We start from the raw sequence: 115,343 nt of genomic DNA on the forward strand, positions 1-115,343 counted from the left end.
GGTGTGCTGCGGGCACTGCGGCAACGGCTGGAATACGAAGCGTACAGCTCCCAAACGGCCAATCAGGATCAAGCGAGGAACAAGGGCGGACGACCTCCGAAGGTGAATACTCGCGAAGAAACACGACTCCTCGAAGCGTGGGAATCTGGGCAATACAAAACCTACGCCGAGCTCGGATCGGCATTTAATCTGGATGCTGAATACGTGCAGAAAGTAATTGTTAGGCTGCGCATGCGCAGACGACGTACCTGAATCGCGCAACAAAACCAAACGACAGTTTCGTAGCGAGCAAGATTTTCTAAATTCTTTCGGCTGTTTCTCAGGGCTCATTTGGGGCTTTCTAATGGCACCTGACCGTTAGTGCGCCTAACGAAACTAGTTTCGTTAGGTGTTTCGTTAGGATCATCGGATTCAATTTGTGCCGTGTCGCACCGCGAACACCACGAGCACAACAGAAGGAATCACGATGCACAAGGAACTCATAACGCCTCAGCTGGTTGCGAGGCTCTTAGGAGTCTCAACAAAGTCGGTCCGCCGCTTGGCGGCAGCCGGCAAAATGCCCCCGCCAATTCGTGTCGGGCGGTTGCTGCGATGGAGGGCAGGCGCAATCCACGAATGGATTGATGCCGGATGTCCTGCGGAAAGAGATCGGCGGAGCAATTCAAATGGCTGATCTGATCCTACGCGATACCGACGCGGACGAACTTACCGATCGAATCGCGACCAGCGTGATCGAACAACTCCGCCCCCTGATCACCGATGCCGGTCACTCGCGTCTCGTCGACCGACGGACCATGGCCGGACTCCTAGGAGTATCCCTCGCGACGTTCGATCGCCTGCGGTCGACGAACGACATTCCAACGCGATGGATCGAGACAACACCACGATTCGATCCAACCGCCGTGATTGAAGCTCTCCCCCCTATTTCGCCGGCCGAAAGATACCGGACGGCGGTTGAGGCCAAATAGCGGGCCTTGGATTTGGGTCGGAGGATGCCGGCCGATACATAAGAAAAGCCCCGCCGGCTGAAGGACGAGCCGACGGGGCCAATAGCTCTGATCCACCTGGTCGTGACGCAGAGCGAGGATTCCTACGGCGATGATACAACGAATTCCATCTGACACAAATCAGCCGACGCTTTTCGACGGCGGTGACACGGCGCGGCAGACACGAGCCGCCGCAGCATCAACAGCCCGCAAGCGGTCTCCCGGGCGTCGCGATCAAATCGAGCGGTACGTTCGGTCCCAAGGACCAACCGGGGCCACACGTCACGAGATCGCCGAACGCCATGGATGGCCAGTGCATAGCGTCTGCGGTCCGGTGCTAACGCTGCTCCGCGACGGACAACTGGCCGAATGCGGTCGCACCCGCGCGACTCCATACGGCAGCCAAGCAGCGGTGATCGTCGCGCCGGAGTACGCAAGATGAGCCGGCCAACATACCCGAGCCGGCCCAAGTACTTCGCGCACCGGTTCGTGAGACTGCTAGCGAAATCCGGTGCAGCGAACGATCTCGGGCCGGAAGTGTGCTGGCTTCTTACCGTCATCGTCATGACCGAAGACGCGAAACGATACGACGCCCCGGTCACGTTCTTCAACGAACCACTGATGGCAGTTTGTGGTTTTGGAGGTCGCAGCCGCTTGTCCACGGCGCGGCAAAGGGCGATCGACACTGGATGGCTCTTCTACGCGGCCGGCAGCAAAACCAGAGCCGGAATCTACTGGGTTGAGGTTCCCAAGAAGTATGCAGCATTGAAAGACGGATGTTGTGATGACAGCGATGCGGCCGTTGGCCTCTTTGAGCCCGCCTGCCGTCCTGATTCAGGACAACAAAAGCCGAACCATGACCCCGTGAAAAACGATGCCAACGCAGTTTGCCGTCCCGAAACAGGACACCAGATCAATCGTCGCGACGCATTCCATCCTGAAACAGGACGGCATCTGGACGGCATCCGGACGGAATCTGGACGGCATCCGGACGGCAAGTCGACACCATTCATACCTACGTCCAATTACCCGTCACCGTCACCGTCAGCCGAGACGACGACGACGGATCAGGTTGAATCATGGGAAGAAGCAAAAATGGCCGCCACCAGTGCAGGAGTCGGTCAGGTTAACTCAATGATTGAGAAGGCCAGGCAACGCGGATTGAGCCCCCTCGACGTCATTGAGGCTGCGTACATCGTTGCACACACTCCGGCGCTCGACGGCGGAGCGCTTTTCGCTTGGGTCAGAACCGGGGACTGGCCGGTTGAGGGAGTTCCGGACGATGCAGCCGAGTTTCGAATGCACAGAGAGTCTCAAGCAGAGTCAATCCGAGAGAAGGCTCGCACTCACGCCCCCCTGGGGACGACAGATCAAGCAATTGCGGCCGCAACTCTAAAACGACTTCGGGCAGCGGGCCTAGACGATTTGGCCACCGAGCGCGAACGGGCCGCATTCGAAGCAGATGATCGGCTACGAGAGCCCCCGTCCGAGAGTTCAATCCACGTGGACTCCATTCGACGCCGTGCATTGATCCAGGTGCGGGAATCACGCCGCGGCGAAAGGATCACGCAAGATCATCCGGAAGTTGCAGCACTCTCGGCAAAGGAACTGGTGGCCGCCAAGCTTGATCGGTTTCTGACGGAACAAGAGCGCGCCAGCATCACCCTTTCCCAAGCATCATAGATAAGCATGGACAACACCGACCATTTTGATCCGCGACAGCTATCTGAGTCTGATCTCGCATTACTTCGCAGTCTCAAATTCCACCACGACGGCCCCGTGACACAGTGGCTCAGCTACGTGGCGGACGAGCAGGGCCCCTGGTCCGTGCCGCTATTCGCATCTCGGCCGGCAGCCGACGTTGTCGACGCGTTACGGCAAGCCGTGTTGCTGGACCAAGTCGCTCGCGATTCGTATTCAAACGAGCTCGCTGAGTTCTTCTCGTGGGTGCACTGCATTGTCAGTCTAAACACTGCCGCATTTCTCGCGACTTTGAATGCCTCATTGCTGGATCCAAACGAACACGATTTTCAAGCCTCGCAACGCCGCGGGCACGCGTAGGATCTCTACTCACGTCGGTCGTCTCCTATCAACGGTTGCCGCTATGACCCGAATCAACATTTCGCAACTGCGAATCCAAATCACGGGATCCTCGAAGGATCTCCAAGACTCCATGAAGCTGGCCGTGCGATCGGTCAAAAGGTTCGGCGATAATGTCGACCATGAGACACACCGGTTAAGCCGCTTTCGAAATCAAGTTGTGGCGCTCGGGTCTGCACTTGCTGGCTTGAGAGCTGCACAGGCATTCGGCTCGTTCCTCCGCGATAGCGCGAGGGTCGCCGCAGATTTCGAGTCGGCAAAAGTCTCGTTCGGAGTGCTGCTTGGAGATGCTCAAAAGGCTTCCAAGTTGCTAGACGATCTCAACGATTTCGGGTTGGCCACGCCATTCAACGTCCGAGAGTTGAGAGAAGCAACCCGGCAGCTGTTAGCGTACGGCGTCAGTGCGGAGGATGTGCTAACGACGCTGAAGAGTTTGGGAGACATCGCCGCCGGCACGCAATCAAACCTCGGAGACGTTGCGGAGATTTACGGGCGCGTGCTGACATCCAATCGGCTGCAAGGTGAGGAAATTAACCGCTTGCAGGATCGCGGCATTCCCATACTTCGATTGCTATCCAAACAGCTGGATCGCAATGTCGCCGACATCCGGAAGATGGCCGCGCAAGGTGAGATCGGCATTCGGGAACTGCAAAGAGCGTTTGTCGAATTAACCACTGAGGGCGGCAAGTTCTCGGGGCAGATGCAGGAACTGAGCAAGACGACGCTGGGGCAACTGTCCTCGTTTGAAGATGAGGTCGCTGAGTTCAAACGTGAGATCGGGGAAGGGCTTTTGCCAGAGCTTCGCAACTGGCTTGGCATCACACGCGAGCTCACGGTCTGGGGTAGGGAAATGGACTTAGGGGAGGCCGTGCGCGACATTTCCGCTGCATTCACTGAACTCGCGGAGAAGACCGCCGCGGTATTCCAATGGCTTCGGTCTGGTGTCGTCGGGATCGAACTGATTGCAGTGCGAATCGTTGAGCAGATTGCCAGGCTTTCGGATGCAGTGCTCGGGACGGACCTGCGTCGTCAGGTCAAGGCATTTGCTGACGAGTTGCGTGTCCAATTTGACAACATCGCAAACAGCGGTATCGATCTATGGAAGGGGTTGGATCCAGATCAATCGGGCTCATCCAAAGCATTTGCAGGTTTGGAAACCGTTACTGCGAAGGCCAACGCCGTTGCCGATGCGATGGCGGCAGCCGCAGAGAAGTCCAAAGTCAAACTTGAGGATCTGACCAAAAGCGCCAAGGAAACGGCAGACGATCTGCGCAACGAGTTCGCAACGCCGCTTGATAAGTTCCGAATGTCCGTTGACGAAATCAACCGGGCGAATCTGCTTGGCGGGCTGGATCGGCAAACGGCGGTAACCGCAATCAAGGAACGAATTGATGGATTGATTGAATCAACCCGTATGGCAAAGCGTGAACTCGAGACCGTTGGCGCGTTGACGAAAGGATCGCAGGAAGAGTTCGCCGCTCGCAATCAACGATTCCTCGGTGGCCCCGACGAGGAACGTGAAGAAGGGCTGCGGGTGCGACTCCAAAACGTCATCGATGCATCGCGGTTGCAACTAGGCGCAGAACTGCAGCAGTTGCGGGACAACATTAACGTCTCACTCCCAAGGAGCATTGAGCAACCGGGACTGCGTGGCGCAGGTGATGCCGTACGTCAAACTGCGATCAACACGGGGCGTTTGAACGACATCGCGAGCTTGCTGTCCAGACAATCTGAGATTCTCGGAGCGATCGAAAGAGCGGTAGCCCGACCACCGCTCGTCGTGACAGAGGTCACCGCGTGATGGATGACACCGGCACCGCCGGGGGCCTTGAGGGTAGGGGGGCCAAAATCTTGGAGAACCTTCGCGCTATGGACCGTTTGCTGTCCTTCGCGTGAAAAAAACCAGGTTAGAAGAAAAAAAGGGCCGACACGGCAACCACCCAAGGGCGGGGAAAGAAAGAGCATTTCTGGCCCCGATCCGGCCTCCAAAGAATCCGACGCTCGCTGAGCTTGTGGCTAAACAAAGCTAGTACGCAACCGTAATGACGTCTCCCGATGACGAAATGAAAACCTACCGGCCTCAAGATTTGACCGAAATCCTGCATCTGCGGCCCACGCAGATCTATCGACTGATTCAGAATGGGGAACTAGCAGCTGTCAATGTTTCAAGCGGTACTCGTAGAGCCAGGTACATCGTGACCGAGGAAGAACTCCGAGACTTCCTTCAACGAAGAACAGTGCGCAAAGCAAATCCCACGAGGCCGAATCCCTACGTCCGCCGGTGGCGTTAACTCAAGTGCCCATGATTCAAGATCCAGGCATCCGCGATCCAACCCGGCTGCTTTCGTGTTGACATGCATACCATCGAATACACTGCTCGGATGCGATGCGGCATGTTTCTACAAAATCCGCCATCATACCAGCGGGACATTCAAAACCAGTCGGGCGATAATTTAGCTTTGAATGTACGATCTGATTTCTCGTAGACGAAACGACTTCGGAGAAGTCCGTCAAAGCCTTCGATCTAGTTTTTTGATCTGAATCTCTATCGACTGCATGAAGCGACAGTAGCGAAGGAGCGTACCGTGCAAGCTCTAAAGCATCGCAACAAACCGCGATGGTCAACCTGAGGGCATCGCTGTCTTTTCGGTGCTGACGCTGGTGCGTGTAAACTTCAGATGCCAAATCAAGAATGAAATCTGCGTCTGGTTTCAAAGACCGAGAACTCAGCAGTTTCGATCGAACCGCGGCGATCAAATCTTGCTCCACAACTGTGGATGAAGCGAACTCCATAACTTTTACAAATCCGACCAGCCGAAACTCTACATCGTCGATTGCGATCGCACGGGTGTAGAGTTTAACGATTTCTGATAATGCGGACTCTGCAATCAGCGGGCGTAGACGGGGGACTGCAACTTCGTCTTCCGGCGAGTCTTCCTCGGAAAGATGAACTGGTCGTGCTTCACAGCTGATTACGCACCCTGCTGAAGCCGATAGCTCAAAACAAAGCGAATCCACCAACTGTGTCACTGTCGGGCGGTCGCACTTTCCATCCCACGTGACTTCAATGAACTGGTCGTCAGAGAGAGCGGCAGGGCAATACTTGTCCCAACTACCATCTTTAAGCAACATGAAGCCAAAGACGGTGGTCCCAGCAACGACTCTTAGCTCGTAGCGACAACCTTGCACTTCCGCCTGATGCGCGATTTCGTCTGACTCAATCAACTTGGATAGTATTTGCCAACTAGACTTCGTATCGCTTGCCCGCACATAGAAAAGTGCACGTTTTGGAGTCCAGCAAACTAAGTTGTCAATAAGTTTTGCACCTCTCAATTCCGAAATAAACTCATCGAGATCTCCGTAGGTCAAAGCAAAGGCGTCTTCGTCTGACCTTGGGAGAAACAGAAAGAGCGGATCATCAGCCTGGATTTCGTCCGTAACTGGATTGAAGTCGTCGCTTCTGGGGTCAATGAAATCTTCTCCCAATTCGGAGATCTCCAGCCCTAGAATCTCCTCCAGTTGAGAAAAACCGTTTCCAATTCGTTCATGAATCGGCGAAGCTTCGGACATTGTGGTGTCTATGTCGGGGGGATCTACGAGGTTCCGTCGTATTGATGTCGTCAAGGGAGCGCAACCAGGCTGGATCCATGTCCATGATTACGGTTGGGGGGAGCTTCCTTTCCGAAGATTTCGGCGATGCCGATACAAGAAGTTGTTAACGGGGTCACGGGGCTAACGCCCCACACCTCTTGCGATGACGCTTGAGCCTCATCGTATCGACGGGAGAATTCTAACGCTATCGATAAGTGCCGTGGCGGATGGTCGAAGAGGTACGCGAGAACGTTCAAAACTAGCGCTGCGTCTCCCTATCGATCAACGAAATGGATGGACGAATGCTAGGGGGCGTAGCCGGTGTGGCGATGTGGCAAACAATCGCAACGAGCCACACGTTGGGATGCAGTGACTAAGATGCTGGATTCTACACGCACCGAAGCGACAAAGAGAAAAGCATCAATGAATGACGCAATCGAAACTCTGACGTGCCCACACTGCGCACACACGCTCGCGACATCAAAAGTAAAGGCGAAGCCCGACGAAACCGTCGTTGGCTGTCCTGAGTGCAGCAACAAGAGTCCGCTATCAGGCTGGCGTGCATCGCCGCGGGCCGCAGAATTTGTTCCCGACACTCCGGCCGACAATGAGCCGCCGCCGGCCCCGGAGTTTAGCCCTGAGGTTCCTTTCGATAGTTCACCGCCGCCCGCACCAGCCGATCCACCGGCGATTCAGCAAGTCAAGAAAACCCCGAGTCCCAAAAATCGCGACACCATCAGCCAGATCAGCTACTTCGTTGTGCAGGTCGGGTTGATGGGCATCGCTCTGGTTGCTGGAGTCGTGTTCTTGATCGCGGCCGTCAGCCTGGCAGGAAACATCGTCGCGGTGTTGACCGCGGGCAGCGGGACATTCGATCGATTTCGGGATGACAACGCGTTTGGAAAAGTCGCGAACGAAATTCAGTACGTCCGGGCAGACCTGGCATTCATTCGGTCATTCATCGTTGCCAGTTGCATGTTCGTGGTGATCCGCCGAGTTTCGACCACGAGCACGAAGATCCGCCAAGGGACGTTTGAGGACGCCTGAGGATTGGCTGAGTGCGGCGGTGACGGCCAGTCGTTATGCTCTTGCTGCCGGCGGCTCCGGCGTGTCTTGCCCCGGCACTTTGCATCGGGTGACCCGTTGCAGTTCGGAGTCACCGGTTTTCAAATCATCTGAACGCTTTTACTCGTTTCCAATCGCAGGTGTGTTCTGGGATTCCGAGCCGCGATGTGTCGAGCGATTCAGCCGTAGAGGCGTGGCAAATCGAGAAAGTGGTGTTACGTGCAAGATCCTCGGCGGCTTGCCAGGGCTTCGAGTAACTTCCATAGCTTTGGTCATCGTAGATCGGATGATACCGGCCGTCGCTCGATTGCCCGATGTAGAACGTCCCAGCGGACGTTTCCCAGAAGTAAAGCAATTGGAATTTCATTGGCCCCTGGCTGAAAACCTTGTTGTTTGACTGACCCCGCCAAAATCGCGGGCCTCTATTCTGTTTGACGCAACCCGGCGGGGCAACCTTGGCGGAAGCCCGGAGACTATTCGAATCCAACGAAGTCGCGCTGGCATTTGTCCAAGCCCGATCGGCCTGGCTGCCGGCGTTGCTGGTCGCCCACCGTCGATCAACCGGTAACTTCAAGAACACCTACAAGACGTCCACTCAGCTCGTCGAAGCGCTGCAGAGCAGCGAGAAGATCCCGCCGGTCCTGGCTGACGATCTAAAGCAATGCGACGTTGTGGCCGTGATGGGGTCCAACGACGCGAGACGCGTGCAGGAACTCATCGGCGCAGGCGAAGCGGTTCTGCGGGCCACCGAGTCGAACAAGGCCCACAAGCGGCGGGAGCAAGCCGCACAGGCCGCGAAGAGACGCCCCGGACTCATCGCACGCCTGGTAACGGCTGCGTGCAGTCTGGTGACCGTCTCGCACTGATCCGTCGAAAGAAGGGCTGGCGGGTCGCCCCAACCCGCCGCCTCGATCGATTCTAGCCCACGCGGGGAAGCCGTGCGGGAAAAAACCCAGGGGACACTGGTGGCGCGGGCTTGATCGTGGTGTGAGAGACACGATTGGCCGGCCCACCGGCTTATCCAACCCGCGGACTCGCAACTGCGTCCGCGGCAACCGCCGGCAGTTCAGGACGCCCCCAGACGCCGGCATTGAGCCAACAAAAAAATCCAGACCATGGCATGCCGACCAAGTCGGAACAGTCCCCGAAATTCGTGATGGAGCAGCAAGCAGCTGCCACCCAAGGGGACGAAGTCCGCGCCGGCCGGGTCAGCACTCAAAGAATCATTCACTTCTGCGTCCGCAGAAATTCCTTCTTGGCTTTTGCAGAAGTGAACTTGATTCGGGCATCGCCGGAAACGTTCACCGATAAACTCGTCGGCGACTTCGCCGAGATCGTCAAACGCGTACCAGTGATGAAACTATTACCATCGGATGCGCAGCTTGCGTTGACGAAAACGGCTTGCGATCCACGAAACTGAACACGCTCGCACGTGACAATTAGGCCCGTTACGTCAGATGCGCCGACACCAACAGACGCCGGCAAAAGCAGAATCCCGCCATCGTCTGGTTGAACTTCAAATCGCAATTTCTGGGGTTCGTTGGCGTTTTGGACATCCGCCGCAAGGCAGGACAGCGAGGCACCAATGGCGAACGCTAGCGACATCACGCATTGAGGGATTCCCATTTTCTTGCTCCGTGTGAATTCGGGGACGTGTAGCCCCGGAGGGTACCACGGTTCAGCAATCTGGCGGAATCGCAGTTTGCGTCCCCAAGTCGCCCGGCTCATTCCCGCGATGGGTTCAGTCGGGGCAGCTCCCTCGCAATGAACAGGTACGCCAGAACGACGGCAACGATGAGAATCAGAACGGCAACTAAGAATAGGCCGCGAAGAGACGCCCCGGACTCATCGCACGCCTGGCAACGGCTGCGTGCGGTCTGGTGACCGTCTCGCACTGATCCATCGGAAGAAGGGCAGGCGTGTCGCCCCAACCCGCCGCCTGGATCGATTCTAGCCCGCGTGGGGAAGCCGTGCGGGGGAAAACCAGAGGCCAATTATGCCGGCGGTGACGGGCCGCACACAGTCCGTCGCCGGCCGGTTTTGACTCAGAAAGACACCCGGACCATGGCACGCCGCCCAGGTCGGAAAAACCGCCGGAAAACGCCGCTGGGACAGCCGGACTGTCACCCAGGATGGCCGACGGCCGCACCCAGATCAGCCAGAGAGCTTCAAGTTTCAGACTCTGGTTTTGGTGAATGGTTCGCCGAGGCCCTTTTCAACCAGTGCCTCAAGTTGGATCAACCGACCGTTGATGATCGCGGCTTTTGCATCCCCGATGTAATCCGAAAACGAACTGAAATAGGCTACGCTAGTCGAACCTGGTTCGTCGGGCAGGCATAGATACCTGGCAACCATTGATGCGTTGTAGAGCGGTCGAAACTGCTTGTAGATGTCCTTGTGGTGGACACGAAGTCTTTCCAAGCGGCGAAAGTGGCTGGTGCTGACACTCCCGTGTCGTTTCGCCAGTAAAGCTTCAACAAGTTGGATGGCTTTATAAAAAGCGATCGTTGCCACCCACTCATCGTGTGGATTCCGCGCGTCTTCGATTAGAGCCACCAACGCGTCATGATTCCGTTCAACAAGCCTGAGTCGGTCTTTAACCGTCGTTTCCGCCACGCTGAATCTCAAAATTTGTCGTTGGGTGCATGAACGACGAAAGTGAATCGCTCGGAACGTTGGGAATTGATAGAACGCTCAGAGTGATGTCTCGCAGATCGGGATCGTTCGCGAGTTCAATGTCGAGATCGCTCAGCGCATCTTCGAAATCCGAGTCGTATTTGGTGGATTTCGTTACGACGAGAAACAAAAGCTGAGAATCACGGAGAGTGACATAGGCTTTAGCCACGCCGGTCTGACCGCTAAGCCAACTACCAAGTCGCTTGACGAGGATCGAAAATTGCAGCTCGTATTCCTCTGCTTGCAATTGCATCTGGCAAGCATTGATCACATCACGGAATCGTAAAGTGAACCGATCTTGACTTTCAGGCTCCAGCGTGACCTGACCGTCGACATCAAGCCATCGGATGATCAGCGCTTGCCGAGAATCACGTGCCGTTGTGTTTGTCACTGGATCAGCGAGTGAGTGGGGTGGAGAAGACGACGGAGGATTTATTGTAGTCAACGTCAAAGTGGGTGGTGTGTCTTAAACGAAATGATGTCGCTTCACGTCTACGGCGATTTTCGAGGCAGAGAATAAGCATTTTATCGCCTTGAGCAACCAGGCTTGTTTTTTGTGAACACTGATTCGGTTGTGCTCAAATCCGTTGGCGAGATAGCGTCCCACCAAGCACAAAACAGGAGCACTTGGTAGCCCCGAGGTAGCCCCGGATAAAAAAGATGCCGCTTCCCTTATAAGAGAAACGGCATAGGGCTGACAGGAGTCGAACCTGCACTTCCGAAGAAACTGGAACCTAAATCCAGCGCGTCTGCCAGTTCCGCCACAGCCCCGTTCGCTCAATAGTCGACCGGATCAGAATTTCGACCGAAGACGCAAACAACCACGCGGCAACTGTCTGCCGCCAGGTGTGCCCAACCGACATCTCCGGTACTCGCTCACAACGGCGTCGGCCATGATCGCGTCGGTCACTGCCCCAGGGCAAGGGACCGACGGAGGATGACGTCGCGAAGCTCCGTCGTTCAGGAAGCGCTGGCAGGCAACTCTTCCGTTGCGGTGGGAACCACCCAGACCTTCAGGCTCGCGTCGACTTCGCTGTGCAAATGAACGCGAACGGTGTAAAGACCGAGCTCTTTCAGCGGGCCGTCCAGCCGGATCTGGTCCTGTGCCAAGTGGAAATCGGCTTCCTTCAGAGCGTCCACGATTTCGTGAGCCCCGACGCTGCCGTACAAATGCCCTTCGTCGTTGGCGTTCGCTTCGATGGTGATCGATTGCTTGCCCAACTCGTCGGCCAAATCCTGGTAGCTCTTCAGCTTTGCCAATTCCAACGCACGCAGTTTCTCGCGGTGCTTCTCGACCATCCGCTTGTGGTGATCGGTCGCGATCGTCGCCATGCCCTGGGGCAGCAGATAATTTCGAGCGAAGCCCGGCTTGACTTCGACAATGTCGCCTTGCTTGCCGAGATGCTCGACATTGTGGATCAACAACAACTGGATCCCGCCATGCTCGCCTTTGGGAAGACGCTTGTAGGGTCGTTTATAGGTTCGGCCGTTGCGCGACATCGTAATGCTCTAACAAATGAATCGGTGAAAGGTGGGTTGGAATTCTCGTAGGCGGGCCGCCACGGGAAAGTTTTAAAATGGAATGTTCGGATCGTCGTAACCCGCTCCGCCGCCGGTCGGCTGGGCGTCGCGCGGGGAAGAATCGGCGGAGTAACTCTCGTCGGAGTCATACGCCCCGTGGTCTTCGGAGGCCTGCGAGGCCGCACGGTGTGAGGATCCGCCGCCTGAACCACCGCCGGTGCGACTGCCCAGCATTTGCATTTTCTCGCCGACCACTCGCAACTTGCTTCGCTTCTGACCGTCGGTCTCCCATCGATCTAGCTTCAAACGGCCCTCGACCAGCAGCGGCGAACCCTTTTGCAGGTACTCACTGGCGACTTCCGCATTGCGGCCCCACAGCGTGACGTCGACGAACGTGGCTTCGTCGACCCATTCGCCGCTGGAGGTCTTGCGGCGATCGTTGACGGCGATCGTGATCTCGGCGACGGCCAGCCCGCTGGGGATGTACCGCAATTCGATGTCGCGCGTCAAATTCCCTACCAAAACGACGCGGTTGTAGCTAGCCATGTCAGTCCTCTTCGTCTTGGGGGGAATCGATTGAAAGTTAAGTTGCCGGTCAGACGGTGCCGCGCGGCAGCGTCCTGCACGTCGGCACAAGACCCCGAACGCCCCCCGCAGGATCCGTTTTGACGTGTTCGAACTCCGATGAATCCTCAGGAGCCGATTCGGTATCCTAAAGGAAAACCGCTGTTTTCGGAAGGTGCAAGCTGCGACCATCAACGAAGCAATTCGGCCCTGTCACCGGAAGAAACAGGAACCGGGCGATTACCGGCTGAGCCGCCGAAACGGCGCCAAATTCACGCCCGGAAAGGACTGGAAGCCCGGAAAAACCGGCTGCAACGATTGTTTCTCCGGTAATACTCACCAGCCCACGCCAACGGTCGCAATCAGCTGGAGGCTTCTTGCGTTTCCGGTGCCGCTTGCTCTTCGTCTTGCGCGGGCGCAGCCTCGCCACGGGCATTCGCCAGAATGGGCTCCACCAATCGCGGATCCAGCTTCAAGGTCATCTGGCGGATCACCGGTTCGCAAAGGTGGAACGCGCGGTCCAACTTCGGCACGTCGGCGCCTTCCATTTCAAAGTAGGTCAGCCAATAGGTGCCCTTCTGGTGCCCGTCGATCGGGTAGGCCAGCTTCTGCTCCATCCACAGCCGATTGACTTCGACCTTGCCACCGGCTTCGGTGATCAGGTTTTCGATCTGCTTGCCGACGCCACCGGGGTCGCGAGCGTATTGATTGCTATCCAGGATGCAAAGCGTTTCGTAAGTGTTCTTCGCCACGGCTTTCGTCTTCTTCTCTTAATGTTGCGTCCGGCCTGCGACACGCGGCCGCCAACGCAAGAGGGGAAAGGGTTTGGTCTTGGTCAGTCTTCGGTCGGATCCGACCGCCGAGTCGGAGACGCTGCAGATTCCTGCTGGCGGGGTTCCGGCTGGGGGTTCGACGGGGTGGATGTTTCGTTCTGTTCAGCCTTCCGACGTTTCGGCTTGGGATTCGGCTTGACGTTGAACTGGTTCATGGCCTGGCCGACGCCTTCGGTCGCCCAGCAGATCGCTGCCTGGGCCGCCCGACTGGTCGCGGTCTCAAACGTTTCGTGTTCCGTCTTGGAGAATTTCCCCAACACGTAATCGGTGACCGACCAACCTTCGGGCGGCCGATCAATTCCGACACGCAACCGCGGAAACGACTCCGTGCCGAGATGTCGGATGATGTCTTTGATTCCATTTTGCCCACCGGCGCTGCCGCTGGGACGAACTCGCAACTGACCGCCGGCGAGATTCAGATCATCGCAAACGACCAGGACGTCGCAAAGTTCCAGTTTAAAAAACTCGACCGCCTTCCGAACACTCCGTCCGCTGGCGTTCATGAACGTCCCGGGACACAAGATGGCGAGTTTTTCACCACCAACGTTGCCCTCGGCAAGCTCACCTTCGAATTTCACCTTGGCGGCCCCAGCGCCGGTCAGCACCGCGACCTTCGACGCCACCATGAAACCGACATTGTGCCGCGTCTGCTCGTACTTTCGGCCGGGATTGCCCAGCCCCACAATCAACTTCATCGCGGCCTCGAATCGCCACAGGGTTGCCCGCTACCGGGCTGCCCCACTATTCGGCCGATGCTTCTTCCGACTCGTCAGGAGCGGACGCTTCGACCATTTCCGGTTCAGCACCCACTTCCTCGGCCGGTTCTTCCTCGACGACACGCGGTGCCTCGACGTGGAAAATCACGGTTTCGGCGGGCGTGACCAGCTCCACCTTGGCCGGCAACGCGAGATCACCGGCGCTGCGATGTTCGCCCATCGCCACGCTAGCGATATTGATCGTCAGCTGATTGGGGATGGCGACGGCGGGGCACTCGACCTCGACTTCCGAGGCGTTTTCGATCGCGATCCCGCCTTCTTTGGACCCCTTGGATTCACCTTTGAACTTGATCGGGACGGTGACGACGACCTTCTCGTTCATGTTCACGCGTTGCAAGTCGACGTGCAGCACTTCGATCCCCAACGGATCAAACTGCAAATCGCTGACGAGAGCCGTATCCTTGACGTCACCTTCCAGCTCCACAATTTTGCTGTGGTGACGCAGAATCGCTTCCACCGTCTTCTGTTCGATCGACAGATGCTCGTTCGCTTCTTTGTGCCCGTAGAGGACCGCCGGGACTTGTCCGGACTTTCGCAATCGACGCGACGCGGCCGTTCCCAGGCTGCCGTCACGTTTCTGAACCTTGACCACTTCCGCCATCGCGGATCACCCTGACATCAGTATTGTGCTGTTTTTTTCGAGGCCAAATGGGGCCGGAGCAGACACGGCAAGGCCCTTTGGCACGCCGCTACCGTTGCGGCGAAGCGGGTAAGTATGCCAGGGCCAGCCAACTCTGCAAGCCCAAACCGCCCTTGCGACCCGGCTCGATGCGCCCCCGGCACGCGTCGTTGCATCGGTCGCTTCCCACCGAACGATCTCCGGCCGCAGATCCGGCCCCGTCCGCCCCCGCCCATGGGGACAGAGCACTCGAGGAGATCGGACGGGCGTGCGGAGCCTCAGGAAACTACTTCAATCCGAATGACAAGCATTTCCATCTGGTGCTCTGTCCCCAGCCACGTTTCCCAGCCCGTTGGGCTGGGCTGGGCAAACACCGGGGCGTTGCCCCGGAACAACCGGTCCCCACCGCCCGGCACCAACCGGGGACAGAGCACCAACCGGGGACAGAGCACCAACCGGGGACAGAGCACCAACCGGGGACAGAGCACCAACCGGGGACAGAGCACCAACCGGGGACAGAGCACCAACCGGGGGCAGAACGCCCGACTTGGGGACAGAGCACTTGGGGGGGTTTTTCTCCGACCGGTTTGCCGTTGGTGCGTCTTTCGAGAGCGAAACCGCCGAATGCGGCTCGTCTGGCGGTGCCGCATCTCGATTGTGTGATCGCCGGCCGGGTCAGCCCCCCTTTGCACGCGAACCGTCGCAGGCGAACCTGACGCGTACGGCCGGTCCATCGGATCCGCTGCGGAGCCCCGCCGGTCGAATCCCTGTCGGCCCTCCGTCGATCTCCGCGGAGGCCCCTCGGTCCGTGAGAAACGAATGTGCTTTGTTGCTGAATCGAGTGAACCGCATCGCGGACTGGTGACTTTTCTGGGCACCGGCACCAGCGTTGGTGTCCCAGCCATCGGATGTGGCTGCGCGGTCTGCCAAAGCAACCACCCTCGCAACCAACGCACCCGCTGCGCGATCACCGTTCGGCTTCCCGGCGGCACCCTGCTGGTGGACACGCCGCCGGACCTGAGGACGCAATTGATCCGCGAACGGGTTCGAGTGGTGCACGCCGTCTTGTTCACGCACGAGCACGCCGACCACATTTTTGGCTTGGACGATCTTCGGTTGTTTCCGTTTCGTCTGGGACACGCGGTGCCGCTGTACTGCAACCAAACGGTGGAGAAACACATTCGGCGGTCGTTCGCTTACGCCTTCCTCGATCGCCAGGAAACCCACCCCGGAGCGACACCCCGACTGGAGTTCCGGTCGATTGATGACGATCCGGTCCAGATCCTTGGAGCAAAGGTTGTCCCGATCCCGATGAAGCACGGGCCGCACTTCAATGTGCTCGGATTCCGCTTTGGCAATTTTGCCTACTGCACCGACACCAATGAAGTCCCGGCCGAATCACGCCGCCGGTTACAAGGCATTGAGACGCTGGTCATCGGGGCGCTCCGACATGAACCGCACCCGACTCATTTCAATTTGGAACAGGCCATCGCGGTGGCCCGCGACGTTGGAGCGAAGCGGACATTGTTGACGCATACCGGGCACCAGCTCGACTATGAAGCAACCAACCAGGAATTGCCCGAGGGGGTGGAGATGGCGTACGACGGAATGCAGGTCGAGATCGACTTGCAACACTAATCCAACCGGTCGATTGGTCGTCCGTGTTGGCAATCACCACGTCGCCCCGACGATCGCTGTCGCGCTTCATCGGCGCATCGACTATACTCCCCGCCCCGTTCTCTTCTCCCGCCCGCCGCCGCGAGGTCACGATGTCGTCGCTTTCGGACTCCGAACGCTCCAACGCCCGACTGGGGCTGTGGCTGTTTGGACTGTACACCCTGCTGTACCTCGGTTTCGTTTTGATCAGCGCCTTTTCGGCGTCCACGATGGAAACCAAAGTCGTCGCCGGCTTGAACCTGGCGATCGTCTACGGCTTTGCGTTGATCATCATCGCCTTGGTCATGGCATTGGCCTACGGGGTGCTTTGTCGGCCCGAGCCGGCTGGTGGGCAAGCGGCACCTCCGACCGCCGCCGCAGACACGGAAGCCGCCGACCCACAGGATGGAGAAGATGGAGGTCGGGAGCAATGATCTATGATCCTTCGCCGATCGCCGTGCTGGTCTTCTTCGTTTTTGTGGGAGCCACCGTCGGACTCAGTTTTTTCCTGGGGCGCAAAGCAAAGTCTTCCGCCGGGTACTTTGCCGCCCACGGTCAGATCCCTTGGGCGGTCAACGGGGTGGCCTTCGCCGGCGATTATCTGTCCGCGGCTTCATTCCTGGGCATCTGCGGAATGATCGCGTCGTATGGTTACGACGGTTTTCTTTACTCGATCGGTTTTCTGGCCGGGTGGATCGTGGCGTTGTTCGTGATCGCCGAACCGATGAAGCGGCTGGGCAAGTTCACCTTTGCCGACGCGCTCGATTCGACGTTTGATTCGCGCGGCATCAAGGCTGCCGCAGGCGTCAGCACGCTGGTGGTCAGCGTGTTCTACCTGATTCCCCAAATGGTCGGAGCCGGATCACTGATCCAACCGCTGCTGGGGTTTCCCCACTGGGTCGGTGTGGTGTTGGTGGGGATCGTGGTGATCACGATTGTTGTCACCGCAGGCATGGTGTCGACGACCTGGGTCCAATTCCTGAAGGGGTCCCTGCTGGTGTTGTTCAGCGCGATTCTGGTGGTGCTGCTGCTGGGACGCGGCTTTGTCGCCAGCCCGGACGCGTTTGAAACCCTTGGCCCAATTTCTCCGACCGAAGCCGGTGGCGCGACGATCGCCGGGCGCCAAGTGCTGCCGGCCGAAGGCGGCTGGCAGGAATTCCCGGAGCTGGTCCGGCTAGCCGACCCCGAAGGCGGCTTTGACCTGTACCGCTCGCAACCGATCGAGGGCGGCCAAGTGCTGCTGCGACAAGCCCAAGCGATCACCGACGCCGATGGCGTGCTGCTGGTCGACGGAGCGCCCCGGGGACGCGGCGAAGGCGAAAAGGAACTCCGTCCGGTCGGCCGGTTGTCCGAATTGCCCGAGGGCCAGGAGAGCACCGGACCGTTGGGCCCCGTCAGCTTCTTCACCACGCTCTCGGAGAGCAAAGTCGTGTTGTGGCGGAACCTGACGGTCAATCACAGCGACGGCACCAAGACAACCGTCTACTATCAAAAACCGACCGACGGCAATGAGGTGTTGCGGCCGGGAGAGCATCCGAAGTTCGCCGGAATCCGCGGCGAATCACTGATCGGAAAACTGAACTTCCTGTCGTTGATGCTGGCCCTGTTTTGCGGCACCGCGTCGTTGCCACACATTCTGATCCGTTACTACACCGTCAAGGACGGAGCAGCGGCGCGCAAGAGCACGATCGTCGGGATCGCCAGCATCGGCTTCTTCTACGTGCTGACTCTGTACCTGGGATTGGGTGCGATGACCAGCGGAGCGATGGACCTGACCGACAGCAACATGGCGGCCCCGCTGTTGGCCCGCAGCATCAACACGTGGCTGTTCGCGATCATTTCCGCCATCGCGTTCACGACGGTTCTGGGTACCGTCAGCGGATTGATTCTGGCCAGCAGTGGCGCCGTCGCGCACGACCTGATGGTGGGCGTCTTCGGCGTCGAACTGCCCGAAGGCAAGAAGGTTCGCGTGGCAAAGATTTCGGCCGTCATCGTCGGCATCATTGCCATCTTCCTGGGGATCCTGTTCAAGGAACTGAACGTCGGCTACCTGGTCGGATGGGCCTTCAGCGTCGCAGCGAGCGCAAACCTGCCAGCCCTGGTCATGCTGCTGTTTTGGAAAGGGACCACACGCCAAGGCATCATTGCCAGCGTCCTGGTCGGAATGGTCAGTTCCCTCGGTTGGATCCTGCTCTCCAGCGACACCTACAAAAGCGTTTACGGGCTGGACCCGGAAAGCGCCTGGGCGCCCTTCAGCCAACCCGGCATCGTCACCATCCCGCTGGCATTTCTGACTTTGATCGTCGTCTCACTTGCCACCCGCAGTGATTCAGGGAGCAACCCTTTGGCGACGGATTGATCGCCCCGAGCACAGCCTGCCCGGGAAGTGACTGGGCGGACCTCGTGTCATCCGTCAAGCGAAAGACTCGCCCGCCATTTCGATTGGCGGCGATTACGCGTTGGTGACAGGGGGCCTTCGGCGTCGCCGGCCCTTGCTGGCGAACTTCTTCCGCACCTCCTGAACGGCTTCAATGAACCGGTCCACTTCTTCGACGGTGTTGTACAGATAAAAACTGGCCCGCGCCGAAGCGGTCTTGCCCAACACATCATGCAACGGCATCGCACAGTGGTGACCGGCGCGAACGGCGACGCCACGTGTGTCCAGCCACTGAGCGATGTCATGGGCGTGAATTCGATCCATCGTGAAACTGACGATGCCGCCTTTCAGATCCGGCATGGGCCCCAGAACGTCAACGCCTTCGATCTGACGCAGCGCCTGATCGGCGCGTTGACAGAGCGCATTTTCGTGTTGCCGAATATTATCCAGTCCGACACGTTGCAGGTAACGCAGCGCCTCGGCCAGCCCGATGGCTTCGGCGATCGGCGGCGTCCCGGCCTCGAACTTTTCCGGGGGCTCGGTGGCCGTGAATCCCTCGGTGGTCACGGTCTGGATCATTCCGCCGCCTCCCAGGAACGCCGGCATGGCTTCCAAATGCTCCAGCTTCGCGTACAGCACGCCGATACCGGTCGGGCCACAAACCTTGTGCCCGCTGAAAACGACGAAATCCGCATCCCACTGTTGCACGTCGATCACCTCGTGCGGAGCAGCCTGAGCGGCGTCCACCAGCACGGCGGCTCCGGAACGATGCGCCATTTCCGTCCATGACTGAGCCGGAAAATTGGTTCCCAGAACATTACTGGTCGCGGTGAACGCAAACAGTTTCGGGCGGTGCGTTTTCAATGCCTGGGCGACAACCGAATCGTCAATCGTCCCCGACTGGTTGATCGGCAAGAATTCGACTCGGCACCCGACTGCTTCGGCCAACTGGTGCCACGGGACGATGTTGGCGTGGTGTTCGGCGATGGTCACCAAAATCACGTCGCCGCGGCCGACGTTGGCATGCCCCCAGGATCGGGCGACCGTATTGATGCCCGCCGTGGTCCCGGCCGTGAACACGATTTCGCGGGAGGATCGCGCGTTGAGAAAATGTTGCGTGGTGACCCGAGCCGCTTCGTAGGCAGCCGTCGACTCTTCGCTCAACGTGTGAATGCCACGATGGACGTTGGCGTAGTAATTCTGATAGCAGTCGCTCATCGCGTCGATCACGACTTGTGGTCGCTGCGTGCTGGCTGCGTTGTCGAGATACGCCAGCGGTTGGCCGCTCGCGACGGTGCGACGCAAAATGGGGAAATCGTCGCGCAACTGATGGGGATCAAACGTCATCGGGTTCAACTTTCTTCACTTAAACTCGGACCGCCAAACCGGGGACTGCCGCCCGCGGCATCGGCATCAGCATCTGCCTCACCATCGATCGGCGAATGCAACGCCGACTGCAGGACTCGCCATGACAACAAACAACATTTTTGGCGGTTGGGTGTGAGCTTGGGACCGAACAGTTCCAACATTTCTTCGGCCGAAAAGTCTTTGACTTCGTCGACCGTTTTGCCCTCTACCTTTTCAATCAACATCGACGCCGAAGCCTGGCTGATGACGCAGCCTTCGCCTTCAAACCAAGCCTCTCTGATCCGGCCTTCATCATCCAGTTTCAACGCGATTTGGATCACGTCGCCACACAGCGGATTCTTGCCCTCGTCGGCGTGCGTCGCGTCGTCCAACGGTCCCCGGTGGAAGGGGTCCTCGTAGTGGTCCAGGACGTGCTCTTCGTAGATGTCTTGCTCGTTTGCCATAGCGATGCAGGGGATCAGCCGGGATCGGAAGTCTCCGGCGTTCGGAGGGGAAGGTGTGAATCTCGACGCGGGTATGGACCGGGCCGTCGACGCATTTAAGTCTACGCGCGTTGTCAAAAATCGGCGAGAGCCAATTCGCTGCGATGGGCCTTGGATTCAGTCTTTTCTGCGGGTTTGTGGCTCCACCCCGCGACAATCGGCCGCCCGCACACGGCCCGTTTCGGGGGACAGGGCGGTGGCTGCCGGCCCCGGCGGTCGTTCGAATCGCGAAGGGCAGGAACAGGATTCCGCAGCGACTCGATTGGGTTGACACGTTGTCGCGATGACTTTCTTTCCAAACTGGGAGACGGGAGAACGCCTGAACCCGATCGACCGACGGCATCCAGCAGCTAAGGTATGCAATCCCCGATTGCATAAAGAGTCGATGAATCCGCCTGACAACTTTCCCCGTATCGGCCGTCGCCAAGCGCTGGCGTCGCTCGCAGCCTCCTTCACCGTCCTATCCGGCTGTCCGAATACGATGCCGGAGCGGGTGCCCGAGGGCCGCGCGCGCCCGGTCAGCAACAACGGGTCCGCACAGAAAACGTTGGTCGAACGTGTCACGCAGACACTCGATCGTGAAAAGCGCCAGCGAGGCCTCTCCATCGGGCTCAACGGCGCCTGGCAGATTTTTCACGGCATCCTGGCTTATGGCGACCAATTCGAAGTCGATACGCCCATCGGTCGCCGTTCCGCCCTGACGTACTTTGCCGAGGGCGGCACCTGCGACGGCTACCGGCCGGTACGGGGCGATGTCTTCGAGCCTGGCAGCATGGTCGGGATCCGAGTCGATCTGGAACCGAGCACCAAGGTCGGTCAGGGACACCGCGATCAATGGCTGGCGGTGGTTGCCCAGGCGGGCACAAAACTGGAAACACCGTGGATTGTCGAAGACCAACCGTTGCGAATTGCCAACTGGATGCGGCAGGCCGAATACGACGTTCCGCTGAACTACCAGGCGGAATTCAGTTGGACCTTGATTCCGTTGTCAATCTACCGCCCCACCGACTACCGCTGGACGGCCCGCGACGGCGACGTTTACAGCACGGAACTGCTGGTCGAATCGGAAACCCTGCATGACTTGCAAGCCAGCGTTTGCGGCGGAACCCACCGGCTGATCGGAGTCGCCCACGCGGTCCGCAAGCGTCGGTCCGAAGGCGCGGCGATGACCGGACTGTGGGCCCGTGCCGAAGACCATTTGAAAGCTTCGATCGAATTGGCCCGCAGCAACCAGAATCCCGATGGGTCCTACAGCACCGCCTACTTGCATCGCAGCGGTTGGTGTCAAGACCTGGGCGAGCTGCTCGGCACCACCGGTCATGTCGTCGAGTTTGTCGCCTTTGCCGGTGACGACCAGGATTTGAACTCGGAGTGGGTTGCCCGCAGCGTCGACAAACTTTGCGACGTTTTGGATCAATGCCAGGCCGCCGACTTGGAAACCGGCGTGCTTTATCACGCGCTGCATGGCCTGGCCGAATATCGACGCCGCGTGAACGGTTGATGCCTCACTGGCGAACCCTCGCAAACGCCCCATCCGGTGGTTCGTTCGCTGACAAAAAGGCATCGATTGTTGCTGCACGAGGAGACTGCCCCAAGTAAACTCAACGGCTGCATTTGATCTTCCACCGGAGAATCGGCTGATGCGACAGTACGTTTTCGGGACAGCCGCGATCACGATCGTGATGCTTGCCCTTAGTGGGTCGTTGTTACGAACCTGTTCATTCGCTCAGGAAGTTCCGGCAGCGTCGACAGCAGCGCCCGCCGCTGAAACACAGGCGAGCGAGACCGAGGCGGCAGGCGAGTCGTCCGATGAACCCGCATCGACCGCCGAATCGCCCGCCGGCTCCAGTGCACCCGACTCGGCGGACGCGGAAGTTCGACAAGCCGTTGAGGCTTACGTGAATGCGTTCAACGCGCGCGACGTCGACGCCCTGATCGCTCTGTGGTCTCCCGAGGGCGTTTACTCCAGTCGAACCTCCGGCGACCAGTTGGTGGGACGCGACGCGTTGCGTCAAGATTTCAGCGACCTGCTGAGCGACGAAGGTGCGCCGACGTTGGCAGTGATCACCGACTCGATCGAGTTCATTTCGCCCAGCGTCGCGATCGAGCGTGGGAGCGCGACCATCCGTTGGAACGAGGAATCCGCGGAGCAAACCACTTACACCGCCGTCTACATCAAGCAGGGCGAAACTTGGCTGCTCGATCGCGTGACCGAAGCAGACGTCGTCGAACAACCTTCCCACTACGAGCACCTGAAATCGCTTGAGTGGTTGGTGGGAGACTGGATCTACGAAGGAGAAACGTGGACGGTCGAGTTCGAAACGGATTGGACAGTCAAACAGAACTTCCTTAGCCGCCGGTACACCGTCACCGGGAATCCCGGCAACGAATCGTCGGGGCTTCAAATCATCGGTTGGGATCCACTGAAGCAACAGATTCGCAGTTGGCTATTCGATTCCGATGGCGGTTACGTGCATGCCACTTGGCTGCCGACCGAATCCGGTTGGAGCGTCCAATCGGTGGCGACACTTGCTGACGGTGGGCGTGGCTCGTTTACCAGCCACTTGGAACCGATCGATGAAAACAGTTACCGCTGGGAAAAAGTCAACCGTGTCTTGGACGGGCAAATCCTTCCGAGTCTGGATCCCGTTACGGTCCGCCGCAAATAGCGTCGCAATCCGCACGTCACCGCCTCCAATCCTGTTTCCCGATCACTCGGGGGTCAGCCCATGAACAACCGTACGAGAATGCTTCATTGCCTGCTGTGCTTGGCCTTCGCCGGTCCGTGGATGGCGAATCCCCTGTGGGCGCGCGGCCGCGGGGGCGGAGCCCGTGGTGGTGGGATGAGCCGCCCGGCGATGAGCCGCCCGAGCCCGTCCATGAACCGGCCAGCACCGAGCCGGCCAGCACCAAGCCGGCCGCCGGTCAGCCGGCCAGCACCGAGCCGGCCAGCACCGAGCCGGCCAGCACCGAGCCGGCCATCGATCAACCGGCCCACGCCCTCGGCGCGACCGTCCACGCGCCCGGCGACCCCCAGTCGCCCGACAACCCGTCCGGCCACGCCCAGCCGACCGACGACGCGCCCCACCTCTCCTACCACGCGTCCGTCCACGCCCAGTCGCCCGACGACACGCCCGACTCCTTCCCGGCCTTCCGTCACGCCGCCCTCGGCCGGACGTCCGACGACGCCGGCGCGACCCTCGCTGCCATCCGGCAATCGACCGTCACCGGGGCGTCCTTCCACCGGACAACTGAACGATTTCTTAGACTTGGATCGCCCCACCACGCGGCCTTCGCGGCCCGGCGGTGGCGGCGCTGCCGGCGATTTCTTGCAAAACCGCCCCGCGACGCGTCCTTCGCCGCCCGATCGACCCGGCGGCGGTGATCGCCCCGGCCCTGGCGATCGCCCCGGCGGCGGCAACCGCCCTGGGCCTGGCGGAGATCGACCGACCACGCTTCCCGGGCGACCTGGCGATCGGCCGGGGACTCGCCCACCGGGCGATCGCCCTGGAAACCGACCGCCCCTGGCCGGCCATCGCCCCGGTCATCGTCCTCCCGGAAGCCGGCCACCTGGTTGGCGTCCGCCGGGGCAACGACCTCCCGGCTATCGGCCCCCTGGCTATCGGCCGCCACATCCCGGCCACTATCCCGGCTACGGCCCCGGATATTGGAACCGGTATCCGAATTGGCACTGGGGATGGGCGAACTATCCAAATCAGAACTGGTGGGCCTGGGCGACCGCCGGAGCGGTCACCGGCTGGCTCGTCGGCGGATTGAATTCGCAACCGATTTACTACAGCTACGGTGAGAATCTGTATTACGAAGGCGACACCGTTTATTACAACGAACAACCGGTGGGCACCGCCGAGCAATACGCCCAGCAGGCACAGGAGATCGCGTCAAACGTCCCCGAGGTCCAGCCCGAGGACGTTGAATGGCTACCGCTGGGCGTGTTCGCCCTGGCCGATACCGACACGGTTTCCGCCGAAGACGCCACGCTGTTCCTGCAATTGGCGATCAGCAAGGAAGGGATCATCGCCGGAACGTTCCAGAACACCGCGACCGGCGATTCGTTTGAGGTCGAAGGCACGATCGATCGCGAGAGCCAACGAGCGGCCTGGGGGCCAGTCGACAAGGACTGGCCGATTATGGAAACCGGCATTTACAACTTGAGCGAGAATGTTGCCGGTGCGCTGCTGCACTTCGAAGACGGTGAAACTCAGCAGTGGACCCTGCTGCGGCTGGACGAACCGGATTCCGATTCGCAAAATTAGGCCCGGGCTGAAAAGTCACAAGACTCCATCGCTGACGTCGCCAGACGGCAGCGACAAGATGTCAAACGAATCCGCGTCGCACTGCGCGACGGCCCTTTAATGAGCTCGCCTAGGCGAACTCACCACGCACCGGCCATCAGATGCTCGGGGGCGCGTCCGGGCTCATTTGCCGTAGCCGGATTGCGGTTCACCCTCCGGATCCAACTTTCCCGTGGCCCACAAGACGGCCCGCGAGACCAGATCCAGGTAGCGATCGTCACCGACCGTTTCGTTGTTGTGACCAAGCGTAGTGCTGATGATTCGGGTCTTTTCCGGACCATACTGATTGGTCCAGACCACAGCGGCTTTGGCTGTGGTGGGCTGGGCGTCCGGGTTCTGCTTTAAGTCGCGGGGACGAGGTTTCTGCGTCTGAGTCCCGCTGGCGAGGACCTGCGTTCCAGAGAACACCCGAACGTTGTTATAGAGTTCTTCGTTGATCGTGGTCCAATCGGATAAGCCCTTGGTGACCGGGTGATCGGGATCCACGAAGTCGACTTCGATCGGTGATTGGGGACCGTGCGCGGTCGATTGAACGCCGATCATCTCGTACCAGCCCGCATTCTCAGCCCCCGATTCAACGGGTTGGCGAAAATCACCCCAGCGATAGCTGTGCATGGCGCAGTGCAGATTGACGGCCGGCAGCCCGGCGCGATGTGCCGCCAAAATACGGTCCACGTATGGACGCTCGGTCACATTGGCGGAGCACTCGTCGTGCAGGACCACGTCGTAGCCCTCGGCCCAGTCGTCGGATTCATAGATTTCGAATCGCGTGTCGGTGCCCTTGCTGGGATTGAATACGACCGTCACTTCGGCATGAATCCGCTGCTCGATTCCTTCCTTCAAAAGTTGCGTTTGGGTGGCGTAATCGTGGCAGCAGCCGCCGGCCACCAGCAACACTTTCAACGGAGCCGGCGCAGATTGCTCGGATTGGCCACGGACAACCGTCGGCAACAGAAGGAGACCAATGGCAAACAAGGCCATCATGCGTGTTTTCATAGTGATGGATGAATCAGAGTGATGGAAGGAAAATGCGTCCGAGTCAACGACCAGACGCCGGGAGCCCCAATCATAGCAGCACGCTCGTCAAGAACCTCCACCGGCAGCAAAGCAAGTCCGCTTTTGGCCGGAGCAGACCGCGTCCATCCGCACCAAACCGGATGGGGGACAGAGCACCAAACCGAAGCCAGATCGAAACCGGATGGGGGACAGAGCACCAAACCGAAGCCAGATGGGAACCGGATTGGGGACAGAGCACGCGGCGGATCCGGAGGGGGACAGAGCACAAACCAGAAGCCGGATCGGGGACAGGAGCCGGATCGGGGACAGAGCACGAACCGGGGAAACCGGATCGGGGACAGAGCACGCGGCGGAGGTCGAATGTGTCCCGAAGAGTTCGGGACAGCCCACCGAACTCAATCTTCCAATTGCGAGCATCTCATGCATGGTGCTCTGTCCCCGTTTTTGGATCGGGAACAAGCGGCCGGGCCGTTGGCCCTCTGGTCTTCGTTTTGGGCCCGGTTCCCAGCCCGTTGGGCTGGGCTGGGTAAACATCGGGGCGTTGTCCCGAAACAATTGTGCCGCCCCCCCGCCGGTTCCGCCCGGCATTTGGTGCTCTGTCCCCATTTTGAACTCCGGCGTTTGGTGCTCTGTCCCCATTTAGAACGGTCCCCGTTTAGAACGTGAACCTGTGTTTGGTGCTCTGTCCCCGTTTAGAACGGGGCCGGCGAATGGCGGCCGCTTGCGTGCAGGCGGTTGCGGCGGATGTCAGAATAGGAGCCCGCTTGTCCGAGACATGCGGGCCACGCCGACGAATCCGCCCTCCCATCCTGCCTCTTCTCCCTCCACCTCTGCCATGGTTTCACTACACCGTCCTTTCACGATGCTGAGTTGCATCACTCTCTTGGCAACCTCGGTTGCTCGAGCGCAATCGGCGCCGCAACCCGGCTCCGAAAGGCGACCGTCCACCGAGACGAGCTCGCCGGAGACCACCGCGGCCGCCGGCCCTTGGGTGCCGGATCTGGTGGGAAACGGAACCGTCGATGAATCCGCCGCGATCCAACGCGCTGTCGACCGCGGGGCAGGAGCCCTCCGATTTCACAAAGGCACCTATCGCCTGACGAAAACCATCGAGATTGATTTGGATCGAGTCGGCGTCTGTTCGATTGTTGGTGATGGCGTGGCAACCTTTTGGATGGATGGGCCAGGCCCGGCCTTTCGATTCGTGGGGACGCACCGAGGCACCGCCGCACCCGCGACCGTCCAACCAGCCGTCTGGCGCAACGAACGAACGCCGCTGGTCGACGGAATCGAAATCGTGGGCCGACACCCGGAAAGCTGCGGGATCGAAGCCTCCGGCACCATGCAATTGACGCTCAGCCGGCTGACCGTCCGAGAGACACAACACGCGGTTCATCTGGTCGACCGCAACCGGAACGTGGTGTTGTCCCAATGCCACCTTTATCACAACCGCGGCGTCGGAGTGTTTTTGGACCAACTGAACCTGCACCAGATCAACATCGACAATTGCCACATCAGCTACAACGGCGGCGGGGGTGTCGTGGCCAAGAACAGCGAGATCCGCAACCTGCAGATCGGCACGTGTGATATCGAAGGCAACATGGGTGGCCCCGATTCCGAGCCGACCGCGAACATCTGGTTGGACTCCAGCAACGCGTCGATCGGCGAAGTGGCCATTGTCGGTTGCACCATCCAACACACCCACGACGCCCCGCAATCCGCAAACATCCGCATCAACGGCCGATCGACGCCTCGGCCCTTCACCGACGAACTGCGGCATGGCAACGTGACCATCGCAAGCAACGTTCTTTCAGACGTTCAGGTCAACGTGGAACTGACGGATGTCCGCGGTGCCGCCATCACGGGTAATACGCTCTGGAAGGGGTACACCGCGAACCTGCTGCTGCGAGGTTGTTCGCAGGTGGTGATGACCGGCAACGTCCTGGATCGGAACCCGCGCTATCACTACGGCGACGGCGCCCAAGCAAAACTTGGCGTCGCACTAACGGATTGCCACGATTGCCTGCTCTCAGGAAACCTGTTCCACGGAGCGGTGCTCCAGGATGCTGCGATATCGATCCGGCGAAGCAAGAGGATCCTTCTGACTGGATGCAGCATCCTCGACTACGGCGCCGTCGGAATCCGCTTGGAAGACGTTTCGGACAGCCGGATCAGTGACTGCCTGATCCGACACGACAAGGACGACCGTTCGATCGCGTTGCAGCAACGCGACGTGCGGGGAACCGTGATTCAACCCGACCTGTTGAACGTGGAGCAAGACGATGAGAAATGACTCAACGCGGCGTCCCGTTTGGGCGTGCCTCGTTGCGGCGCTGGCAACCATGGCAGGCCAGAGCGGCCGAGCGGAGCCGCCCCAACGTCCCAACATGATCGTGATTTTTTGTGACAACCTGGGCTACGGAGACATCGAACCCTTCGGATCCCCGGTGCATCGGACTCCAGCGCTTCGCCGGATGGCAGCGGAAGGCCGACGCTTCACGCACTTCTGCGTCACTTCGGGTGTCTGCACTCCCTCGCGCGCAAGTTTGATGACGGGATGTTACGCCCAACGCGTCGGCATGCACACCAATCCACGCGATGGCCAGGTCCTGCGACCTGTTTCGCCGTACGGCTTGAACCCGACGGAAATCACCATTGCCGAAGTTTTAGAGGACGTCGGTTATGCCACGGCCATCATCGGCAAGTGGCACCTGGGCGACCAGCCGGAACTGTTGCCAACTCGCCAGGGGTTCGATCTGTTTTTTGGGATCCCTTACAGTGATGACATGACGGCGGAAACGGGCCGCCGATTGGGCGAACGCCTGGACGGAAACCGTTGGCCGCCATTGCCGTTGATGCATAACGATCGAGTGATCGAAGCACCGGTTGATCGCAACCAATTGACGCGGCGCTACACCGAGTGTGCTGTCGAATTCATTCGCGAGCACCGCGGTTCACCTTTCTTCCTGTACCTGCCGCACGCCATGCCTGGCAGCACGAAGGAACCCTTTGCCAGCGACGCCTTTCGCGGACACAGTCGCAACGGTCCGTGGGGCGACTCCGTCGAAGAACTGGACTGGTCGACCGGTGTCCTCTTGGACGAGTTGGTGCGATTGAAGTTGGATCGCAACACGCTGGTGGTGTGGACCTCCGACAACGGAGCACCGCTGGCTTCGAACCCTGACGACCTTTCACGCGGCAGCAATCGGCCTCTGCACGGTCGCGGTTACACCACGGGCGAAGGTGCCTTTCGCGTTCCCACGTTGATGTGGTGGCCGGGTCAGATCCCGGCGGGGACAACGTGCGATCAACTCTGCAGCACGATGGACTTGCTGCCCACCTTCGCGGCGTTGACCGATTCGACATTGCCGAAGAATCGGATCATCGACGGCCATGACATTCGGCCCCTGATGTTCGACGGCGTCTCGACACTGCGTTCGCCCTACGACGCGTTCTACTACTACCAGCAAGATCAATTGCAGGCGGTTCGGAGCGGGCGTTGGAAACTGTTCCTCCCGCTGGACTCCTTCACGAGACATCCGCACTTCGCGCCGAATCGGCCGGGGCAAACGCTGCTGTTTGACCTGGTCGACGACCCAGGATGCGAGACAAACGTCGCGCCCGACCATCCTGAAATCGTGCGTCGATTGAACGGACTCGCCACGCAAGCACGTGGCGATCTGGGAGACCGCGGACGTCCAGGAAAGAATGTCCGTCCGCCCGGCCATGTGTCCCGCGCAAATCCGCAAACGCTTTCGGAGCGTTGATTCGGCCAAGCGAACGGTAGATCGCCTCCTGCCGGTAACCATCGTTCGATCGAGCACCGGCGTCGAGCGACCTGACGGCACCGAACTGAGCTCCGGTGCCGGGCGGGAAGGGTTGCTCCGAAATCAGAAACAGACGCGAGGCAGAAATCAGCCCTCGACGTCGATGCCCATGCTGCGGGCCGTTCCTTCGATCATCTTGACCGCCTGGTCCATGCTGCGGGCGTTCAAGTCCGCCATCTTTTTGGTGGCGATGTCTTCGCACTGGGCACGGGTGACCTTGGCCACTTTGTTGGTATGCGGAACGCCGCTGCCCTTGGCGATCCCGGCGGCTTGCTTCAGCAATGACGCCGCCGGCGGGCTCTTGGTGATGAAATCGAAACTGCGGTCGTTGTACACGGTCACGATCACGGGGATCGGAGTTCCGTTGTACTCTTTGGTGCGGTCGTTGAAGGCCTGCACGAATTGCCCCAAGTTGACGCCGAACTTACCGAGCGACGTACCGACCGGGGGTGCGGGTGTCGCTTGACCGCCGGGAACTTGAAATTTTGCCTGTCCAGTTACTTGCTTTGCCATGATCTTCATTGGGCTCTTCTCGCCGCGACCGGGTTGACTGAGGAACCGGCGGTCAACCGGAATCGAGCGGAGTTAATTAGGGGTGATGGTGGTTGGAAAAATTGGGCGGCCGGTCGAACGTCGTCACTCAGATCAAACGGGCTCGACCTGCCAGTGGTCCAGTTCCATGGGGACGCTGCGACCGAAAATGTTGATGATGACCGTGACGCGACCGTTTGCTTCGTCGACCCCGTCCACGTCGCCTTCCTGGTTCTCAAAATTCCCTTCCTTGACGCGAACGCGATCGCCGACCTTGAACGGGATGGCGGTCTTGATCGGCGCCTCTTCCTCGTCCTCGGCGACCGGGCGGTTGATGAACCGTTCGACGTCCGCGGGATCCATCGGCATCGGCTTTCCGGCCGAACCAGTGAAGTCACTGATTCCCCCGGTTTCACGAACCAAAAACCAAGTGTCGTCGTTGATGGCCATCCGAGCCATGATGTAGCCCGGCAGGAGTTTCCGCTTGGTGATTCGCTTCTTACCGTCCCGCGTGAACGTTGCCACATCCTCGCTGGGGACCACAACCTCGCCAAAGTACTCCTCCATCCCCTCCATGGCAATCTTCTTGCGGAGGGCATCGGCGATGGAATCTTCGCGGTTGAATGCGACTTTCAGGATGTACCAATCCATCTCGGGAGCGTCGCTCTCCGGTTCCGGCGCGTCATCGCTGTCCAAGAACACTTCACCGGTGTCAGCTTGCTGATCACCACCGGATGCGGCGGCAGCTGCTTGCTCCACACCACTGTCGGCCGCGTCGCTGGACGTTTCGCCCTGCAGCGATTCGGTTGAGGAATCAACCGCTTCCGCTTCTTTCGATTCAGGGGTTTTAGCTTCGTCGCTCATGACAGGATTGCGGGAAATCGGCGTAAGTGAGTGGGATCAGGGGGCTTCAACAAACAGGATGGCAACCGGGCGCGGATCGCCTGGAAATCAGGCGGCTGCCCACAACGCGTCGAAGACGGTCTGCCAGATGATATCGAACAGGAACAGCGAGATCGCCAAGATGGCGATGGTCACGATCACGACGATCGACGCCCGCTTGACCTCTTCGCGGCTGGGCCAGGTGACTTTCTTCATTTCCGCTTCCACGGCGATCAGAAAGTCGGCGAACCGAGGCCAATTGACCAGCCGATAACCCAACCACAAACCGGCCAACAAAATGGCGGCGGGAATCCCCACGGCCAAAGCGTTGTTCTCCAGCGAATCGCTGAGCGAAATGTACAGACGCCAGGCACCGACGGCGACAATCACCCAGATCGCGGCAACCGTCGCTTGGCGAACGATTCGCCCCTGGTTCGGCTTGTATACGGAAGCGTGGAATAGCTCGCTGGTCAACGAACTGTTGCTGGCGCTACTCGTCTTGCTTCCGGCAATGTCTCGGGACACTCGATGTTCCTTCGTTTCGATTGTGGCCGACGGCTGCGAAACACTTCGACGGGGCAGTCAACGGCGGGTTGGTATTCGGGGAAAATGGGGAACCGGGGTGCGCGACGCATCGCGGCAAATCAGGTCGTGCACCGTCAGGCGACGTGGCCGATGACCAAGGCACCGTTTCTCCAGCGGATTCTCCGGCGGAGGAATGACTTTCTCCGCCGGCGGGTTGGCTGCCGGCCGGTGTCTGATCAATCGGCATCCGACGCATCACGCGCGCACGCGGCGATCAGCTGCCACCGGCACCCGACCAAGGACTCATCGTACAATCGACCGGAGTCTTGGCACTAGACCAGAGCGACAGACGCGAAAAGCAGGAGTGGAGGGACTCGAACCCGCAACCGCTGGTTTTGGAAACCAGTGCTCTGCCAATTGAGCTACACTCCTTCACGCCGGGTCGGCGTCAACCGAACCGGCGGGCATTTTAACGCAGAGAACCAACAAGCCGACAGGCGACTGGTTGGCTCTCGCGACGTTTTCCATCGAAATCCGTCGGGGGAAACCCCCTCAGGAACTACTCGACAATCTTGGTCACAACGCCCGAACCGACCGTCCGGCCGCCTTCGCGAATTGCGAAACGGACACCGTCGTCCATGGCGATCGGCTTGTGCAGCTCGACGGTCACTTTGACGTTGTCACCGGGCATGCACATTTCGGCACCTTCCAGGTTCGCCGTACCGGTCACGTCGGTGGTCCGGAAGTAGAACTGGGGACGGTAGCCGCTGAAGAACGGGGTGTGACGTCCGCCCTCGTCCTTGCTCAGGCAGTAAACCTCGGCTTCGAACTTGGTGTGCGGGGTGATCGAACCCGGCTTGGCCAACACCTGGCCCCGCTGGATTTCTTCACGCTTGACGCCCCGCAGCAGGCAACCGACGTTGTCACCGGCACGACCTTCGGGCATTTCCTTGCGGAACATTTCCACGCCGGTGCAGGTCGTCTTGGCCGAGGTCGGGCTGAGTCCGACGATTTCGACTTCTTCGCCGACCTTGATGACGCCGCGTTCGATCCGACCGGTGGCCACGGTTCCACGACCTTCGATCGAGAACACGTCTTCGATGGCCATCAGGAACGGCTTGTCGTCCTCACGGACGGGCTCCGGAATGTACTCATCCAACGCGTCCATCAGCTCACTGATGCACTTGCTGGCTTCCGGATCCGCGGGATTGTTGTAGGCCGGCAGAGCCGATCCCTGAATGACAGGAACGTCGTCTCCGGGGAAATCGTACTTGCTGAGCAGCTCGCGGGCTTCCAGCTCGACCAATTCCAGCAATTCCGGATCGTCGACCAGGTCGCACTTATTCAGGAAGACGACGATGTAGGGGACGCCGACCTGACGCGCCAACAGCACGTGTTCTTTCGTTTGCGGCATCGGGCCGTCAGCGGCCGACACGACCAGGATGGCACCGTCCATTTGGGCGGCACCGGTGATCATGTTCTTGACGAAGTCAGCGTGGCCGGGGCAGTCGATGTGGGCGTAGTGACGTTTGTCGGTTTCGTATTCCACGTGGGCGACGGCGATCGTCACCGTCTTGGTTGCGTCACGAACCGTTCCGCCCTTGGCGATGTCAGAGTACCCCTTGGCTTCCGCCAGGCCCTTCGCAGCCTGGACCGCCAGGATCGCCCCGGTTGTGGTCGTTTTGCCGTGGTCAATGTGCCCAATGGTACCGACGTTGACGTGTGGCTTGGTCCGTTCAAATCTTGCCTTGGCCATTTCTAACTCACCTGCATTCGATCGCACCGCTACCCTGCTGGGGATACGCCCCTGCAAGGCCCCTCTGGACGGCGACCGCGTTCACACCCACGGTGACTCGCCGGCCAAACGGCCGTGACGATCAAATTTGTTCTTCTAAACAGACAAAAAAGTTGACTCCACGACCGCCCACCCTGGGTGATCGCAGTGATTGCTCGGTTAAACTCCCCCGGCAGGGCGGCAAAATCGGCCGCCTGCCCGTTGGGTGCGTAGTTGTTGCGAAAACTCGCGATGGTTGCAATTGCTGATCGCGAAAAATTGGCAAGATCCCTACCAACTTTCCACTCCCGACGAAGGCCCGCCAAACCGCCCATCCAGCCCACCCGGCGGCACGGTGGCGGCCCCGTGGCAGCACTGTCGGCACCGGAGATCCGGCCCGCCGCAGGAGCCGCCCGGTCTCGCATCGCGAAGCCCCCGGCCGCAACGCCCTGCGCTTTCTCGCCCCTCACAGCCGATGACTCGCCTCGACCCTGCTGGCGACAGTTCTGCTGTCGATCGTTGCCAACCGAAAGGTTCACCCGACGACGCGTCGCAAAGGACGGGAAGCCCGACGAACCGACGAAAAGCAGCGTATAGAAGCGAAAAGCCGACCGATCACGGCCGCGCCAATTTCCGAACGGTGGACGGCCCCAGCTCCCAACCACTTGAAAACGCGGCGGTGTCACACCGCGGCGCATTTCGGCAGAACGGGACCCCCGCCGAGACACTTGAGGGAGCACCACGTACGGTGGCATCCGTCGGAAGAAGCGAATCCTCCGGATTACCGCCACCATCGCCCAGCACGATCGGCGAAACCGAACGGCTGCAATTTGAGAACGAAGCTGCTGATGGGACTTGAACCCATGACCTCTTCCTTACCAAGGAAGTGCTCTACCACTGAGCTACAGCAGCAATTCAAGAGCGGGTGAAGGGAATCGAACCCTCGTATTCAGCTTGGAAGGCTGCTGCACTACCATTGTGCTACACCCGCAAATTTCAGCAAAGCTGGGGGAAGTCTACCGGGTCTGGCGTCCTGTTAACACCGCGCCGATCCGATTTCCACCGTCTGCCGAGTCTGTCGTCTCTGTCTCGTCTCGTCCTGCGCCGGCTGCTTCCAAAACCGCTCGGCTCCGTCAGCCGGTTCGGCAAATTCGCCGACCTGTGTGCCCCAAAGCGGTCACCGGCTTGATTCTTAGTGGGGGCTATTGGATTCGAACCAATGTAGGCGTAGCCAGCGGATTTACAGTCCGCCCCCTTTAACCACTCGGGCAAACCCCCAAAAAATCTTTCGTTTCCACAATCAACCGGTCGATGTCGTCACACCGCGAGTGCCACACTTGCTGCCACGCCAGAGCCAGCGGAGGGATTCGAACCCACGACCGGCTGATTACAAATCAGCTGCTCTGCCAACTGAGCTACGCTGGCGATCAAGCGCCAGTCCCGGTGGCACGTCGGCGGACGTCCTACCAATCCGCTCGCATCGCTCCCCGCACGATCTTTCGCACGACGAACGCTGGGAACCTTTCGGGTACATCTGGACCGCGTTTGGGAAGGGCAAAGTTTAGCGATCCGGCCGTCTGGGACAAGCCGGAATTGAAGCCTGGCTGGCCAATTCCTGAAATGTCCGGAGAGCCGCTTGCGCCGCACCACGCACGATGACGGGGCCTTTCCCAATGGACATTCATGACGACCGATCGGTTCACTGCGTGAAGCTCTGTTTCGGCCGAATCGACGCCGGGCATGAGAAAATCGTCCCAGTCCGATCGCGGCCTGCCGTCGGTGCTGGTCGGTGCTGGTCGGTGCTGGTCGGTGCTGGTCGGTGCTGGTCGGTGCTGGTCGGTGCTGGTCGGTGCTGGTCGGTGCTGGCCGCCGGGGATGGCAAAGCCGTGCCGCCCATGCGGGGCCTCCGCCGGCTGCCGATGCTTTCCCGGGCCGCAATGCGAAGCTAACCGTTCCCGACACCGAATGAAAGCTTCATCCGATCCTCGGCCAGTCGCGTCGGGATCGGATCGGCATGCAACGCTTTCTCCACTTGCCGCCGAAGCGCACCAGGGTCGGGGTCCAGCGGATTGACGTGCGTCAACAGCAACAGTGCCGGACGAGTCGCTGCGGCAATCTCCGCCACCCGGTCGGTCCAACTGTGCCCGGTTCGGATCGCCCACTGCGACTTGTCGGTGGGGAAATAACATTCGTGCATCATCAGATCAGCCTCGGAGCACCAATGCATCATTTCCTGGTCCGTTCGACCCGTCGTGTCGGTCAAGTACAACAAACGCAGCCGTTCCGGCGTGACACCGCCGGATTGCTGGCGGCGCGAAAAGTCCAAGCGATAACCGACCGAACCGCCCGGATGTTCTTGCCGCTGCCACGACACCGTGCAGTCGCCCAAATCGAATTGCGGCAACTCATCGATCTCGCACCACTGGACGTCCAACTGGACCGGAAAGACCAGTTCGGAAAACAGGTGCTCGCGGATCGCCGACAGTTTTTTTGCTTCGCCCCAGATTCGCACCGTCTGCACCGGATGCTGATGCAGAATGTCCAACAGGAACGTCAGCCCGGCGATGTGGTCCAAGTGCGCGTGACTCAGCAGGATGTCCAGGCTGGGCGTCTGAATCAGGGCCGGCAATCGAAACATACCGGTCCCGGCATCGAGCACGATTCCGGACTCTGGCAGAAAATAACAACTCGTATGCCGATCTTCATTCGGATGGTAACCGGCCGTTCCGAGGCAATGGAGTTGCATCGAGCTGTTCTTCGTGATCCGCGGTGATGGGGCCAAGGGATTGTAATCGATTCGCGCCGCTGGGATTTAACGCAACGTTTTGATTCCCGGGCTTTCCAGGGGATCAACCGCTGCGTGATCTGCAGCGTGTCAACTCGTACATCAAGATGGCGGCTGCTACGGAAACGTTCAAACTGTCGACCGCCGACGTTGCATCCTGCGGAAGCTCGCCGTTGCCCGGGTCGTTTCCGCCAGCCCCCGGCATGGGGATCCGCACGCAGTGGGAAGCAACCTCCTGCACGTCACTCGGCAAACCCAGGGCCTCATTCCCGACCACCAAAACGATCGGGCGCCCCTCGGCACTAAACGTCTGCACGTCCACGCTGTTCTCGCCCAAGGTGGCCGCCAACACGTCCGCCCGTCCGGCGGCAAGATCGCGCAGGTCCGCGATCGGGTCGGACAACTCAAAGTAGCGTCCGGTGAGTGCCGCCCCCATGCTGACCCGCACCACACGGCGAGCATAGGGATCCACGGTCGAATCATCCAGCAAGATGTCACGAATCCCGAAGGCCGCCGCGGAGCGCAGCATGCTGCCAAGGTTTTGCATGTCGGTCACGCCGATGGCGGCCAACGCCAACCCTCGGGGTTTCCAGTGCTGCAACTTGCCAAACGGCTTTCGAACCGCGCAGGCCAACACGCCGCGGTGAAAATCGAATCCGGCCAATTGTCGGATCTGTTCCTTGGAAAGTCGAAACAATTCGGTTTGCGGTGGTATCGGTCCTAACTCCGAAACGTCCCGACCGGCCTCGATCACGATCGATTCAACTTGGTGCCCGCTAGCCAACAACCGCTGGACCACCCACCGGCCTTCAACGACGAAATGGCCGCGGTCGCGCGAACGTCCGGCCGGATGCTGGCGCAGGTTGCGATAGGGAACGAGCCGCGCATCATTGACGGCCACCTCAACAAACCGACTCACGAGGGGTCCCTGGCGGATCGTCCTGAGTCAGAGAGCCTTTGCAACTTTGCCGGCCGTCCCTCGCTGGTAACCCAAACCTGTCCCCGGTCGTCGACAGCAATGGCTTCCACCTGACGCAACTTCGGCAAATCGATCACCTGTGGAACCTGCCGAATCGTGGTCACCAGGGAAGCGTCTTCGGGAACCTTAAAACGGAATGCCTGCAGGTAGCCGGTGACCCACAAGTCGCCGGTCAGCGGGCAACGATCCATTCCCGATGCCAGCGGAATCGCGACGGCGCCTACGGGCTTGGCGACCAGTCGGCGAACACCGCCCTTCGCGCCGGCGGCGCCACGCGCCGGCAACGGCAACTCATACAACTTGGTAAACAACACCGACTTGGTCAGCATCAGGATGCGACGATTGGCCGGATCAACCGCAACGGCTTCGCAGTCGTGGGGACCATCGGCATACGTCACTTCCAATGTCTGAAACGCTTTGACGCGGCTCTCGCTCCGCGGGTCCGGTTCGTCGAACAAATACAGGACAACCGATCGGCGGCGGCCGTCGTTGTCACCCACGTCGGCCACCAGCAATCGCGAAACCTGATCGTCCCGAAACGACGCGGCATCTTCCCAATCGACCGCGTCCACGTTCGCCAACGTCAGTTGCCCGCAGCACGTTCCGTCGGCGTCGAATGCGAACATTCGGGCTTGGTCGCCGGAATCGTTGTGGGTCCAAAAACACGACCGGTCGACACCGGAAAAGGCCAACCCGCTACTTTCGCTCAGCAGCGGACAAACCAGTTCCAACGCGGATTCGCCGCGCGCGACCGCGGAGTCAGACGGTTCCCATGCATGCAACACCGCGGTGCCATTCCGGCGGCCGGCGTCTGGCCCGATCACGCCCAGCCCGATCACGCCCAGCCCGATCACGGCCGCGATCGCAACACGCAACACCGCGGGGCCGCAGCGGCTGGCCGCTTGGCTGAAGACGGCTGCCGGGATCGCGGCCTGACAGCCTGGGGGCCAAAAAGTGGGCAACCACCCGACTCGGAGCCGAGAAGCGATTGCCTGGAGACGGAGGTGGCGGCTCACGATCAAATCTTCAGCTGTGACATGACTTGCTGGACGATTTTGTCGATGGTGTCATGCGGCATCACGGGCGAGTCCGCTTCGACAAATTCCCGAACCAAATCATCGATCTGACGCTGTGCCGCGGCAACGGCATCCTTCTGAGAATCCGACAATGGCACCCGCCCCGGACCGAGGTCCCAGCCGCGCGAACGCGCGCCGGCACGAAAACCTTCCGGGAACTCGCCGATGGAAATCATCGCGTCAAATAGCGGCAGCAATTGATACTGCAGTTTCATCGCCCGATCGATGTCTCCACCAACCACGGCACGGTGAATGGCGTGCGTCAATTCCGGAACCACACCGCTGGTCGCATTGGTACCGCCATCGGCACCGGCCACCAACATTGGAACCAAGGCGGCATCCCAGCCGGTCAGGAAAGAGAAATCCTCTCGCAAGGGGCGGATCTGCGAGATCATCCGCATCATGTTCGGAAGATCGCCAGACGAATCTTTGATGCCGATCACGCGAGGACACTCCGAGGCCAACCGCACCACGGTGTCGACTGAGATCGGAGAGGCGAACAGGGGGATGTTGTACAGCGTCACATCCACCGACACCGTCTGGGCGATCTGTCGAAAGTAGGCGTACACGCCCTGATCGGACAGGCGATAGTAAAAGGGCGCAACGATCGCCACGGCGCGGACGCCCATCGCGCCATAGGCGTCACAGGCGGCGATGGTCTCCTTGACGTTGGCTTCGGCAGCACCCGCCAAAATCGGCACCCGTCCGGCGGTCTGGTCGACGACAATCTCCACGATCCGACGCCGTTCCTCCGGAGTGAAGCGGACGAATTCGCCCGTGCTGCCGTTGGGATACAACCCGTCGACGCCTTTATCGATCAGCCAATCGACGTAGCCGCGCAGTTTGCCTTCATCGACGCGACCGGCAGAATCGACAGGAGTGATGTTGGGCGTCAGGACCCCGGAAATCGGTGCGGTCGTTGGCATGCGTGAAATCGTGGTGGGAATCGGGAAGGGGAGAACGGCGGGCCGTCAGATCTGACCAAACATAGTTTACCGGTCGCGATCGTCACGCCGCCCTCGCGGTCAAGTTTCCGCCACCACGTGGGCCACCGCGTGGGTCCGACACGCAGACAGGCTCAAATGCAGTTGTTCGATTTCCTGATCGGCGGCGCACTGCAGAGCATTGCCTTCCAACAGAATCTCGTAGCCGACTCCGGGGCGATGGACGATTTCGATCTCGTTCCAGCGCACCCCGCGCCGGCGACACCGCAGTGCTTTCATGACCGCTTCTTTGGCAGCCCACCGGGTGGCAAAGTTCTGCGGCGCATCGGCCGTCTGCACGCAGTAGTCGATTTCGTCGGGCGTGTAGACGCGTTCGAGAAACTGTTCGCCGTGCGTTTCGATCATTTTGGCGATGCGAACCGTTTCAACAATCTCCGTGCCGACGGCAAAGATGGACATGGACGCGCGACGCCTCTGAAGCGAAGAATCGGATGACCAAAAGAATCACGCGAAGGAACCCCGCGTGGATCGATCCGCCAACGGTGCATCATAGTCGATTCCGGCAGGCCCCCGCGGAGGTCCGTCAAAATCGATCCGTCGGGGCAGGGACCAGCGGTCAGCGAAGGCCGCACGCGGACTGAGCCCGCGAGAGCACTTCCGCCGCCACGCTTCGGGCTCGTTGAGCCCCCGCCTGCAGTACCGCGTGAACATGGTCCAGGTTCTGTTCCAAATCCGCTCGTCGCTCACGCGCGGTGGCAAAGTACGACTCGCTGGCTTCGGCGATCGCCTTCTTGACCTCGCCATAGCCAAACCCGCCCCGCCGATACATGGCAGCCATTTCTTCGCGGCCGGCCGCATCGGCAAACAGGGAATACAGCTGAAACAGGTGATCGTCAGCCGGCTCCTTGGGTTCTTCCATCGGCCGACTGTCGGTGGTAACCCGCATGATCTGTTTGCGGATCTTTTTGACCTCGCCGAACAACGGCAAAACGTTGTCGTAGCTCTTGCTCATTTTCTCGCCGTCGGTTCCGGGAACCTTGGCACTGTCGTCCAGCACGTTCGCTTTGGGCATCACGAACGTTTCGCCAAACTGATGATTGAACCGGCCGGCGATGTCACGACACACCTCGACGTGCTGCACCTGGTCCGCGCCGACGGGAACGAGCTGGCTGTCGTAAGCCAGGATGTCGGCCGCCTGCAACACCGGATACGTGAATAAGCCTGCGTCGGCGGGAATGCCCTTGTCCACCTTTTCCTTGTAGGCCACGCACCGCTGCAACAGCCCCATCGGAGTCCCGCTCAGCAGGATCCAGCACAGCTCGCTGACCTCCGGCACGTGCGACTGCACAAACAAGGTGGCTTTGTCGGGGTCCAATCCCAGAGCCAACAGATCCAACGCCACATCGACAACGTTCTGCCGGAGCGTGGCGGCATCACGGACGGTGGTCAACGCGTGAAGATCGGCGATGAAGTAAAAGCCGTCGTTGCCGTCCTGCAAATCGATGTACTGACGAATCGCTCCGAAGTAATTGCCCCAGTGGGGCCGCCCGGTGGGCTGAATCCCGGAGAGGACCCGTTTCGGTGTTGCAGCGTCCGTCATCGAAGCAATTCCATCAGAATCAGGGAGGGAAAACGTCAGGCGGCAGATTGTGTTCGATCGGGCCCGTTCTTTGTAGGGCATCGATTGTCAGAACCGACACGCCTGTTCTCGGCCGGTTCACGCGACGCGTTGGGTGAACCGTTCTCAGTCACCACCTCAGCCACCTCGTCGCCCTCAGCCACCTCCTCGCCGGGACGGTAAACTGGACTCGTTGACCGCTTTCAAAGAATTCAGACGACTGCACCGTCTCGCCAACCGAGAGCCACCCTGATGCGCTGCGTGATCCTTGCCACAATCGTTTTTGCGAGTGTTGCGTCGAATTCCGTGCCGCTGCATGCCCAAAGCGGACAATTGATCGAGAATCTGTTCCGGACGTGGGCCAACCAAGAATTGGAGAAACACCGTCCCTCGAACGGCCGACAAGATCCGTTCGGACCGTCGCCCGCGACGCGCCCTCCGGACCGGGATTCGGATGCACGACGGAACATCCAGGTTGGCAGCGGCCAGGCGGCCGAGTACGCCCGGCAGCTGACCGAATTCGACCGACAATTTGACGCGTTGCTCGCGTCGTTGCGTCAACAAGCCGCCCGCAATGGCGACCTCCGCCGCGTGCTGCCCGCTGCCTACGAGGTCTCCGCCACGGTCGACTCGCTTATCGATCGCCTGGACGGCCTGCGGTCCCTGTCGGTTATCGAATCCGCACACCGCTCCCTCGATCAGCGCTACCGCCAACTCTCTTTCCAGATTCGGTCGCTCAGTGGCTTGGACCGGGAACTGAACGATCGGGTGCGACGCTGCGACCGCGCTTGTTCCGAAATGTCGCGGCTGTTTGGAATGCGGCCGCAGTTCGATCGTGCCGCCTTGAGGGACGTGATGGTGACCGCATCGACCTACATGCAAGCGTTGCTTGACGATCTGGAACTGGCATCGCTGGACCGCGGACGGGTCCGATCCCTGCAACACGAAGGACGCTTGCTGCGGCAACAGCTGATCGATGCCAGCGGAAGACTGGACACCATGAGCTATGAAGACTGCGTCAGCCGGTTCACCGATTTTGTCGCCCGCTGGGGCAGTTACCGTCGTCAGATCGACGCCCTTCGAGACCCTCACCTGGACCGACGTCTGGACCGAATCAGCGACTGTGGCGACCAGACCTACGCCCTGCTTTGGATGCCGCCACCAGGATCCAACAACGACGTCGCGGTGCTTGCCGGCCGGATCCACGACAACGTGCAATCGATCTCACGCTCATTGACCTTTCTGGCGATGTCGCAGTTGCCCGCCGATCAACAACGCCAGCTGACGTCTGCGCTGCGCGAGTTGGTGAACCTTGCCGATGACCTGCAGCGGCGCTCACAACAGGGAGAGCCCGACCGTGTGCTGCGAGAACGATTTACCGATTTTGACCGCATCTGGAGCCAGACGCGTCCGATCTTGGCCGACGTGAGAAGCCTGCCACGCGACCTCGTGTCACAGACCGATCGGAACTGCCAACAGCTCCGCGACCGTTTGCAACTGGACGGCGGCTACCAACCCTCCCACCAGTGGACTCAGTGGCTGGCGATCGCGGCGTCTCTGGAAAGTAACAGCGAGTCGCTGCGGAAAACCTTGGAGGGCTACGCGCGATCGATGGAACCTGCCTCCTATCGCGATACAACCCTGAACGCGGCCCGAGATTTTCATCGAGAAGCCCGAGAGATTCACGAATTGATCAGCCGCATTGAGCAGCGGGGCGATCGCGGGGAGACGGAACAACTTCGCCAGCGGACCCAATCAATGCTGGATGCCTGGACCAGGCTGTCAGGCCAGCTGGTCACCATGGAATCGCACGGCCTGGTCGGACCGCGGTCGCTGCGAGTGCGGAGGACCCAGCAAGCATTGGTCCCCGCGGTCGGCCAATTGGCCGCGGCGTTGCTTCCCCGCTGAACCAACGGTAGGGTGCCAGGCGGAGCCGCTTCCAGTTACGCTGCAGGGATTCGACGGTTGGCACGGAAGCACCCCGCCGGGTCGTCCGAAGCCGGCTCCATCCCGACCGCCCGCTGATCGATTTCCTGTTTGTTTCAACACGTCGTCTCGACGGATCACCCGTCGCTCACGCAAATGGCCATTGAACGCAACCCCACCCGTCCGGTCCGAATCGGAAACGTGACTGTCGGCCACGGACACCCGATTGCCGTGCAAAGCATGACGGCGACCAAGACCCAGAACATCGATGCGACCGTCGCCCAGGCCGAAGCGTACCGCCAAGCCGGGGCGGGCGTCGTCCGAATCGCCGTCGACAGCGACAAAGACGCCCTGGCGCTCGCCGAAATTCGACAGCAAACCACCGCGAATCTGGCCGTCGACCTGCAAGAGAACTTTCGGCTGGCCGAAACGGTTGCCCCCCACGTGGACAAGATCCGCTACAACCCCGGGCACCTGTATCACCACCAACGCGATAAGCCGTGGCAGGACAAGGTCCGGTTCATCGTGCGCCAGGCCCAGGAGCACGACTGCGCGTTGCGAATTGGTGTCAACTGCGGCAGTGTCGATCCCGAGAAGAAGGGCAAGTACGACCCGCAGGATTCCATCACGCCGATGCTGGAAAGCGCCCTGGAACATTGCGAATTCGTCGATTCGCTGGGCTTTGATCGCTACGTCGTCTCATTAAAAGACAGCGACCCGCAAAAGGTGATCGAAGTCAATCAACGTTTCGCCGAAACGCGACCCGACGTGCCGCTGCACTTGGGCGTGACCGAAGCGGGCATGCCGCCCGACGGAATCATCAAAACGCGGATCGCGTTTGAGCAACTGATCGGACGGGGGATCGGCGACACCGTGCGGGTTTCCCTGACGTTGCCCAACGATCGCAAGCCGGAGGAAATTGCCGCCGGCAAGGAAATCATTGACGACATCTACTCCGGCCGCGTGCGGACCGTCGTCAAGCTGAATTCCCAATCGTTGAACATCATCAGCTGCCCAAGTTGCTCCCGAGTAGAGAACGAGGCGTTCATCGATTTGGCACAGAGTGTTCGCGAGATGACACGCTACGCCAAGGACCATGACGTGACCATTGCCGTGATGGGCTGCCGCGTGAACGGCCCGGGGGAAACGGACGATGCCGATTTGGGGCTGTGGTGTGGCCCCGCCAAGGTCAATTTGAAGCGTGGCACCGAAGCCCTGGGGGCGTTCGGTTACGACGAGATTCTGCCGAAGCTTCAGGAAGAACTGGACGCGATCATCGCCCGTAAGTCCTGTCAGACATGAAGCCCGATTTGGAACGCCAAAGTGAAGCGCGACCGTCGTGAAGATCCTGCTGACGAATGACGATGGGGTGCACGCCCCCGGTCTGCAAGCATTGCAGCGAAGCGTTCACCACGCACTCGACGCTGCGGAGGAATCCGCTGAGATTGTGGTTGTCGCTCCGGACCGCTGCCGAAGTGAATGCAGCCACAGCATTGAAACCACCCGACCGCTCTGCATCGAATCAGTTTCCGACCGCTGGTACAGCGTTGATGGGACGCCGGTGGATTGCGTCCGGGTGGGCTTGTTCGCCTTGGGATTCCGACCCGACGTGGTGTTCTCCGGAATCAACGCCGGTGCCAACCTGGGTGTCAACTTGATGGTCAGCGGAACCTTTGCGGCGGCACGCGAAGCCAATCTGCTGGGAATTCCCGCCATGGCCGTCTCCCACTACCGTCGCCCCGACGTCGCCAAGAGCTGGGATCACGCGCCAGAGTGGCTATGCGAAACGTTCCGAGAATTTCTGGCCGGTGTTCAACGTGCAAGCATTGAGAGTACCGGAGGCGCGGGGGATCCCGCTCCGCTTTGGAACGTCAACTTGCCAGCCATCGAGCCGGAACCGGGTACCGTTCCCGGCCGGGTCGTGTGTGACGTCGATCGTTGCCCCATCGACCGCACCGGTCACATCGATTCTGACAACCGTGTCCATTTCCAGCTTGATTTCCACGCCAGGGCCCGCGAGGCGGGGCGTGACGTCGATCACTGTTTCAACGGGCGGATGACCGTCAGCAAGTTGTCGGCGTTTCTGAGCCACATCAACGTTGCCGAAAATCGATCGATGACCCACGATCCCTCACCCCCAATCACCGACCGTGCCGGCCGCGCCGGATGACGGTTCCTGTGTGGCGGTTGAGATCGCCGGTGGGTTCTGGTGAAGCGTCAAGCTTCTGGTTTGCTGGCGACGGCGATGCTTGCGGAGCCCATCGATGCGCTGCTGGGGGTGCCGGACGTGGGAGCGATCTGGCTACGGACCAATTCGCCACGAACGATGCGCACGTCCCGGGGAGCTTCGATTCCGATGGCGACGCGGTTTCCCGAGATTCGGTTGATCGTCAACACGACATCATCACCGATCACCAACTTTTCGCCCGCTTTGCGACTGAGAACCAACATGGATTAACGTCCTTGAACAGAGAGATTTTTCGAACCAGTTTTCTTTTGCCCACGTCGTACAAACGGTGTGCCAATCTGTCGTGTATTCGCGGCTTGGCGGCTGATCTTTAGGCGGACTTGAACAAAACACGGAAAAAACCGAATGTTTTTTTCTTCCCGTCCAGCGGCGTTGGCCGACCCGACAGGACCGCTTTTGCACTTTGAAAAGCTCATCCTAATATTGCCGTCGCGATTTGAGACAGAACAGCAGCCGTTGGTGCGTCCTGGCAGGTTGGATTTATCGATCGGGCCCCTGACACAGCTGGTCAGTCGACTGATTCAAGCCGAATGCTATACTCGTGCCAGTCCGGCGTCTTTTTGGTCCAAGACCGCTAAATCAAGAGGCAGCGCGGGAGGCCACCACACGCACCTTTGGGACCGCTGCGCCGCCGGACCCGCCGCCCGTGATCGCGTCGCGGGGCTCACGAATGGACCGATGAAACGAACGATGCACCTCGACGATCTGCTCAAGGAATGGGAATTCAATCCGCACACACTGAACGTCCGAATGGTCAAGGGCAGCGACGGGCGGGACGTGATCCAGATGCGGGTGGACATGGGCGTGCTGCAGCTGGAAACCACCGGCCGGCCCGACGGAACCGTGATTGAGGGGAACCCGTCGTACTTGGAATACCTGCAAGAGCGAGTGCTCGAGGAACCGGAACTGAAGCTTGATGAAGACCAGTGCATGGAAGTCGACCGGGAATTCATGCAATTCTACCATCGCCGAATCTGCTGGCTGCGGCTGCAGTACTACAACCGCGCGGTGATGGACGCTGACCACACGCTGCGATTGATGGACTTGAGCGAACGGGTCAGCCCGGACGAAGAATGGACGCGTTCGCATGAACAGTATCGGCCGTTCGTGCTGTTTCACCGAACGCAGGCGGCCGCGTTGGGCTCTCTGGAAGAGGACGAATCAGGCGAGGAAGCCGTCCAGGCAATCAACAGCGGGCTGGAAACGATCCGCCAATTTTTCATCCGACACGAAGCGGAAGAGCACTTCGACGAAGACGAGCTGGTGGTCCGCCTGGTCGAACTTCGCGAGACGCTGCGGAGCGAGTACGCCGTTGGACAAACCCTCCGCGAGAAACTCAGTCAGGCCGTTGAGCAAGAGCAGTACGAATTGGCTGCCAAGCTCCGTGACGAACTGAACCGCCGGGAATTGGACTGAAGCGGTTTTCGCAAAATGAAACGTGTGCCGAAGGCTGTCGCCTCCGACACACGTTTGCTCCCCCGGCTCGCTTTGCGTCTTGCGGTCCGCGCGACTTTCCACCGTCTGGCGACGGCGGCGACGGAGTCCCTTCATCGGCAAATCGCGCGTGTCAAAGCCGTAGCAACGCTCGCCAGAGCGTCGCCTTCCGCCGCGTCTGGCGACGGCGGCGGCAATGTCATTCGACAAGGCTTAGACGGCTGCTTGCAGCGAGTCCATTTCCTTGGCAAGTCGCTTCCGAGCGACGTGCAACCGACGCTTGATCGTGCCGATCGGCGCCTGGAACTCGTCGCTCATTTCGATCAGCGTGCGACCGTTCAGGTAGAACGCGGTCAGCGTCTCCTGATCCAACGCACCCAAACGATCGATGCTGTCGCGAACCGCGGCGGCTTGCTCGCGGCTCTGCACAACGTCGTCCGGAGCATCGGCGGTCACGCAGTTGGCTTCCAGCGTTTCCGGATCGCACGAGACGGCCCAGCGGTTACGGGTGACTCGGTTGATCGCCATACGGTGCACGATCTGCCGCAGCCATCCGCCAAACGCTTCGGGCACCCGCAGCTGTCGAATCTTTTGCATGGCCTGAATGAACACGTCTTGAGCCAATTCGTCCGCCTCGTCGGCGTTGCGAACACGGCTCATCGCTCCCGCGACGATCGCCGGACGATAACGCGCAAACAACTCACCAAATGCCTCTCGGTCGTCGGCTTGGGCACGAACGACCAACTCGGCAACGCTCAAGTCTCGCAAATCAATTTCATTCTCGGTGTTGATCTTCATCACTCGGTTCCTTCCGAACGCTGACCGATGGCGGTCGATCCCGCACGGGGCATGTCAGCGGCTTCGGTGGGCGACCGGTTCGACGGATCCCTTCGGGACCGGCGACCAGTCGGGTTGCTCTTCGGTGTCAGTCAGACACTTCGCGGCGGGTTTGCCAAACTTGGAAGGAACCACAGGATTCCATCCCGTTTGCCAACCGTCACGCGAAGGCTGTTGGGGTGTCGCGTTCACCAAGCGACCGGTCCGATCGAAAGTTCGATCGGGAGCGGAGCGACTGAAGACTCAGGGTCACCGTCGACATCGTTTTGCCGACGTGGTTCCGATCCTTGGCGGGTCGGTCCCGAAGCGTTTCAGAGGCAGTTGCAAAGAACCGGAGTTCACCGACCGCGGGGTTCGCAGGTGCGGCAGGTCCGACGTTCTCTGGCTTGGCGATGGGTCGCGGAAAGGGCGAGCGGGCTCGCGATTCCGCGTCAGCAGCCCCGATATCTCGGGGCGGTCGTGGCCAGACGGGCGGGTTCGCTTCGCCGCGTCGCTAGCAAGAAACGTTTGCGTTTCTCGCCGGCGAGGGTTTGGACGAACTGCCACGCCTGGGTGCCTGTGCGGCGGTTCCGATTCAGCCGACAATTTGTCGGCATCGGATGGACCGCCGCATGCGACCCCATCAAGGGCGATACACACGCCGTGGAGATTGGGAGGGCCGATACGTACGCAACCGAATCGACGCTCAGAATCTCACGGATGCCTGCCAGATCCAGGCTGCGTGCGATAGCTGCGATGATTAGTTGAAAACGCATCTCAAACCTCCCGGCACCGACTTGGGTGCGGCGTGGAGCAACGAAAAATGAAATGGGACGATCCACCGCCGGAGGGTTCACCAAAGAACCATCCGCCCGGGTTGGCAACCCGCGCGGTACCATGCACCGCAAACGTGGATCACGTCCCCCCGAGATAACCGTATCCCAGGGGGGCACCAAAAGCCAGCGGAAATCGACCGGCGATTGGTGAGATGCACGTACAGATCGGCCTTCCGCCAAAAGGTTCGCGCCCAAAAAACTGTTTTTTCGATTTTGCGCATGACCCCCGATGCAACCTCCGCCGATGCCCGCACGCCGCCGGACGCCGGGAAAGCCGCGGCAACAACCAATCCGCAGCCGCGGAGCACCGCACTGGAGCCCGCGGCAAAGCCTTTAGAGCCCGCAGCGAAGCCCCCAGGACCCACAGCGGAGCCGACGCCAGGCTCGGCAGAGCAGCGTGACCTCGGGGTTGCTTCCTTCACCACGGCGGGAATTGCGACACCCGCGGCATCGTTCCCGATGGCCGCCCGGTCTCTGGGCCGGCAATTCCTGGAACTGTTGCTCCCATCGACTTGCCGCATCTGCGATGCCTGTGTCGCTGCGGACGAAGATTTCTGCCGCCGATGCCTGCGGCACCTGACCCAATCCGAACCGCTGATGCGTTCGGCGTGTGCCCGGTGCGCCCGCCCTGGAGCCTCCAAGCCACAAGGCATCACGGCGTCTGGTCCAAGTAGCGTCAGGCTCGATCCGATTCCGACGGATTGCCAAGCCTGCCGGAACGAGTCCTTCGCATTCGACCGCTGCCTGGCGCTGTGGACCTACCAGGGAGAGGTTCGCGAAGCGGTCGTCGCGGCCAAATATGCTAGCAAGGTGGCCCTGGCCGACGCCCTGGGCAGGCGATTGGCCCAGAAAATCGCGGAAGGCCTGCTGGGCGCCGACCGCCCGAACCCATCGGCTCCGAGTGCGCCCGACGGTTTGCTTCCGGATCTGATCACCTCGGTGCCTTCGCATCGCTGGCGGCGGATCCAGCGAGGCGGCGGCGGCGTGGGCGTGCTGGCGGCCGTGACCGCCAAATCTTTGCAACGGGCGGGGCTGAATTGCTCGTACCGGCCGATCCTGAAAACGACGCGGCGGATCCGCAAACAAGCCTGGCTGGGTGACCGCGAGCGGGTCGAAAACGTTCGCGGGGCTTTCCGAATCGCGCGCCGGCGATGGCGGTCGGCCGGCGGATCGCTGCAGAATCGGCACGTGCTTTTGGTCGACGACGTGATCACGACCGGCTCCACGGCCAACGAAGTGGCTCGGGTCCTGAAAGCATCCGGTGCAAGCCGCGTGACCGTCGCGGTCGTCGCTCGGGCATAATGTCGGCGGCGGCGCCGGATAAAAATCCGTTAGATTTTAAGTCTACAACGACAAGAGTTTGCCGAATAAAAAGGATGCGGGGTCCTTCCCTGCCTATCCTATTCTCGATGCAATGGGCCGAATCCATGGCGGGACGAATCGTTCGATTCGTCTGATTTTGCCTACCCGGGGGGTTTTGACCGTGCAGCGACGCCCCAAGATAGTGCAAACCGATCGCGATCGGGCACCGTAATTGCAAGTTCGCTTCCCCCGACGCCAATCCTTGTCTCCTCTACCGTCTCCGCCGTGAACGACGTCAAACGACCTCGAAACGCCAGCCGATTCGCCCATTTCCGCAGCTTCGTGTTTCGCGGCCTGGGAGTGGTGCTGCCGCCGCTGTTGACGATCCTGGTGCTGATCTGGGCCTGGAACACGATCGAAAGCTACGTGCTGCGCCCGGTCGAGTCGTTCGCCCGCATGGGACTGGTTTGGTACGCCGAGTCGCAGGACGGGACCCTGACCCAGGTGCCCGCTTCAGCGGTCCCGAATGACGATGGATCGTTCCAGTACGGGTCCTATCGCTACGTGCCCGACCCCACCGGTCGCCGCTATCTGCCCGAGTTCGTCGTCCAGACGGTCGAGGAAAATGCGAATTACTTCGACGAAGACGCGCCGAAGCTGGTCTCCGCCAAGGCCTATTGGAATCGTTACATCCAGTTGGAATGGATGCCGCGGCGGCTGGTCGTCCCGGTCTTCCTGATCGTCTTTCTAACGATCCTGTACTTCCTGGGACGGCTGTTCACATTCGGGCTGGGCCGCTGGTTCTTTCACAATTTCGATTCCGCCATCCTGCGGATTCCGATCGTCAACAAGGTCTACGGCAGCGTGAAGCAGGTCACGGATTTCGCGTTCAGCGAACGTGAAATTGAGTTCAACAACGTCGTGGCCATCCAGTATCCCAGCAAGGGGATTTGGTCCATCGGCTTCGTGACGGGCAACGGAATCGGCCAGATCGCCGATGCCACCGGTGAACCAATGTTGAGCGTCCTGATGCCGACCAGCCCGATGCCGATGACCGGATTCACCGTCACGGTCAAAAAGAGCGAGGCGATCGATGTCGACATGACGATCGACGAAGCGATTCAATTTGTCGTCAGTTGCGGCGTCGTGGTCCCACCCAGCCAGCGTGCCGATCGCGCCGGCATCCCGGGACAAGACCGCAAGGCAAAGGTGCGAGACGGGGCCATCGTGTTGCCGGGATCGGCCGCAGCCAGCAGCCCCAACGATCCCTCGGCGGTCTGAATCGCGGGCCAACGTTCGCCCGAGCACGAGCAACGCGGCCGAACGCATTCTGGTTCCAAGGCTCCCGCCTTGGAACCCACTGCCTGGCAGGCTCCGCCTGCTGCCACCACTGCCCCGGTTTAAGATACCGGACATCCGGAATTGATCTGCCGACGAGTCAGTCTCAGTCTCGTGCTCGTGCTCAGCGAAGCGGTGCTCGTCATCGAATTCAGCATAGTTCGCCACGCCGGTCTCGCGATGCCGACCGGTGAGCGATTGCAAAGCGTCAAATGACGCGGCGACATCTGTCGATCAACAACCGGTAAACGTCAAGACGCTCGTGGTCGAAGGATTGCGCGGTCATCAGGGCTGGTTCCGATTGCGAGCACGAGCACCGCTTCGCTGAGCACGAGCACCGCTTCGCTGAGCATCAGGCGGGGACTCAAGCAACAGCAAAGTCGTCTTTTTTTTCCCGAAGGCAACGGGAATCACCGCAGCTTTCACACATCGAAACCCGACCATCGGTTCTCGGACAAAAACCACGGAGCTATCGGCGATACTCGTTGAGAAAGCCTCGGGCGGTGTTGGTCCGCGGAGTAAAGATCTTCCGCGACTGCTGCGGAACGGGGGCGGCCTTCCTGCCGCCGGACGGAGACTCCAGAATCGGCGGCTGCAGCCCTGAATCCAATTCGATTCCTTGCGGAACCGACTCGACCACATGCGGCTCCGAATACACCTGCCCACCGTCGCACGAGCACGGTCCTTCGCAGCCGCAGGCGGGTTCGAAACCACAGCCCGGTTCGATCCCGCAAGCGGGCTCCAGCGGATAGGCCGCTTCGAATCCGCACCCGGGTTCCAACCCGCACCCCGGCTCGACGGGAACGCCGCACTGGCAGGGACCTTCGCAACCGCAGGCGGGTTCCGCCAGGCAGCCGTCGCAACCGCTATCGCAGCCCTGGCAACGATCGGGTGCAAAACAGCGATCGGACATCGCGACCGGTCCTGGATCACATCCGCATCGGTAGCCCCACAAGCTCTTGAATCCGGCGAACACCGATCGACACTTGCCGCAGCTTTGGCCGTTGTAGTTGCCACAGGCGTCGCAGGGGTCCACGCAGTCGGCCGGCTGGTTGATCCACGGGTCGACGTAAAGCTCCCCGCATCCGGTGCAGCTGTCGCACTGACCGTCGCAGGATCCGGTGACAGCCGGACCACAACATCCGGCCCCCATCGGTCCGACGCACCCGGCGGTCCCGAGCACCATCCAACCAACTAACAACAATCCGTACACACGTGACATGGTCGCATTCCGTTGAACAAGTTCCTCACGCCAGGCGACCCGCATCATTCGCGGCGGTGGCGGACTATCCCAAGCGTCGGCGCAACCCAGCGCCGCCGCGGACATTGACCGTCATCGTCATCCGAATCGGCAAAGTTGAACAATTCTGGCTAACCGTCACCTCACCAGGTTTTCTCAAGTGAGCCGCGTGGCACTAGCCGCGGGTTTCCTCGCCTCAACCGGCGGCGAGCGCTTTGCCGCCCAATCGCACCGCGACCGACGAATGCGTCTTCCGGCGAAGCCGCTCAATTCGGTACGGTTCCGCCGTTGGTCGGAGTACGTGCGGGCTGTGGATTCCAGCCGTGTTTCCCGACCGCGTGTTTCACATCTTGCCGAACGCGAATCTCGATCGGACTTGCCATGCGATCTGAAGCCCCGAGAACGTTTGCGACAGCCTCGCCGGAGAACCGGTGTGTCGACGACGACACGCAACGACCGCGAATCGTCCCGGCGTTCAAACCCATCAAATCTGGTTCGTTTCCGCTGGCGGCATTGCTGTGGACCGCAGGCCTGCTGCTGTTGTCGGTGCCGATGGTGACGCTGATCGACATCCCGGTTGCGCGATGGTTTGCCACGGACCCGTTTCCTCGAGAGATCAACAACGCGCTCGAATTGACGCGCGTGTTCTCCCACGGCAGCGGGATCTTTGTGATCCTGGTCGGGATCTTCTTGATGGCCCCGCATCGACGTTGGCACCTTCCCAAACTGGCAACGCTTGCGATCGGTGCCGGTGCGGTTGCGACACTGGCCAAGATGTTTGTTTTGCGGCCGCGACCGACCGGACTGAATTTGAACGTCGCCTCGCACGATTCCGCTTGGCTGTGGGCATTTGATTGGACGCTTTCTCAAGTCGCAACGTTTGATGCCAGCACACGCGCATTCCCCAGCGGCAACATGGCCACCGCGATCGCCCTGACCGTCGGGTTGTGGACGGTGTTGCCGCGCGGACGTTGGTTGTTTGCTGCGATCTGTTTGGGAACCATGGTGCAACGGCTGGCGTGCAGCGCCCACTTTCCCAGCGACATTCTGGGTGGAGCAGCATTCGGATTGCTTTGGGCGTACGTCTGTGTGCATCCAAAGCTGCTGGGCAACCTGTTCGACAAAATGCAACCGGAATCGGAACCGCGGCGACGGCCCCGACCTCCGGAACCGGAGCGGAAGCAGAGCGATCCACCCCCGCTGGACCGGCGGATCGCCGCCTGAACATTCGACGCGGTTTTTCATTGATCTACAATGCGGCCAGTTCTGCCCCGACTCGCTGCCGCAGCTGTTGAATGCCTCTTCGAATTCTTTCCGTCCTGGCCGTGGTTTTCACCTGCCTTCCGGTATGCCAAGGGGTTTGCGAAGAGCCCCCGTCGCTGAACCTTGACCGGATTTACAACTCGTCGGATTTCGATGAGCGTTCGGTCGGCAGCAAGTGGCTGCCGAAGTTGCCAGACCGCGGTTCCAGCTACAGCGTGCTTGAACCAACCGAAGAAGGTGGATCCGGAAACGGAATCGTGGGATACGACGCCGCGACCGGCAATCGGACCATCCTGGTGGCAGCGTCAGAACTGGTCCCGCCGGGTAAGACGGAAGCGTTATCGGTCGACGGCTATCAATGGTCCCGCGATCTCAGCCGGGTGCTGATCTACACCAATTCCGTTCGCGTCTGGCGCCAGAACACACGGGGCGATTACTGGTTGCTCGATCGCGGAACGGGGCAATTGACGAAACTAGGTGCGGACGGACCTCCGCAGTCGATGATGTACGCCAAGTTCTCGCCCGGCGGCAATCGCGTCGCTTTTGTGCGCGAGGGCAATCTATTCGTCCAAGACCTGGTGGACCACTCGATCCGACAAATCACGACGCGCACAAACGAACGCATCCTCAACGGAGCCTCGGACTGGGTGTACGAGGAGGAGTTCGGTTTGCGGGATGCTTTCCGGTGGAGCCCCGACGGAGATCGGATTGCTTTCTGGCACTTTGACACCACCGGCGTCCAGGACTTCACGATCATCAACAACACCGACTCGCTTTATCCGACGGTGGAAACGTTCGCCTATCCCAAAGCCGGCACGCGGAATTCTGCGGTACGGATCGGCATCGTCGAATTGGCTCGATCGACCATTCACTGGGTCGACCTGCCCGGGGACCCGCGAGAGACCTACATTCCACGCATCGAGTGGATCGACAAAACCGGCGCTCTGTTGATCCGCCAGATGAATCGCTTGCAGAATCGTGAATCCTTCTACCTGGTCGATGTGGCCTCCGGCGAGAAGCGGCTCGTCCACACCGAAACCGATCCAGCTTGGATTGATCTGCAAGATCAACTGTATTTTGACGCCGGCAACCAGACGTTCTTTTACCTCAGCGACCGAGACGGCTGGCGGCATGTTTATCGCATTTCGGTGACCGACGGCGGCGACCCGAACACCGCGCCGCGGTCCGTCGAACCTTCCGGGGCTCCGCTGACTCGCGGCGACTTTGACGTGATCGATCTGCTGGGTGTGGTCCCCAACGATTCCGATGGCGGCGAATCGGTTTACCTGATCGCCTCGCCCGATTCGGCAACCGACCGATTCCTGTACCGCGCCAACACCGCCAACGGAAAACTGCAACGGGTCACGCCCGCGAGCGCCGAAGGTGTCCATCACTACGACCTTGCTCCGCATGGCGATTTTGCCATCCATCGATTCAGCACGGCCAACACGCCCAGCACCACCGAGGTCGTTTCACTGCCGGATCACCAAATCGTCCGAGTTCTGGAAGATAACCAGAAGCTGGCCGAACGCCTGCAGGCACTGGACCTTCCGCCGGTGGAGTTTTTTCGCATCGACATCGGACCAACATCCTTGGACGCCTGGTCGATCTCGCCCAAGCAGCTTGAACCCGGAAAGCGGTACCCGTTGCTGGTCCAGGTTTACGGTGAACCGGCCGGTTCGACGGTGGTCAATCGCTGGGGCGGCACGACGTCCCTGTGGCACCGAATGATGGCGGACAACGGTTACGTGGTCGTCAGCATCGACAATCGGGGGAGCAACGTTCCACGAGGTCGCCACTTTCGCAAAACCGTCTATCGTCGCCTCGGAACCCTGGGACCGGACGATCAGGCGGCAGCGGTGCGTCAGCTGCTAAGCGAACGTCCAAACCTTGATCCGCAGCGGATCGGCACCTGGGGCTGGAGCGGCGGCGGGACGTCCTCATTGCACTCCATCTTCCGCTACCCCGACCTGTATCGGACCGCCGTTGCAATCGCACCGGTGGCCAACCTCCGCTATTACGACACGATCTACGAAGAACGGTACATGGGTCTGCCATCGGATAACGTCGAAGGTTATCGCAGCGGATCTCCGATCCACTTTGTCGAACAGTTCCAGGGCAATCTGCTATTGATCCACGGCACGGCTGACGACAACGTCCACTATCAGGTAACGGAGTTACTGATCAACGAATTGATTGCGCGCAACAAACAATTCGATTTATTCATCTATCCCGGTCGCACGCACTCGATCCGCGAACGGAAGAACACACGGATGCACCTGATGACGTTGGTGACGGAGTACCTGCTTGAAAACCTGCCGGCGGGCGGGGTCGCGGCGTCGAAAGAGCCTTGAGGCGACGCGATGCCCCGCACCTGCCAATCCGAGTAGCTACGCTCGCCAGAGCGTGGCATTCCGCCGCGATCGCCACGGCACCGACCGCGTTTTGCGAGATTCAGGCAGGGCCTAGCGGGACATCGTCCTCTTAATACCCGCGGCTAGCACCACGCGGGGCACTCAAAGTGCCGCTGTCCAGCTAGCCGCTGTGCCGCGAATCAAAACACGGCTCAGCGACGGTTTCAACCGGCGCGTCGGCGGGCGGCTCGTTGGAAGGAGTCCAAGATTTGGTCCACCGATTCGCCGCGTTGGATCCGCTGGCGAAACAGTGCCGCGTCGACCGGACCGCTGGGGCGATTCAACTGTTCCAACAATTGCCGAATCGTCGGAAGGTCCATTTCCAAAACGATGGACTCGGGCGAGCCCGTTGCGTGGTTCTTGATCATCGGCCACGGCCTGCTGGCGAAGCGTACGAAGATGGGCGGTCGGCCGCTGGCTCCCTCGTCGGGGCACCGGTGGGACCCTGCCCCCTTCCTTCGATCCAGTCGTGAACCGGTTGGAGTTTTTTGTGGGCAAGAGTTCCGAAAGCGTCACAATCCGCAAGGCTCTCGGAGCGGTTGTACCGATTGGGCAGTCCGACCTGCCTGCGGTTTTGCCGGCGATCCTCCGGTAGCGTCACTGCCAGAGCGTGGAACATGAAGCTTCGCCGCCGTCTGGCGACGGCAGCTACTCTTTGAAGCGGTATCCGACGCCGCGAACCGTTTCGATCAAATCCGCGGACCCGCCCATCTTCTTCCGCAATGCCCGCACGTGCACGTCGATGGTGCGGTCCAGGACGACGGTGTCTTCCCCAAGAGCCGCGTCGACCAATTCGCTCCGTCCGAACGCGCGGCCGGGTTGGCGGATCAACGTGTCCAACAAACGGAACTCGCTTTTGGTCAATCGCAGCGGCGATTGATCGATCGTGACCACAAACCGTCGCCGGTCGACGGTCACGTTCTGGTGAGAGACCGCTTCGTGATCGTCCAATAGCGGCTCGCGCCGACGCAGGAGCGCTTTGATCCGTTGCAGCAAGACCTTGTAGCTTTCAACCGGTTTGACCACGTAGTCATCGGCTCCGACAGCAAACCCCACCACCTGATCCGACTCTTCGCCCATGGCGCTCAGCATCAGAATCAACGTTTCGCGGGTCTTCGGATCGGCACGCAACTGTTTGCAAACTTCGACGCCGCCCAGAATCGGCAAGTCGATATCCAGGACCACCAGGTCCGGCAGGTAAAGCTTGGCTTGATCCACGCCGTCGCGGCCATCTGACGCTCGGTACACCTCGTATCCGGCGCGTTTGAGTTGATACTCGAGTGTCTCGGCCAAGGGGCCGTAATCTTCGACGATCAGAACCTTGGTATTGGACATGCTTCTTGGCTTGTCGGTATTCGACCAGTTCGGGAAAACCAGTTCAGGATAAACCAGGTTGGGGAAAAGGAGGCAGCGAATTGGGCCGGGAGAATGACCCTCGGTGCTTGGCAGCCATGGTGGTGAAATCGTTGAAAAAGTACACCCTACCACCGCCATTCTTGCAATGAATGTTTTGTGAAGAACCCGCTATCCCTGCGGCGAGGGCAGCCACACTTCAAACGTCGCCCCCTCCCCAGGGCTACTGATGACATGGACCGTTCCGTCGAGCGCTCGGGTGAGATTTTTCACAATGGACAGGCCGATTCCGGTGCCGCCGTCGGGCAACTTTCGACTGCGATCGACCCGATAAAACCGCTCAAAAATCCGTTCCTGATACTCCGGAGCGATCCCCACCCCGTCATCCTTTACGGCCATGATCCAGCCGCCCTCGTGGCGGCGGCAGTGAACCGTCACGTGCCCGCCCGCGTCGGTGTGCCGCAACGCGTTGCTGACCAGGTTTTGGGTGATCGCCAGGGCGGCTTCGGCATCGGCCATGACGCGAACCGGTTCGGCGCTGGGGGTGACGGTCAAGTCGATCTGCTTGGCCGCCGCCACCGGCAGGAACGAGGCCATCGCCTTCTCGATCACGTCGCGCAGATCAATCGATTGGATCAGCAAGGTGGATTTCCCCGACTGTGCCCGGGCCAGCCGCATCATGTCGGAAATCAGTTCTTCCAAACGTAAGCACTGCTGGTCGATCTGAGCGACGAAGTGCTTCGCCGCGTCGGGATCATCCTCGATCGCCAATTCGACCGTTTCCGCGTAGCCTTTGATGGCAGCCAACGGAGTCTTCAATTCGTGGGAAACGTTGGCGATAAACTCCCGCCGAATCGCTTCCACCCGCTGCGTCTCGGTTTCGTCCCGCAGCAACAACAGCAGGTGGGGCGGATCGGAAGTCATGATCTGATCGACTCGAACGGCGATCGGACGCACCGTCGAACCGTCAATGATTTCCACCGACACATTCCGGGCCACATGTTGCATGCGGGTCTGATTGACCGCGGCGACGATCTCCGGCACTCGCACCAGTTCCGAAAACTTGCGGCCCAAGTAAACCCCGTTGGAGGGCAATGCCAACAGACGGCGGGCGGCTTGATTGATCAACACGATTTCCGTCGCCGGCGACAACATCAGAATCCCGTCGGTCATGTGCGACAACACCGTGGTTGTCCGCACCGAGTCGGAATGCAGTTTCAAAAACCGCTGATTCCAGGACTCCGCGGCGCTGCGTTCTTTCTCATAGGCAGACTCGGCACTCTCCCATCGCAGCAGACTGTGGACCACCGTGGCGGTGCCAACCAGAAAACAAATGGCGGCTGCGACGACCACCATGGCGTAACCCGAGACGCCCAGGATGGCGGCCAGCCAGATCGCCGCGACGATGACGACCATTCCGGCGATCGTGCTGCCGGTCTTAGGTCGAAACGCCAGCCGGTCAATCGTCCGCTCCGGCAATCCATAGCTGGGGCCCGGATCCCCGATCGGGGCGACCGAAACACCGCCGAACGATGAGGCACTGGCGGAGGAAGCACTGACAGAGGAAGCACTGACAGAGGAAGCACTGACTGGGGAAGCACTGACTGGGGAAGCACTGACTGGGGAAGCACTGACTGGGGAAGCACTGGCTGGGGAAGCACTGACTGGGGAAGCACTGGCTGGGGAAGCACTAACTGATGAACCACTTCGCCCGATGCCTGCGACGGATTCTGTCTTTGCGTTGGGGGCCCCCGCAGCCGCGCGCCCGTCGTTGCTCGCGCCCCCGTCGTCCGCGCGGCGGTCGTCGGTCGCAGGCGGAGCGGTCTGCCCGGAGACGACCTGGTCGCGAAAGCTGGGGTCGGAAAGCGGCGCCTCGCGGTTCGATTGGCTGCCAAGCGGATCATGCATCAATCTGGCTCATCGGTCGCTTCGTTTGGGGGCGCAGCGCAGTCTGACGCATTTCGCCCTTTGGTCAACCGCGATCGCACTGCCCGAAATCCGCTGGACATCAGATGCCACAAGGCTTCGGCCGGCACCCGCCGACGGTGTCCCTTGCGGTCGACCTGGATGACTTCATCGGTCGTCACATCCATCGCGGTCAAGTATCCGGTGCCGAAGCAATACGTGTCGACAAACACCAGGTAACCCAGGTCGCGAATACAACCGGCCGGCTGCGGCGTGTGGCCGACATAGACGCGTTTGCCGGTGAAGTGGGGCGGTGGCGTCACCGCACCCAGGTGCGTCCAGTAACGGATCTCGTCGGACTGCTGATCCATCGGCAGGTGCGCCACATAGCCGGCGTGAACGAAGATCTGTTCGGCGGTCTCGTAGTAGGGACGGAGGGACCGCAGGAATCGCTCGTGATCGGACGGAATCTTGTCCAGCGAGCCGCCATAGCTGGTGACGGTCGCTTTCCCACCGGTGCTCAACCACATGTCACTGTTCAACCCGCCGAAGGCGACGCCCATCAACATGATTTCGTGGTTACCACGAAGCGGGACGACCCGGCACCGATCTTGCAACTCAATCACCTGATCGATCACGCCCCGGCTGTCCGGCCCGCGATCCACATAATCACCCAGGAAGACGATTTCGTCCTCCGGTTGCGGCGCGATGCACTCGATCAGGGTTCGGAGCGCCTTGGAGCAACCGTGGATGTCACCAATCACAAAACGCCGCATCAATGAAGCCGTTTTCAATTGACCATCGGATCGGTGAACTGCAGTCCGGGTGAGATGGATGACAACACCTCGCGTCCGCAACGCTTGACCGAGTCTTCCCAGATGTCGCTCGGCGCGGCAAAAACCAGTTCCGCGCTGGCCGGTCCCACCAGCCAACCGCCGGATTGCATCTCCGATTCAAGCTGGTTGGGTCCCCAGCCGGAGTACTGCGACACGAAGCGCACCGACGCATCGACTCGGGTCAGCAACAACCGCAGATGGTCTTCATCGCCCGTCAACCAGATCCGCGACGTGGGCTCACCGATCGGAGCTCCGACCCCCTGCAGGTCATGCAGCGCCAACAGCGGCCCGTCGACGGGACCGCCTTCGAACAGGTGATCGTCATCGCGAACGGGACCCTTGGGCAAGGAAAGTTCGACAACCTGGCTGAGCCGGCGATCGGTGGGGCGATTGAGCGTCAATCCGAACGCGCCCTGTTCGTCGTGGTTGACGATCAGCACCACGCTGCGAATGAAATTGGGGTCACCCAGGTAAGGCGACGCGATCAGCAATTTCCCGCTCAGAGATTCGCTCATAGCTCATCCACCGGAGAGATCTTTCCACAGACACCCCGCCCACGAGAGTCCGACACCGAAACCGATCAGCATGTTAACCGATTGACGATCCATCCGCCCGGACTTTCGCAGCCGGTCGATCAGAATCGGGAGCGTGCAAGACACCGTGTTGCCGACATCCGCCAGTTCGATCGGCAAGCGTTCGGGGACCAGGTCCATCCGCAGTCGTAACTGCTCGAGCATCTTCCAGGTGGCCTGATGCATCAAATATTGCGAAATGTCCTTGTCGGACAAACCCTGCTTTTGGAGGATCTGGTCGATCAGCCGCGGCACCGCGTCGACGGTGAAATTGATCAGGCTTGGGCCGTCCATGTACAGGCGACTTTTCCAGCGTTTGCGGTGCCTGGGTTTGATGGCGTCGCCGGCGGGCCGCGCCCCGCCGTCACCGACCAACAGCATGTCGCCGCCGCTGCCGTCGCTGCCGAATTGGAACCCCCACATCGAACGCTCCTCCGAGGCGGTCACCAACGTCGCCGCGGCTCCATCACCGAAAATCGTTCGCAGGCTGCGATCGTCCTCGTCAATGAACTTGCTGTACGTCTCGGCCGTCAAAAACAAAATCCGCTCCGCGACCCCGCTCTGGATCAGTCCGTCGGCCATCGCCAGCCCGTACACGTAGCCGCTGCAGCCCAAGTTGAAATCCAGCGCGCCACAGCGGGTCGGCAGCGACAGTCGGTCCTGGATCAGGCAGCTGGTCGTCGGCAGCGGGTAGTCCGGCGTCTGGGTGCAGAACAACACAAAGTCGATCGTCGACGGATCGATCTGCTGCTCGGCGAACAGTTTTTCCGCCGCGGCAACGGCCAGGTCGCTGGACGTTTCATCCGGGGCAGCAATGTGACGCTGGGCGATCCCCGTCTTTTCTTCGATCACCTTCAGGTCCCATCGCGGGAACGCCTGCTGAAGCTCCTCGTTCGTTTCGACCCTGGCGGGCAAGTGTACGGCGATGGGGCCAAGTTGAGCGTAGGGCACAGACGCAATCCGAATGGAACGGGGGAATCAGCTGACGCAACGAGTGGGGAAACACCGGCCGGCGTGAACCCGCCCGGCAGGATCGGGAAAGCCTAGCAATTCGACCGGTCAAGGTGGACCCCAAGACCGTCCGAGCAGCGATAGAGTTGTTGTTCGGTGACCACCCAATCCATTCGCACGTCATGGTCGGCCATCGGCACCCGCGGGCACACCTGACACTGGTACGCCAGTCCCACCAGCACGACGTCCGGTCGCGCTTCGGCCAGGCAGCGATCATAGTATCCCCGGCCGTAGCCGAGCCGGCCGCCTTGAGCATCAAACGCGACCCCCGGAACCAGGACCACGTCCGCGTCCGCGATCGACGCGCCCCGATCCGGATCGTCCCGCAATTCCACCCGCGGTTCCAGAACTCCGAACGTTCCCGGCTGCAAGTCGTCGATCGAATGCAGCCGGAACAGCCGCATCTGGTCTCCAACGCAGTACGGCACCAGCACCGCCGGCCCCGTTTGGATCGCCGAAGGCAACGCGGCGCGGGTGCGAACCTCGTCGCGAACATCGACGTACCACAAAACTGACTTGGCGGACCGGTAGCTGGGCATCGCTTGCACCTGCCGGATAATGAGGTCACTCGCCCCATCTTTGTCCGCCATTTCCCGCCGGGCTTGCGCGGCCGCCTGACGAATCTCCGCTTTGTCCTGATCGGCATTGTCCTGATCGGCATTGTCCTGATCGGCATTGTCCTTATCGGCCATGACGCATCACCCACCAGGCCTCGACCGATGCGGTTCGCCAAATCCGCCCAAAGTCTGGCGTCCGGCTCGCGAAAGACGTCACGTTTGTTCCGCTCATTCGACCAGATCGACGAACCGCCGGGCGGGTTCGTCCCAACGGGCGGGATCGATCGGCTGATAGGTCTTCACGGAAAAACTGTCGCGGATCAAACGTCGCGCCGCCAGGATCGCATCCCCCGCGCCGCCGGACAAACTGGCGTCGCCGAATCCGCCGCCACCGATCATCTGCACCACCACGTTTCCGATCGCCGTCGCCTCCACCGGGCCGGCCACGACCTGGCGATTGCAGGCATCGGCCGTCATCTGGCACAAAAACTCGTTTTGTGCCCCGCCGCCAACGATGTGAATGGTGTCGATGCGGTTGTCGACCAACCGCTCCAGCATCTCCAGACACACGCGATACCGCAGCGCCAATCCCTCCAGGGCCGCGCGGTAGTACACACCTTCCGAACCCGGCTTGGACTGGCCCGTGGCGGTCGCAAACGCGTCGATTGCGTCGACCATATCGACCGGTGCCACGAACCGCGGCGCGTCGGGGTCGACCAAGACGTCAAACGTGGGGGCCTGCTTGGCCGCATCGACCATCGCGTCCCAGGAGACCTGCTTGCCGCGACGTTGCATCGACTTGCGAATCTGCTGAAAGATCCACAGCCCACCAATGTTCTTCAACAACCGAGTGCTGCCGCCGATCCCGCCCTCATTGGTGAAGTTCAATTGGGCACAAAGCGAATTGACCTTCGGAGAATCGATCTCGCATCCCATCAGAGACCAGGTTCCCGAACTGATGTAACACCAATTCGGACGCGACGGAGCAAAGACGTCCGCGGGCACGGCGATGACGGCGGAAGCGGTGTCGTGCGTCGCGGGCACCGTCACGGCAACGTCCCCGAGCCCCGTCTCATCGGCCACCGACGCCTGCGCGTCGCCCAAACACGTGCCCGGCTGCGTGACGGTCGTGAACAGATTCCGATCGATCCCAAGGTCGTCGATCAGATCAAACGCCCAGTCGCCCGACCGGGGATTGAAGAGCTGTGTCGTCGATGCGTTGGTCGCTTCGATGCTGCGCCGGCCGGAGAGCAGCCAGTGAAAGAAATCGCCCATCATCATGAAACCGTCGGCGATCTCCAGCGACCGTTCACCCCGCTCAACGGCGGAGAACAACTGGTACGCCGTGTTGATCGGCATGAATTGCAATCCGGTCGATTCGAAAATCCGCTGCCGCCCCGCCTGCGGTCCGCCAAGTCGTTCGAAGGCCGCGTCCATCATGCCCTCGGTGCGGCCGTCGCGATAGGACCGCACCGGTGCAGCGACCTGGTCGTTTTGATCCAACAACACGTAATCGACGCCCCACGTGTCGACGCCGACCGAACGAATCGCTTGGAAGTCTTTGGCCGCGGTACGAAGCCCGGAAAGGATCTCCGCCCACAACCCCAGGACGTTCCACTGCAACGAATCTTGCACCCGCACGGGCTGATTCCCAAAGCGGTGCACTTCGTGCAAAACCAACGATCCGGCGTCGACTCCGCCGGCGATAACGCGGCCGCTGGATGCCCCCAGATCAATGGCCAAATGAACCGGTGAATCGCTCATGAACAGATTGGGTCGATGGGAGAAGGGCAGCGGGAGGGCGCGTCGGCGGTGACATGCCCCACGTTGCCCGACCGCAGTGCAGGAGTCAGCGTCAACAGGGATTCGACGCGAGACATAGCATCGCGACCGCCCCCGGGCACTTCAACCTGGGGGCGGCACAAATCAAGACCTGGAGTTAGAAAATCCCACGCGAACCGAGCGACGTCACGATCCGGTGACGCCCAGCAGTTCACGAATCTTGCCCTCGAGCGCCTTGGCGTTCTGCTCGCCCGAGCCGACCTTGATCATCTGGATCTTTCCTTCCTGATCGATCAACACGGCTTGGGGAATTCCGGTCACCATGAATTTGCTGGAATAGTTCTCGCCGGGCTTGGCCACGACAAAACCGTGCTGCAACTCATGGGACTCGCGAAACTTCTCCAGCATCGCCAATTCGTCTTCAAACGAGACCTCCGAATCGCTGCCGCTACGAACCGCCCTGTCCGCTTCTTCATCCCAGCGATAGTTGTAGGGACGTGTCACGCCGATGATGACCAGCCCATCGTCGGCGTACTTTTCTTGCCACTCGATCAGGTGCGGAAAGGTTGCAATGCACGGCCCACACCAAACGGCCCAAAAGTCCAATAGGACGACCTTCCCGCGCAGATCCGACAAGCTGGCTTCATCCATCGCAACGTACGCCACATCGGGAAACTCCGCGGCTTCGGTGCCGATCAATTCGGCGCGCTTGATCTCTGACTCCATGCTCTTCCGCATGCTGTTAATCCGGGATGCGTACATCTCCAACACGCGGGCTTCCGCCCCTTTGACACCCTCGCTGAACTCTTCAATTTCTGAAGAAAGTCGGTTCAGCGTTTCGGCGGACTGCTCGGGGTCATCTCGACGCTGGTAATTCGCGACCGAGGTCATGAAGTTCAGGTAGCTCATCAAATCAGAACTCGTTCGCTGATCCGAACTGATCATCGTCGTGGCAACCTTCTCCGCCCTAGACTGAACGTCGGCGGCCGCATCCGGATAATCTGAACCAAGCAACTGGAGGTAGGTTCCGGCGGTGCGGAGAAACTCGTTGGGCTGGGCATCTTCCGCTTCGGCCAGCAACTGATCGAACATCGCCTTCGCCTCATCTGCTCGATCGGCGCGACTGAGCGTTTGTGCCTTCAGTGTCCGCATCGTTGTAAGTGTCGACGTCGCTTGTTCGGAATTGATCGACTGAAGCTTATCGATGCCGCGGTCGATCAATCCCAATGTCTGATCGACATCACTTGACATCGCCCCCAGGTACTGGCAGATAAGCGGAAACATTCTCAAAGCGTCTCTTGGAATCTGCTCGGCCTGCAGCATTTGGTCGTACTGATCCCGTAACCGTTCAAGTCCGGCGGCGCGGTCGGTTCGGATCTGGGCCATCGCCAGGTTCAGATTTGGCGACCACCATTGGGGATCGTCCTCGGACCCCTCGCGGGCCTGCTGCAACATCTGCGCGGCTTGATCCAACTTGCGCTGAGACAGCAACTCAGCGAACTCCCGCGGATCAAACGCTTCGACCTGGTCGTCATCGGATTCAGCTTGCGTCGCCGTGTCATCCGCCGCCTCCTGCTGGGCCAGAATTCGGTTGGGCGAAACCAGAAATACGATCGCCACCAGCAGGACGATCGCGTAACAGAGGCGACCCTTTCGGTAGTGGCCGTCTTTTGCAATGGAGGGCGTGGTGGACATTGGGGCGTTCCTTGATTGGGCTCGGTGGCGTTGGCAGGAGACGGTGAGACGATTCCCCGTCAAAACGTTGCGTTCGGAAAGCTTTGCGGTTGGGAGGGCCGGGTCAAGCCAAGCGTGGCGATCGGACCGGGCGGAAAACCACGGCCGACATGTCCTCTCCTGGCTAGCGTTCCACTCAGGTCAGGACAGGGCAGGTGGAGACACACTGCGCACCGTGGGCCGATCGCCGGAAAACGATTAGCGCAATCGATGGTCGCGATCGCACGAATTTCTCGACGGGGACCATCCAACTCCGTGATTGTCCCCCCGCCCGATGCGCGTCACAAGCCCTTGGATCGGCCTGACGTTACTTCCCTGGCAGAAACCGCCGTACGGAAACCGACCCGAACGACCGCCAGCGGCCCGTCAATCGTCGTCCTTGCCGCCACGCAGATGCGGCAACCGGCGGCCCTGCGACTGGGCGATGTCCAGTTGTTCGTTCAAGCTGTCCAGGTCCAGCGGCACCATCGGTATGGTCATCAACGCCTCCGGATCGATCTCGCTGCTGGCTTTGCGTTTGGCCAATTGCTCGACTTCCTCTTCCAGGGCGGCCAACCAGGAAGGCACGTCCAAGCCGACGCCCGTGGGAGTGCGCGACAGGATTTCGGCTTCGTCTTCAAGCATTTCAAATCGCGTGCTCCAGCGTCCGGCTTCGGCGTCTCGCATGGCCGGCGGAACCAGGGCGCGCATCCGCGCGATCGTCATCGGCTGGACAAACCGCTCCAGAATCCTGTCCGCGACCGTGGGCATCCGCATCGAATAGCTGCGTTGCATTTCTCGCAGCCGCATCACGAACTTGTCCGCTTCGGTGCCGATCCGGTCGCTCAAACTCCGCCGCCACATGATCGCGGCCTTTTCCAGTCCGCTGCGTACCAGAACTTCGTGGGCCCACATGACCGGCTTCAGATTCCACGCGATGCGCTCGTAGCTGGCCCGCAATCGCAAGAAATCCATGAACATGTACACCAGGTCGCCGCGATCGCTTTGCGTCGTCGTGCTGTTGTAGTCCTGGTATTCGGCGTGGTGATCGATCAATGATTCATAGACCAACGTGATCCATCGATCGGCCTGGTTCATTTCCAGGTGACCGCTCTTCAGATCTTCAAACAATTGCATTTCGGCGATTTGAGGATCGTCTTCGTCGATCACACGCTGCAGCCAGTCGGTCACGCCTTGATGCAGGATCGCCCGCACATTGCTCAACTGCAAAAAGACCTGGGTGAAGATCGGGTCGCCATAACGGCGGATGAATTCCACCAGCCGTTGCCACTTCTTTGGATCATTGACCGATTCCAACGGCGACAGACGCAACGTCTGGCTATGCTCCAGCCAAGATCCCAACATGGTTTCGGTCAATCGCTCGACCAGCGGAATCAGACTTTCGGCCACGGCCGCATCGTCGGTCGGCGATTGGTCACCGGACTGATCACTGACGACCGCCGCGGTCAACGCTTCGACCAAGGCGCGGAACCCGTCGCGAAACAGACCGTCGAATTCCGTGACCGCGCCAATCCCGACGCTGTTTTGCTGCTCCATCCGCCGCGACACCTCGATCAGACGGCAGGCTTCGCTGATCAGACCGCGCCGTGGCAGCCAGTGCATCAGGTGCCGGAGCACCCGCTGCCGCAACCGGGCCACAAAGATCTTTTCGGGATCGCCGCCTCGGGACAGGGGGATGTACAGTAGGTTTTCGTCACTGATGGCGTTGACGTATTCCGGAAACAGCGATCGTGTTTCCTCGGCATCACCGACGATCAATGAGGCATACAGCCGGACCGCCTGCAAGTCATCTTGGAACATTTCGTCCAGACCGGCGACCGCTTCGGCGTTGGCTCCGGTACCGTCCTGCAGCGACGGGTGCCGGCGGAGGTGGGCGATGATCGTCCCGCAAATCAGCCGCCGCGCATCGGACATCTCGACCGCGGTGCCGATGATCCGCTCCATCAGCGAATCTCGCAGGACCCGCGAGCGGTCGTAATCACGCATGGAGGCGTTGTCACTTCCGCCACAGGAAATCTTGTACGACCGCACCGCCTCCAACAGATCCAGCAGCCCGACGCGATTGACCTTGGCCCGCTCGGCCCAACCACGTAGCGCCACCAATTGTTCTCTCGCCCGTTGTGGATCGTCTCCGGCGGGATCGGTGGCAACGATATCGGCGGCAACCGACCACATCCGGGCCAGAGACTGCAAGAAGGCAATCCGGTCGACCAGACGCTTCCATTCAATCTCCAATTCTTCTCGGCTGGTGTCGCTACCGGGTTCGAAGACCGATCCGTCGATGCCGTCTTCGCTACTGCCCTTGAAGGTGATTTCGTCCAGCTTGTACGGATTCTCCTTCGGCTCTTCCTTTCCGAAAGGCACGTCATCCGATTCCGTTGGTGCGATTCCGTTTCCTTCTTCGCCAAGCAGGAACGTCGGCGCGGACCAAAAATCCTCCGCATTGGCTTCGAAGAAGTCGAAACACTTCCGGGTCAAGCTCCAGACGTCAATTTCCTGGTCCGCACCGCCGTTCCCGTCCAGACTGTGCGGAAAGTCCTCTTCGAATTGTTCTTGCCACGGATCGGCGGGCCGTTGACCGCGAAGCTTCATCAGCCAGCGTTCGGCCAAACGTGGCAACGAATTGCCTCCCTGGCGCAGACCGATCGTTCCGGCGTTGCAAAGCCAATGAATCAGCAGCGCCATCGACGGCAAAAAGTCGTTGCGTTCCAACAGGGCGGAAATGACCAGCGAATACGCCCGCGGGGAATCGAAGAACTCCGCGTGCGGCTTCCAGAATGCGACGTCACCGGCCGCGGCGCCTCCTTCATGCCAGACCCGCAACGCTCGAGCAACCAGACGAGCCGATTCGTAGGAGTCCAGCGGATCGGCCGCCTCCAACGATTCCACCGTGTGGGCACCGAATTGCCGCCACCATTCGGCCACGTCCCGGTACAGCCGGCTGATCGTGTCGTAGGCGGCGACGTCATTGCGGGCGGCTGCTTCGCTCCACACCCGCGCCAGGTAACTGAACAACTGGTCGATCAGGTACAGCAGGTCATCGACACGCGAGTCATGCACGCTGCATTCGGGACTCGGATGCAAACTGAACTGGCCGCCAAACCCGATCAGATCCCAGGGATCCGCCAGGGCGCCGCAGTGAATCGCCCGCCGCAAAAGATCAAAGACGCGCGGTGCGACTTCGATCGCCAAGTCCAACTTGCCGTCGCGAAGTGAACGCAGGCCAAAGGTGATCTCGCAATCGATGCGGCAAATCATCCGGGCCGAAGCGGCCGGCACCACATCGATCTGACGCGTGGCGGCGTCGGGGTAACCCATCCGGGCATACAGCCGCGCCAATTGCACGTGTTGCACCTGCGCCGCACGACGTTCGGCCAAAGCGGCATTGAGGTGTTGACGCGCTGCGCCGAATGGCTGGCGACGGATCTGCTGTTCGTCCATCAGCCGCGCGTGATGCTCGCCCTTCAGCTTATCAAGCCGGTCCAGATAAAACGCGTCACGGTATTCCGCGATCGGCTTCATCAACGTGCCCAGCGTGACTTCGCTGGAGTATGCCGCGGGTCCCGAACCGCTGACACCGCTGGCCATCAAGATCGTCCCCGCCAGCACCGTCGCGGCCTCCTCGAGCAACTCCTGGCGATCCAAACCGGTGCGTGACAGCAGGTCGCCATCGTTGACGCGGCTGAGCAGCGCGTCCAACGTGACTTGGCGGAGCACAAATCGGCTGTAGTAGCCGTCCGCATTGACGCTTCGCTCGTCCCATCCGCCGAAGTGGTAATTGGGCCGACGATTGACCGGATGATCAAAGTCGTAAGCACGCGGATCCAGCGCCAGTTCGGCCAGCTGTTCGATGTTGAACGACGCCGCCCGCAGGATGTCTTCGTCGGTTTCCTCCAGAATCGCGATCACCCGCGTGATCAGTTCGCAGTACGATCCCGCCGATACGCCGACGTGGCGGACGTACAACGGAATCGGACGGACAAATTCGTGGGGATAAGGCTGACAGCGACGATTCTCCAACATCGCAACGGGGCGATACCCGACAAAATCATTGAGCCACAGAATCGCGCGTTCGACCAATGCGTCGGCCAGCGGGTTGTCCTCCTCGGCATCCATCCCGCCCGAGTCGTCCTCCGCGTAGAACTGCAGCACCGCCTCGGCGGCGCGGGCCAGGAAGAATCCGTTGAACAGCACCTCCGGCTCCTGATGAAACAGCAGGTCGCGGTGGTAGTCCATGTAGGCCGGCAAGAGCTCGCTGAGCAGCAGCCGGGCGATCGTCCTGGCCTGCGTGGTGTCAGCAAAGGCCGTGTTGGACTCCGAAAGCTCGTCCAGAGTCAGACCGATCCAGTCCTTCAGCACCAGCCACGCCGCGGGTCCGGTCAACGGATCTCCCTGGCTGGCGTGATCGAACACCTCGTTCCACAGCAGGTCGATCTTGGGATCGCGGCTGCCGCTGGAAAAATTGAGATATCCCGCCAACCGAATCAGTGAATCGCAAAGCGATTCGGGTCGTGGAACATCGGGCATGGGAAGTGGGGCGGATCGACGTGGTGGGAAGGGGACCCTCGCGCCCAGACGGCGGGGCGAGTTGGTGCAAGCGATCGGCTGAGCCTTGTCGGATAACGGCGGCGAACGTCGTCAATGTCCCGGGGGTCGGGATCACGTGATCGGGATCGTCCCCTCGAGGGACGAACCCTGTCCTGGGCGAACCCTGCGCGGGGCGTACCCTGTGCGGGACGTACCCTGCGCGGGACGAAATCGTGACGGATGGCTGCGACGCCCGGTCCGCTTCGAAAACGATCTCTCCTACGCTTTCGCTTTTTTCTTTTTCCCGGCTGCCTTCTTTTTGGCGGTTTTCTTGGCAACCGTCTTCGTGGCGGTCACGGTCTTTTTGGAGGCTTTCTTTGACGTCGTCTTCTTTTTGGACGCCTTCTTCGCAGCGACTTTCTTCTTGGACGATTTCTTGGAAGCCTTCTTCCGGCCGCTAAAAATGGAGTCCCAATTGTTGGCGTACTGTTCGTTGGTTCCGACGCGCAAAATCGTCATGATCTAAAGCTCCTTGCTAAGTCTTGGGGAATCACAAATGCCCACCGCGAACTGGGGCGAATGGGCGTTCATCAGGTAGGGTATTTCGCTAGGGTCAAAGGCCGCGTCGACGCGTCATCGCTGACTGCTCACGGGTCCTGGGTGATCCGTGGAGCTCGCCGCACGAGGATGCCCGACACGGCGAAACTTCGCCGGGGAAATCGGGCGGGCGGCGGAACCACTGCCGGCAAGCGCGTTCAAAGAATCGCTGAGGTGGATCGGACGCGTCATCCGGCATGGATACTCTTGTAACGTGCCTGTTTGACGGTGTCGGGATCCTCGCCCAACCGTTCACGCAAGTTCCGGTCGTAGACTTCGAAGTTGCCCTCGCACCACGTCACTTGGCCCTCGCCTTCGAATGCCAGGATATGCGTTGCCAAGCGATCCAGGAACCAGCGGTCGTGCGAAGTCACCACCACGCATCCGGCAAAGTTCAGGATCGCCTCTTCCAACGCCCGCAACGTGTCGACGTCCAAGTCGTTGGTCGGCTCATCAAGCAGCAGCACGTTGCAACCGCGGCGGAGCAGTTTGGCAAGGTGGACGCGGTTGCGTTCACCGCCGGACAGCTTGCCGACTTTCTTTTCCTGGTCGGGGCCTTTGAAATTGAACCGTGACACGTAGGCGCGGGCGTTGACATTGCGACCACCCAGCACGATCGTCTCCGTCCCGCCGCTGATCTCTTCGAACACCGTGTGGTCGTCCTGGAGGGAATCTCGGCTCTGATCGACGTAGCCAAGATCCACTGTGTCGCCGACGCGAAACTCGCCGCTGTCCGGTGGTTCCTTGCCGGTGAGCATGTTGAACAGGGTGGTCTTTCCGGCCCCGTTGGGGCCGATCACGCCGACGATGCCACCGGCGGGCAGCCGAAATGTCAGGTCGTCGATCAACACCTTCTCGCCGAAGGCCTTGTGAATGTTCTTGCCCTCGATCACCAGGTCGCCCAAATGGCGATTGGAGGGAATCTGGATTTCCAAATCGTCGGGACGATCTTCGTACGTCTGCGATGCCAGATCTTCATAGGCCTTGATCCGCGCCTTGCTTTTGGCCTGGCGGGCTTTGGGGCTCATCCGGATCCATTCCAACTCGCGTGCCAAGGTCCGTTCACGGGCTTTCTGCTGGCGCTGTTCCAACTGCATCCGCTTTTGCCGGGCTTCCAACCAGGCGGTGTAGTTGCCTTCGAACGGGATGCCGCGGCCGCGGTCGATTTCCAAAATCCACTGCGCGACGTTGTCCAGGAAATATCGGTCGTGCGTCACGGCGACGACCGTCCCCGGGTACTTGGCCAGGTGCTGTTCCAACCACGACACGGATTCCGCGTCCAGGTGGTTGGTCGGTTCATCGAGCAACAGCAGGTCCGGTTGCCGGATCAACAGCTGGCACAATGCGACGCGCCGGCGTTCACCGCCGGAAAGTTTGGTCACGTCGGCATCGCCAGGCGGCAGATTCATGACCGCCATCGCCATTTCGACGTGACGATCAAGTTCCCACAGGTCGTAGGCATCGATCGTGTCTTGCAACGCCGCCATTTCGTCGCACAGCTTTTGCATCTGATCGTCGTCGGTGACGTCACCCAGCTGCATGCTGATCTCATTGAACCGATCGACGATTGCGCGGCGTTCGGCCACGGCGGTCTGAACGTTCTCGAAAACCGTCTTGGTTTCATCCAACGGCGGTTCCTGGGGCAGGTAGCCGACGGTGAACCCCTTGGTCAACCGCGCCACGCCATCGAATTCCGTATCCTGACCGGCCATGATCCGCAACAACGTCGACTTTCCGGCGCCGTTGGGCCCCAACACGCCAATCTTGGCGCCGGGATAGAACGCCAGATGGACATCATCCAGCACGGTCTTTTGGCCGTGCTTCTTGGTCAATCCGGTGACTTGATAAATGAACTGCCTGGACATGTGATCCTATTCCCACTCAATGGTCGCGGGCGGCTTGCTGCTAATGTCGTAGCAGACCCGATTGACGCCCTGGACTTCGTTGATGATGCGTGTGCTGATGCGAGCCAACAGGTCATACGGCAACCGGCTCCAATCAGCGGTCATGAAATCGTTCGTGTTGACGCTGCGCACGGCGATCGCGTTGTCATAAGTGCGGGCATCCCCCATCACGCCGACGCTCTGCACCGGCAACAACACCGCGAACGTCTGGCTGGTTTCCCGATACAGGCCGGCGTTTTCAATTTCCTCGATCACGATCGCATCGGCCGCACGAAGCACCTCCAACTTGTCGCGGGTGACTTCGCCCAGACAACGAACGGCCAACCCCGGGCCCGGGAACGGGTGACGCCAGACCAGCTTTTCCGGCAATCCCAATTCCAAGCCCAACCGGCGGACCTCGTCTTTGAACAGATCACGCAGCGGTTCGATCAATTCAAAACCGAGCTCTTCGGGAAGTCCGCCGACGTTGTGATGCAACTTGATGGTCGCGGCGGGCCCGTCAGGATCGGCGCCGCTTTCGATGACGTCGGGATACAGCGTGCCCTGGGCCAGAAAGTGCGCATTGTCGATGCTTTCGGCTTCCTTCTTGAAGCATTCGATAAAGTCGTGACCGATCCGGCGGCGTTTTTCCTGCGGTTCGGCGACGCCGGCCAGGGACGCCAAAAAGCGGTCTTCGGCATGCACCACGTGCAGGTCAGTCTTGAAGTGGTTGCTGAATTCGTCGATCACCAAGGACTGCTCGTTTTTCCGAAGCAGTCCGTTGTCGATCAGGATACATGTCAGCTGGGTGCCGATCGCCTTGTAAAGCAACGCCGCAACGACCGAAGAGTCGACACCCCCGCTGAGCCCGCAGATGACCCGGCGGTCGCCGACCCGATCCCGAATCTGCGTGATCGCGGCTTCCGCAAAATCACTCAATTGCCAGTTCGGCTCGCAGCCGCAGATGCCGCGGACAAAATTGGCCAGCACCTGCCCGCCCAGCGGCGTGTGCGTCACTTCGGGGTGAAACTGCATCCCATAGACGGGCAGTTCCTTGTGCCCGATGGCGGCGTAGGGACAGGTCCGGGTGCGGGCCAGCGCCTCAAAGGAATCACTGATCGACGACACCTGATCGCCGTGGCTCATCCACACGTCGATCGCGTCGGGCAACTTGTCAAACAGCGTCCCCGGTTGGACGATCTGGCAGGTGGCGTGCCCGTACTCGCGGGTTTCGGTGTTGTCGACTTTGCCCCCCAACGCCTCGCAGGCCAACTGCATCCCGTAACAGATCCCCAGGACCGGGATCCCCAAGCGAAACAGTTCCGGATCGCAACGCGGTGCCCCCTCGTCGTAAACACTGGACGGCCCGCCGGACAGGATGATCCCCTTGGGCGCCAACTCGGCGATCCGTTCGGCCGACAGGTCGTGGCGAAGGATTTGACAGTACACGTTCTGCTCGCGGACTCGGCGGGCGATCAGTTGGGCGTACTGCGATCCGAAATCGAGGACCACGATCCGCTGGTCGGTCAGGGCCGGCGCGACGGCGTCCGGGGACGACTTGGGATCGCCCGACAATCCGGAGGGATCGGATGAATCAGCGGGATGGGCTGGCGATACACTCATGCAAACGTGTGTCGTGTGGGAAGCCGGAAAGGCAAATCGTGACTGGGAATCCGCCGCTTGTCGCGTGCACGCCATTCCGCCGGAAACGGAAGCAACACGGCCGCAACAAGTTTGGGTGACGATTGCGTGGTCGCGGGACACCGATCGAATCGACCACGCCGGATCGAATCGCCCACGCCCGGGCAAGTCCGAGCCGCCAGAGCAAGTCCGAAAAATCAGAGCAAGTCCGAAAAACGCGTGTTCCACCCGCCGGCATGTCCGCTGCCGTCGCCAAGACCAAACGGGGAGTGTAGAAAATGCTCTGCGGATCCCCAAGGGGCTAAACCTTGCGGATCGCTTCTGGACACGACCGACGCGTCGACACCGTCGCCGTTTCAGGCAGCCGGATGGCTGCCGGTCGGGGGCCAAGCACCGCCGCGACCACCCGCCGGATTTGCTTCCGTGATGGAGTGTCGTCGGTACGTGACGGAGTCCCGCCGGAGTGCAAACCGCGACGGCAATCTTCTCTGCCGCGCCATCGTTCACCACTCACACGGTCCGCCCCACCGCTGATCCCACGCCCCGTTACGACGCTGTCGCATCCAATCAGCGGCTCCAGATTCATCGCTCCCCAACACGACCCGCTCTTGGAAACCCCATGCGAATCCTTTTGACCAACGACGACGGAGTCTTCGCCCCCGGACTGGCAGCGCTCGAACAACAACTCCGGCACCTCGGCGAGGTGTTTGTGATTGCGCCCGCGACCGAGCAGTCGGGCGTCAGCCATTCCATCACCTACCTGACTCCGCTGGTGGGCAAGTCCATTCATCGCGACGGACGCCACTGGGCTTGGGCCGTCGAAGGAAGCCCGGCCGATTGCGTCAAACTGGCGATTGCCGAATTGCTGCGGGACGAACCGGTCGACCTGGTGGTCAGCGGGATCAACAACGGGCTGAACGCTGGCATCAATGTGCTTTACAGCGGCACCGTCGCCGCGGCGATCGAGGGAGCCTTTTTCGGCACCACCAGCGTCGCGGTTTCCTTGGAGTACGACCCCGACGCCGACTTCCAATCTGCCGCGGTGATCGCCAAAAAGATCGTCGCGGGGATCGCCCGCACGGCGGACGCCAAGGGGAAACTTTTCAATCTGAACATTCCCACCGCGGCCACCCAGTCGGCCGCCGAACTGCAAATCGTTCCCATGGGGCTGGCACAGTACGGCAACCGCTACGAGAAACGCCAGGACCCCGGTGGGCGGGACTATTACTGGGCGCTGTGGGAAGAGCCCGCCCAGCCTCCGCCGGAACAAACGGACATCACCGAATTACGCAAAGGCAACGTGACTCTCAGCTGCTTGCAATTCGATATGACCAACCATGGGGTCACGGAGAAAATGCGGTCCTGGGGACTCAAGATTTGATCCGACCGCCGGACATTGATCGAATCGGCTGGACGTTGATTGAATCGGCTGTGATGGACGTCCCGTCGGCAGAATCGGCACAACACGCCGGCCGGTGCCATCCGGGGGGATCGGCGGCCAGAAATTGGGGATTGGTTTCGGCCGATTGTGGAGCCGGCTTCACCGGAGAGCTATCCTTGACGATCGGTCGCGCCGGGCCGGCGTCACGTTCCCGGCAAAACCTTCGGCAACGCGAACGGTTGTGCCTTTTCCCCCAAGCCCAACATCGGCTCCATGGCGGTTTCTTCTCAATCGCAATCTCATTTCCGACATGCTCTCCTGCGGCACCTTCCGGTGCGGTGCCACCTGATCGTGATGTTGTTGGCACTTGCCGCTTCAGTCCGGCCGCTGCCCGCGGCGATCGTTTACGACGAAGCGGTCGACGGAGAACTCACGTCGGACAATTTGGCGCCCCAGCCGATCAATTTCACGATCGGCGACAACACGGTGGTGGGGACCGTGGAAAGTTCCCAGGGTGTCGGGAACGTCGATGTGTTCACGTTCAACGTTCCGACAGGCGTTCAGTGGACCTCCATGGTGGTCGACAACTACGAATCGACCGACAGCCTGGCATTTGTCGGAATCAACGACGATTCCTTTTTCCCGTACAACACGTTCGAGCTGGATCTGGTCAATTTCGGCGATTTGCCCGACGACGCCTTCTTGGGCGGAACGACCTTCAGCAGCTTTGACCTGGGCAACGACATCCTGCCTCGCAGCGCCAACGTGGCGGGCCGCGGCTTCACCGCGCCCCTGCCATCGGGCGACTATTCGATCTACATCCAGCAAACCGGTGCGATCACCGACTACGCTTTGACTTTCAACCTGGTCAGCGCCGTCCCGGAACCGGGCGTCGTCTCCCTGCTGCTGCTGGGCAGTGTTTCGCTGTTGATGCGTCGTCGCGGACGACGGGTTTCGCTGTTGATGCGTCGTGGCGGACGACGGAAGGGACTTTGCATCGATCGATAGCAAGACGTCAGGCACAGCCTGACCTACCGAATTGCCGCACAAAAGCTGGGCAGTTGAAGCACTAGAAACGCGGCGACGGACGCCGCCACTGCAAACCGTCCCCGGAACTCGGGTCGCTTGAATTGGTGGGGAAGGGCTCCGTTGACGGCAGCGAAGCGGACCCGAACCGGCTGGCCCCTTCGAATCCCGGTCGCGACGCAACGGACGTTGCCGAATCGAAGTCCGTCGCATCGGAACGCTGGAAGGTGCTGGTGTTCGACTGGCCGATCGTGGGTCCAGACGGCACGCTGGCCGAGGTGGGCGTGAAGTTCGATGCTTGTTGGGGATAGTAGCCCGGCGGATTCGGAGCGGTGGTCAAATCGATCACCGGCATTCCGCCGTAGGCCGGAGAGGAAACGCCCGGCGCGTTCGATGGCGCGGTGCTGCCTCCGGGCGGCGTCGTGTTGTCGTATCCCGCTCCGAAGGTCGTCGTGTTGGGTGTCGCGGATCCTTCACTGACCCAACCCGTTTGGCGAACCGACGAATCCGGTGACCCGCCGGCATTGGCCGCGACTCCGTTGGATATCGGCGGGGAGGCGTTCAACTCGGTAACCCCGCGGGTCATCCCGGAGGATCCCAGTGCCGCTCCGGATGGCATTGCACCGGTCGGTGCATAGCCCAACGAAGCTCCGCCGGGGCCCAACGAAGCTCCGCCAGGGCCCAACGAAGCTCCACCAGGAATCGACGCCCCGTAGTTGGTTGAAGACTGGTAGGAACCGGTCGGCGGAGGCGGCACGCGGGTGGGTGCCCCCGTGGCGCTGACGCCAGGCGCCGGCGATAGCATCGCCCCGGGTTGCATCGGCGACACCGGCGTCAATGGCGACGCCTGGCCCATCGACGAAACCGCCCCGTTGGTTGCATTGCGGCAACCCGCCAAGCCGGACACACCGATCAGTGCAACCGAGCCCAGGGCCAGAGACGAAAAAGCGGAGAAGATGTGATTTCGCATGATCAAATCGTGTGTGCGAGATAACGGGTGCATCTGGGCTTTAACAAATCTGAAGATTTTGTCGAAAGTCCAACCGCTGGAAAAACCGTCATTTCGAATTGAAATCGGCTTGACCGCAAAAGCCGGCAATTCCGCCTTGCGGCCGTGTTCCGATTCGAAAGGTCGCCAGAAATCCAGCTCCGCAAACTTTCGGTGACCTACAGCTTTCGTAACGGCTTTCCCGAGCTGGAACCTGGATGCTTGCGACCGCCGCGTGCCAGCCCCGTCCTGCCTCCCTCATCACGACCGGACTTGGCACGCTCGGTCCAGCATCCAGCCCTCCAAACGCTCCACCCCCTTCGCCTCTGCCCGGGCCCCCCGCCGCCCTTCAGACCTCGCGGATCCGTCGCGACCGGGTCCGGCACGACGCCCCATGCTTCGCCTGCTCCGCCAAGCCCGAAACGCGATTTGCGGCCCCCTGCATGATGCCGGCTTGCGGCGCCGTGTTGCCGGCGGCGGTGCGCCCGCGCTGGTGCCTTTCTATCATCGCGTGGCGGATCACACGTCCAATCCATGGACCATCTCGCGGAAGGAATTCGCCCGCCACCTGGACTACTGCCGTGATCGCCTGACGCCGGCGTCATTGGATGTCATCCAGGCCACGATGGAATCGGGCCGCAACGACCGGTGCTTGTTGAACATCACCTTTGACGACGGCTACGCGGAGAATTGTGACTTTGCGATTCCGCTGCTGATCGAGCGACACGTCTGCTGCACCTACTTTGTGACGGTCAACCACATCGTCCATCAACGGCCGTTCCCCCACGACCAGCAGAACGGCGCTCCGCTGGCCGTCAACACGGTTCGCCAGCTAAGAGAGATGGCGGATCATGGCGTCCAGATCGGACTTCATGCCCGTGACCACGTGGACTTCGCAACACTGACCGCCCCCGACCAGATCGATCAACAGATTCGCCAGGGCAAAGACGAACTAGAGCAGTTGATCGGACACCCGGTCCGACATTTCGCCTTTCCGTTCGGAATGCCCGCCCAGCTGACTCGGGCCGCAATCGCAGGCGTCCGTCGCGCAGGGCTGGCCAGTTTTTGCAGTGCCTTTGGCGGCTACAACCTGCCCGGACGAGACGCGTTCCATCTTCGACGCTTCCACGGCGACCCGGAATTCAGCCGGTTCCAAAACTGGGTGCGATTTGATCCCCGCAAACTGCGACGCGAACCCCCAGTGCCTTACGACACACCGGACCCCACACGTCGATCCTCCGGGGCGCCGGAATGCGATCGGCTGGCATGTGAAGCGAGCGCAACCAATGCCGCCGAGTCGGATCGCCCCCACGTCGGTGCCCCGCAATGACGCTGCGTCGTTGGTGGCGCAAGGTACCGCCCCGCAATCAGATCCGGCCGCTGCGATGCCAGTTCGTGATCACCAGCATGCCGGTGGGCGGTGCCGAGACGCTGCTGGTCAACTTGCTGCGAAGACTGGATCCGTCGGTGCTGCAACCGGAAGTGGTCTGTCTGAAGGAACCCGGCCCGCTGGGCGAAACGATCTCTGCGGAGTTCCCTGTTCACAGCGGACTGCTCCGACGCAAATGGGATGTCCGAGTCTTGTTCAAATTGATGCGGCTGATACGAGCCCACCGTGCGGACGTCGTGATCACCGTGGGAGCGGGGGACAAAATGTTCTGGGGCCGCCTGGCCGCGTTTCTGGCCGGGGTCCCGGTGATCGCATCGGCCTTGCACAGCACGGGGTGGCCCGACGGTGTGGGGCGGCTGAACCGCTTGCTCACGCCGCTGACGGACGCGTTCATCGCGGTCGCCAAATCACACGGCGAGTTCCTGCAGCGTTTCGAGAAGTTTCCAAAGCAAACAGTGCATGTGATCCCCAACGGCGTGGATTGCCAACGTTTCAAACCCGACGCGGATGCCCGCGGTGACGTGCGTGACGAATTGGGCCTGCCCGAACACGCGCAGCTGGTCGGAATCGTCGCGGCGTTGCGTCCGGAAAAGAATCATCGGCTGTTGCTTCAGGCCGCGGCCGAACTTCGCCATCGAACGGAACTGCACTGGATCGTGGTCGGCGACGGACCGCTGCGGACCTCGCTGGAAACGTTGGCAACAGAATTGGGGATCGACCGGCAAGTGCACTTTCTGGGGACCCGCAGCGACACGCCGCGTTTGCTTGCGGCCCTGGACGTGTTCACGCTCTGTTCACTCAACGAAGCCTCGCCGGTTTCCATCCTGGAAGCGCTCGCCTGCGGGATCCCGGTGGTGGCCAGCGACGTCGGATCGGTGGCGGAGACCGTTGTGCCGGGTCGGACCGGAAGCTTGTTTCCGGTGAACGACTTGAATGCCATGACGCGGGCGATCGAATCCCTGCTGGACGACCTGCTGGGCGACCGCAACGTTTGTCGGCGGATGGGCGAAGCCGGCCGCGAGCTGGTCTTGCGGCAGGGATCGCTGGAGTCGATGGTTCGCGGGTATCAAGAGCTGGCGACGACGCTGTATGACCGGGCCAGCCGGCGAGAACGCTTCGCAAGGAGCACGCGGGAAAGTAAACTTCCCGCATGACCATCACGAGTCACTTCATCGTCATGCTGGCCAAGCTCTTCAGCGGCTTCACCGTGCGCTGGGTCGATTGCCAACCGGACACCTGCCAGCGGATCTACTTTGCCAACCATACCAGTCACCTGGACGCGGTGGTGTTGTGGTCGGCGCTGCCGCGTGAATTGCGTGCGATCACCCGGCCGGTTGCCGCCAAGGACTACTGGTCACAAGGCTGGATCAAGCCTCACATGGCAGAAAGTTTCAACGCGTTGCTGATCGACCGCAAAGAGATCAAAGTGCACCGCAGTCCGATCGACATCATGCTGGAAGAGATGGGGGACGTGTACTCCCTGATCGTGTTCCCGGAAGGCGGACGCAGCGCCGGAGACGAGATGGGGGAATTCAAGAGCGGGCTGTACTACATGGGAAAGAAACGCCCGGATCTGGAACTGGTGCCGGTGTACATTGACAACGTCAACCGCATCCTGCCCCGCGGCGAAGTGTTGCCGGTCCCGCTGCTGAGCTGCATCACGATCGGCGCCCCGATCTTCCTGGAATCCGGCGAGCCCAAGCAAGCGTTCTTAAAACGGGCTCGCGAAGCCGTCCAAAAGTTGAAAGACGCTTGATGGTCAAGTCGGTGTGACGTCCTGATCGACGGGCTGGCCGGCGGTCGATCGGTTCAGAAAAAACGGCCGTGCAAAAACCACGCGTTCGGACCCTGCAGGTCTCGAAAGACCCACCACAACTGCCCCCGATCGGTTTCGATGCGATAGTAATCCCGCCGCACCGACGGCCCCTCCCACCAACCGGTTTCGATCCGTTCGGGGCCCCAGAAATACGCCACCCGGTGCACCTGACCGTGCACGCGAAAGGCGGGCAACCGATTCGCGTTGCCGCCGGAGCGGGCGGGACCGGGGTCTGGCAATCCCGACGGGACCACGGCCAACGGGATCGGGTTCCGCAGCAATTTCACGGGCCGCCGCCGAGCATCTTGTGACGAGGGAGCGACGAACCGTTCGTGATGTCGCCGGCCGGTGGCCGTGAACGGGTGATCGCTGGTACGGTCCTCGTTCGTTTTCTTCTTCTCGGCGGGGGACGACAATTGGCGGAGCGCCCGCCGCACGGAATGATCGGTCAACGAATAGGTTCGGTACGCTTTTTCCGGCAACGGATTCCGGTTTAGCCGAACGCCCAACACCGCCTCGCGTCCCATCCGCACCGTCAATGCATCGACCAGACGCGACAGCGACCGCGGGGAGGCGCCGTCGCTTTCCAAACCCACCGGGTCCTCCGCGAACAACGAACGCTGCGTGGTTCGCATCCGATCCGACTGCAAGACCTCCAGCGTGATTGCGGTGATCGGCGACGGCAACCGCCGTGACTGCAGCCCGGCGTGAATCAGTTCCCCCAGATACGCCGCATCCAAGGTCGGCGCAAACAAGCCCACGCGATGCTCCCAGCTCCGTTCATCGACCAATCGGAAGCGGCACACCAGACGCAAAACCCCACGCCCATCCGTCTGCGCGACAAGCTGTCGCGTCAATCCTTCGATGCGGTCGGCGACGATCTGCAAGTCGTCGGTCGGGTATTGCAATACGTGCGTCGCCTGAGGTTGCGGGGCCTGCCGAATCACGTGCATCGGCACTTCGTATTCGCCCAGAATCTCCGCCAGACGTTTGACCAGCGGCTCACCCAAACGGCGAGCAAGCCCGGCGCGTGGTAGCCGGATCAAAGCACCGACCGTTTCGATCCCCAGCCGATCCAGCGTGTGCCGGGTTTCAGTCGCGATCCGCAACGCATCGATCGACAACGGTTCCAGATCCGCCACCAGGTCTTGGGACAGAAAGTCATCCCGGCGGTTGTAATGGGCATGGGCCCAGGCCGCGGCGGCGTTGTCGGCGATCGCCAATTTGGCCTTCAGCCCGAATGCCGCCAAACACCGGTGGGCGGCCGCCAAAATGCCGGACTCGCCCCCGAACAGGTGCGCGACCCCGGACAGGTCACACAGAATCGTCTCGGGCTGATTGATCACTTGGCCGGCCCACGGCCGGCGATCGAGCGTTTCGATCGCCACCAACGGACTGAGTTGCTCCTGCAAGGCCGCCGCAACGCGTTGCAGCGCGATCGAGTCGCTCAGCGGATCGTGCTGCTCCACCCACGGTCGTTCGGCCGCGGCGGCGACCGAGCGGCCGCGACGTCCGTCCCCACCACTGCGAAGGGGAACACCGCGAAGGGGGCCATGGCTGACCAGTTCGGTGGCTTGCGCGATCGCGATTCCGGGCCGGACGCCCAAACGACGAGCCCGGGGACAGCAAGCCACGACCACGCGCCCGCCCCGGGGATCGGCCTGCCACAGGATCACCGGCCGCGGCGCTGTCTCCACTGGCGCAGCCCTTTCCGGCGAGTTAGCCGGTGGCTGCGAGTTAGCCGGTGGCTGCGAGTTAGCCGGTGGCTGCGGGGGCGGCTCGGTTGGCGTCTGCCCGCGCAAGCGAGGCTCGTTTTGCAGTCGTTGGATTGGCCAATTCCGCAGCCAGATGCCTAGCAGCCGTTTCATGCCGTCGAGTATCGCTGGAAGGAAGGGGATGGATCACGGCTTGGTCATCAATCTGCAACGTGACCTGCTGCCCCTGCCGTCCTCCGCGGACGCGATCCAGTGTCACCGAAATCGTTTCGAAATCGCTGCCGGTCCGCAGGCGGGGCGGGCGAAAGGCCGACGAGGGATCCGCCCCGGCCGAAGCGTCAGCCCGCCGACGTTTCTCCGCCACGTAGAACTGCACCTCGGAAAAGCTGGGCTTGCCCCGAGCTTCAAAGCCACGCACCAACAGCCCCGGCGTCCGGCCGGTTTCGGCGGCCAACTGCAAACGCCGCGCGTCCCGGTCATCGACCCGCATCGGCAGGGCCGCCCAGACCGCCGCAACCGCGCCGCTGCGGAGCGCCTGGTCGATCGTCCAGATCGCGTCGCCGGCGGTGGGAGGACGCACCAGGATCAGACGTCCGACGGCGATCCCCAACGCCGCCGCGGCCGGCGGATAGAACGTGCCGTCACAATCGACCACCAACAGCGGTCGGGCAGGGGTCTGACGCAAACGTTCGGCAGCGGCCAACAGCGCCAACGACCCCGCCGCGGCACTTTCATGAGCGGCAACCCACTCGGTCAACGTCGCGGCCAGCAGCCCGCCAGCGGGCAACCAGCCATTCATCACGTCCGATCCGGTGGAAAACACCGCTTCTTCGGTTCGCCGAATCGTCGTGATGCAACCGACCTGGTCCCGCAACTTTCGCAACACCCGATCACGACGTTCACGCTCGGATCCGGGAGACCGGCGACCAGATTCCTCGCCCCGGTTGGGCTCGATCGCTGCCTGGGATGATGGCCGGCAGACGGCCGCGGTGGAATCCGACGCGGCCGGATTGCCTGCCGCATTCGCCACCGACGCATTCAGCACCGCTGGAGCGAAAGCCTTTGCCGCCGACGCTTTCGTCGTCTGCCGGGGTGCCGACGTTTTCGCCCCGGAAGCCGGCGCGGCGGCGTTCATGAACGAAAAGAGTTGCTGGCTGGCCATGACGATTATCCAGACCAAGGAAAAGCGAAAACGGGGGTGCACAACCGGAAGCGGCGGACAATGCAAGCATAACCGATGCTAGCAATCTAAACTGTCTTTCTCGTCCCCTCCGGAGGGCGGCGGCCTGCTTCGAACCGGGTCGAACCGGATACCGTGGACGGCGGGCCGGGGGTACAACCACACCGACCCATTGGCAGCCGCCCCCCACTCATCAGGCACAATCAGTCGGTCTGCTAACCAGCGGGGCACGCACGGGAACGCGAGCACGGGAGCAGGAATCGCTCTTCGCCCTCCCACGTTTCTTCTTTCGGCAAAACACTCGATCACAGGACACTTTGGATGCTGTCGCGAATTCGATGGTTTTTGATAATCGGCGGCGTTCTGGTGCTGGCGATCTTCTCGTTGGCCAACACCGAAAACGTGCCGCTGACGATGCCTTTGGTGTTCAACACCGAACTTCCGCTGGCCATGTTGTTGGCCGTTTCGTTCTTGATCGGCTTCATGGTTGGATCGCTGTGGACGGCTTGGATGCTGCGTCGCCCGGCGGCGCACAAAACATCTGGTCGGAGCGCATCCGGCAAGGGCGCATCTGGTAAGGGCTCCGGGACAAAAGCGCCGCCCGCAACCGCCCCCTCTTCGACCGAGCCTGCGGACCGTCCCCCCGATCCCCATCTGCCGTGACCGGCCAAGACGTGCTTTAAAATTCACCCTCCCTCCCAGGAAGTCGTGCAGCTTTCCGAGCAAGGAAAAGACTTGCTTTTCTGAAATTCACCCTCCTCCGGGAGGGTCAAAGGCGAGGCACGAGCCTTTGGGGAGGGTGTCCTGTAGAACCCGCTGAAATACAACGACCCCGGCCGTCCCCTCCCCGCGTCGTCGCGGGGCTCCTCCGCGACCCTCCCGGAGGGAGGGTGAAGTGTCTTGTGTAGATGCCAATGCCCATGTGTAGATGCCAATGCCCATAGGGTCGGTGAAATGAAACGACACGCCCGCTTTCATCGTCCACGAGCTGCCATTTCCGCCCGGCGTTGAGCCACGAGCTGGTAGCGGAGCAGAACCAAACGGGCCAAATCGCCCATGTGGTGCAGGCCGTCGCCGCAATCGGTGGCCGCCGCGACCGAAGTCCCGGCGCTCCGCTGCGCGGCGCGCCCGCCGGCGACGCGGTCGCGTCCCGAAGCAGCGGCCGGCAGCGGAGCCGGGGGGTTCACGACCGGCGTTGCGACCGGAGCGGCAACGGGGCTGGAATCCAACGCGGCGGAATCAAAAAGCATCATCTGGGTCATCTCAAAGCTCCGGCAAACGGCCAATCGAGTTGCTTCCGAGCGTGGTTCCGCTCGATTGGTCGGAATCTTCGCGATCCCGATGACACGTCCGGTCACGCCCCAGCGGCGACTGTCCGAAACCGCCAGAATCGGATAAACTTCTTGCAGCTGGACCCGAACGTTCCCGCGGACACGCCGTCGGAGCATGGCGGACGCCGGAGAACCTCGCTCTGGGACACGAATCGGACGAAAAGCGCCGGATTTCGTCTCCAAGCGTGCTGGGGCACGATCGGTCCTTCGCGAATTGATTCCCTTCCCGCGACCGACCTCCGTTTGGGTCGGCAACGCCCCCCAATCGACAAGGTTTTCCCGCATGGCTGCCGCCAACGCCGAAGAAATTGAATTCAAGATTTCGCCCGATGATCAGGACGAACACAGCTTCGTCAGCATTTGGAACATCGCTTCCGCGACCTGTGACGGCAAATTGGAAGAAACCCGGGCGTTGGCTTCCAAACTGCTCAATTTCCTGTGCAAACGTGACTGTGACTTTGTCGTCTGCAGCTCCTCCAACCTGGAATACCTGGACGAGAAATTTGAAAGCGACAACAAGATCTTGTACGACTGGAAGCCCGAGAGCGAGCACGTGGACATCATCACGCAGCACGCCGAAGTGCCCGGAAAGGCCTTCATGTCTTTCCTGAAAACGCACAAGTTCAATCCCGCGACGAAGTACAATCCCCGCCGCGCCGACCGCGTCGAGTGGTTCAACGAACGCTGGTGCGTGGGCTGAGTTCGGGTTCACCGGTGCTGGGGTTCACCGGTGCTGGGGTTCACCGGTGCTGGGGTTCACCGGTGCTGGGGTTCACAGGCTCGGCCCATTCACGCAAGTCAAAACCACGTGCAGCCGAATCAACCTCGGTTGATCGTGGTCCACGTTCTTCCTTTCGCCGGCGACGGCCCGACCCATGCTCCTTCCGCGAACGAATCTGGGGCTGATCTTGGCGTTGCTTTGGATCCTGGGCGCAGGCTCGTCCGGAACAGCCCAGCCTCCCTCCCAGACCACTCCGCCGGCGAATGCCGCTGCGGCGGAAGATGGCGCGGAGAACGCCTCCGCAGAAGACACCTCCGCAGAAGACACCGTGGCGGGTGGGCCTTCCGGCGGCACCGAACTGCCGAACAGTGAATCACAAGCCAAGAAGGATTCACAAGCCGATTCACAAGCCAAGGATCAGCGCACGCTGGCGGACTGGGCGGAACAACTTTCCCACCCTCGGTTTCTCCGCCGCGAATCGGCCGAGCGGCATCTGATTGACGGGGGCGAGAAAGCGGTGCCGGTGCTGATCGAAGCACTCGGCAGTGGCGATCTGGAAACCACCCAGCGGGTCATTTCCGTGCTCGCCCGGATCGCCCAAAGCGAGCCTCCGCTGCACACCGAGGGTGCCTTCGCGGCGCTCTCGGACATCGCCCGCCGAGGCGTCAGCACCAAGTCGAGCGTGGCCAAATCGACCCTGCAGGACCTGATTCTTCAGCGTCAACACGAAGCCCGGGTTCAGCTCACCGCGGCAGGCGTCTTTGTCGACATTGACACCGTCGCTCTGGGGGCGCGCAGCCAGGATCGCCCCATCGTCCGGATCGACGAGAACTGGAACGGAGACGTTCAAACGCTCGACTGGCTGCGATGGTTGGCGGAATACGACTTCGCCGTCTTGAAGGGGAAATCGATCACACCGGAAGTGTTTGAAGCGATCGCCCGGATGCCGGACTTGGAGACACTGGTCGTGATCGAAAGTGAGCTCAGCGCGGCCTCGATCGAAGCCCTGCAGCAGCGCACGCGTCTGGACGCAATCGAGTTTCGTTACATCCGGTTGAACGAAGACATCCTGACCGCGCTGGCGGAGGTGCGACTGAGGAGCGCGATCTATCTGATGGGGACGGGAGTGTCGACCGACAGGGTGGAACAGTTGCGCGCGGAGCTTCCCGGCTTGGAGATCACGCACCGTCAGGGTGGGTTCTTGGGCGTCGTGTGTCGCAGCGTCTTCGACAATGTCTGCGAGGTCAGCCAGATCCTGGAGGATAGTGCGGCCGACAAAGCCGGGCTGCGTCCGGGCGACATCGTGACCCGAATCGATGGCAAAACGATCGCGCGTTTTGAAGATTTGCAAAACCAGATCAATACGCGGATCCCCGGTGACGAGATTTCGATTCAGTTTCGTCGCGGCGATGAAATGATCGACACCACGGCAACCCTGGGCAAACAAAGAAATCAATGACCTCGGGCCGTGTGAAACAGTCCCGCTCGTCATCCGGGCAACGGAGTGCCGTCCCGCCGCACGAACCGGTCTGGCAACAATCTCGTTGGCGGAGCGACGTGCGCCGGAAGTTGCTGGCGTGGTTTGACCAGAACGCGAGGGAAATGCCCTGGCGCAGCGATCCCCAGCCGTATCACGTGTGGGTCAGCGAAATCATGCTGCAGCAGACCCAGGTGGCGACCGTCCTGCCCTACTATCGGCGTTGGATGAAGTCGTTTCCCACGGTCGCCGATCTGGCAGCAGCCGACGAAGCGGAATTGCTGCGTCATTGGGAAGGTCTGGGATACTACCGCCGCGTTCGCTCGCTGCACGCCGCGGCCAAACAAATCATGGAGCGGCACGGCGGCGAGTTCCCGCTGGACTTCGAGTCGGTGCTGGCACTGCCCGGCGTCGGGCGCTACACCGCCGGGGCGGTGTTGTCGATCTCCGCCGGGGCGAAGCTGCCCGTGTTGGAAGGCAATACCCAGCGGGTTTATAGTCGCTGGATTGCGTTGCGACGGCCGCCGAGTGATCCGTCGGCAACCCGCCTGCTATGGGACGTTGCTCAAGCCATGCTGCCACACCGGGGAGCGTCCAGCGGCACGTTCAACCAGGCCGCGATGGAATTGGGGGCCCTGGTCTGCACCCCGACCGGGCCCGACTGTGATTCCTGTCCGGTCCGCGCCCACTGCCAAGCCGCCAAACAGGAGTTGCAGACGGAGATTCCCGGCAAGATCAAACGTCTTCGCTACGAAGACCGAACCGAATTCGCACTGATCGTGGATCGGAAACGACGACGGGAAACCGAATACCTGATGCGTCCGCTACCCGAAGGCGGTCGCTGGGCCGGGCTCTGGGATTTTCCTCGGCCGACGGAAGTCGGAACCGAGACGGTTGACCAGGCGGCTTCCTGGTTGGCCGAACAGCTTGGCGTTCCGGTCGATCACGGCCCGCGTTTGCGGACGCTTCGGCACGCAGTCACCCGTTACCGCATCTCACTTCACATCCATCGCGCCAGGCTCAGCGAAGCGACGTCAATGGCCGATCCGCCCCCGACACCCTGGCAGTGGGTGCGGCTGTCGCACCTGGACCAGCTTCCGATGAGCACGACGGGTCGGCAGATCCACGCGTACCTGCAAGACAACCGGCAACCGTTGCTGCCGCTGGGTTAGCGAGACAGCGGTTGATTCTGATTCGGATTCCGGTAGTGAGACGCATTCGATTTTGCGGGCACATTCGGTTTACAATGGAGGGACTTTCTACCTGCCCCTTCATCTCTCTCCCACCTAACCCACCAGAGATCCTCACCATGTCGAATCGAGACCGATTTCGTCTACGATCCGTCTTCGGCACCGCGACCTGTTTGGCAGCCGGATGGTGCTTTTCCGCTGCAGCCGTTGCCGCACCGTTGGACAGCACCACCGACTCGCAGGAAGCCTCCCAAACCGCCCAGCTCGGCACCGACACGTCACTTCTGTCGGGCATCCCCGGCGAGGGCAAGGTGTCGCTGGAAGAAGTCCAGCAATGGCTTGCCGATCCCGCCAACCATACCGAGCTGACGGTGCAACTGCCCAAAGGATTGGACGCGGCAAGCGGCAACATTTACATCCCCGAAGACAACCCGCTGACGCGTGCCAAGATCGAACTGGGACGCCAACTGTATTTTGACCCGCGACTTTCCAGCGACAGCACAATTTCGTGCGCCTCCTGTCACGACCCGGCTTCCGGCTACGCGGCCCCGACCCAATTTGGCGTCGGTGTCGGCGGACAGGAGGGCGGACGGAATTCACCGGTCTCCTACAACCGCATCATCACCAAGGAGCAGTTTTGGGATGGCCGCGCGGGTTCCCTGGAAGACCAGGCGGTGGGGCCGATCGCCAATCCGATCGAGATGGGCAACACGCACGAACAATGCGTCTCCGATCTGGCGTCCAACAAGGTCTATGTCGCGGAGTTCGATAAGATCTTTCCCGACGGACTGACGATCGACAACGTCGGCAAAGCCTTGGCCGCGTTCGAACGCACCCTGGTGACAGGTCCGGCGCCCTATGACTATCAAGTCGAACTGGACAATTTCAAAAAGGTCTTCGCGGCCGATCTGGAATTCCTGGACGAGGATCCGGAATTGAAAGAAGAGTTCGACGCGTTGCAGGCGGCCGCGGCCAAGCATCCGATGAGCGAATCGGCCAAACGCGGCATGAAGCTGTTCAGCGGCAAAGCCAATTGCACCGCGTGTCATGCCGGTGCCAACTTTGCCGACGAGCAGTACCACAACCTGGGCGTGGGCATGGACGCCGAAGAACCCGACCTGGGCCGCTACGAAGTGACCGAGCAGGAAAAGGATAAAGGGGCTTTCAAAACGCCGACGCTTCGCAACGTCGCATTGTCAGGGCCTTACATGCACGACGGCAGCCAGAAGACGCTGGAAGAAGTCGTCGAATGGTACGACAAGGGCGGCCACAAGAATCCCTGGCTGAGCGACAAGATGAAACCGCTGAACTTGACCGACCAGGAGAAGGCGGATCTGGTCGCGTTCATGAAAGAAGGTTTGACCGGATCGTTCCCGAAGCTGGAAACCGGTCGCTTGCCCGAATAGGACGGGCAATCATCGATACCGATCCGACAAGTTCGTGAACAAGCGAAAAACGGCGAAGCACAGGCTTCGCCGTTTTTTTTATGCTGGGTGATCGCCGCGGCGGCTACCAGGTGAGCAGCCCGCCGGATTGTTGTTCGTCACCGTCTTCCCAGTGACGCCGAATTTCGCGCAGCCCGTAGGCGCACATCTCAAAGTGTTCGCTCATCCGCTGGATGACTTCCGAGGACGGACGATCTTCCCCGCCTTCGATCTCCGCCGCGATCGCGTAAGCACGTTTTCCCTGTCGGCAATAATCCAGGAATCGATCCGGGGATTCGGCCAGACCTTTCCGGCCAGAGAGACTTTCCGGATACATGCCTGACCAGAACAAGGTGAAGTCACCGACGTGGCGGTACACTTCGCGCTTGGCCAACCCGATCCGTCGCTCGGCTTCGGCGACCATCTGGACCAGGTGCCGCGTCCGCATGCCGTCGCTCTGTCGCAACGAGTACAAAGAATCGACGCGAACGAAACGCAGCATCATGTCGCTGACGTAATCCACCAGCTGGACATCCACCACGCCCAGCTTGGTATGGAAGATGAACTCGCTGATCCCGCGAAAGAACCGCTCGATCGTCGAGGCTCGATTGTCATTCAGATCGTCGTCGGATGCCAACGTCATCGGTAGACCTCTCGATAGAAAACCTGGCGACGCGAACGCTGCCTGCGATCGGCAATCGCAACCGTGGTCCTTGACTGCTAGCGGCCGACCGCGGTCGCCGTCAAGACAGATCCAGAATAATCAAAACGCTAATCGCCTGTTGCAAGACTACCCCACCAACTTTCATTCGGCTGCCAATTCTCCTGTAAGATCTGCGAATGGAATTTTTCCAGCCGGTCTTTGGTGTCGGAGTGAATTTTTTCGAACCATGCGTCCGTCTTCGCAGGATCGTAGCGGGGATCCGGTTTCGGGCGTTTTGCCCCCACATCCGTCAGCCAACCGTCCAACTGTTTCCACAGCCGGCTGGCGTGCTGGGGATGGGTGCGTGAGACGTCACTGCGTTCTCCCGGATCGACGTCCAATTGATACAATTCGTTCCGCCCGTCTTCGTAGTAGTGGATCAGCTTCCATTCGCCCTGGCGGATGATGGCATGAGGCTCGCCGCCTTGATTGCCGTAGTGCGGGTAGTGCCAGTACAGCGGGCGGTCGGCGATCTGTCCGCCGCCGAGCAACGGCTTCAAACTGACGCCGTCGACATGCTGCTCCGGTCGCAGCGGCAACCCACACAGGTCCAGAATCGTGGGGTAAAGATCCGCACCGGTGACCGGAACGTCGCACGTCGAACCGGCGGCCACCTGCCGCGGGTAGCGGATGTAGAACGGTTCGCGAATCCCGCCTTCCCACTGGCGTCCCTTGCCGCCGCGAAACGGCAGGTTGCAGGTGCTGTAGGCGTCACCCGACGAAACGCCGCCGTTGTCGCTGGTGAAGATGACGACGGTGTTGTCCGCCAGGCCATTTTCCTCCAGTGCTTGCAGGACGACGCCCACCGCATCATCAACCGTCTCCACCATCCCGGCGTAAACCGGATGATCTTGGACTTGCCGGACCGGCAAGGTGCGGTCGATCGAAAATCGCTGACCGCCCTCGGGCAATTCCGGCGCCAACTTGCGGTACTTTTCCCACAACCGCTTCGTCGTCTGCACGGGGCCGTGCACGCTGTAAAACGACAGCATCGCAAAAAACGGATCGTCCTTGTTGGACGTGATGTAGTCCGCCGTCTCCTGGGCCAAACGCATCGGCAAGGATTCCCCCGCCGGCCCGTTCTCCAGCACCGGATTGTTGTACGGCGAAAAGTATCCGCCCGGCGGGCTGCCCCGATCATGGCCGCCCTTGTTGACCTGATAACCGTGGTCGGTCGGCCAGGAACCGCGATCGCCGAGATGCCACTTGCCGGCAAAGAACGTGCGATAGCCCGCTTCGACCAATGCCTCCGCCAACGTGACATCATCGTTGGGCAAGGCGTGAACGTAATCGGCCGGCAACACCCGATAGGGGCGCGTCCATTCCATTCCGCTCTTGGCGCCGATCCAGTCCGTGATCCCGTTGCGCGCCGGAAAGGTGCCCAGCTGGATACTCGCCCGTGACGGGCTGCAGACACAGCACGTCGCGTAACCATTGGTAAACCGCATGCCTTCGGAAGCAATCCGATCGATGTGGGGCGAGCGGTAAAAGGTGCTGCCCTCACCGGACAAGTCGACCGCCCCCATGTCGTCCATCAAAATCAACACGACATTGGGTCGCGATTGCTGGGCGAAACCGGCCGGAGCCACCGAAAGAAGTCCGAGGAGCGAAAAGAACGGAACCAAACCGAAGGCTGTGAACTGTCGAGACGTCATCGTTGCGGGATACAAGGCCGGGAGGGTGATGGGGAGGGGTCGGCGAATTCTTTCTCGCCGAACGTGACGACTCCATCATACTCGCTTCGCGGTCGCGCGAATGCGGAGCCCGTTGCGCAGAGGGGTGACTGCATCCGACGCTGGCGTTACCGTCGCGAACCACCCGCGGCCAATTTCAATTCCAGATAGCTTTCTTGGACTCGATGAAGCAGGCCCAACTGGTCAGCCAAGCGAGCAATGCTCTCGCCGGCTTCTTCGGCAGCATCCTGGTTGCTGTCGGATTCATCGATCAACAATTCGATCTCAGCAAAACAGCCCAAACCGTCCACGTCGTCCAGGGTCACCGTGAAGTGATTTCGGGGATCGTCATCGGACCAACCGTACGAGCAACGTGTTTTCTCCACGATCTCCACGACCGAGAACCCCAGGGCGGTCAACAATCGCTGCATCTGCCGGCCTTCGGGATCGCCCGGGGCCAGACACCATTCGATCTCTTGTCTCGCTTTCAGCGTCGAATCGCTCAACCGCAGTTTCGGTCCTTTGTAAGTCACCGACGGGACCGAATCGACTTGGCGAATTCGGAGGGCCTCCTGCGATTGGCGAAAATCGCGTGACGGGTGTTGGTAGTAGGTATCGGCGTGACGCTGGGTTTCGCCTGCGGAAGCGCCGCTGGCGGCCAACCGTGATTGCAACTCGCGGCGATCCGCCACGCGGAATTTTTGTTCGATTTCAAACATGTTTCGAATGCAATGCTGGAAAGACTGTGGCGTGAGGCGGGTGGCCGGGGACGTTGCGGGCCCCTGGCGATTGCATCCAGGGAGCCGCCCGGAACACGGTCCGGGTGGGCAGTGCTGATTTTGCTAAGATCTGGGTCGCCCGTGCAGTGGCCGGCGGGAGATCCCGCACCGGTTTGTCACTTTCCGCGATCCGCTTCCTCACTCGTATTCGGTGTGCGTCATGCGTCCGTTTAAAAATCGACCCTTCGCCCATATCGTCGTCCTTTGTCTCGCCTGGGGCTGCTGGTCCGGGGCGTCACGCGGTGAAGATTGGGTCCAATGGATGGGCAATCAACGTGACAATGTGCTCCGCGATGTTGCTCAGCTGGAGGACCTGCCGTCGCAACCTGAGGTCGCGTGGCGCAGTGAACTGGATGGCGGCTACGCCGGTCCGGCCGTCGGTGGCGGCCGCGTGTTCGTCACCGACTACGTCACATCGAACGATGTCAGTGTTGCGAATTTCGAACGCAACGAGTTTTCCGGGATCGAACGGGTGCTGTGTTTTGACCAGGCGAGCGGGAAGCTGCAATGGAAGCACGAGTATCCGGTCAAGTACACGGTTTCCTACCCCGCGGGTCCCCGCTGCACGCCGACGATCGACGATGACCGCGTCTACACCCTGGGCACCGAAGGCGACTTGTTCTGCTTCCGTGTGACCGACGGCAGCGTGGTCTGGTCCCGCAACCTCCGTGAAGACTTCAACACGAAAGCGGCGTTGTGGGGTTACGCCAGCCATCCTTTGATCGACGGCGACCGGCTGATCTGTGTGGTCGGCGGCGAGGGTTCCCACATGGTTGCCTTTGACAAAAAAACGGGCGACGAGATCTGGCGTCAGGGTACCGCCCCGGAACAGGGATACGTGCCGCCGACCATCATCGAAGCCGGTGGCGTGCGTCAGTTGATCTCCGGTCGACCGGATGCCATCGCGTCGTTGGATCCGGAAACCGGCAAGACGTACTGGAGCGTTCCCTACGAGGCGACCAACGGCTCGATCATCATGTCCCCGGTGACCGTCGACGTGGATGGCACGAAGTACCTGTACATCGGCGGCTACGACAAAAAGAACCTGCTCCTGAAGCTTGATCCCGACAAGCCCGCGGCCACCTGGGTCTGGCAGGACGAAGTCAAACAGGGGATTTCACCGGTGAACGTCCAACCGTTGGTCGTCGACGGGATCATCTACGGCCTGGACCAAAAGGGCACGCTGATGGCGGTGGAAATCCCCAGCGGTGATCGCCTGTGGGAAACGTCGCAGCCGCTGGCCGAAAGGCCGCTGGGAACCGGAACCGCCTTCATCGTCCGCATCGATTCCACGGACCGTTTTCTGATGTTCACCGAAATGGGTGATCTGGTGCTGGGGCAGATGGACCGGTCCGGCTTCAAAGAACTGGACCGCGCGAACGTCATCCAGCCGACCGGAACGGCTTTCGGCAGGAAAGTCGTCTGGAGCGCGCCGGCCTATGCCGACGGCAAGATGTTTGTCCGCAACGACAAAGAGATCGTGTGCGTGCGTCTGACACCCTAGCCCGCTGGCGACGATAGCAACCCGGGCTCGCTTTATTGCTCGTTGTACCCACCCTCGCCGGAGCGTGGAGCTTGCTTTTTTGCTCGTTGCAGCCACGCTCGCCAGACCGCGGAGTTTGCTGTCCAGCTAGCGAGCCCCTTGTTCCAAGACCTTGCGAATCCGCAAAGCGACGGTCTGATCGCTTTCAGATTTCAGCCGCTGGCGCAACAGGCGTTCTGATTCGGGATCGCCTTGGCCGGCGAGTTCTGCGACCGCTCGCATGCGATCGAATCGGCTGGGACTGTTCAATCGATCTGCCGGCGACGTCGCGTCTCCGGCTGCATCGACCCCCTTCGTCGCGGTTACGGCGTTGGGATCGCCGGATCTCGATTCGGTTGTCCGGGGCGACGTGGCTTCGGGCACCGTCGCATGGAAGCCGGGTTTGACAATCTTCGCTGGTTTGCCAGTGCTCGGGAGGGCGGTGCCAATGGTTGGGGAAGGGGCGTCGAACCGTTCTTTCGGCCGCGAATGATCGGCGGCTGGGGCGGCGGCCTGACTCAGAATGACGTCGTCGGCAGCGAGCGGGCGAAGCGTGGTGACGTTGGCACGATACAACCTGGGAGCCCCCGTCGCACCGGCCTCCGGAGGCCACTGAGACCAACTGGCACCGGCTTCGCCCATCGAATCCAGAGGCAGCGGTCGTTTGGCGGGCGACAATGCAACGCTGGGAAGACGCTTCAACCCCGCTTCGGCAACATCATCCCTGCTGGCCGCGGGGCTTGGGCCGGTACCGGTGCGTGACCAGTCTCCGGCAACGATCGCACGCGCCCGGTCCAATGTCGCCATTTCCTTCTCATCAGCACCTTCAAGTCCTGAGGCCGCGCCCGAGTCGATTTCCGCGAGCAGGTCTTCTACCAACGTCTGTCCCAACCGCTGAAGGCGACGCGACCGTTCATCGGAAGTTTGGGTCCCCAACTGAAGGCACGCACGTTCAATCGCAGCGACCAGCGCAGTCCGACGTTTGGTGACCGTTTCGGCGGGCAAGGTCGTCCAGGACTTGAGTGACTGATTGGTCAACTGGAACGCCAGCTCGGAGACCTGGGGCGATTCGTCGGCCACGGCAAGCACGACCGTTTCAATTCCGACCGCGTCGTAGGCGCCGAGTTGGCGCAAACCATCCAGCTTTTCGTTCACATCCTGGCTGGCAAAGTCGCGTGACAGCCGCTGGACCTGAAACCGCTGCCAGCAATGGTGTCCCAGACCGGCGGCCGCCGACAGGACAATCACGACCATCAGGAATCGAACGGCCGAAAGCAGACTGCGGCGAGAGCGCTCGCGCTCGTCGGCGAACACGGAAAAAGGGTTGGGAGTCCGGTTGAAATCGAAATCGTCCATCGTGTTCGATCGCGGTGTCGGGGTGGGGAACCGGAGCTTCGGTCGAAGGCGTGGCCCGCGATCTTCTCGGATCCGCTTGGCCGGACGCAAGGTCAGCTTCACGCCTCCCTCGCCAACGCGGCCCGGGTATGTTTTCTCGTTCCCGGGCTCCCGCATGGGAACGCACTGCACGCTGGCTCCGCCAGCCCACTGGCACTCGACTCGCCACTTGCTCACATCCCTCCGCCATTTAACGCGGCGCCGGGACGCCGACGGCGTCCAGTTTTTGCCGATACGCCTCGCGGTCGGCCCGCCACTGCTGATGCATCTGCCGCGGCACATCGATTCCTTCCAGCGAATCGGCCAACACACCCTGAGCCGTCACGGCGTCGAGCGGCGTCGCGAGATCGCCGATCCACACGATCCGAGCGTCCGCATCGACCAGGCAACATGTGCCCGGCTGCAGCCCCAGGTCGGTGGCCAGCGTCCCGCGGTCATCTTGGACCAGCACCAGGCCCGATGTGCGTAAGCGTTCGGCGCCTGCCCGATCGACCAATGCGACGATTCGCAGCTGCCGCTGCATCGGATCGCCCAATTGCGTCTGCCAGTGCGAAAGTGCGGCAAGAGCGTTCATCGTCTGGGCGTCACCCTGCATTTCATCCGCGTCGGAATCGGATGAGAACTGCCCGCAAAAGAACAGCGTCATCTGCCGGTCGATTCCCCGGTGGGTGACACGAACGCGGCCGGTCAGGTCGGACACGTCAAACGGTTTCAGCCGTCCTCCGATCAACGATGATGGCTCCGGCGGGGGCAACGGCACCAGCGCCCCAACGTACTGCGGCGATCGCGGAAACGAAGTGGCGATCGAATCGAATTCCAACTCGGTCGACGGATCGAAGGTCGCTTCGCGCAACCGCAATTCCAGTGAACGCACCTTCCACCCATCCAGCTGGACCTGCTGGCCGGCCATCGAAACCGGCAGATCGACACTCCGCACCAGAGACCGTTTTCGATCAATCCAAAATCGGTACACATCGCGGTCAGCAACCGCGCGAATCACTACTTGATCGATTCCATCGCGTCGCTGCATGGACTCGTACTCAATCGTACGCTCCCCGCCCGCCTGGGCGTCGCCGAACAGCTTCGCCATCGGATCCGGATCGAGCAGCCACTCCAGCTGCGGCGGCGGTCCGCCCAACCCGGCAACCATTCGCGCTGACAAGAGCGGATCTTTCAGCAGGTAGTCCAACGTGGGACGATTCTGGTCACCACGTTGGCTGGCAGGGGCTCCGACAACCACTTGGCCATCGTGCAAATCGGTCTGTTCGTCCGCGATCCAGCCGAGGGTCATTTCCGTGTCCGACCACAATCGGGCATCGTAAGCTGCGACCCAAATTGTCGATCCCTGAAGGGCCACCTGCATCGGCGCGGTGCGGCGTTCCAGCCGATCATCTTTCTGCACCCGCAGTCGAACTTCGCCTTGATCCTGGTAGGCGCGGGTGTTGCGGTACCGCGTCAACACCTGACGCAGGTAATCCGCGGCAGCAACCTCTGGCAACGCCGCGGCCGGGGTCTGGATCGAAGCCGGGTTGGAAGACGGCGATCGGTCGCTGGAGCTCCCACAGCCATAGACGCCAATCGTCAGCGGCAAAGCGAGCGTCAACGTGATCGCCGATCGCAGCAGCCCCCCGGGCCCGAGCGACATGCGAAAAAAGCGTTTCATTCGATCCGTGAAGGCAGTGGGAAGGCGGCGGACCGTCGGGAGACTTTCGCGGACCGCTGGTAATGGAGGCCGTCGCTCGGCCGGGGCGACGGGTTGGAACAGGCGAAGGACGGAAAGGCGTCCAACGTTTTCCATCAGCTAACGGCCCCCGTCCGGTTGCGTTTTTTTAGCCGAATCGGGATAACCGCGCACAGACAGTTTTGGTCTGCCGTCCCACGTCGGTTTTGCGTGCCGCGTCAATCGCGGTGGCCGCGCCGCCCCCAGAAATCCACCCAAACGACTCCAAGATGGCTTCGCGAGAATTTCCCGAAAACGTTCGGTTCGACACGCGCACGTTTGATTTAGCTTCCGGCACGGTGTGGGAATTCCACGCGTCGACCGACCAGACCAGCCAGAACGTGGTGGACGAAACCATCGCGGCGTTGTCCGCGCCCGATGATTTTCCGCCACTGGGCTCGGCCATCGTGCCGGGCGACCGCGTGGCGATTGCCGTCGACCCGAACGTCCCCCAGATCGACGCGGTGCTCGAAGGCGTTTTGACGGCCCTGCGCGATACCGCCGCGGAGCAGATCGAAATCGTGGTTTGGGACGAGGCGACCAACGAGACGCTGGACAAGATTGAAAAGTCCGCGGGTGGTTCGCTGGTGACGCGTCATCAATGCGATATGCGGCAGACACTTTGCTACCTGGCTGCCGACGTGAACGCCGACCCGATCTACCTGAATCGCGCCCTGGTGGAAGCGGATCTGGTGCTGCCGATCATCGCCGTGCGTCCTTCGGAGGTTGCCGATCGCCGAGATTTGACCGGCGTGTTTCCCTCGCTCTCGGATTCCGCCACGCGTTTGCGATTCTTCCAGAAAGTGCAGGCGGGGGAGGCGAATCGGACCGCCATGAAATCTGGCAACACCATCGCTCAGGAAGTCCCCTGGCTGCTGGGAGTCCAGCTGATCTTGGCCGTCACCGCCAATTCCCAAGGACAGGCGGGGGAAATCCGCGCGGGCACCACGGAATCACTGGCCCAGCGAATTTCACCGCAGCTGGGTCATCCCGATCCGGTGCCCCCGCCGGCCGCTCTGGTCATCGCGGCGCTGGACGGCGACCAGCAACAACAGACTTGGGAAAACGTGGTCCGCGCCGCGAAGGCTGCCAAAGAACACGCGGAGCCGGAAGGAACCATCGTGATTTGGTCGTCGCTCCGGCAAGTCCCCAGCGGTGCGTTGCTGACCATGGACGACGATCCGGAAGGACTGCCGCGCACCGATCGCAAAGCGGTCGAAGCCATCCAGGACGAACCTTCCCAAACGCTGCCCCGCTGGGATGCCAGCGAACCGATGGCGCTGACCCTGCAGGAGATTCTCCGACAGCATCGCGTCCTGCTGCACAGCGAACTGCCCGGCGAAACCGTGGAACCGTTGGGAATGGGGGTCATTGAAAACGCCGAGCAGCTGAGCAAACTGAGCCAAGGTTTTGACACATGCGCCGTGCTGAGGGCAGCACAATTCGCCAGTGGCCAGTGACCGACACCCGCCGCTCCAGTTGTTACCATCAGTGCCCGCCCCCCGAATCGTCCACTCGCGAAATCGACGGCATCCCCATCCTGACAGCCAAGTGACGGCATGAGCATTCGCATCGAAGAAGCGTACCAGCATTGTCCGCGCTGCGCCGCCGAAGCGCCCGAACCCGGCAAGGTTCCCTTTCGGTGTCAGCATTGCGGGTTCACCCACTTCTTCGGACCGGTCGCGGCGGTTGGAGCATTGATCATCGACGGCCAGGACCGCCTGCTGTTGGTCCGCAGGGCCAGGGACCCGGGCAAAGGAATGTGGGGCCTCCCCGGCGGATTCGTCGACCAAGACGAAACGGTCGAACAAGCGCTGAATCGAGAGATCTACGAAGAGACGCGGTTGGAACTGGATTCGTTGTCACTGCTGGTGACCTATCCGAACGAGTACAACTATCGGGGCGTGGTTTCACCGGTGATCGACCTTTTTTACTGTTGCCGAGCCAGTGAGCCTGGGCGGGTCGAATTGGAACCGGCCGAGCTGGACGATTACGTCTGGGTGCGTCCGACCGATCAGTACTTGGACAACATGGCGTTCCCCTCCAACCGACGCGCCATCGAGTTCTGGATGGATTCGGGTGCGGGGTGAGTTCCGGCACCGAGAACCTCCGATGAGCTCCGGGGTCCGGCCTGATCAGCCATCGGCTGCTCCGAAACCGTCGCATCCCTGCTCCTTTCCGCCGCACCGCTAGCCGAATCGCCAGCCGACCTTGCCCGACCTGATCCTTGTCCCCACCGACCGAGAACGCGAACGGATCGCCAACGCCATCTCAACCCACGACTCGCGGTGGCGATGCTGTACGATCGGCTTTGGCGTGATCGCCGCGGGCGTCGCGGCTGCAGCGGAGCTCAGCCGCCACCGCCCAAGCCGAGTGATCCTGGCGGGCATCGCGGGTCTGTATCGCGACCGGGCCGGTGGGGTCTTTCGGCTCGGGGACGCGGCCTGCTTTGACTCGGTCTGGATCGATGGGATCGGCGTGGGGCAAGGAGACGCCTTTATCGATGCGGTGGCGATGGGGTGGAACTGGTTCAGCGAAGATCGGTCGACAACTTCCCTGACACTGGCACCGATCGCTCAGCCCGCCGAATCGATTAACGCATCGCGACCAGACCTTCCGCGACCGGCCTTACTGACCGTCTGCTCCGCCTCGGCGAACGAGCGTGAATCAAGCTGGCGACGCGACCGGTTCCCGCAAGTCCTCGGTGAAGACATGGAAAGCTTTGCGGTTGCTTTCGCATGTCGTGCGGCCGGCGTCCCGTTGACCGTGGTCCGCGGGTTCTCCAATTGGGTGGGGGATCGCAACCATGGGCACTGGAAAATCGATCAGGCGCTCGACCGTGTCGCGGAGACCATCGCCCCCCTCGTGACGTCACCATGAGTAATCATCGAACGATCCGGCTGGGAATTTCCACCTGCCCCAATGACACGTTTGCCTTTCACGCTTTGCTCAATCGGCTGGTCGATTGGCGCGGTCTTGATTTTCAGGTGCAGTTGCTGGACATCGAAGATCTGAACAAAGGCTTATTCGGCGGTCAATTTGATGTGGCCAAATGCAGCTTTCACGCGGCGCTGCACTTGGCGGACGCGATCTGGGTGCTTCCCAGTGGGTCCGCCTTGGGGTTCGGCGTCGGACCGCTGCTCCTTTCAGCTCGCCCCGACGAACTCCCCTCCGGTCCCGACCAACTGACGCTCTGTCCCGGCAAACACACCACGGCGACATTGCTGTTTCGTCTGTTCCATCCCGACACCACGACGGTGCAGCAGGTCGTGTTTTCCGACATCATGCCGCGACTGCGCGATCAAACAGCCGACTTCGGCGTTTGCATCCACGAAGGCCGGTTCACTTGGCAGTCGCAGGGCCTGGCCCTGGTCGAAGACTTGGGGACTCGATGGGAGCAGGAAACCGGATGCCCGCTACCCCTTGGCGGCTTGGTTGGATCCCGATCGCTTCCCAGTTCCATCCTTTGGACGGTTCAAAGTGTGATCGCCGACTCATTGAGATTTGCACGGGCGAATCCCGACGCGGCTTTGCCGACCATGCGCCACTACGCGCAAGAATTCGATGACGAAGTGTTGATGGACCACGTCCGCTTGTACGTCAACGATTGGACCACCGACTTGGGACCGGAGGGTGCTCGATCGCTGCAGCGGTTGAGTGAGAAAGCCCAAAAAGTCGGATTGCTTCCCGTCGATTCCCCCGGGGTGCAAGTTTTGCCGCCGCACCCGGCGCCCGACGCCGTGTGATCGATCGTCGCAGCAGAATGGTGAGTCAGCTGGAAACGGGGCACTGCTTCAAACTCCAGCCGCGAAGCGGCGACAGCAATCCGCCCGGGCGAAAGGCGAGGCAATCCTCCCTCGCTGCGCTCGCCCTCCTTGGAAAGAAGGGTGAAATACAGCTGAACGGCCTCCTCGCGCGAAGGCGAAGTGACTTGTGCCGGCACGCGGGACGCCCACTGGGCGAGCATTGAACCGATCGCGGCTCATCGCATAGGCTATTTAGAGCTCCCGGCGACTGAATCCTCTTCGAACGTATTCCTTTGACTGGCTTTCTGATGGCAACCAAACGCGTCCTCCTGGTTTGCATGGGCAACATCTGCCGCTCCGCCGCGGGAGAAGCTGTGATGAAGCGTTTTGCCGAGGAATTCGGTCTGGACGTGGAAATCGATTCGGCCGGAACGCACGACCACCACGTCGGTGAGAAGGCCGACGGGCGAATGCGCGCCGCGGCGGAAGCTCGTGGCTACGAGTTGACCAGCCGGGCCAGGCAGGTCACCCGGGAGGACTTACAACCCGGCAAGTTTGATCTCGTGCTGGCCATGGACAACCAAAACTACGACCGCCTGACGGAACTGGCGGGGAAGCCGGCATCGCACATCCGGATTTTCAGCGACTACTTGGACGACAATTGGCCCAATGACGTCCCGGACCCGTATTACGGCGACGACGCCGGCTTTGACGAAGTGCTGGACATGCTGGAAGAGGGTTGCCCGATCATCTTGCAGACGCTGGCCGGCGAAGAGATCTTCGACATGGGATTCGAAGATTAGGGGAACCGCATCACTTCGCATGAGCCGCGTGGCGCCAGCCGCGGGTTTTCTCAAATCAACCGGCGGCGAGCGCCACGCCTCTCATTGCCCTGCAAATCACAACGTTGTTGATTGAAAAGTGTCGCGGTCCAGCCAGCGGCTGCGTCGTCCTCTGGACGCAGCCTCAACGAAGCGATCTCCAGGCACCGTTACTTGTCGGTGTCCATGTCCTTCAAGGATTTGCCCAAACGTTTGCGGCTGCCGGCGTTGGAACCCTTGCGTCGCGACTTGGGTTTGCTGTCATTTCCAAGCAAGGTGGCTAATGCCGGCTGCAGCTCCTGGTCGGTCTCCGGCATGCCAATTTGCTCGACGGCGTCGCTGACGCCCAACAACACGGACTGACGCACGCCGTCACGCAACCACTCGAAAAAGTTCATATTCATCAACGGAATCCTTCCCTGGGAACCGGAATCAATTCATTGCGAACGGCTTCTAAACCGTCGCGGGGCGACAAGTCCAGCCCGATTCTTGGTCGCACCGAGTTTTCACCGGACCGAGTTTTCGCCGCACCGGTTTTTCCAAACAGTGTCGACCTTCAACGTCCCTCAAACCAGCACAACCATCGCGGCCGACCGAAAAAGTCATGGATCGGCAATCTGTTCGGGTGGATCCACCCACACCACGTCGCCCATGGCGATGACTTCCACACCGTCCTGACGCCCCAACGCCCGCACCGCGATCAATGTTGGGAGATCGGGGTCCGACTCCGCCACCGCGCGGATCTCTTCCAGCCCCCACACAAAATAGGACGTGCTGCACGCCTCCGCATCGGTGGCGTTGTCACAGATGGCGGTCAACGACAGCACGTCGCCCGCCGGATATCCCGTTCGCGGGTCGATCACGTGACCGTAGCGACGTCCGCGATGATGAAAGTACTGCTTTCCCGACCCACTGGTGGACAGAGCCTGATCAATCAAACGGATGCCCGCCAATCGGCGTTTCGGCTTGGTGGGATGGGAGATTCCGACGGCCCATCCCGGTCGATCGGCGCTCTGGCCGCCATGGGCGATCACGCTGCTGCCCCCGCCGTGGATCAAAAAGTTTCCCAATCCCCGGCGTCTCAATTCGGCGGTCAAACGGTCCAACGCAAACCCCTTCCCGATGGCTCCCAGATTCACTTCCATTCCGGGACAAGAAAACCTGACGGTTCGTTGGTCGGCATCCAACTGCATTTTCTGGTAGCCGACCCGCTCGCGAGCCTGCTGGATCTCCGCGTCGCCAGGCTTCTTCCCCCTCCGCTGGGTAAAGCCCCAAGCTCGAACCAGCGGGCCGGCCGTCACGTCGAACGCGCCTCCGGACCGCTCACTCCAACGTTGGCTGGTTTCAAGCAAATTGAAGGTGTCCGCCGACACGGCGACCGGCTCGACGGCGGCGTGGGCATTGACACGAGAGATCTCGCTATCGGCCACGTAAACGCTCAGATCGGCTTCGATCCGGTCCAGCAATTCGAGCGATTCCAACGCCGCTTCGACCCGATGAGCTTCCGATTCGGCCAAAATCACGGCAAACTCGGTCGCCATCGCGCGGTGGGTGACGGTCGTGAGCATCGGGCAAAATCACCGGGGGAGGGACGGTATGAGCTGACGCCGCCAGTGTAGCGGGCGCCGTCAACTGCATCGGCGAGGCCGAGCCCCGCGAATCAGGTGAGAAGATCGGCAATCGCGGCAGGTCTTTCCCTGGAACCGGCATCGGACCGGCCCCCGGGGCGCTTCCACCCACGACATCGGCGAACTCCTTGCGGACCTTTTCCGCGATCGCCGGCCGGCTCGGTCGCTCAAGGTCGCACCGCGAACCTGTTGCCGCCAATCTTTCTCCCTGATTTCATTCCCGGGAGACCGATTCGATGGGTTGCCAAGAATGCGTCCATGCAACACAATCTCGCCTCAAGTTTGACCCGCCGAGTCACCGAAAAGCGGTGGGTACGGAGCGGTGGCTGAGTGGTCGAAAGCGCCGGTTTGCTAAATCGGTGAACCGGGAAACTGGTTCCGCAGGTTCGAATCCTGTCCGCTCCGCTTGATCGTCGGTATTGAACGATCGATCCAGGGATCTGCCCACGGGAGATTCGGGACACGATGTTGGCTTCGGCAGCGCCCCCCAGGTCCTTGGTTTTCGGACGGTCGCGTTGTTACGATCCATCGTCTTTACCGGTCAAGTCCATGTCACTGAAGTCTTCGGTGACACCTTGAGAGTGTAGCTCAGTCGGTAGAGCATTCGACTTTTAATCGAATGGTCCTGGGTTCGAGTCCCAGCACTCTCACTTCGGTTGGCATTTCTTCTTGGCCAACACACGCTCGGCCGCCCTGCGGCCTCGAGGCTTTCCGCATTCGCGGTGTGGGCCGGTTGGCCTGTGTATTCTTTCCTAGTCGGCGTCTTGCTGAAGAACGACCCATTGTCGTAGCCATGCTCGCCAGAGCGTGAGCCACCGTCTGGCGACGGTAGCTACATCGACGTCTTGATGCACGGGTATTCCGCATCGGCGGTGCGGCCCGGTTGAGGTGTGTCCGTCGCATTCTTTTGGGATCGGTGGGTAGCTGGAGAACGCCCCACTGATGTAGCCATGCTCGCCAGAGCGTGTGCGACAGTCTGGCGACGGTCGCTACATCGCTGTTCCCGGACGCCGACCGAACAAACGCTCAATCGCCCCGCGATGGCGGTTGCCGGCAAGGCAGATCGGGGCCGCGAGAATCCGGCTGGCAGGCATGAGGATCGCGGTGACCGCGATGCAGTGCCACAGCAACACGCGTTCGCTGGGGAACTGCGTCCAGGACACCGCGCCGATTGCCAGTGTCAACGCAACCAGCGTGATCAGGATCCACGCGACAGTTGACGTCCGCGTCAGTCCACTGGCGATCAGCCGGTGGGTCGCGACACCAACAATCATCAACTTGATCCCCAGCAACCAGGGCAAGAATCTTGGGATCCTCGCGATCGTTTCCCAACTCCATTGGGCCCAAGCGTCCCAACTGGGATATTGCATGAAATGAAACAAAAACCAGCTGAAGCCTACGAACGCGACGGCGAACTTTCCAACCACGCTGTACAGCAAATAACGCAGGTTGTCAGTCGACATCGCCGCTACGGTCCACGTCGTCTGACGGACGACCAAGATCAACACCAGGAAAAAGCAAATCACTGCGATGCCGCGTCCGGCATCGGCATCTCCGAACTGCGTTTGCAGGGCGCGATTCCAGTCGGACACCACCTCGGCGCGCCCGGTCGCCCACCCCAGGGCCAAGACGACCGGAACGCCCAGCAGCGAGACCAGCCAAATCAATGACGCCACCGCCTGACGCGTCCACACGATCGTGGACGTCGGGAGGGGCGAAACCCGAAGCAGGTTGGGGAGGAAGCATCGGTCGCGACTGTACATCAGCGACTCGACGAGCAAGTTCGTGGCAAACAGCAACGCCAACCCGCTCCACAGCATTCGCACCAGATCGACCGGCCCCAGCAAGCCAAAACCGAGCACGACCGCCAACCAGTAGGCCGCCATCAGACGCGTCCCCGCACCGGTCAATTTGGACAGGTCGTACCGAACCAATGCGGCGGCCGGACCGATCTTCCATCGGTCCGAAATCGCCGATGTGCCACGCTGGCTGTCTGCGGTCGTAAGCGTTCCACCAGCACGAGTGTGATCGCGATTCAACCAGGCATCGATCACCGATTCGCCCGGCATGCCCCCGGCGTTGCACCGTGCCAACTGGACCGCGCGGATTGCCAGAAAGACGGAAAGCGCGTACACGCCAACAACGACGAACGGAAAAACCAGATTGACGAAGTTTCGCAGAGGAGGGAAACGTTCCAGCGGATTCTCGGCGTCGAACAAAACCGTCGCCGACAGCCCCAACCAACCAAGGGCGGGCAGAATGAAGATCAACATCAAGATCAGCCGCGTGTACGTCCCACGGAAAGGACGCCACGCGTAGACGCAGATGAAGATGAACAGCGACGCCAAGATGACGCTGGACAAGATCCAGTGTTGGACCGGACGTCCCAATTGCCACGCCGTGAATGAAAATCCGCCAACGACCGCCAACACCCAGAGTGTCTTCAAGGCGATCGGCACCGCGGCCAGTTTCCACGCCGGCAGCGGCGATCGCATCAGCCAGGAACAGTATGCGCTGGAGCGATCGGTCAATTCAGACTGACTTCCCAGGTCAAATAAGGCCAACGTCAGTGCGATCAATGGCAGCGAAGCGAAGCCAATCCAGATCGGGACGTCGCGATGAATCTGCACGTGGTCTCCAAGCGTTCTGCCGACGATCCAGGCGAGCGCATGCAGCATGACGAAATAGCCGAGGGCCGGCACGGTGATCGCACTCGACCGCCGCCAGCACAATCGGGTCAAGGCCCAGGTCTCATTCATCGATCCCCCCCTGTCCGCCTGAGAATGCGTCCGAGGATGCGCCAACGGGCGAGGGCGTCGAAGCGAGCAGGGAATCGGCCCGCGGCGTCTGAACGCGGCCGGCAAACCAGCGTTGCAGCGTGACCGGTTGCCGGCTCATCATGGTCCACCGCTCCGAATCCGGTTCGGCCCCCGCACCACGTTGGCGGTCCACGACGACGGACCATTCGGCCCCGTTTCGTCGGGCGCCGAAAGCGTGTTCGATCGGAGGCACCTCCGGCGTCGGAAGATTCGCCCGGTAGCACCGCTCCTCATAACGCTGCGGCAACGAATCGGCGTCGATGGTTTCCAACACGCGACCTTGATGGATCAACGCAATCTGGTCACAGACCCGGTCGATTTCATCCAGCAGGTGGCTGGAAAAGATGACGGTTCGCCCTTCGTCAGCCGTGGTGCGAATGATGGCTTCCAGGATGTCGGCCCGCGCCAGCGGGTCCAATCCGCTGCTCGGTTCGTCCAAGATCAACAGGGCCGGCCGGTGGCCGATCGCCGCCAATAGCGAAGCACGCGCGCGTCCGCCTCGCGAAAGCGAACGCAAACGCGAACGTGGCGACAGTTCGAACAAGTCACACAGCTCGGCCGCATAGTCATCCGACCAATCGGGATACACCGATCGGCACCAGCAAAGCAGGTCCTCGATCAACATCCATGTCGGCAAAGCTTCATCCTCCGCCATGTAACCGACGCGGCGCAGCAATCGTTCCGGCGAAAGCGTCGGATCCTGCCCCAGCACCCGCACGCGTCCCTGGAGCGCTCGCAAGGCGCCAACCAGGTGGCGAATCAGGGTGGTTTTCCCGGCACCATTCAGACCCACCAGACCAAACACCGCCCCGCGGGGAACCTGCAACGTCACGTCCGACAGAGCCGGTTGGCCGCGGAAGGACCGCGAAAGCGATTCCACCTGGACCGCCCATCGCTCCGCGTCGTCGGCATCGATGGAGGAAACAACCAAGTGGTCCGATGAATCCTGGCTGGAAATGCTCATTGCTGCTTCCCCCTTCGCTCGATGACTTTTTGACGGGTTTGAATCAACTCATTCAGCTCTTCCTTTGCGACGCCCAAATGGCCTGCCAGGATCAACAGCTTGTCGATCTCGGGGGTCAACAACCGACGTCGCCTGGCAGGACTCTTGCTGCCGGAATTCTCTGACACGAACGTGCCGGTCGTGCGTCGCTTCTCCACCAGGCCTTCGTGTTCCAGCTCTCGGTAGGCGCGGGCGATGGTGTTTGGATTGACCTGAAGCGACTCGGCCAATCCGCGGATGGTCGGCAATTCCTCGCCGCTGCGCAGCTGGCCGGCGACGATGCGAAAGCGGATCTGGTCGACGATCTGCTGGTAGATCGGTCCGCTGCCGGATTGGATTTGAATCAACATGCTTGCGCCTTTGTATTAATTCAATAATACAACCCGACCGGCACCTGTCAATGGTGATTCCGGCCCCGGGCGAACGGCCCCCGGGCAAACGGGGCCCCCACGTCGCGAGATGGCGGGTATCGGCCGGGCGCGGCGAGTTTTAGACTGCAGGTTCTCAATCTGGCCGCGGACCGGCGCCCGGAGATCATGACGGGTCATCCCGGAGTCGACCTTCAAGGCAACGCAACCAGGCCAGTTTCCCCCTTCCTGCTCTCGGAGCCGCCTGCGAATCCATGTCCGCCGACGACACCACGCCCGATCCGCCCGAAAGCGGCCAACCCGATTCCCCCTCCGCGCCGGCGCTCCGGGCCCGCGTTCCCGACCATGTTGCCGGCGGAACGTTCAGCACCGGTGCGATCGTGATGACCGGGCCGACCGAATTCATCGTCGATTTTCTGCAAACGATCGGCCGTCCCCACCGCGTGGCCGCTCGAGTGATCATTCCGCATCCGGTGATGCCGCAATTCATCGATGCGTTGAACACAAACTTGGATCTGTACCGAAATCGCTTCGGCGATCCAGTGACGCCCCAGCCCCAACCGCCCAATCCGGACGCCCGGCGGCCAAGCCCCCAGGAGATCTACGACGATCTAAAAATGCCCGATGAGGTGATGAGCGGGACGTACGCCAACGGGGTGATGATCGGCCATGGGGCCACCGAATTCGGTTTGGACTTTCTGACCAGTTTTTTTCCGCAGTCCGCAGTCAGTTGCCGCGTCTTCGTGGCGGCCGGGCAAGTGCCGCGGCTGCTTGAATCGCTCAAGGGTGCCGTCAAGCAGTTGGAACAGCGACGTCAGGCCGGCCCCTCGCAACCGCCGAGCGGGGAAAACTTTCCTCCTCCGTCGTCTCCCCAGGAACAAGACGGTGACTCCGGCAACGCGCCTGACGATGACGACCCGAATCAGTCGTTCGACGAGGGCGACCATGGACCTCGGCCCACGGGGGGCTGATTCCGGCGATAGGTAACTCCTTCCTTGGCTCGCCACCGCCGCCTGGCGCTGGGCTTGATCGGTCCAGCAGGTTGCTCCACTGGCGAAGGCCTGGAACCTTCTCCCCGGGCAACCGCTACTTTTGACTTCAGGTATTTGAATCGTTTGATGGCTATTTCAGACCACCTGCCGCTGATGGAGGGACTTGTCAAAACCGACGTCCCCGAGGGGCTGCCGTTGGTGCTTGCCAGTGGTTCCCCGCGGCGAGCCCAACTGCTCCGCGCCGCCGGATACACTTTCACCATCGACCCGGCCAGCGATGATGCCGAATGCGGCGTTTGCAGCCGCGAAACCGCGCCGGAGCTGGTGGCCCGATACGCGTATCGCAAAGCCGAAAGCGTGCTGCCGCGATACCGTCACGCCGACCGGCCGGCGATGATCTTGGCCGCCGACACGGTTGCCTCGTGCAACGGCCAAATCCTGGGCAAGCCGGCCGACGAATCCCATGCGGCCGAAATGCTTGCTTTGCTCAGCGGCCGCCGCCACGACGTCTACACGGGAGTCTGCCTGTGGTCGTCCCCCGATTCACGCTGCATCGTGGACGTGGTGCGTACCGAGCTGCAAATGCAACCATTAGACCCCGCCATGATCCGAGACTATTTGGCGACCCATTTGTGGGACGGCAAGGCGGGCGGGTTCGGCTACCAGGACGGCAACGACTGGATCGCCGTCGTCGATGGTGGCAGCGAGAGCAACGTGGTGGGACTGCCGATGGAGCGACTAAAAGAATTACTGGAAAATTTCAGTTCATCGGCCGAAACCATTGATACGACCGGACCCGGCTCGCCTGCTTCGCGCTAGGTTCTGTCTGAGAACCTCAAGCCAGACTCGCTCGTATCGGGTCGACGCATCGACAGCTCGGCAGATCGGGCCCCGATGCTAGCGACCGACGGCTCATCGATTCCAATGGACGGATTCCAATGGACCGGGTTTTCAGACAGAGCCCAGAACGTTTTGTTAAAGTTTGCGGGCTCATTTTGCCGAAAACCGACATCGACTCTCACGAACGGTTTGATGTGATGAACCAGCTCGCACCGCGCCCCCGCCTTCGCCGAGACATCCTGTGCGGGGCCCTTCTGATTGCCTGGATCTTTTTGCCGCCGGTTTCACGGGCGACGGCTCAGGTCACCGCGGACAATTGGGCCGCCAAAATGTTCTCGGTGCAGGAACATGATTTTCGTACCGTCGGCCGCGGCACGAAATGCGAATACCACTTTGAGTTTCAAAACCGGTACCAGGAAACCGTCCACGTTGCTGCGGTTCGGTCCAGTTGCGGATGCACGACCCCAAGCGTCACTCAAGACACGCTGCAGACGCACGAATCGGCCTCCGTGGTCGCGCACTTCAACACCGACACGTTCATCGGCCAGAAGTCGGCCCTGATCACGGTCGTCTTTGACAAACCTTATTACGCCGAAGTGCAATTGAAGGTCAGCGGTTTCATTCGCACGGACGTGACCTTTGACCCGCCCGAAGTCGCCTTTGGTGAAATCGCTCCGGGCCAGGGGACGCAACAAGACGTGATGATCACCCACACCGGCAACAGCAACTGGAAGATCACCGACGTCCGCAGCCACTGTGACAACCTGCAGGTTCAATTGAGCCCGCCGACCACGTCGGCCGGCATGGTCCGCTATCGGATGCGGGTGAACATCCTGGACACGATGCCCGAAGGAGACGTCCGTGAACGTTTGACACTGGTCAGCAACGATCGCGATTTCCCGACCACTGAGATGTCGATCAACGGCCGCATTCGTCCTGCATTGAGCGTTTCTCCGGCGGCGGTCAGCTTGGGCACTGCCAAGCCGGGCACGACGGTCGAGAAACGGCTGCTGGTGCGGGGTGACGAGGCGTTTTCGATCACCGATGTTCGCTGTTCGGATGCGCGATTTGAATTCGATCTTCCCAACGGCAACAAGAAGCTGCATTTCGTCAAAATGCGTTTCAATGCCGAATCGGGAATGGATCGAATCGCCCAAGAGATCCGCATCGAAACCACGCTCGGCGGCGGCAAGTCGGTCACCGCTGTCGTCACCGGATCGGTCGAAGGTTGACGCCAACTGGCAGCGGACCGTGTGGATTTCCCGTCACGCTGCCTTCGAACCCTGCTGCATCTCACGTCCGAGTCGGTCGATCGAAGGTTCTCCCGGAATGGGAGCCGGCAATGTCCGGACGGCAACCCCGGATGCCCGTCGCGACATCACCAACACTTCGACCGCTGAAAACGCCAGCACCAAGTAACCAAACAGTTCGGCGAACTCTTCCACGGCCGCCTTGGTCGTGCGTGCATCCTTGGCCGCGCCCAACTCCGACCACAGATCCGGTCGATCCAGCACCTGGCAAACACTGCACAAGTAAATTCCCGCGATTGCGAACAACGTCAACGCCGGAGTCGGCACCAACGCCAACGACTCGGGCAGAACACGCTTTCGCCCCAGGTACGTGGCGACCAGGGCGATCACGCCCAGCGGCAGACCGACCAAGTACTTGTACGCATCGTCAAAAAAAACCGATTCAAACCAGGCATCGCTCTCTCGTGCTGCTGCGTACCCGACCATGCACGCGCACAGAATCAATCCCGTCCGACCAGTGGACGACTTTGCCGCGGCGTAAAAAAATGCCACGCAGGTGAACACCGCCATGGCAACCTGCGACCTCTCGACCAGCCCCTGTTCATGGGCGATCTGGTCGACGGAATTTCGACCGATCAGTTCGAACAAAAGGTGACAAACGGCGATCGCCGTCAGCCCGTACACCGTCAGCCGTCCGGGGTAGCCGGTCGCCGCTTGCATCCAAGCGGCTCGCCCCTCTCCGCGGGTATCCTCATTGCAGGCAACTTGCGCCACGGATCCATCCTCCATGCAACCAAACGGGTAATGAAATGCCAGATCGCGATCATCCGTCTGCAAAAATTGGCATCTTTGGTTACCGATAGCGATTCCGCCGGGAGAGCGAAAGACCAGAGTTTCACGCGCCGGGGCAAATCGACGACGTGATGGACAACCGTTCTGCCGTCTGGAAACGGCGGCTGCATGGATGCGCCGCCTGAATCACTCCTCCAAGACGGCCACCGGGTACGAACCGAGCACCTCCAGACGTCGCGTCATGGAGTCGAGTTTTTCGATCGCGGCGGCCACCTGTGGATCGGCACGGTGGCCGGCCAGTTCGACGAAAAACAGATACTCGCTGCGACTGCCTGGCGACGGAAAAGACTCGATCCACGTCAAGTTCAACTCGGCATCCCGAAAGACCGTCATTGCCGTGGCCAGCGCGCCGGGTTGATGCTCGATTTGAAACAGCAGCGACGTCTTGTCGTTTCCAGTGGGGGCAGTTTCATGACGTCCCAGCACGGCAAACCGCGTGACGTTGTCCGGGTTGTCTTCGATGTTTTCGTTCAGGACGTTCAGTCCGTAGGCACGACCGGCGGGCAAGCTGGCCACCGCCGCAATCGTAGGGTCGCCGGCCGCCGATTCCGCGGCCGCCGTGGTGCTGCCGACTTCGACCAACGTGGCGGAGGGAAGTTGCGACATCAGCCAGCCGCGGCACTGCGACAGCGCCTGCGGCTTGCTGTGCACTTCGCGAATCTGCTCGCGAGTCCCGCTCGCGAGCAGGTTGTGGTGGATCGGCAGCAATACTTCACCACAGATTTGCATGTGGCGACGGACAAACATCCCCAGCGTGTCGACGACACGTCCGTCGGTACTATTCTCCACCGGCACCAGCCCACTTTCGGCATCGCCGCGGTGGACCGCGTCAAAGACCGCTGGGATGTTGGCCACCGGTGTGAATTCCGCCGCATCCCCGAAGTACTTGATCGCAGCCAGGTGGCTGTAACTGTACTTGGGTCCCAGGATCGCAATCCGGTGCGTTTCGATTTGCCGACGACAATGGCTGGCAATGTGACGCAACACCTGCCGCATCGACTCACTTGCTTCCGGCGTTCCAGCACCCTTTGGACCGGCGGAATCCTGCAATTGATCCAAGCGAACATTCTCTTGACCGGCCTGAAAGGTCATGCCGGAATCCGCAAGTCCGCGCACCAGATCCGCGCGACGCTGGATCAAATTCAGCAACTCCAGATCGATTTGGTCCAGTTGGTTTGAAGCGGACATGCTGAAGGGTGCCTGAGTACTGGTTGAGGGTGTGTCCGGGGTCGGCGCCAGCATTGTCTTGAGGCTCCTCCGCGTGCTCGGTCGCCAGCTCGCCTCCTGGCGCCGGACGTTGGCGAATTCGTCCGATCGCCCAGCGTTCTCAAGCGGCACCTGACCGGACGTATTCTGACTGCCCCCGGCAACACGTCGACCCCCGGTTGATGGAAGTCACGAGCAACCTCTTCCCGGATCGGACGCGTCACCCAACTCATTGCAGGCCGAACGTTGCCGACAGCGAAAACCGTCATGCCGTCGGATAGACACCGACCCGTGACTACTGCTGCGGCTTGGAGACGTGGAGAGCATCGCCTGCACCCTCGGCCACGTAAGCCTGACGAACCAGCCGTTCGAAATCCGCATCGTCCGTCACCAGACTCATCGGGTACGGCGCTCGGAGGGACAACAACCCCGGCAAATCCAAGTACTTGCTTGCCCCGGGCACGAAGTCGGGGTCCGCGTAGCTTTTCACGTTTGCGAATCGGAAGCCTGGATCGTGAATTTCGAACGCGTCCAGGTGGCTTGCAGCAACCACCGCCGCCGCGGCGCTGGGGGCAATCGCCGACTCGGTCGCGACCAATTTCAACGCTCCGGCTTCGCCCGGGTCCAGGGCCGCCAAAGCACACAACAACTGGCGAAAACGCTTGACCGCCAACGGACGGTTGTAGCCGAACGTGAATGCCGAGTAGTCGCGTTCGTCGTCAACCAAAGCCTGACGTGGATGCCCCGCCGCGTCTTCACCCGCGGCCGGATTCAGGTGCGCCACGGCGACGACGGCGGGTGACGCCGAATCACCGGACCGCGCCATCACGTCTGTCAAAACCGCATCCATCGAATCACTCGATCCGCCGATCACCGGAACCACCAGGACTTGATCGCTCTGGCGATCGCGATCCGCATCGCGACGGAAGACGGTCACGTCAACGACCGTTCCCCAACCGGAATGCTCAATGCGCTGGTCGACGCGCCGATAGCTTTTCAAAACCGATTCCGTCGGGTCGGACGAAACCGACCGCTCTGGCTGAATCGGCTGGACCTTCCATGCGTCGCGCTGCGGCCAGTCGGAATCAAAGATGACCCGCCAAGCCGTCGCCAGCACTTGATTCCACTCCTGCGGACCCTCGTCGCGTTTCCGGTCCAATGCCTGATCATTCTGATCGTTCCACCAGGCGAGCACGTCGCGTTCGTGCTCCACACCGGATTCGCGCGGCGCCGGATGCTGGTCGTCCCAAACCGAGAGTTCTTCTTCGGAAAACGGCTCAAAGTCCTGCTCGACCAGCGGTGTCTGGTCGGACAGGTCCAGGTGCTCGGCCATCCATCGGTACATCGTCTGCCGCGTGACGTAGTTGTAGTTGTGAGGGAACTGCAGCAGCGGACGGCACATCACGTCCGTCCGGGCACCGAGCATTTCGTACAGCCGGCGTAGTTCAGGGAATCCGTCGTTCATCATGTCGCGTGTCCAATCGTCGGCCGCCGTCATCCCCTGTGGCTTGGGCGCAAACAACGCGGCAAGTTCGACGTTGCCCGTTCCGATTCGAAGGTAATTGCAGTTTTCGCAATAGCAGCCACCTTGCATGGACGTGGACACCATGCCGTTGGGAAAGCTGACCCGGATGCGAGGATCAATCGCGTCCAACAAAATGGTCTGCGTCCCACCACCGCTGCCTCCGGTGACGCCCAAACGGCCCGCGTCGACGTCCGGAAGTTCGGCCAAAAAATCCAGCGACCGAATCGCGTTCCAGGTCTGCAGCCCCATGATCGACTGCAAATTCAAGTCGGCTTCCATGCTGTAGAAACACGGTCGCGAACCATCGGATTCTTCCGGCCGCGGATCGGCGTGGCGATGGGCAACTTCGAAAGCAATCTGATGGGAATCACCGTAGCCAAGCATGTCGTAGATAAAGACGACGCAGCCCATCCGCGTCAAATGGGCGCAACGGGCAAGCTTCGGGTAGCGTCCCGACTTCTCGTGAACCTCGCCGCCCGATTCCAGCTGCGCTTTCAACTCTTGATCGCTCAGCCGCATCAGACGTCCGCCGTGCCCGTGGGGACAAAGCACTCCGGGGCGTTTTCCGTCCTCACCGCGGTTGGGCGACTCCGGCGACGGGCGGAACAACATTCCAGTCACAAAGTGCCCGGGCAAGGATTGAAAGTAAACCTTCTCCGCGGTGAAGCCCGGTCGCTGCACCTTGCCGTGAATCACCGGCTTGATGGGTTCCCGAGTGGGCATCGGCCACAGCCCCGTGGCAACCATCACCCGGCTCCGCAA

The 115,343-nt window shown here is 60.9% G+C and carries 101 protein-coding genes and 8 tRNA genes (1 of these 109 running past the window's edge); 48 read left to right on the forward strand and 61 right to left on the reverse strand.

All coding sequences use genetic code 11. The annotated features are described in order from the left end of the window. The 8 genes from FYK55_RS29585 to FYK55_RS30080 all read left to right on the forward strand — a co-directional run. A partial coding sequence (locus tag FYK55_RS29585; RefSeq protein WP_235908444.1) for a hypothetical protein occupies positions 1-252 on the forward strand: 252 nt, incomplete at its 5' end. Positions 253-466: 214 nt separating this feature from the next. Continuing rightward, positions 467-673: a helix-turn-helix transcriptional regulator gene (locus FYK55_RS30075; protein ID WP_150075369.1), complete on the forward strand. Its 207-nt coding sequence runs from the start codon at positions 467-469 to the stop codon at positions 671-673. Further along, entirely contained in the window at positions 624-968 is a 345-nt protein-coding gene (locus FYK55_RS05325; RefSeq protein ID WP_201743657.1) for a hypothetical protein, read from the forward strand. The genes FYK55_RS30075 and FYK55_RS05325 overlap by 50 nt, the downstream gene beginning before the upstream one ends. A gap of 331 nt (positions 969-1,299) precedes the next feature. Beyond that, positions 1,300-1,428, forward strand: coding sequence for a hypothetical protein (locus FYK55_RS29970; protein ID WP_261344946.1), 129 nt, complete (start codon positions 1,300-1,302; stop codon positions 1,426-1,428). Between the two features lie 1,061 nt (positions 1,429-2,489). Then, positions 2,490-2,669 carry a hypothetical protein gene (locus tag FYK55_RS05330; protein WP_150075371.1) on the forward strand — a complete coding sequence of 60 codons (180 nt, stop codon included), beginning with the start codon at positions 2,490-2,492 and terminating at the stop codon, positions 2,667-2,669. Positions 2,670-2,675: 6 nt separating this feature from the next. Then, positions 2,676-3,047 (forward strand): hypothetical protein, encoded by a 372-nt coding sequence (locus FYK55_RS05335; RefSeq protein ID WP_161604324.1) that lies wholly within the window; start codon positions 2,676-2,678, stop codon positions 3,045-3,047. A 112-nt stretch (positions 3,048-3,159) separates the two neighbouring features. Further along, the gene (locus FYK55_RS05340) at positions 3,160-4,887 is read left to right on the forward strand and encodes a tape measure protein (RefSeq protein WP_161604325.1); all 1,728 of its coding nucleotides are present in this window, start codon (positions 3,160-3,162) and stop codon (positions 4,885-4,887) included. A gap of 262 nt (positions 4,888-5,149) precedes the next feature. Further along, complete coding sequence (locus FYK55_RS30080; protein WP_161604326.1) at positions 5,150-5,377, forward strand: helix-turn-helix domain-containing protein; 228 nt, start codon at positions 5,150-5,152, stop codon at positions 5,375-5,377. Positions 5,378-5,393: 16 nt separating this feature from the next. Here FYK55_RS30080 and FYK55_RS05350 read toward each other — a convergent pair whose 3' ends face one another. Beyond that, complete coding sequence (locus FYK55_RS05350) at positions 5,394-6,656, reverse strand: hypothetical protein (protein ID WP_150075375.1); 1,263 nt, start codon at positions 6,654-6,656, stop codon at positions 5,394-5,396. Between the two features lie 444 nt (positions 6,657-7,100). Between FYK55_RS05350 and FYK55_RS05355 the strand changes: the two genes are divergently transcribed. From FYK55_RS05355 to FYK55_RS05365, 3 genes are all read left to right on the forward strand, one after another. Next, positions 7,101-7,724: a hypothetical protein gene (locus tag FYK55_RS05355; RefSeq protein WP_150075376.1), complete on the forward strand. Its 624-nt coding sequence runs from the start codon at positions 7,101-7,103 to the stop codon at positions 7,722-7,724. 554 nt (positions 7,725-8,278) lie between these two features. Further along, entirely contained in the window at positions 8,279-8,608 is a 330-nt protein-coding gene (locus tag FYK55_RS05360) for a hypothetical protein (RefSeq protein ID WP_161604327.1), read from the forward strand. Between the two features lie 224 nt (positions 8,609-8,832). After that, entirely contained in the window at positions 8,833-9,162 is a 330-nt protein-coding gene (locus tag FYK55_RS05365) for a hypothetical protein (RefSeq protein WP_150075378.1), read from the forward strand. A gap of 755 nt (positions 9,163-9,917) precedes the next feature. Here FYK55_RS05365 and FYK55_RS05370 read toward each other — a convergent pair. The 8 genes from FYK55_RS05370 to FYK55_RS05405 form a co-directional block, all read right to left on the reverse strand. Next, positions 9,918-10,256 carry a hypothetical protein gene (locus tag FYK55_RS05370; RefSeq protein WP_161604328.1) on the reverse strand — a complete coding sequence of 113 codons (339 nt, stop codon included), beginning with the start codon at positions 10,254-10,256 and terminating at the stop codon, positions 9,918-9,920. Positions 10,257-10,338: 82 nt separating this feature from the next. Beyond that, the gene (locus FYK55_RS05375) at positions 10,339-10,809 is read right to left on the reverse strand and encodes a hypothetical protein (RefSeq protein WP_150075380.1); all 471 of its coding nucleotides are present in this window, start codon (positions 10,807-10,809) and stop codon (positions 10,339-10,341) included. A 298-nt stretch (positions 10,810-11,107) separates the two neighbouring features. After that, positions 11,108-11,189 (reverse strand) — tRNA-Leu (locus FYK55_RS05380). Positions 11,190-11,378: 189 nt separating this feature from the next. Next, entirely contained in the window at positions 11,379-11,918 is a 540-nt protein-coding gene (gene rplI / locus FYK55_RS05385; protein ID WP_150075381.1) for a 50S ribosomal protein L9, read from the reverse strand. Between the two features lie 72 nt (positions 11,919-11,990). After that, positions 11,991-12,485 carry a single-stranded DNA-binding protein gene (gene ssb / locus FYK55_RS05390; protein ID WP_150075382.1) on the reverse strand — a complete coding sequence of 165 codons (495 nt, stop codon included), beginning with the start codon at positions 12,483-12,485 and terminating at the stop codon, positions 11,991-11,993. Between the two features lie 380 nt (positions 12,486-12,865). Further along, positions 12,866-13,255, reverse strand: coding sequence for a 30S ribosomal protein S6 (rpsF, locus tag FYK55_RS05395; protein WP_150075383.1), 390 nt, complete (start codon positions 13,253-13,255; stop codon positions 12,866-12,868). An 83-nt stretch (positions 13,256-13,338) separates the two neighbouring features. Further along, complete coding sequence (pth, locus tag FYK55_RS05400; RefSeq protein ID WP_150075384.1) at positions 13,339-14,031, reverse strand: aminoacyl-tRNA hydrolase; 693 nt, start codon at positions 14,029-14,031, stop codon at positions 13,339-13,341. Between the two features lie 46 nt (positions 14,032-14,077). Beyond that, complete coding sequence (locus FYK55_RS05405) at positions 14,078-14,713, reverse strand: 50S ribosomal protein L25 (protein WP_150075385.1); 636 nt, start codon at positions 14,711-14,713, stop codon at positions 14,078-14,080. A gap of 837 nt (positions 14,714-15,550) precedes the next feature. On the opposite strand from FYK55_RS05405, the gene FYK55_RS05415 reads away from it, so the two are divergent. The 3 genes from FYK55_RS05415 to FYK55_RS05425 all read left to right on the forward strand — a co-directional run bounded on the left by FYK55_RS05415 (position 15,551) and on the right by FYK55_RS05425 (position 18,746). Continuing rightward, positions 15,551-16,369: an MBL fold metallo-hydrolase gene (locus tag FYK55_RS05415; protein WP_150075387.1), complete on the forward strand. Its 819-nt coding sequence runs from the start codon at positions 15,551-15,553 to the stop codon at positions 16,367-16,369. Positions 16,370-16,500: 131 nt separating this feature from the next. Further along, entirely contained in the window at positions 16,501-16,821 is a 321-nt protein-coding gene (locus tag FYK55_RS05420; RefSeq protein ID WP_150075388.1) for a DUF485 domain-containing protein, read from the forward strand. After that, complete coding sequence (locus FYK55_RS05425; RefSeq protein ID WP_150075389.1) at positions 16,818-18,746, forward strand: sodium/solute symporter; 1,929 nt, start codon at positions 16,818-16,820, stop codon at positions 18,744-18,746. The genes FYK55_RS05420 and FYK55_RS05425 overlap by 4 nt, the downstream gene beginning before the upstream one ends. Positions 18,747-18,839: 93 nt before the next feature. On the opposite strand, the gene FYK55_RS05430 is transcribed toward FYK55_RS05425, so the two are convergent. Further along, complete coding sequence (locus FYK55_RS05430; protein WP_150075390.1) at positions 18,840-20,111, reverse strand: aminotransferase class V-fold PLP-dependent enzyme; 1,272 nt, start codon at positions 20,109-20,111, stop codon at positions 18,840-18,842. A gap of 5 nt (positions 20,112-20,116) precedes the next feature. Beyond that, positions 20,117-20,575, reverse strand: coding sequence for a Fe-S cluster assembly sulfur transfer protein SufU (gene sufU, locus FYK55_RS05435; RefSeq protein ID WP_150075391.1), 459 nt, complete (start codon positions 20,573-20,575; stop codon positions 20,117-20,119). 424 nt (positions 20,576-20,999) lie between these two features. On the opposite strand from sufU, the gene FYK55_RS05440 reads away from it, so the two are divergent. The 3 genes from FYK55_RS05440 (at position 21,000) to FYK55_RS05450 (ending at position 24,888) form a co-directional block, all read left to right on the forward strand. Further along, entirely contained in the window at positions 21,000-22,115 is a 1,116-nt protein-coding gene (locus FYK55_RS05440) for a hypothetical protein (RefSeq protein ID WP_150075392.1), read from the forward strand. A gap of 139 nt (positions 22,116-22,254) precedes the next feature. Then, the gene (locus tag FYK55_RS05445) at positions 22,255-23,283 is read left to right on the forward strand and encodes a DUF4440 domain-containing protein (protein WP_150075393.1); all 1,029 of its coding nucleotides are present in this window, start codon (positions 22,255-22,257) and stop codon (positions 23,281-23,283) included. Positions 23,284-23,883: 600 nt separating this feature from the next. After that, positions 23,884-24,888 carry a hypothetical protein gene (locus FYK55_RS05450; protein WP_150075394.1) on the forward strand — a complete coding sequence of 335 codons (1,005 nt, stop codon included), beginning with the start codon at positions 23,884-23,886 and terminating at the stop codon, positions 24,886-24,888. Between the two features lie 162 nt (positions 24,889-25,050). Here the strand turns inward: FYK55_RS05450 and FYK55_RS05455 are convergent, their stop codons facing one another. Continuing rightward, a complete protein-coding gene (locus FYK55_RS05455) occupies positions 25,051-25,911 on the reverse strand; it encodes a ThuA domain-containing protein (protein ID WP_235908445.1) in 861 nt (286 codons plus the stop codon). Between the two features lie 1,036 nt (positions 25,912-26,947). On the opposite strand from FYK55_RS05455, the gene FYK55_RS05460 reads away from it, so the two are divergent. Then, complete coding sequence (locus tag FYK55_RS05460) at positions 26,948-28,237, forward strand: right-handed parallel beta-helix repeat-containing protein (protein WP_201743631.1); 1,290 nt, start codon at positions 26,948-26,950, stop codon at positions 28,235-28,237. Continuing rightward, positions 28,227-29,711, forward strand: coding sequence for a sulfatase family protein (locus FYK55_RS05465; RefSeq protein ID WP_235908446.1), 1,485 nt, complete (start codon positions 28,227-28,229; stop codon positions 29,709-29,711). The genes FYK55_RS05460 and FYK55_RS05465 overlap by 11 nt, the downstream gene beginning before the upstream one ends. 147 nt (positions 29,712-29,858) lie before the next feature. Here FYK55_RS05465 and rplK read toward each other — a convergent pair whose 3' ends face one another. From rplK to trpS, 15 genes are all read right to left on the reverse strand, one after another. Further along, entirely contained in the window at positions 29,859-30,284 is a 426-nt protein-coding gene (gene rplK, locus FYK55_RS05470) for a 50S ribosomal protein L11 (protein WP_150075396.1), read from the reverse strand. A 132-nt stretch (positions 30,285-30,416) separates the two neighbouring features. Next, a complete protein-coding gene (nusG, locus tag FYK55_RS05475; RefSeq protein ID WP_235908447.1) occupies positions 30,417-31,166 on the reverse strand; it encodes a transcription termination/antitermination protein NusG in 750 nt (249 codons plus the stop codon). An 87-nt stretch (positions 31,167-31,253) separates the two neighbouring features. Further along, positions 31,254-31,709, reverse strand: a complete 456-nt coding sequence (gene secE, locus FYK55_RS05480) for a preprotein translocase subunit SecE (protein ID WP_150075397.1) — start codon at positions 31,707-31,709, stop codon at positions 31,254-31,256. 359 nt (positions 31,710-32,068) lie between these two features. Beyond that, positions 32,069-32,141, reverse strand: a tRNA-Trp gene (locus FYK55_RS05485). 127 nt (positions 32,142-32,268) lie between these two features. After that, complete coding sequence (tuf, locus tag FYK55_RS05490) at positions 32,269-33,465, reverse strand: elongation factor Tu (RefSeq protein ID WP_150075398.1); 1,197 nt, start codon at positions 33,463-33,465, stop codon at positions 32,269-32,271. Between the two features lie 858 nt (positions 33,466-34,323). Beyond that, a tRNA-Thr gene (locus FYK55_RS05495) sits at positions 34,324-34,395 on the reverse strand. Between the two features lie 8 nt (positions 34,396-34,403). Continuing rightward, positions 34,404-34,474 (reverse strand) — tRNA-Gly (locus tag FYK55_RS05500). Positions 34,475-34,679: 205 nt separating this feature from the next. Continuing rightward, positions 34,680-34,761, reverse strand: a tRNA-Tyr gene (locus tag FYK55_RS05505). A 74-nt stretch (positions 34,762-34,835) separates the two neighbouring features. Then, positions 34,836-34,908 (reverse strand) — tRNA-Thr (locus tag FYK55_RS05510). Between the two features lie 520 nt (positions 34,909-35,428). Then, on the reverse strand, positions 35,429-36,229 hold the full coding sequence (locus FYK55_RS05515; RefSeq protein WP_150075399.1) for an MBL fold metallo-hydrolase: 801 nt from the start codon (positions 36,227-36,229) through the stop codon (positions 35,429-35,431). Between the two features lie 103 nt (positions 36,230-36,332). Continuing rightward, positions 36,333-37,187, reverse strand: a complete 855-nt coding sequence (locus FYK55_RS05520) for a TrmH family RNA methyltransferase (protein WP_150075400.1) — start codon at positions 37,185-37,187, stop codon at positions 36,333-36,335. Beyond that, positions 37,184-38,209: a hypothetical protein gene (locus FYK55_RS05525; protein ID WP_150075401.1), complete on the reverse strand. Its 1,026-nt coding sequence runs from the start codon at positions 38,207-38,209 to the stop codon at positions 37,184-37,186. Before FYK55_RS05525 ends, FYK55_RS05520 begins: the two co-directional genes overlap by 4 nt. 56 nt (positions 38,210-38,265) lie before the next feature. Beyond that, complete coding sequence (locus tag FYK55_RS05530) at positions 38,266-39,249, reverse strand: dihydrodipicolinate synthase family protein (RefSeq protein ID WP_150075402.1); 984 nt, start codon at positions 39,247-39,249, stop codon at positions 38,266-38,268. Between the two features lie 99 nt (positions 39,250-39,348). Continuing rightward, a complete protein-coding gene (gene acpS / locus FYK55_RS05535) occupies positions 39,349-39,726 on the reverse strand; it encodes a holo-ACP synthase (RefSeq protein ID WP_150075403.1) in 378 nt (125 codons plus the stop codon). A gap of 157 nt (positions 39,727-39,883) precedes the next feature. Continuing rightward, a complete protein-coding gene (gene trpS, locus FYK55_RS05540) occupies positions 39,884-40,867 on the reverse strand; it encodes a tryptophan--tRNA ligase (RefSeq protein ID WP_150075404.1) in 984 nt (327 codons plus the stop codon). 279 nt (positions 40,868-41,146) lie between these two features. Between trpS and FYK55_RS05545 the strand changes: the two genes are divergently transcribed. The 3 genes from FYK55_RS05545 to surE (FYK55_RS05555) all read left to right on the forward strand — a co-directional run bounded on the left by FYK55_RS05545 (position 41,147) and on the right by surE (FYK55_RS05555) (position 44,981). Next, positions 41,147-42,793 carry a hypothetical protein gene (locus FYK55_RS05545; protein ID WP_150075405.1) on the forward strand — a complete coding sequence of 549 codons (1,647 nt, stop codon included), beginning with the start codon at positions 41,147-41,149 and terminating at the stop codon, positions 42,791-42,793. Positions 42,794-42,967: 174 nt separating this feature from the next. After that, on the forward strand, positions 42,968-44,113 hold the full coding sequence (gene ispG, locus FYK55_RS05550) for a (E)-4-hydroxy-3-methylbut-2-enyl-diphosphate synthase (protein ID WP_150075837.1): 1,146 nt from the start codon (positions 42,968-42,970) through the stop codon (positions 44,111-44,113). 37 nt (positions 44,114-44,150) lie between these two features. After that, positions 44,151-44,981, forward strand: a complete 831-nt coding sequence (gene surE / locus FYK55_RS05555; RefSeq protein WP_150075406.1) for a 5'/3'-nucleotidase SurE — start codon at positions 44,151-44,153, stop codon at positions 44,979-44,981. Positions 44,982-45,028: 47 nt separating this feature from the next. Here the strand turns inward: surE (FYK55_RS05555) and FYK55_RS05560 are convergent, their stop codons facing one another. After that, positions 45,029-45,262, reverse strand: coding sequence for a carbon storage regulator (locus tag FYK55_RS05560; protein WP_150075407.1), 234 nt, complete (start codon positions 45,260-45,262; stop codon positions 45,029-45,031). Between the two features lie 475 nt (positions 45,263-45,737). Between FYK55_RS05560 and FYK55_RS05565 the strand changes: the two genes are divergently transcribed. Beyond that, positions 45,738-46,475, forward strand: coding sequence for a UvrB/UvrC motif-containing protein (locus FYK55_RS05565; RefSeq protein WP_150075408.1), 738 nt, complete (start codon positions 45,738-45,740; stop codon positions 46,473-46,475). A gap of 231 nt (positions 46,476-46,706) precedes the next feature. Here FYK55_RS05565 and FYK55_RS05570 read toward each other — a convergent pair whose 3' ends face one another. After that, complete coding sequence (locus FYK55_RS05570; RefSeq protein WP_150075409.1) at positions 46,707-47,291, reverse strand: RNA polymerase sigma factor; 585 nt, start codon at positions 47,289-47,291, stop codon at positions 46,707-46,709. Between the two features lie 1,073 nt (positions 47,292-48,364). On the opposite strand from FYK55_RS05570, the gene FYK55_RS05575 reads away from it, so the two are divergent. Together FYK55_RS05575 and FYK55_RS05580 are read left to right on the forward strand one after the other, a co-directional pair. Beyond that, on the forward strand, positions 48,365-49,447 hold the full coding sequence (locus FYK55_RS05575) for a ComF family protein (protein WP_150075410.1): 1,083 nt from the start codon (positions 48,365-48,367) through the stop codon (positions 49,445-49,447). Positions 49,448-49,732: 285 nt separating this feature from the next. Further along, positions 49,733-50,728: a DUF502 domain-containing protein gene (locus FYK55_RS05580; protein WP_235908448.1), complete on the forward strand. Its 996-nt coding sequence runs from the start codon at positions 49,733-49,735 to the stop codon at positions 50,726-50,728. Positions 50,729-51,254: 526 nt separating this feature from the next. Here FYK55_RS05580 and FYK55_RS29590 read toward each other — a convergent pair. Continuing rightward, entirely contained in the window at positions 51,255-52,007 is a 753-nt protein-coding gene (locus FYK55_RS29590) for a hypothetical protein (protein ID WP_235908449.1), read from the reverse strand. Positions 52,008-52,406: 399 nt separating this feature from the next. Here FYK55_RS29590 and FYK55_RS05590 point away from each other — a divergent pair, with 399 nt between their 5' ends. Then, positions 52,407-53,249, forward strand: coding sequence for a phosphatase PAP2 family protein (locus tag FYK55_RS05590; RefSeq protein WP_150075412.1), 843 nt, complete (start codon positions 52,407-52,409; stop codon positions 53,247-53,249). A gap of 71 nt (positions 53,250-53,320) precedes the next feature. After that, positions 53,321-55,642 carry a S9 family peptidase gene (locus FYK55_RS05595; RefSeq protein WP_150075413.1) on the forward strand — a complete coding sequence of 774 codons (2,322 nt, stop codon included), beginning with the start codon at positions 53,321-53,323 and terminating at the stop codon, positions 55,640-55,642. 224 nt (positions 55,643-55,866) lie between these two features. Here the strand turns inward: FYK55_RS05595 and FYK55_RS05600 are convergent, their stop codons facing one another. The 13 genes from FYK55_RS05600 to guaA all read right to left on the reverse strand — a co-directional run bounded on the left by FYK55_RS05600 (position 55,867) and on the right by guaA (position 74,082). Further along, positions 55,867-56,070: a hypothetical protein gene (locus FYK55_RS05600; RefSeq protein WP_150075414.1), complete on the reverse strand. Its 204-nt coding sequence runs from the start codon at positions 56,068-56,070 to the stop codon at positions 55,867-55,869. A 280-nt stretch (positions 56,071-56,350) separates the two neighbouring features. Next, positions 56,351-57,037 (reverse strand): response regulator transcription factor, encoded by a 687-nt coding sequence (locus FYK55_RS05605; protein ID WP_150075415.1) that lies wholly within the window; start codon positions 57,035-57,037, stop codon positions 56,351-56,353. Positions 57,038-57,226: 189 nt separating this feature from the next. Then, positions 57,227-58,471: a sensor histidine kinase gene (locus FYK55_RS05610; protein ID WP_150075416.1), complete on the reverse strand. Its 1,245-nt coding sequence runs from the start codon at positions 58,469-58,471 to the stop codon at positions 57,227-57,229. 491 nt (positions 58,472-58,962) lie between these two features. Continuing rightward, positions 58,963-59,754, reverse strand: a complete 792-nt coding sequence (locus FYK55_RS05615; protein ID WP_235908450.1) for a metallophosphoesterase family protein — start codon at positions 59,752-59,754, stop codon at positions 58,963-58,965. After that, positions 59,751-60,311 (reverse strand): YqgE/AlgH family protein, encoded by a 561-nt coding sequence (locus tag FYK55_RS05620; protein ID WP_150075418.1) that lies wholly within the window; start codon positions 60,309-60,311, stop codon positions 59,751-59,753. Before FYK55_RS05620 ends, FYK55_RS05615 begins: the two co-directional genes overlap by 4 nt. Positions 60,312-60,314: 3 nt before the next feature. Continuing rightward, positions 60,315-61,319, reverse strand: a complete 1,005-nt coding sequence (locus FYK55_RS05625) for a ketoacyl-ACP synthase III (protein WP_150075419.1) — start codon at positions 61,317-61,319, stop codon at positions 60,315-60,317. 92 nt (positions 61,320-61,411) lie between these two features. Then, positions 61,412-62,071, reverse strand: coding sequence for a 5-formyltetrahydrofolate cyclo-ligase (locus tag FYK55_RS05630; RefSeq protein WP_150075420.1), 660 nt, complete (start codon positions 62,069-62,071; stop codon positions 61,412-61,414). 93 nt (positions 62,072-62,164) lie between these two features. Further along, the gene (locus FYK55_RS05635; protein ID WP_150075421.1) at positions 62,165-63,700 is read right to left on the reverse strand and encodes a rhamnulokinase; all 1,536 of its coding nucleotides are present in this window, start codon (positions 63,698-63,700) and stop codon (positions 62,165-62,167) included. 204 nt (positions 63,701-63,904) lie between these two features. Then, entirely contained in the window at positions 63,905-65,413 is a 1,509-nt protein-coding gene (locus FYK55_RS05640; RefSeq protein WP_150075422.1) for a TlpA family protein disulfide reductase, read from the reverse strand. Between the two features lie 405 nt (positions 65,414-65,818). Next, entirely contained in the window at positions 65,819-69,979 is a 4,161-nt protein-coding gene (locus FYK55_RS05645) for a hypothetical protein (RefSeq protein WP_150075423.1), read from the reverse strand. A gap of 279 nt (positions 69,980-70,258) precedes the next feature. Next, positions 70,259-70,498 (reverse strand): hypothetical protein, encoded by a 240-nt coding sequence (locus tag FYK55_RS05650; protein WP_150075424.1) that lies wholly within the window; start codon positions 70,496-70,498, stop codon positions 70,259-70,261. A gap of 266 nt (positions 70,499-70,764) precedes the next feature. Next, positions 70,765-72,441 carry an energy-dependent translational throttle protein EttA gene (gene ettA / locus FYK55_RS05655; RefSeq protein ID WP_150075425.1) on the reverse strand — a complete coding sequence of 559 codons (1,677 nt, stop codon included), beginning with the start codon at positions 72,439-72,441 and terminating at the stop codon, positions 70,765-70,767. A 6-nt stretch (positions 72,442-72,447) separates the two neighbouring features. Continuing rightward, positions 72,448-74,082, reverse strand: a complete 1,635-nt coding sequence (gene guaA, locus FYK55_RS05660; protein WP_150075426.1) for a glutamine-hydrolyzing GMP synthase — start codon at positions 74,080-74,082, stop codon at positions 72,448-72,450. A gap of 637 nt (positions 74,083-74,719) precedes the next feature. Between guaA and surE (FYK55_RS05665) the strand changes: the two genes are divergently transcribed. Together surE (FYK55_RS05665) and FYK55_RS05670 are read left to right on the forward strand one after the other, a co-directional pair. Beyond that, positions 74,720-75,481, forward strand: a complete 762-nt coding sequence (surE, locus tag FYK55_RS05665) for a 5'/3'-nucleotidase SurE (RefSeq protein WP_150075427.1) — start codon at positions 74,720-74,722, stop codon at positions 75,479-75,481. Positions 75,482-75,754: 273 nt separating this feature from the next. Next, on the forward strand, positions 75,755-76,489 hold the full coding sequence (locus FYK55_RS05670) for a PEP-CTERM sorting domain-containing protein (RefSeq protein WP_150075428.1): 735 nt from the start codon (positions 75,755-75,757) through the stop codon (positions 76,487-76,489). A 61-nt stretch (positions 76,490-76,550) separates the two neighbouring features. Here the strand turns inward: FYK55_RS05670 and FYK55_RS05675 are convergent, their stop codons facing one another. Beyond that, positions 76,551-77,477, reverse strand: a complete 927-nt coding sequence (locus FYK55_RS05675) for a hypothetical protein (RefSeq protein ID WP_150075429.1) — start codon at positions 77,475-77,477, stop codon at positions 76,551-76,553. A 412-nt stretch (positions 77,478-77,889) separates the two neighbouring features. On the opposite strand from FYK55_RS05675, the gene FYK55_RS05680 reads away from it, so the two are divergent. From FYK55_RS05680 to FYK55_RS05690, 3 genes are all read left to right on the forward strand, one after another. Beyond that, the gene (locus tag FYK55_RS05680; protein ID WP_150075430.1) at positions 77,890-78,825 is read left to right on the forward strand and encodes a polysaccharide deacetylase family protein; all 936 of its coding nucleotides are present in this window, start codon (positions 77,890-77,892) and stop codon (positions 78,823-78,825) included. 77 nt (positions 78,826-78,902) lie between these two features. Continuing rightward, entirely contained in the window at positions 78,903-80,039 is a 1,137-nt protein-coding gene (locus FYK55_RS05685; RefSeq protein ID WP_235908506.1) for a glycosyltransferase, read from the forward strand. Next, positions 80,036-80,641, forward strand: a complete 606-nt coding sequence (locus tag FYK55_RS05690; RefSeq protein ID WP_150075432.1) for a lysophospholipid acyltransferase family protein — start codon at positions 80,036-80,038, stop codon at positions 80,639-80,641. The genes FYK55_RS05685 and FYK55_RS05690 overlap by 4 nt, the downstream gene beginning before the upstream one ends. A 53-nt stretch (positions 80,642-80,694) precedes the next feature. Here FYK55_RS05690 and FYK55_RS05695 read toward each other — a convergent pair whose 3' ends face one another. From FYK55_RS05695 to FYK55_RS29595, 3 genes are all read right to left on the reverse strand, one after another. After that, complete coding sequence (locus tag FYK55_RS05695) at positions 80,695-82,398, reverse strand: Y-family DNA polymerase (protein WP_150075433.1); 1,704 nt, start codon at positions 82,396-82,398, stop codon at positions 80,695-80,697. Between the two features lie 58 nt (positions 82,399-82,456). Then, positions 82,457-83,578, reverse strand: a complete 1,122-nt coding sequence (locus FYK55_RS05700) for an ImuA family protein (protein WP_150075434.1) — start codon at positions 83,576-83,578, stop codon at positions 82,457-82,459. A 323-nt stretch (positions 83,579-83,901) separates the two neighbouring features. Beyond that, on the reverse strand, positions 83,902-84,081 hold the full coding sequence (locus tag FYK55_RS29595; protein WP_235908451.1) for a hypothetical protein: 180 nt from the start codon (positions 84,079-84,081) through the stop codon (positions 83,902-83,904). Here FYK55_RS29595 and FYK55_RS30085 point away from each other — a divergent pair. Next, positions 84,011-84,259, forward strand: a complete 249-nt coding sequence (locus FYK55_RS30085; RefSeq protein ID WP_390621711.1) for a LapA family protein — start codon at positions 84,011-84,013, stop codon at positions 84,257-84,259. The two genes, FYK55_RS29595 and FYK55_RS30085, sit on opposite strands and share 71 nt — an antisense overlap. Positions 84,260-84,570: 311 nt before the next feature. Here the strand turns inward: FYK55_RS30085 and FYK55_RS05710 are convergent, their stop codons facing one another. Further along, positions 84,571-85,044 (reverse strand): hypothetical protein, encoded by a 474-nt coding sequence (locus FYK55_RS05710; protein ID WP_150075436.1) that lies wholly within the window; start codon positions 85,042-85,044, stop codon positions 84,571-84,573. A 166-nt stretch (positions 85,045-85,210) separates the two neighbouring features. Here FYK55_RS05710 and FYK55_RS05715 point away from each other — a divergent pair, with 166 nt between their 5' ends. From FYK55_RS05715 to FYK55_RS05730, 4 genes are all read left to right on the forward strand, one after another. Further along, positions 85,211-85,627: a hypothetical protein gene (locus FYK55_RS05715; protein ID WP_150075437.1), complete on the forward strand. Its 417-nt coding sequence runs from the start codon at positions 85,211-85,213 to the stop codon at positions 85,625-85,627. Positions 85,628-85,802: 175 nt separating this feature from the next. Then, entirely contained in the window at positions 85,803-87,107 is a 1,305-nt protein-coding gene (locus FYK55_RS05720) for a PDZ domain-containing protein (RefSeq protein ID WP_150075438.1), read from the forward strand. Then, the gene (gene mutY / locus FYK55_RS05725) at positions 87,104-88,297 is read left to right on the forward strand and encodes an A/G-specific adenine glycosylase (RefSeq protein WP_390621708.1); all 1,194 of its coding nucleotides are present in this window, start codon (positions 87,104-87,106) and stop codon (positions 88,295-88,297) included. Before FYK55_RS05720 ends, mutY begins: the two co-directional genes overlap by 4 nt. A 137-nt stretch (positions 88,298-88,434) precedes the next feature. Beyond that, the gene (locus FYK55_RS05730; protein ID WP_150075440.1) at positions 88,435-89,721 is read left to right on the forward strand and encodes a cytochrome-c peroxidase; all 1,287 of its coding nucleotides are present in this window, start codon (positions 88,435-88,437) and stop codon (positions 89,719-89,721) included. 103 nt (positions 89,722-89,824) lie between these two features. Here FYK55_RS05730 and FYK55_RS05735 read toward each other — a convergent pair whose 3' ends face one another. The 3 genes from FYK55_RS05735 to cyaB all read right to left on the reverse strand — a co-directional run bounded on the left by FYK55_RS05735 (position 89,825) and on the right by cyaB (position 92,834). After that, entirely contained in the window at positions 89,825-90,382 is a 558-nt protein-coding gene (locus FYK55_RS05735) for a hypothetical protein (RefSeq protein WP_150075441.1), read from the reverse strand. A 128-nt stretch (positions 90,383-90,510) separates the two neighbouring features. After that, on the reverse strand, positions 90,511-92,097 hold the full coding sequence (locus FYK55_RS05740) for a sulfatase (RefSeq protein ID WP_150075442.1): 1,587 nt from the start codon (positions 92,095-92,097) through the stop codon (positions 90,511-90,513). A 146-nt stretch (positions 92,098-92,243) separates the two neighbouring features. Then, on the reverse strand, positions 92,244-92,834 hold the full coding sequence (gene cyaB, locus FYK55_RS05745) for a class IV adenylate cyclase (protein ID WP_150075443.1): 591 nt from the start codon (positions 92,832-92,834) through the stop codon (positions 92,244-92,246). Positions 92,835-93,156: 322 nt separating this feature from the next. On the opposite strand from cyaB, the gene FYK55_RS05750 reads away from it, so the two are divergent. Continuing rightward, a complete protein-coding gene (locus FYK55_RS05750) occupies positions 93,157-94,398 on the forward strand; it encodes a PQQ-binding-like beta-propeller repeat protein (protein ID WP_201743632.1) in 1,242 nt (413 codons plus the stop codon). A gap of 126 nt (positions 94,399-94,524) precedes the next feature. On the opposite strand, the gene FYK55_RS05755 is transcribed toward FYK55_RS05750, so the two are convergent. Together FYK55_RS05755 and FYK55_RS05760 are read right to left on the reverse strand one after the other, a co-directional pair. Continuing rightward, positions 94,525-95,772 carry a hypothetical protein gene (locus FYK55_RS05755; protein ID WP_150075445.1) on the reverse strand — a complete coding sequence of 416 codons (1,248 nt, stop codon included), beginning with the start codon at positions 95,770-95,772 and terminating at the stop codon, positions 94,525-94,527. Positions 95,773-96,001: 229 nt separating this feature from the next. Continuing rightward, a complete protein-coding gene (locus FYK55_RS05760) occupies positions 96,002-97,474 on the reverse strand; it encodes a hypothetical protein (protein WP_150075446.1) in 1,473 nt (490 codons plus the stop codon). Between the two features lie 287 nt (positions 97,475-97,761). Here FYK55_RS05760 and FYK55_RS05765 point away from each other — a divergent pair, with 287 nt between their 5' ends. The 5 genes from FYK55_RS05765 to FYK55_RS05785 all read left to right on the forward strand — a co-directional run bounded on the left by FYK55_RS05765 (position 97,762) and on the right by FYK55_RS05785 (position 102,080). After that, positions 97,762-98,991 carry a lactate racemase domain-containing protein gene (locus FYK55_RS05765; protein ID WP_150075447.1) on the forward strand — a complete coding sequence of 410 codons (1,230 nt, stop codon included), beginning with the start codon at positions 97,762-97,764 and terminating at the stop codon, positions 98,989-98,991. A gap of 99 nt (positions 98,992-99,090) precedes the next feature. Further along, positions 99,091-99,621: an NUDIX hydrolase gene (locus FYK55_RS05770; protein WP_150075448.1), complete on the forward strand. Its 531-nt coding sequence runs from the start codon at positions 99,091-99,093 to the stop codon at positions 99,619-99,621. 121 nt (positions 99,622-99,742) lie between these two features. After that, positions 99,743-100,411 (forward strand): futalosine hydrolase, encoded by a 669-nt coding sequence (gene mqnB, locus FYK55_RS05775; RefSeq protein WP_150075449.1) that lies wholly within the window; start codon positions 99,743-99,745, stop codon positions 100,409-100,411. Further along, positions 100,408-101,277, forward strand: a complete 870-nt coding sequence (locus tag FYK55_RS05780) for a 1,4-dihydroxy-6-naphthoate synthase (RefSeq protein ID WP_150075450.1) — start codon at positions 100,408-100,410, stop codon at positions 101,275-101,277. The genes mqnB and FYK55_RS05780 overlap by 4 nt, the downstream gene beginning before the upstream one ends. Positions 101,278-101,585: 308 nt before the next feature. Then, a complete protein-coding gene (locus FYK55_RS05785; protein ID WP_150075451.1) occupies positions 101,586-102,080 on the forward strand; it encodes a low molecular weight protein-tyrosine-phosphatase in 495 nt (164 codons plus the stop codon). A gap of 188 nt (positions 102,081-102,268) precedes the next feature. On the opposite strand, the gene FYK55_RS05790 is transcribed toward FYK55_RS05785, so the two are convergent. Continuing rightward, positions 102,269-102,502: a hypothetical protein gene (locus FYK55_RS05790; RefSeq protein ID WP_150075452.1), complete on the reverse strand. Its 234-nt coding sequence runs from the start codon at positions 102,500-102,502 to the stop codon at positions 102,269-102,271. 198 nt (positions 102,503-102,700) lie between these two features. Beyond that, the gene (locus tag FYK55_RS05795; protein ID WP_150075453.1) at positions 102,701-103,666 is read right to left on the reverse strand and encodes an FAD:protein FMN transferase; all 966 of its coding nucleotides are present in this window, start codon (positions 103,664-103,666) and stop codon (positions 102,701-102,703) included. Between the two features lie 376 nt (positions 103,667-104,042). Here FYK55_RS05795 and FYK55_RS05800 point away from each other — a divergent pair. Both FYK55_RS05800 and FYK55_RS05805 read left to right on the forward strand, forming a co-directional pair. Beyond that, a tRNA-Ser gene (locus FYK55_RS05800) sits at positions 104,043-104,131 on the forward strand. 172 nt (positions 104,132-104,303) lie between these two features. Next, positions 104,304-104,376, forward strand: a tRNA-Lys gene (locus FYK55_RS05805). Between the two features lie 339 nt (positions 104,377-104,715). Here the strand turns inward: FYK55_RS05805 and FYK55_RS05810 are convergent. The 3 genes from FYK55_RS05810 to FYK55_RS05820 are packed head-to-tail and all read right to left on the reverse strand — an operon-like array spanning position 104,716 to position 107,898. After that, positions 104,716-106,485 (reverse strand): hypothetical protein, encoded by a 1,770-nt coding sequence (locus FYK55_RS05810; RefSeq protein WP_150075454.1) that lies wholly within the window; start codon positions 106,483-106,485, stop codon positions 104,716-104,718. Then, positions 106,478-107,509 (reverse strand): ABC transporter ATP-binding protein, encoded by a 1,032-nt coding sequence (locus FYK55_RS05815; RefSeq protein WP_150075455.1) that lies wholly within the window; start codon positions 107,507-107,509, stop codon positions 106,478-106,480. The genes FYK55_RS05810 and FYK55_RS05815 overlap by 8 nt, the downstream gene beginning before the upstream one ends. After that, complete coding sequence (locus FYK55_RS05820; RefSeq protein ID WP_150075456.1) at positions 107,506-107,898, reverse strand: GntR family transcriptional regulator; 393 nt, start codon at positions 107,896-107,898, stop codon at positions 107,506-107,508. Before FYK55_RS05820 ends, FYK55_RS05815 begins: the two co-directional genes overlap by 4 nt. 272 nt (positions 107,899-108,170) lie before the next feature. On the opposite strand from FYK55_RS05820, the gene FYK55_RS05825 reads away from it, so the two are divergent. From FYK55_RS05825 to FYK55_RS05835, 3 genes are all read left to right on the forward strand, one after another. Next, positions 108,171-108,887 (forward strand): DUF3467 domain-containing protein, encoded by a 717-nt coding sequence (locus tag FYK55_RS05825; RefSeq protein WP_150075457.1) that lies wholly within the window; start codon positions 108,171-108,173, stop codon positions 108,885-108,887. A gap of 174 nt (positions 108,888-109,061) precedes the next feature. Then, positions 109,062-109,727 carry a nucleoside triphosphate pyrophosphatase gene (locus FYK55_RS05830; protein ID WP_150075838.1) on the forward strand — a complete coding sequence of 222 codons (666 nt, stop codon included), beginning with the start codon at positions 109,062-109,064 and terminating at the stop codon, positions 109,725-109,727. 218 nt (positions 109,728-109,945) lie between these two features. Then, positions 109,946-110,980: a DUF1573 domain-containing protein gene (locus FYK55_RS05835; RefSeq protein WP_235908454.1), complete on the forward strand. Its 1,035-nt coding sequence runs from the start codon at positions 109,946-109,948 to the stop codon at positions 110,978-110,980. 33 nt (positions 110,981-111,013) lie between these two features. On the opposite strand, the gene FYK55_RS05840 is transcribed toward FYK55_RS05835, so the two are convergent. From FYK55_RS05840 to FYK55_RS05850, 3 genes are all read right to left on the reverse strand, one after another. Then, positions 111,014-111,772, reverse strand: a complete 759-nt coding sequence (locus FYK55_RS05840; RefSeq protein WP_150075458.1) for a hypothetical protein — start codon at positions 111,770-111,772, stop codon at positions 111,014-111,016. 204 nt (positions 111,773-111,976) lie between these two features. After that, positions 111,977-113,038, reverse strand: a complete 1,062-nt coding sequence (gene pheA / locus FYK55_RS05845) for a prephenate dehydratase (RefSeq protein WP_150075459.1) — start codon at positions 113,036-113,038, stop codon at positions 111,977-111,979. A gap of 313 nt (positions 113,039-113,351) precedes the next feature. Then, positions 113,352-115,343 carry the 3' portion of an acetylxylan esterase gene (locus FYK55_RS05850; RefSeq protein WP_161604329.1) on the reverse strand. Its footprint extends 210 nt past the window's final position, so only the last 1,992 of its 2,202 coding nucleotides appear in the window; its start codon lies beyond the right edge, outside the window — the gene reads right to left on this strand; its stop codon occupies positions 113,352-113,354.

The sequence above is a fragment of the Roseiconus nitratireducens genome (assembly GCF_008629675.1).
Taxonomy (GTDB): Bacteria; Planctomycetota; Planctomycetia; order Pirellulales; family Pirellulaceae; genus Stieleria; species Stieleria nitratireducens.

What these genes read in the sequence shown, in the direction of transcription:
- acpS (WP_150075403.1), bottom strand. Translation starts at nt 39,726, where the DNA reads ATGTCCATCTTTGCCGTCGGCACGGAGATTGTTGAAACGGTTCGCATC.
- FYK55_RS05565 (WP_150075408.1), top strand. Translation starts at nt 45,738, where the DNA reads ATGAAACGAACGATGCACCTCGACGATCTGCTCAAGGAATGGGAATTC.
- FYK55_RS05335 (WP_161604324.1), top strand. Translation starts at nt 2,676, where the DNA reads ATGGACAACACCGACCATTTTGATCCGCGACAGCTATCTGAGTCTGAT.
- FYK55_RS05445 (WP_150075393.1), top strand. Translation starts at nt 22,255, where the DNA reads ATGCGACAGTACGTTTTCGGGACAGCCGCGATCACGATCGTGATGCTT.
- nusG (WP_235908447.1), bottom strand. Translation starts at nt 31,166, where the DNA reads ATGAGCGACGAAGCTAAAACCCCTGAATCGAAAGAAGCGGAAGCGGTT.
- FYK55_RS05690 (WP_150075432.1), top strand. Translation starts at nt 80,036, where the DNA reads ATGACCATCACGAGTCACTTCATCGTCATGCTGGCCAAGCTCTTCAGC.
- FYK55_RS05765 (WP_150075447.1), top strand. Translation starts at nt 97,762, where the DNA reads ATGGCTTCGCGAGAATTTCCCGAAAACGTTCGGTTCGACACGCGCACG.
- FYK55_RS05830 (WP_150075838.1), top strand. Translation starts at nt 109,062, where the DNA reads ATGGAGGGACTTGTCAAAACCGACGTCCCCGAGGGGCTGCCGTTGGTG.
- FYK55_RS05780 (WP_150075450.1), top strand. Translation starts at nt 100,408, where the DNA reads ATGAGTAATCATCGAACGATCCGGCTGGGAATTTCCACCTGCCCCAAT.
- FYK55_RS05680 (WP_150075430.1), top strand. Translation starts at nt 77,890, where the DNA reads ATGCTTCGCCTGCTCCGCCAAGCCCGAAACGCGATTTGCGGCCCCCTG.
- FYK55_RS05750 (WP_201743632.1), top strand. Translation starts at nt 93,157, where the DNA reads ATGGGCAATCAACGTGACAATGTGCTCCGCGATGTTGCTCAGCTGGAG.
- FYK55_RS05650 (WP_150075424.1), bottom strand. Translation starts at nt 70,498, where the DNA reads ATGACGATTTTGCGCGTCGGAACCAACGAACAGTACGCCAACAATTGG.
- FYK55_RS05770 (WP_150075448.1), top strand. Translation starts at nt 99,091, where the DNA reads ATGAGCATTCGCATCGAAGAAGCGTACCAGCATTGTCCGCGCTGCGCC.
- FYK55_RS05785 (WP_150075451.1), top strand. Translation starts at nt 101,586, where the DNA reads ATGGCAACCAAACGCGTCCTCCTGGTTTGCATGGGCAACATCTGCCGC.
- FYK55_RS05825 (WP_150075457.1), top strand. Translation starts at nt 108,171, where the DNA reads ATGTCCGCCGACGACACCACGCCCGATCCGCCCGAAAGCGGCCAACCC.
- FYK55_RS05425 (WP_150075389.1), top strand. Translation starts at nt 16,818, where the DNA reads ATGATCTATGATCCTTCGCCGATCGCCGTGCTGGTCTTCTTCGTTTTT.
- FYK55_RS05755 (WP_150075445.1), bottom strand. Translation starts at nt 95,772, where the DNA reads ATGGACGATTTCGATTTCAACCGGACTCCCAACCCTTTTTCCGTGTTC.
- ispG (WP_150075837.1), top strand. Translation starts at nt 42,968, where the DNA reads ATGGCCATTGAACGCAACCCCACCCGTCCGGTCCGAATCGGAAACGTG.
- FYK55_RS05430 (WP_150075390.1), bottom strand. Translation starts at nt 20,111, where the DNA reads ATGACGTTTGATCCCCATCAGTTGCGCGACGATTTCCCCATTTTGCGT.
- FYK55_RS05465 (WP_235908446.1), top strand. Translation starts at nt 28,227, where the DNA reads ATGAGAAATGACTCAACGCGGCGTCCCGTTTGGGCGTGCCTCGTTGCG.
- FYK55_RS05560 (WP_150075407.1), bottom strand. Translation starts at nt 45,262, where the DNA reads ATGTTGGTTCTCAGTCGCAAAGCGGGCGAAAAGTTGGTGATCGGTGAT.
- FYK55_RS05590 (WP_150075412.1), top strand. Translation starts at nt 52,407, where the DNA reads ATGCGATCTGAAGCCCCGAGAACGTTTGCGACAGCCTCGCCGGAGAAC.
- FYK55_RS05730 (WP_150075440.1), top strand. Translation starts at nt 88,435, where the DNA reads ATGTCGAATCGAGACCGATTTCGTCTACGATCCGTCTTCGGCACCGCG.
- sufU (WP_150075391.1), bottom strand. Translation starts at nt 20,575, where the DNA reads ATGGCAAACGAGCAAGACATCTACGAAGAGCACGTCCTGGACCACTAC.
- FYK55_RS05675 (WP_150075429.1), bottom strand. Translation starts at nt 77,477, where the DNA reads ATGCGAAATCACATCTTCTCCGCTTTTTCGTCTCTGGCCCTGGGCTCG.
- FYK55_RS05600 (WP_150075414.1), bottom strand. Translation starts at nt 56,070, where the DNA reads ATGATCAAGAACCACGCAACGGGCTCGCCCGAGTCCATCGTTTTGGAA.
- surE (WP_150075427.1), top strand. Translation starts at nt 74,720, where the DNA reads ATGCGAATCCTTTTGACCAACGACGACGGAGTCTTCGCCCCCGGACTG.
- tuf (WP_150075398.1), bottom strand. Translation starts at nt 33,465, where the DNA reads ATGGCCAAGGCAAGATTTGAACGGACCAAGCCACACGTCAACGTCGGT.
- FYK55_RS05515 (WP_150075399.1), bottom strand. Translation starts at nt 36,229, where the DNA reads ATGCAACTCCATTGCCTCGGAACGGCCGGTTACCATCCGAATGAAGAT.
- FYK55_RS05740 (WP_150075442.1), bottom strand. Translation starts at nt 92,097, where the DNA reads ATGACGTCTCGACAGTTCACAGCCTTCGGTTTGGTTCCGTTCTTTTCG.
- guaA (WP_150075426.1), bottom strand. Translation starts at nt 74,082, where the DNA reads ATGAGTGTATCGCCAGCCCATCCCGCTGATTCATCCGATCCCTCCGGA.
- FYK55_RS29595 (WP_235908451.1), bottom strand. Translation starts at nt 84,081, where the DNA reads ATGAAGCCGATCAAGAACGAAACGGCCAACAACATGGCCAGCGGAAGT.
- FYK55_RS05720 (WP_150075438.1), top strand. Translation starts at nt 85,803, where the DNA reads ATGCTCCTTCCGCGAACGAATCTGGGGCTGATCTTGGCGTTGCTTTGG.
- FYK55_RS05440 (WP_150075392.1), top strand. Translation starts at nt 21,000, where the DNA reads ATGAATCCGCCTGACAACTTTCCCCGTATCGGCCGTCGCCAAGCGCTG.
- FYK55_RS05575 (WP_150075410.1), top strand. Translation starts at nt 48,365, where the DNA reads ATGACCCCCGATGCAACCTCCGCCGATGCCCGCACGCCGCCGGACGCC.
- FYK55_RS05815 (WP_150075455.1), bottom strand. Translation starts at nt 107,509, where the DNA reads ATGAGCATTTCCAGCCAGGATTCATCGGACCACTTGGTTGTTTCCTCC.
- FYK55_RS05810 (WP_150075454.1), bottom strand. Translation starts at nt 106,485, where the DNA reads ATGAATGAGACCTGGGCCTTGACCCGATTGTGCTGGCGGCGGTCGAGT.
- rplK (WP_150075396.1), bottom strand. Translation starts at nt 30,284, where the DNA reads ATGGCAAAGCAAGTAACTGGACAGGCAAAATTTCAAGTTCCCGGCGGT.
- FYK55_RS05760 (WP_150075446.1), bottom strand. Translation starts at nt 97,474, where the DNA reads ATGAAACGCTTTTTTCGCATGTCGCTCGGGCCCGGGGGGCTGCTGCGA.
- FYK55_RS05700 (WP_150075434.1), bottom strand. Translation starts at nt 83,578, where the DNA reads ATGGCCAGCCAGCAACTCTTTTCGTTCATGAACGCCGCCGCGCCGGCT.
- FYK55_RS30085 (WP_390621711.1), top strand. Translation starts at nt 84,011, where the DNA reads ATGCCTTTGGTGTTCAACACCGAACTTCCGCTGGCCATGTTGTTGGCC.
- FYK55_RS05325 (WP_201743657.1), top strand. Translation starts at nt 624, where the DNA reads ATGCCGGATGTCCTGCGGAAAGAGATCGGCGGAGCAATTCAAATGGCT.
- FYK55_RS05835 (WP_235908454.1), top strand. Translation starts at nt 109,946, where the DNA reads ATGAACCAGCTCGCACCGCGCCCCCGCCTTCGCCGAGACATCCTGTGC.
- FYK55_RS05570 (WP_150075409.1), bottom strand. Translation starts at nt 47,291, where the DNA reads ATGAAGATCAACACCGAGAATGAAATTGATTTGCGAGACTTGAGCGTT.
- pth (WP_150075384.1), bottom strand. Translation starts at nt 14,031, where the DNA reads ATGAAGTTGATTGTGGGGCTGGGCAATCCCGGCCGAAAGTACGAGCAG.
- FYK55_RS05405 (WP_150075385.1), bottom strand. Translation starts at nt 14,713, where the DNA reads ATGGCGGAAGTGGTCAAGGTTCAGAAACGTGACGGCAGCCTGGGAACG.
- FYK55_RS05420 (WP_150075388.1), top strand. Translation starts at nt 16,501, where the DNA reads ATGTCGTCGCTTTCGGACTCCGAACGCTCCAACGCCCGACTGGGGCTG.
- FYK55_RS05340 (WP_161604325.1), top strand. Translation starts at nt 3,160, where the DNA reads ATGAAGCTGGCCGTGCGATCGGTCAAAAGGTTCGGCGATAATGTCGAC.
- FYK55_RS05670 (WP_150075428.1), top strand. Translation starts at nt 75,755, where the DNA reads ATGGCGGTTTCTTCTCAATCGCAATCTCATTTCCGACATGCTCTCCTG.
- FYK55_RS05415 (WP_150075387.1), top strand. Translation starts at nt 15,551, where the DNA reads ATGTGCTTTGTTGCTGAATCGAGTGAACCGCATCGCGGACTGGTGACT.
- pheA (WP_150075459.1), bottom strand. Translation starts at nt 113,038, where the DNA reads ATGTCCGCTTCAAACCAACTGGACCAAATCGATCTGGAGTTGCTGAAT.
- FYK55_RS05355 (WP_150075376.1), top strand. Translation starts at nt 7,101, where the DNA reads ATGAATGACGCAATCGAAACTCTGACGTGCCCACACTGCGCACACACG.
- trpS (WP_150075404.1), bottom strand. Translation starts at nt 40,867, where the DNA reads ATGACGGACGCTGCAACACCGAAACGGGTCCTCTCCGGGATTCAGCCC.
- FYK55_RS05735 (WP_150075441.1), bottom strand. Translation starts at nt 90,382, where the DNA reads ATGACGTTGGCATCCGACGACGATCTGAATGACAATCGAGCCTCGACG.
- FYK55_RS30075 (WP_150075369.1), top strand. Translation starts at nt 467, where the DNA reads ATGCACAAGGAACTCATAACGCCTCAGCTGGTTGCGAGGCTCTTAGGA.
- FYK55_RS05685 (WP_235908506.1), top strand. Translation starts at nt 78,903, where the DNA reads ATGCCGGTGGGCGGTGCCGAGACGCTGCTGGTCAACTTGCTGCGAAGA.
- rplI (WP_150075381.1), bottom strand. Translation starts at nt 11,918, where the DNA reads ATGTCGCGCAACGGCCGAACCTATAAACGACCCTACAAGCGTCTTCCC.
- ssb (WP_150075382.1), bottom strand. Translation starts at nt 12,485, where the DNA reads ATGGCTAGCTACAACCGCGTCGTTTTGGTAGGGAATTTGACGCGCGAC.
- FYK55_RS05620 (WP_150075418.1), bottom strand. Translation starts at nt 60,311, where the DNA reads ATGAGCGAATCTCTGAGCGGGAAATTGCTGATCGCGTCGCCTTACCTG.
- FYK55_RS05605 (WP_150075415.1), bottom strand. Translation starts at nt 57,037, where the DNA reads ATGTCCAATACCAAGGTTCTGATCGTCGAAGATTACGGCCCCTTGGCC.
- FYK55_RS05595 (WP_150075413.1), top strand. Translation starts at nt 53,321, where the DNA reads ATGCCTCTTCGAATTCTTTCCGTCCTGGCCGTGGTTTTCACCTGCCTT.
- FYK55_RS05635 (WP_150075421.1), bottom strand. Translation starts at nt 63,700, where the DNA reads ATGAGCGATTCACCGGTTCATTTGGCCATTGATCTGGGGGCATCCAGC.
- FYK55_RS29590 (WP_235908449.1), bottom strand. Translation starts at nt 52,007, where the DNA reads ATGTCACGTGTGTACGGATTGTTGTTAGTTGGTTGGATGGTGCTCGGG.
- FYK55_RS05630 (WP_150075420.1), bottom strand. Translation starts at nt 62,071, where the DNA reads ATGGCCGATAAGGACAATGCCGATCAGGACAATGCCGATCAGGACAAT.
- FYK55_RS05350 (WP_150075375.1), bottom strand. Translation starts at nt 6,656, where the DNA reads ATGTCCGAAGCTTCGCCGATTCATGAACGAATTGGAAACGGTTTTTCT.
- FYK55_RS05610 (WP_150075416.1), bottom strand. Translation starts at nt 58,471, where the DNA reads ATGGTCGTCATCGTCGCGGCGATCTGGCTGGCCGCCATCCTGGGCGTC.
- FYK55_RS05640 (WP_150075422.1), bottom strand. Translation starts at nt 65,413, where the DNA reads ATGTCCACCACGCCCTCCATTGCAAAAGACGGCCACTACCGAAAGGGT.
- FYK55_RS05645 (WP_150075423.1), bottom strand. Translation starts at nt 69,979, where the DNA reads ATGCCCGATGTTCCACGACCCGAATCGCTTTGCGATTCACTGATTCGG.
- FYK55_RS30080 (WP_161604326.1), top strand. Translation starts at nt 5,150, where the DNA reads ATGAAAACCTACCGGCCTCAAGATTTGACCGAAATCCTGCATCTGCGG.
- FYK55_RS05455 (WP_235908445.1), bottom strand. Translation starts at nt 25,911, where the DNA reads ATGATGGCCTTGTTTGCCATTGGTCTCCTTCTGTTGCCGACGGTTGTC.
- FYK55_RS05530 (WP_150075402.1), bottom strand. Translation starts at nt 39,249, where the DNA reads ATGCCAACGACCGCACCGATTTCCGGGGTCCTGACGCCCAACATCACT.
- FYK55_RS05790 (WP_150075452.1), bottom strand. Translation starts at nt 102,502, where the DNA reads ATGAATATGAACTTTTTCGAGTGGTTGCGTGACGGCGTGCGTCAGTCC.
- FYK55_RS05820 (WP_150075456.1), bottom strand. Translation starts at nt 107,898, where the DNA reads ATGTTGATTCAAATCCAATCCGGCAGCGGACCGATCTACCAGCAGATC.
- FYK55_RS05715 (WP_150075437.1), top strand. Translation starts at nt 85,211, where the DNA reads ATGGCTGCCGCCAACGCCGAAGAAATTGAATTCAAGATTTCGCCCGAT.
- cyaB (WP_150075443.1), bottom strand. Translation starts at nt 92,834, where the DNA reads ATGTTTGAAATCGAACAAAAATTCCGCGTGGCGGATCGCCGCGAGTTG.
- FYK55_RS05795 (WP_150075453.1), bottom strand. Translation starts at nt 103,666, where the DNA reads ATGCTCACGACCGTCACCCACCGCGCGATGGCGACCGAGTTTGCCGTG.
- mutY (WP_390621708.1), top strand. Translation starts at nt 87,104, where the DNA reads ATGACCTCGGGCCGTGTGAAACAGTCCCGCTCGTCATCCGGGCAACGG.
- ettA (WP_150075425.1), bottom strand. Translation starts at nt 72,441, where the DNA reads ATGTCCAGGCAGTTCATTTATCAAGTCACCGGATTGACCAAGAAGCAC.
- FYK55_RS05710 (WP_150075436.1), bottom strand. Translation starts at nt 85,044, where the DNA reads ATGCTCCGACGGCGTGTCCGCGGGAACGTTCGGGTCCAGCTGCAAGAA.